At 35.1% G+C, this 115,343-nt stretch carries 102 protein-coding genes, 2 pseudogenes, 2 CRISPR repeat arrays and 2 riboswitches (2 of these 108 running past the window's edge); of the genes and pseudogenes, 38 read left to right on the top strand and 66 right to left on the bottom strand.

All coding sequences use genetic code 11. From position 1 onward, the window contains the following. The 5 genes from tsgA to ilvI all read right to left on the bottom strand — a co-directional run. Positions 1–556, bottom strand: the 5' portion of a protein-coding gene (tsgA, locus tag A9G07_RS02645; protein WP_065733914.1) for an MFS transporter TsgA. The gene continues 617 nt to the left of window position 1, outside the view; 556 of the gene's 1,173 nt are visible here — the first part of the coding sequence; it begins with the start codon at positions 554–556; its stop codon lies off the left edge, out of view. Positions 557–581: 25 nt separating this feature from the next. Then, positions 582–1,289: a purine-nucleoside phosphorylase gene (deoD, locus tag A9G07_RS02640; protein WP_065563305.1), complete on the bottom strand. Its 708-nt coding sequence runs from the start codon at positions 1,287–1,289 to the stop codon at positions 582–584. Positions 1,290–1,517: 228 nt separating this feature from the next. Beyond that, positions 1,518–3,209 (bottom strand): IgaA/UmoB family intracellular growth attenuator, encoded by a 1,692-nt coding sequence (locus tag A9G07_RS02635; RefSeq protein WP_065733913.1) that lies wholly within the window; start codon positions 3,207–3,209, stop codon positions 1,518–1,520. 62 nt (positions 3,210–3,271) lie between these two features. Further along, positions 3,272–3,769, bottom strand: coding sequence for an acetolactate synthase small subunit (gene ilvN, locus A9G07_RS02630; RefSeq protein ID WP_065563307.1), 498 nt, complete (start codon positions 3,767–3,769; stop codon positions 3,272–3,274). Continuing rightward, complete coding sequence (ilvI, locus tag A9G07_RS02625) at positions 3,769–5,487, bottom strand: acetolactate synthase 3 large subunit (RefSeq protein WP_065733912.1); 1,719 nt, start codon at positions 5,485–5,487, stop codon at positions 3,769–3,771. The genes ilvN and ilvI overlap by 1 nt, the downstream gene beginning before the upstream one ends. A gap of 297 nt (positions 5,488–5,784) precedes the next feature. On the opposite strand from ilvI, the gene ygfZ reads away from it, so the two are divergent. Next, positions 5,785–6,654, top strand: a complete 870-nt coding sequence (gene ygfZ / locus A9G07_RS02620) for a tRNA-modifying protein YgfZ (RefSeq protein ID WP_065733911.1) — start codon at positions 5,785–5,787, stop codon at positions 6,652–6,654. 54 nt (positions 6,655–6,708) lie between these two features. On the opposite strand, the gene A9G07_RS02615 is transcribed toward ygfZ, so the two are convergent. The 5 genes from A9G07_RS02615 to ppdD all read right to left on the bottom strand — a co-directional run bounded on the left by A9G07_RS02615 (position 6,709) and on the right by ppdD (position 11,525). Next, on the bottom strand, positions 6,709–7,875 hold the full coding sequence (locus A9G07_RS02615) for a M20 aminoacylase family protein (RefSeq protein WP_065733910.1): 1,167 nt from the start codon (positions 7,873–7,875) through the stop codon (positions 6,709–6,711). Positions 7,876–8,052: 177 nt separating this feature from the next. After that, positions 8,053–8,793: a prepilin peptidase gene (locus A9G07_RS02610; protein ID WP_065733909.1), complete on the bottom strand. Its 741-nt coding sequence runs from the start codon at positions 8,791–8,793 to the stop codon at positions 8,053–8,055. Continuing rightward, positions 8,793–9,962: a protein transport protein HofC gene (gene hofC / locus A9G07_RS02605; RefSeq protein ID WP_065733908.1), complete on the bottom strand. Its 1,170-nt coding sequence runs from the start codon at positions 9,960–9,962 to the stop codon at positions 8,793–8,795. Before hofC ends, A9G07_RS02610 begins: the two co-directional genes overlap by 1 nt. A gap of 6 nt (positions 9,963–9,968) precedes the next feature. After that, positions 9,969–11,087, bottom strand: coding sequence for an ATPase, T2SS/T4P/T4SS family (locus A9G07_RS02600; protein ID WP_081303324.1), 1,119 nt, complete (start codon positions 11,085–11,087; stop codon positions 9,969–9,971). A 3-nt stretch (positions 11,088–11,090) separates the two neighbouring features. Beyond that, positions 11,091–11,525, bottom strand: a complete 435-nt coding sequence (gene ppdD / locus A9G07_RS02595) for a prepilin peptidase-dependent pilin (RefSeq protein WP_065733906.1) — start codon at positions 11,523–11,525, stop codon at positions 11,091–11,093. 175 nt (positions 11,526–11,700) lie between these two features. Between ppdD and ampD the strand changes: the two are divergent. Next, positions 11,701–12,237, top strand: a pseudogene (gene ampD, locus A9G07_RS12165) (1,6-anhydro-N-acetylmuramyl-L-alanine amidase AmpD); the annotation flags it as partial. A 3-nt stretch (positions 12,238–12,240) separates the two neighbouring features. Beyond that, on the top strand, positions 12,241–12,564 hold the full coding sequence (locus tag A9G07_RS12160) for a YqcC family protein (protein WP_416379946.1): 324 nt from the start codon (positions 12,241–12,243) through the stop codon (positions 12,562–12,564). 44 nt (positions 12,565–12,608) lie between these two features. Here the strand turns inward: A9G07_RS12160 and mltG are convergent, their stop codons facing one another. Next, positions 12,609–13,622 (bottom strand): endolytic transglycosylase MltG, encoded by a 1,014-nt coding sequence (gene mltG / locus A9G07_RS02585; protein WP_416379945.1) that lies wholly within the window; start codon positions 13,620–13,622, stop codon positions 12,609–12,611. Positions 13,623–13,628: 6 nt separating this feature from the next. Continuing rightward, the gene (gene alr, locus A9G07_RS02580) at positions 13,629–14,702 is read right to left on the bottom strand and encodes an alanine racemase (protein WP_065733904.1); all 1,074 of its coding nucleotides are present in this window, start codon (positions 14,700–14,702) and stop codon (positions 13,629–13,631) included. A 238-nt stretch (positions 14,703–14,940) separates the two neighbouring features. Between alr and A9G07_RS02575 the strand changes: the two genes are divergently transcribed. Further along, positions 14,941–17,037: a TonB-dependent receptor gene (locus tag A9G07_RS02575; protein WP_065733903.1), complete on the top strand. Its 2,097-nt coding sequence runs from the start codon at positions 14,941–14,943 to the stop codon at positions 17,035–17,037. 180 nt (positions 17,038–17,217) lie between these two features. On the opposite strand, the gene A9G07_RS02570 is transcribed toward A9G07_RS02575, so the two are convergent. Together A9G07_RS02570 and A9G07_RS02565 are read right to left on the bottom strand one after the other, a co-directional pair. Then, on the bottom strand, positions 17,218–17,718 hold the full coding sequence (locus A9G07_RS02570) for a hypothetical protein (RefSeq protein WP_065733902.1): 501 nt from the start codon (positions 17,716–17,718) through the stop codon (positions 17,218–17,220). 192 nt (positions 17,719–17,910) lie between these two features. Continuing rightward, complete coding sequence (locus tag A9G07_RS02565; RefSeq protein WP_065733901.1) at positions 17,911–19,224, bottom strand: hypothetical protein; 1,314 nt, start codon at positions 19,222–19,224, stop codon at positions 17,911–17,913. Here A9G07_RS02565 and A9G07_RS11980 point away from each other — a divergent pair. Continuing rightward, entirely contained in the window at positions 19,223–19,396 is a 174-nt protein-coding gene (locus A9G07_RS11980) for a hypothetical protein (protein ID WP_176713945.1), read from the top strand. The two genes, A9G07_RS02565 and A9G07_RS11980, sit on opposite strands and share 2 nt — an antisense overlap. Before the next feature lie 768 nt (positions 19,397–20,164). Here the strand turns inward: A9G07_RS11980 and A9G07_RS02560 are convergent. Continuing rightward, entirely contained in the window at positions 20,165–21,511 is a 1,347-nt protein-coding gene (locus tag A9G07_RS02560) for a hypothetical protein (protein WP_065733900.1), read from the bottom strand. A gap of 636 nt (positions 21,512–22,147) precedes the next feature. After that, positions 22,148–22,415: a CRISPR direct-repeat array (repeat unit 28 nt; unit sequence TTTCTAAACTGCCTACACGGCATGAACC). Between the two features lie 280 nt (positions 22,416–22,695). Between A9G07_RS02560 and A9G07_RS02555 the strand changes: the two genes are divergently transcribed. From A9G07_RS02555 to A9G07_RS02545, 3 genes are read left to right on the top strand one after another with little or no spacing between them, the layout of a single operon-like run. Further along, positions 22,696–23,052, top strand: coding sequence for an ArsC family reductase (locus A9G07_RS02555; RefSeq protein WP_065733899.1), 357 nt, complete (start codon positions 22,696–22,698; stop codon positions 23,050–23,052). 13 nt (positions 23,053–23,065) lie between these two features. Further along, positions 23,066–24,193 carry a succinyl-diaminopimelate desuccinylase gene (gene dapE / locus A9G07_RS02550; RefSeq protein WP_065733898.1) on the top strand — a complete coding sequence of 376 codons (1,128 nt, stop codon included), beginning with the start codon at positions 23,066–23,068 and terminating at the stop codon, positions 24,191–24,193. 48 nt (positions 24,194–24,241) lie between these two features. Next, complete coding sequence (locus A9G07_RS02545) at positions 24,242–24,427, top strand: YpfN family protein (RefSeq protein ID WP_065733897.1); 186 nt, start codon at positions 24,242–24,244, stop codon at positions 24,425–24,427. A gap of 1 nt (position 24,428) precedes the next feature. On the opposite strand, the gene cysZ is transcribed toward A9G07_RS02545, so the two are convergent. The 7 genes from cysZ to A9G07_RS02510 all read right to left on the bottom strand — a co-directional run bounded on the left by cysZ (position 24,429) and on the right by A9G07_RS02510 (position 31,084). After that, positions 24,429–25,214: a sulfate transporter CysZ gene (gene cysZ / locus A9G07_RS02540; RefSeq protein ID WP_065563329.1), complete on the bottom strand. Its 786-nt coding sequence runs from the start codon at positions 25,212–25,214 to the stop codon at positions 24,429–24,431. A gap of 105 nt (positions 25,215–25,319) precedes the next feature. After that, entirely contained in the window at positions 25,320–27,185 is a 1,866-nt protein-coding gene (locus A9G07_RS02535; RefSeq protein WP_065733896.1) for a tRNA(Met) cytidine acetyltransferase TmcA domain-containing protein, read from the bottom strand. Between the two features lie 3 nt (positions 27,186–27,188). After that, positions 27,189–27,644, bottom strand: coding sequence for a DUF441 domain-containing protein (locus tag A9G07_RS02530; RefSeq protein ID WP_065563331.1), 456 nt, complete (start codon positions 27,642–27,644; stop codon positions 27,189–27,191). Beyond that, positions 27,644–28,354, bottom strand: coding sequence for a phosphoribosylaminoimidazolesuccinocarboxamide synthase (gene purC, locus A9G07_RS02525; RefSeq protein WP_065733895.1), 711 nt, complete (start codon positions 28,352–28,354; stop codon positions 27,644–27,646). Before purC ends, A9G07_RS02530 begins: the two co-directional genes overlap by 1 nt. A gap of 212 nt (positions 28,355–28,566) precedes the next feature. After that, positions 28,567–29,316: an outer membrane protein assembly factor BamC gene (gene bamC, locus A9G07_RS02520; protein ID WP_065563333.1), complete on the bottom strand. Its 750-nt coding sequence runs from the start codon at positions 29,314–29,316 to the stop codon at positions 28,567–28,569. A gap of 34 nt (positions 29,317–29,350) precedes the next feature. Then, entirely contained in the window at positions 29,351–30,229 is an 879-nt protein-coding gene (gene dapA / locus A9G07_RS02515) for a 4-hydroxy-tetrahydrodipicolinate synthase (protein WP_065563334.1), read from the bottom strand. A gap of 96 nt (positions 30,230–30,325) precedes the next feature. Beyond that, the gene (locus A9G07_RS02510) at positions 30,326–31,084 is read right to left on the bottom strand and encodes a Nif3-like dinuclear metal center hexameric protein (protein WP_065563335.1); all 759 of its coding nucleotides are present in this window, start codon (positions 31,082–31,084) and stop codon (positions 30,326–30,328) included. Positions 31,085–31,511: 427 nt separating this feature from the next. On the opposite strand from A9G07_RS02510, the gene rnt reads away from it, so the two are divergent. After that, on the top strand, positions 31,512–32,159 hold the full coding sequence (gene rnt / locus A9G07_RS02505) for a ribonuclease T (RefSeq protein WP_065733894.1): 648 nt from the start codon (positions 31,512–31,514) through the stop codon (positions 32,157–32,159). A gap of 46 nt (positions 32,160–32,205) precedes the next feature. Here the strand turns inward: rnt and A9G07_RS02500 are convergent, their stop codons facing one another. From A9G07_RS02500 to A9G07_RS02490, 3 genes are all read right to left on the bottom strand, one after another. Next, positions 32,206–32,535 (bottom strand): Grx4 family monothiol glutaredoxin, encoded by a 330-nt coding sequence (locus A9G07_RS02500; RefSeq protein ID WP_065563338.1) that lies wholly within the window; start codon positions 32,533–32,535, stop codon positions 32,206–32,208. Between the two features lie 635 nt (positions 32,536–33,170). Then, the gene (locus A9G07_RS02495) at positions 33,171–34,478 is read right to left on the bottom strand and encodes a hypothetical protein (protein ID WP_141677455.1); all 1,308 of its coding nucleotides are present in this window, start codon (positions 34,476–34,478) and stop codon (positions 33,171–33,173) included. Between the two features lie 710 nt (positions 34,479–35,188). Further along, a complete protein-coding gene (locus A9G07_RS02490; RefSeq protein WP_065733892.1) occupies positions 35,189–36,553 on the bottom strand; it encodes a hypothetical protein in 1,365 nt (454 codons plus the stop codon). Positions 36,554–37,231: 678 nt separating this feature from the next. Beyond that, positions 37,232–37,620: direct repeats of the CRISPR family, unit length 28 nt; unit sequence TTTATAAACTGCCTACACGGCATAAACC. A 313-nt stretch (positions 37,621–37,933) separates the two neighbouring features. On the opposite strand from A9G07_RS02490, the gene A9G07_RS02485 reads away from it, so the two are divergent. The 5 genes from A9G07_RS02485 to A9G07_RS02465 are packed head-to-tail and all read left to right on the top strand — an operon-like array spanning position 37,934 to position 42,959. Further along, on the top strand, positions 37,934–39,109 hold the full coding sequence (locus A9G07_RS02485) for a pyridoxal phosphate-dependent aminotransferase (RefSeq protein ID WP_065733891.1): 1,176 nt from the start codon (positions 37,934–37,936) through the stop codon (positions 39,107–39,109). Beyond that, a complete protein-coding gene (locus tag A9G07_RS02480) occupies positions 39,094–39,906 on the top strand; it encodes a MetQ/NlpA family ABC transporter substrate-binding protein (protein ID WP_065733890.1) in 813 nt (270 codons plus the stop codon). Before A9G07_RS02485 ends, A9G07_RS02480 begins: the two co-directional genes overlap by 16 nt. A gap of 2 nt (positions 39,907–39,908) precedes the next feature. After that, a complete protein-coding gene (locus A9G07_RS02475) occupies positions 39,909–40,922 on the top strand; it encodes a methionine ABC transporter ATP-binding protein (RefSeq protein WP_065733889.1) in 1,014 nt (337 codons plus the stop codon). Next, positions 40,922–41,593 (top strand): methionine ABC transporter permease, encoded by a 672-nt coding sequence (locus A9G07_RS02470; RefSeq protein ID WP_065562588.1) that lies wholly within the window; start codon positions 40,922–40,924, stop codon positions 41,591–41,593. Before A9G07_RS02475 ends, A9G07_RS02470 begins: the two co-directional genes overlap by 1 nt. A 13-nt stretch (positions 41,594–41,606) precedes the next feature. After that, positions 41,607–42,959 (top strand): FAD-binding oxidoreductase, encoded by a 1,353-nt coding sequence (locus tag A9G07_RS02465; protein ID WP_065733888.1) that lies wholly within the window; start codon positions 41,607–41,609, stop codon positions 42,957–42,959. A 115-nt stretch (positions 42,960–43,074) separates the two neighbouring features. Here the strand turns inward: A9G07_RS02465 and A9G07_RS02460 are convergent, their stop codons facing one another. Together A9G07_RS02460 and clpB are read right to left on the bottom strand one after the other, a co-directional pair. Continuing rightward, the gene (locus A9G07_RS02460) at positions 43,075–43,872 is read right to left on the bottom strand and encodes a Cof-type HAD-IIB family hydrolase (protein ID WP_065733887.1); all 798 of its coding nucleotides are present in this window, start codon (positions 43,870–43,872) and stop codon (positions 43,075–43,077) included. 454 nt (positions 43,873–44,326) lie between these two features. Continuing rightward, positions 44,327–46,897, bottom strand: coding sequence for an ATP-dependent chaperone ClpB (gene clpB / locus A9G07_RS02455; RefSeq protein ID WP_065733886.1), 2,571 nt, complete (start codon positions 46,895–46,897; stop codon positions 44,327–44,329). Between the two features lie 269 nt (positions 46,898–47,166). Then, positions 47,167–47,212, top strand: a riboswitch (PreQ1 riboswitch). Between the two features lie 2 nt (positions 47,213–47,214). Between clpB and queD the strand changes: the two genes are divergently transcribed. Together queD and A9G07_RS02445 are read left to right on the top strand one after the other, a co-directional pair. Next, complete coding sequence (gene queD / locus A9G07_RS02450) at positions 47,215–47,643, top strand: 6-carboxytetrahydropterin synthase QueD (protein WP_065733885.1); 429 nt, start codon at positions 47,215–47,217, stop codon at positions 47,641–47,643. Continuing rightward, a complete protein-coding gene (locus A9G07_RS02445; RefSeq protein ID WP_065733884.1) occupies positions 47,640–48,254 on the top strand; it encodes a 7-carboxy-7-deazaguanine synthase QueE in 615 nt (204 codons plus the stop codon). Before queD ends, A9G07_RS02445 begins: the two co-directional genes overlap by 4 nt. A 36-nt stretch (positions 48,255–48,290) precedes the next feature. On the opposite strand, the gene pgeF is transcribed toward A9G07_RS02445, so the two are convergent. Together pgeF and rluD are read right to left on the bottom strand one after the other, a co-directional pair. After that, positions 48,291–49,043, bottom strand: a complete 753-nt coding sequence (pgeF, locus tag A9G07_RS02440; RefSeq protein ID WP_176713946.1) for a peptidoglycan editing factor PgeF — start codon at positions 49,041–49,043, stop codon at positions 48,291–48,293. Between the two features lie 9 nt (positions 49,044–49,052). Next, complete coding sequence (rluD, locus tag A9G07_RS02435; RefSeq protein WP_065733882.1) at positions 49,053–50,027, bottom strand: 23S rRNA pseudouridine(1911/1915/1917) synthase RluD; 975 nt, start codon at positions 50,025–50,027, stop codon at positions 49,053–49,055. 92 nt (positions 50,028–50,119) lie between these two features. Here rluD and bamD point away from each other — a divergent pair. After that, positions 50,120–50,842: pseudogene (bamD, locus tag A9G07_RS02430) on the top strand (outer membrane protein assembly factor BamD); the annotation flags it as partial. Positions 50,843–50,995: 153 nt separating this feature from the next. Here bamD and A9G07_RS02425 read toward each other — a convergent pair. Next, positions 50,996–51,511, bottom strand: a complete 516-nt coding sequence (locus A9G07_RS02425; protein WP_065733880.1) for a hypothetical protein — start codon at positions 51,509–51,511, stop codon at positions 50,996–50,998. Between the two features lie 239 nt (positions 51,512–51,750). Continuing rightward, the gene (locus A9G07_RS02420) at positions 51,751–52,380 is read right to left on the bottom strand and encodes a hypothetical protein (RefSeq protein WP_065733879.1); all 630 of its coding nucleotides are present in this window, start codon (positions 52,378–52,380) and stop codon (positions 51,751–51,753) included. A 227-nt stretch (positions 52,381–52,607) separates the two neighbouring features. On the opposite strand from A9G07_RS02420, the gene leuS reads away from it, so the two are divergent. The 5 genes from leuS to infA all read left to right on the top strand — a co-directional run bounded on the left by leuS (position 52,608) and on the right by infA (position 57,815). Then, positions 52,608–55,190: a leucine--tRNA ligase gene (gene leuS, locus A9G07_RS02415; protein WP_065733878.1), complete on the top strand. Its 2,583-nt coding sequence runs from the start codon at positions 52,608–52,610 to the stop codon at positions 55,188–55,190. Positions 55,191–55,226: 36 nt separating this feature from the next. After that, entirely contained in the window at positions 55,227–55,721 is a 495-nt protein-coding gene (gene lptE, locus A9G07_RS02410) for an LPS assembly lipoprotein LptE (protein WP_065562599.1), read from the top strand. 2 nt (positions 55,722–55,723) lie between these two features. Further along, positions 55,724–56,728 (top strand): DNA polymerase III subunit delta, encoded by a 1,005-nt coding sequence (holA, locus tag A9G07_RS02405; protein WP_065733877.1) that lies wholly within the window; start codon positions 55,724–55,726, stop codon positions 56,726–56,728. Then, positions 56,722–57,378, top strand: a complete 657-nt coding sequence (gene nadD / locus A9G07_RS02400) for a nicotinate-nucleotide adenylyltransferase (RefSeq protein ID WP_065733876.1) — start codon at positions 56,722–56,724, stop codon at positions 57,376–57,378. The genes holA and nadD overlap by 7 nt, the downstream gene beginning before the upstream one ends. Before the next feature lie 218 nt (positions 57,379–57,596). Then, positions 57,597–57,815 (top strand): translation initiation factor IF-1, encoded by a 219-nt coding sequence (gene infA / locus A9G07_RS02390; RefSeq protein ID WP_025315083.1) that lies wholly within the window; start codon positions 57,597–57,599, stop codon positions 57,813–57,815. A 121-nt stretch (positions 57,816–57,936) separates the two neighbouring features. Here the strand turns inward: infA and A9G07_RS02385 are convergent, their stop codons facing one another. Both A9G07_RS02385 and A9G07_RS02380 read right to left on the bottom strand, forming a co-directional pair. Continuing rightward, positions 57,937–59,400 (bottom strand): amino acid permease, encoded by a 1,464-nt coding sequence (locus tag A9G07_RS02385; RefSeq protein WP_065733874.1) that lies wholly within the window; start codon positions 59,398–59,400, stop codon positions 57,937–57,939. Positions 59,401–59,577: 177 nt separating this feature from the next. After that, positions 59,578–59,844 (bottom strand): YkgJ family cysteine cluster protein, encoded by a 267-nt coding sequence (locus A9G07_RS02380; protein ID WP_065733873.1) that lies wholly within the window; start codon positions 59,842–59,844, stop codon positions 59,578–59,580. A 103-nt stretch (positions 59,845–59,947) separates the two neighbouring features. Between A9G07_RS02380 and efpL the strand changes: the two genes are divergently transcribed. The 4 genes from efpL to A9G07_RS02360 all read left to right on the top strand — a co-directional run bounded on the left by efpL (position 59,948) and on the right by A9G07_RS02360 (position 63,729). Beyond that, on the top strand, positions 59,948–60,520 hold the full coding sequence (efpL, locus tag A9G07_RS02375) for an elongation factor P-like protein EfpL (RefSeq protein ID WP_065562605.1): 573 nt from the start codon (positions 59,948–59,950) through the stop codon (positions 60,518–60,520). A 14-nt stretch (positions 60,521–60,534) separates the two neighbouring features. Beyond that, positions 60,535–61,431 carry a tRNA 2-thiocytidine(32) synthetase TtcA gene (gene ttcA / locus A9G07_RS02370; protein WP_065733872.1) on the top strand — a complete coding sequence of 299 codons (897 nt, stop codon included), beginning with the start codon at positions 60,535–60,537 and terminating at the stop codon, positions 61,429–61,431. A 230-nt stretch (positions 61,432–61,661) separates the two neighbouring features. Continuing rightward, complete coding sequence (locus tag A9G07_RS02365; protein ID WP_065733871.1) at positions 61,662–62,489, top strand: MBL fold metallo-hydrolase; 828 nt, start codon at positions 61,662–61,664, stop codon at positions 62,487–62,489. A gap of 13 nt (positions 62,490–62,502) precedes the next feature. Next, the gene (locus A9G07_RS02360; protein ID WP_065562608.1) at positions 62,503–63,729 is read left to right on the top strand and encodes an MFS transporter; all 1,227 of its coding nucleotides are present in this window, start codon (positions 62,503–62,505) and stop codon (positions 63,727–63,729) included. Positions 63,730–63,760: 31 nt separating this feature from the next. Here the strand turns inward: A9G07_RS02360 and A9G07_RS02355 are convergent, their stop codons facing one another. From A9G07_RS02355 to rplM, 8 genes are all read right to left on the bottom strand, one after another. Beyond that, positions 63,761–65,929 (bottom strand): extracellular solute-binding protein, encoded by a 2,169-nt coding sequence (locus tag A9G07_RS02355; RefSeq protein ID WP_065733870.1) that lies wholly within the window; start codon positions 65,927–65,929, stop codon positions 63,761–63,763. Positions 65,930–66,004: 75 nt separating this feature from the next. Next, positions 66,005–68,845 (bottom strand): bifunctional [glutamate--ammonia ligase]-adenylyl-L-tyrosine phosphorylase/[glutamate--ammonia-ligase] adenylyltransferase, encoded by a 2,841-nt coding sequence (gene glnE / locus A9G07_RS02350; protein WP_065733869.1) that lies wholly within the window; start codon positions 68,843–68,845, stop codon positions 66,005–66,007. Positions 68,846–69,099: 254 nt separating this feature from the next. Continuing rightward, positions 69,100–71,556: an autotransporter outer membrane beta-barrel domain-containing protein gene (locus A9G07_RS02345; protein WP_065733868.1), complete on the bottom strand. Its 2,457-nt coding sequence runs from the start codon at positions 71,554–71,556 to the stop codon at positions 69,100–69,102. A 1,359-nt stretch (positions 71,557–72,915) separates the two neighbouring features. Continuing rightward, entirely contained in the window at positions 72,916–73,833 is a 918-nt protein-coding gene (locus A9G07_RS02335; protein ID WP_065733866.1) for a CYTH domain-containing protein, read from the bottom strand. A gap of 371 nt (positions 73,834–74,204) precedes the next feature. Further along, the gene (locus A9G07_RS02330; protein ID WP_081299489.1) at positions 74,205–74,609 is read right to left on the bottom strand and encodes a ClpXP protease specificity-enhancing factor; all 405 of its coding nucleotides are present in this window, start codon (positions 74,607–74,609) and stop codon (positions 74,205–74,207) included. 48 nt (positions 74,610–74,657) lie between these two features. Further along, entirely contained in the window at positions 74,658–75,290 is a 633-nt protein-coding gene (locus A9G07_RS02325; protein ID WP_065562614.1) for a glutathione S-transferase N-terminal domain-containing protein, read from the bottom strand. Positions 75,291–75,591: 301 nt separating this feature from the next. Continuing rightward, on the bottom strand, positions 75,592–75,984 hold the full coding sequence (gene rpsI, locus A9G07_RS02320) for a 30S ribosomal protein S9 (protein WP_065561853.1): 393 nt from the start codon (positions 75,982–75,984) through the stop codon (positions 75,592–75,594). 11 nt (positions 75,985–75,995) lie between these two features. After that, on the bottom strand, positions 75,996–76,424 hold the full coding sequence (rplM, locus tag A9G07_RS02315) for a 50S ribosomal protein L13 (RefSeq protein WP_034901369.1): 429 nt from the start codon (positions 76,422–76,424) through the stop codon (positions 75,996–75,998). A 275-nt stretch (positions 76,425–76,699) separates the two neighbouring features. On the opposite strand from rplM, the gene A9G07_RS02310 reads away from it, so the two are divergent. Beyond that, positions 76,700–77,320 carry a YrbL family protein gene (locus A9G07_RS02310; protein WP_065733865.1) on the top strand — a complete coding sequence of 207 codons (621 nt, stop codon included), beginning with the start codon at positions 76,700–76,702 and terminating at the stop codon, positions 77,318–77,320. Here the strand turns inward: A9G07_RS02310 and pmrB are convergent. The 10 genes from pmrB to A9G07_RS02260 all read right to left on the bottom strand — a co-directional run bounded on the left by pmrB (position 77,292) and on the right by A9G07_RS02260 (position 86,667). After that, positions 77,292–78,389, bottom strand: a complete 1,098-nt coding sequence (pmrB, locus tag A9G07_RS02305) for a two-component system sensor histidine kinase PmrB (protein WP_065733864.1) — start codon at positions 78,387–78,389, stop codon at positions 77,292–77,294. The two genes, A9G07_RS02310 and pmrB, sit on opposite strands and share 29 nt — an antisense overlap. Positions 78,390–78,422: 33 nt before the next feature. Continuing rightward, the gene (gene pmrA, locus A9G07_RS02300) at positions 78,423–79,085 is read right to left on the bottom strand and encodes a two-component system response regulator PmrA (RefSeq protein ID WP_065733863.1); all 663 of its coding nucleotides are present in this window, start codon (positions 79,083–79,085) and stop codon (positions 78,423–78,425) included. A gap of 122 nt (positions 79,086–79,207) precedes the next feature. Then, positions 79,208–79,732: a phosphatase PAP2 family protein gene (locus A9G07_RS02295; RefSeq protein ID WP_176713944.1), complete on the bottom strand. Its 525-nt coding sequence runs from the start codon at positions 79,730–79,732 to the stop codon at positions 79,208–79,210. Between the two features lie 105 nt (positions 79,733–79,837). Next, positions 79,838–80,530: an amino acid ABC transporter permease gene (locus A9G07_RS02290; protein WP_065733861.1), complete on the bottom strand. Its 693-nt coding sequence runs from the start codon at positions 80,528–80,530 to the stop codon at positions 79,838–79,840. Between the two features lie 6 nt (positions 80,531–80,536). After that, on the bottom strand, positions 80,537–81,256 hold the full coding sequence (locus A9G07_RS02285) for an amino acid ABC transporter permease (protein ID WP_065733860.1): 720 nt from the start codon (positions 81,254–81,256) through the stop codon (positions 80,537–80,539). Positions 81,257–81,259: 3 nt separating this feature from the next. After that, positions 81,260–82,087 (bottom strand): ABC transporter substrate-binding protein, encoded by an 828-nt coding sequence (locus A9G07_RS02280; protein ID WP_065733859.1) that lies wholly within the window; start codon positions 82,085–82,087, stop codon positions 81,260–81,262. Between the two features lie 184 nt (positions 82,088–82,271). Next, a complete protein-coding gene (locus tag A9G07_RS02275; protein WP_065733858.1) occupies positions 82,272–83,552 on the bottom strand; it encodes an MFS transporter in 1,281 nt (426 codons plus the stop codon). 34 nt (positions 83,553–83,586) lie between these two features. Next, a complete protein-coding gene (locus A9G07_RS02270) occupies positions 83,587–84,537 on the bottom strand; it encodes a phosphoglycerate dehydrogenase (RefSeq protein WP_065733857.1) in 951 nt (316 codons plus the stop codon). Positions 84,538–84,622: 85 nt separating this feature from the next. Further along, positions 84,623–85,501 carry a dihydrodipicolinate synthase family protein gene (locus A9G07_RS02265; protein ID WP_065733856.1) on the bottom strand — a complete coding sequence of 293 codons (879 nt, stop codon included), beginning with the start codon at positions 85,499–85,501 and terminating at the stop codon, positions 84,623–84,625. Positions 85,502–85,530: 29 nt separating this feature from the next. Further along, the gene (locus A9G07_RS02260; protein ID WP_065733855.1) at positions 85,531–86,667 is read right to left on the bottom strand and encodes an iron-containing alcohol dehydrogenase; all 1,137 of its coding nucleotides are present in this window, start codon (positions 86,665–86,667) and stop codon (positions 85,531–85,533) included. A gap of 227 nt (positions 86,668–86,894) precedes the next feature. Here A9G07_RS02260 and dtnK point away from each other — a divergent pair, with 227 nt between their 5' ends. The 3 genes from dtnK to A9G07_RS02245 are packed head-to-tail and all read left to right on the top strand — an operon-like array spanning position 86,895 to position 89,950. Then, entirely contained in the window at positions 86,895–88,169 is a 1,275-nt protein-coding gene (gene dtnK, locus A9G07_RS02255) for a D-threonate kinase (RefSeq protein ID WP_065733854.1), read from the top strand. Positions 88,170–88,181: 12 nt separating this feature from the next. Next, positions 88,182–89,165 (top strand): 4-hydroxythreonine-4-phosphate dehydrogenase PdxA, encoded by a 984-nt coding sequence (gene pdxA, locus A9G07_RS02250; RefSeq protein ID WP_065733853.1) that lies wholly within the window; start codon positions 88,182–88,184, stop codon positions 89,163–89,165. Positions 89,166–89,188: 23 nt separating this feature from the next. Then, on the top strand, positions 89,189–89,950 hold the full coding sequence (locus A9G07_RS02245; protein ID WP_141677452.1) for a DeoR/GlpR family DNA-binding transcription regulator: 762 nt from the start codon (positions 89,189–89,191) through the stop codon (positions 89,948–89,950). A 280-nt stretch (positions 89,951–90,230) separates the two neighbouring features. On the opposite strand, the gene pbpC is transcribed toward A9G07_RS02245, so the two are convergent. The 8 genes from pbpC to coaA form a co-directional block, all read right to left on the bottom strand. Next, positions 90,231–92,528, bottom strand: coding sequence for a penicillin-binding protein 1C (gene pbpC, locus A9G07_RS02240; protein WP_065733852.1), 2,298 nt, complete (start codon positions 92,526–92,528; stop codon positions 90,231–90,233). 94 nt (positions 92,529–92,622) lie between these two features. After that, entirely contained in the window at positions 92,623–97,719 is a 5,097-nt protein-coding gene (locus A9G07_RS02235; protein WP_065733851.1) for an alpha-2-macroglobulin family protein, read from the bottom strand. 261 nt (positions 97,720–97,980) lie between these two features. Continuing rightward, positions 97,981–98,655 (bottom strand): 7-cyano-7-deazaguanine/7-aminomethyl-7-deazaguanine transporter, encoded by a 675-nt coding sequence (locus A9G07_RS02230; protein WP_065733850.1) that lies wholly within the window; start codon positions 98,653–98,655, stop codon positions 97,981–97,983. Between the two features lie 117 nt (positions 98,656–98,772). Then, entirely contained in the window at positions 98,773–99,933 is a 1,161-nt protein-coding gene (locus A9G07_RS02225; protein ID WP_065733849.1) for an acyltransferase family protein, read from the bottom strand. Between the two features lie 21 nt (positions 99,934–99,954). After that, positions 99,955–100,635 (bottom strand): 7-cyano-7-deazaguanine synthase QueC, encoded by a 681-nt coding sequence (gene queC, locus A9G07_RS02220; RefSeq protein ID WP_256122080.1) that lies wholly within the window; start codon positions 100,633–100,635, stop codon positions 99,955–99,957. Positions 100,636–100,651: 16 nt separating this feature from the next. Further along, positions 100,652–101,125: a preQ(1) synthase gene (queF, locus tag A9G07_RS02215; protein WP_065563118.1), complete on the bottom strand. Its 474-nt coding sequence runs from the start codon at positions 101,123–101,125 to the stop codon at positions 100,652–100,654. Between the two features lie 4 nt (positions 101,126–101,129). Next, a riboswitch (PreQ1 riboswitch) is annotated at positions 101,130–101,174 on the bottom strand. A gap of 146 nt (positions 101,175–101,320) precedes the next feature. Further along, positions 101,321–101,776 (bottom strand): DUF1090 family protein, encoded by a 456-nt coding sequence (locus tag A9G07_RS02210; RefSeq protein WP_065563119.1) that lies wholly within the window; start codon positions 101,774–101,776, stop codon positions 101,321–101,323. A 16-nt stretch (positions 101,777–101,792) separates the two neighbouring features. After that, complete coding sequence (gene coaA / locus A9G07_RS02205; RefSeq protein WP_065563120.1) at positions 101,793–102,728, bottom strand: type I pantothenate kinase; 936 nt, start codon at positions 102,726–102,728, stop codon at positions 101,793–101,795. A 162-nt stretch (positions 102,729–102,890) separates the two neighbouring features. Here coaA and yihI point away from each other — a divergent pair, with 162 nt between their 5' ends. Both yihI and hemN read left to right on the top strand, forming a co-directional pair. Then, positions 102,891–103,355 (top strand): Der GTPase-activating protein YihI, encoded by a 465-nt coding sequence (gene yihI / locus A9G07_RS02200; RefSeq protein ID WP_065733847.1) that lies wholly within the window; start codon positions 102,891–102,893, stop codon positions 103,353–103,355. A 240-nt stretch (positions 103,356–103,595) separates the two neighbouring features. Next, positions 103,596–104,966: an oxygen-independent coproporphyrinogen III oxidase gene (gene hemN / locus A9G07_RS02195; protein ID WP_065734163.1), complete on the top strand. Its 1,371-nt coding sequence runs from the start codon at positions 103,596–103,598 to the stop codon at positions 104,964–104,966. 41 nt (positions 104,967–105,007) lie between these two features. Here hemN and rsmC read toward each other — a convergent pair whose 3' ends face one another. Continuing rightward, positions 105,008–106,042, bottom strand: coding sequence for a 16S rRNA (guanine(1207)-N(2))-methyltransferase RsmC (gene rsmC / locus A9G07_RS02190; protein ID WP_065734162.1), 1,035 nt, complete (start codon positions 106,040–106,042; stop codon positions 105,008–105,010). Positions 106,043–106,135: 93 nt separating this feature from the next. Between rsmC and A9G07_RS02185 the strand changes: the two genes are divergently transcribed. The 6 genes from A9G07_RS02185 to cyaY all read left to right on the top strand — a co-directional run bounded on the left by A9G07_RS02185 (position 106,136) and on the right by cyaY (position 109,372). Then, on the top strand, positions 106,136–106,537 hold the full coding sequence (locus A9G07_RS02185; RefSeq protein ID WP_065733846.1) for a DNA polymerase III subunit psi: 402 nt from the start codon (positions 106,136–106,138) through the stop codon (positions 106,535–106,537). Next, the gene (rimI, locus tag A9G07_RS02180) at positions 106,512–106,967 is read left to right on the top strand and encodes a ribosomal protein S18-alanine N-acetyltransferase (RefSeq protein WP_065733845.1); all 456 of its coding nucleotides are present in this window, start codon (positions 106,512–106,514) and stop codon (positions 106,965–106,967) included. Before A9G07_RS02185 ends, rimI begins: the two co-directional genes overlap by 26 nt. Before the next feature lie 21 nt (positions 106,968–106,988). Further along, complete coding sequence (locus A9G07_RS02175) at positions 106,989–107,603, top strand: thiamine diphosphokinase (RefSeq protein WP_065733844.1); 615 nt, start codon at positions 106,989–106,991, stop codon at positions 107,601–107,603. Between the two features lie 79 nt (positions 107,604–107,682). Continuing rightward, positions 107,683–108,453, top strand: a complete 771-nt coding sequence (locus A9G07_RS02170; protein ID WP_065733843.1) for a hypothetical protein — start codon at positions 107,683–107,685, stop codon at positions 108,451–108,453. Continuing rightward, complete coding sequence (locus A9G07_RS02165) at positions 108,454–108,972, top strand: surface-adhesin E family protein (protein ID WP_065733842.1); 519 nt, start codon at positions 108,454–108,456, stop codon at positions 108,970–108,972. It begins immediately after the preceding gene. A gap of 91 nt (positions 108,973–109,063) precedes the next feature. Beyond that, positions 109,064–109,372, top strand: coding sequence for an iron donor protein CyaY (cyaY, locus tag A9G07_RS02160; RefSeq protein WP_065733841.1), 309 nt, complete (start codon positions 109,064–109,066; stop codon positions 109,370–109,372). 62 nt (positions 109,373–109,434) lie between these two features. Here the strand turns inward: cyaY and uvrD are convergent, their stop codons facing one another. The 6 genes from uvrD to lysA all read right to left on the bottom strand — a co-directional run. Continuing rightward, a complete protein-coding gene (uvrD, locus tag A9G07_RS02155) occupies positions 109,435–111,663 on the bottom strand; it encodes a DNA helicase II (protein ID WP_065733840.1) in 2,229 nt (742 codons plus the stop codon). Between the two features lie 182 nt (positions 111,664–111,845). Beyond that, on the bottom strand, positions 111,846–112,559 hold the full coding sequence (gene yigB / locus A9G07_RS02150) for a 5-amino-6-(5-phospho-D-ribitylamino)uracil phosphatase YigB (protein ID WP_065733839.1): 714 nt from the start codon (positions 112,557–112,559) through the stop codon (positions 111,846–111,848). Beyond that, on the bottom strand, positions 112,559–113,482 hold the full coding sequence (gene xerC / locus A9G07_RS02145) for a tyrosine recombinase XerC (RefSeq protein ID WP_065733838.1): 924 nt from the start codon (positions 113,480–113,482) through the stop codon (positions 112,559–112,561). The genes yigB and xerC overlap by 1 nt, the downstream gene beginning before the upstream one ends. 9 nt (positions 113,483–113,491) lie before the next feature. Further along, the gene (locus A9G07_RS02140; protein WP_065733837.1) at positions 113,492–114,226 is read right to left on the bottom strand and encodes a DUF484 family protein; all 735 of its coding nucleotides are present in this window, start codon (positions 114,224–114,226) and stop codon (positions 113,492–113,494) included. A 48-nt stretch (positions 114,227–114,274) separates the two neighbouring features. Continuing rightward, the gene (gene dapF, locus A9G07_RS02135) at positions 114,275–115,099 is read right to left on the bottom strand and encodes a diaminopimelate epimerase (RefSeq protein WP_065563132.1); all 825 of its coding nucleotides are present in this window, start codon (positions 115,097–115,099) and stop codon (positions 114,275–114,277) included. 106 nt (positions 115,100–115,205) lie between these two features. After that, positions 115,206–115,343: the 3' end of a diaminopimelate decarboxylase gene (lysA, locus tag A9G07_RS02130; protein WP_065733836.1), read on the bottom strand. The gene runs 1,116 nt beyond the window's last position; the window shows 138 of its 1,254 coding nt (coding positions 1,117–1,254); the start codon falls outside the window, past its right edge; its stop codon occupies positions 115,206–115,208.

The following is a 115,343-nucleotide window of genomic DNA, read 5'->3' as shown; positions in this document are numbered from 1 at the left end:
TTAAATCGAAATTAGTCAATATAATGATGAATAACATTAAGACTGTTACCAACCCAACCATTAAATAGCTACTTGCCCAAGATAAGTCATGCGTTAAAGCGTAGGTAGTAATCAATGGGAAGATGACACCAGCAATGTTAAATGTCGCATCTTGTACAACTAACATTGTACTTTGTATCTTATCTTGCCAAGTTGATACCACAATCGTCCCCGCAATGCAGAGCCCTATTCCACCACACAAACCAATCAAAGTCATACAAACTTGAAGTATCAAAAGAGAGTTTGTGATATATAAAATAAGCGAACAGGCAATTATAATCGTATAACTAAGCAAGGTGATGCGTTTAATCCCAATAATATCGATTAAAAAGAATGCCAAAATAGTGCCTATTAACGCCCCACCATTTAATAAAGAAAAAATGAATGCGACACTGTTTACATCTGCATTAAAACTCTGTGCTATGGGTTCTATTAGCATACCAAACTGACTGGCAAAGCCAGCCATAATAAAATTAGCTAAAAAACTAATAAGTGTGAGCGATAATTTATTTTTCATATTTCCATCCGAGAAACGCAATAAATTAAGAGTTAACAGCCACGTTTAAAGCAAGTTTGATCATATTATTAAATGTCATTTGCCTCTCTTCCGCAGTTGTTTCTTCACCAGTTAAGCAGTGGTCTGAAACGGTTAAAATCGCTAACGATTCGACATTGAATTGTTGAGCAATTCCATATAGACCAGCCACTTCCATATCGATACCTAACACCCCTGATTTTTCGAGTGTACTTATTAATGTTTCGTCAGGATCATAATAAAGATCACCACTAAATACATTCCCTACTTTAACCGGTAAATTCATGTTATTAGCCATTTCATAAGCTCGATGTAATAAGGAAAATGTCGCTGATGTAGCAATGTTATAACCATTTGCTCTTTTTTGATTTGTCATCGAATCGGTTCCTGCTGCTACAGCTAAAATCACATCACGCATTTTAACGCTTTGCTGTGTGGCACCTAAAGAACCTACTCGAATAATCCGTTTAACATTAAAGTCATTAATTAGTTCATGTGCATAAAGGGTTATTGATGGAATTCCCATTCCATGCCCCATTACTGACACGGCTTTTCCTTGATATAAACCAGTATATCCAAGCATATTACGTACATTACAAACCTCTTTGGCGTCGGTTAGGTAATTTTCTGCAATAAATTTCGCCCGTAAAGGATCACCTGGCATGATAACGGTTTGTGCAAAGTCGTTGGGATTAGCATTGATATGTGCGGTCATAATATTTCCTGAATAATGAGTGATTTGCCTTAATTATAATCAGGAAATTTTTCAGTTAACTAGGACATAAGTCCGAAGCCAATGTTCTATGCCACATTTTTAGAAATTAATTTGGAAATAAATGATTATTGATAAAAAAAGTGCTTAATGCGCCGTTAGATTTAAATTTTCTCGTCTTTAATCTGCCAATTTTTTTTAAAAAAAATCTCAATAATGGTAAAAATCAACTTAAAGTAGACGATAAGTATAGATATTTTTAATTTTAAAGTTACGAATTCGATTCACAATAGGTTTCAATAACAACATAATACCGTTAAAAACGGTGGCTGAAGCGAAAAGCAAAAATAACAGCAGGTTTACACAAATTGGTAATAGATTTTCGCTTATATCTTTTTGGTATAACTCTTGCGTATTTATGGTTAATGTTGAAATGGTACGATTAGCGTCATAATCAACATTCGAAACAAATCCCGACACCGTGACATGATCTGCATGAACGATAGATTGTGGATCTTCACTCTGACCCGATTGAGAAGTTGTATTTTCTTTTAAACCATGTAGAAGAAAATAGTTTGAGGAACTGGCTAAATGAAAAGAGGTATCGACACTTTGAATTAATGCTTCAATACATCTATCGGCTTTATTTTTAATAGGTACTTCACATGTCACATCTAAAAAATTTAATTTCACTACATCACCCGACTTGATGTCGCTAGTAACTAATTTTGATGGATCATCAAAAAACCAACTTTTAGAATCGTGATTGTATTGATGATAAGCAAATAATAAATTGTCACTCACCTTTGCGTGATTATTGATAGCATAAAGGTAGAACATGCCAGCTAAAAAAAGCCATAAATTACGTCCCCAAAATTTTGGTGGCCCAAATTGTTCAACCTCTTTAGTAACCGACATATCGTAGCCATAATGGACAATTTTTTTACTGTCAACATCAACATCTAAATCAACATCAAAAGCGCTATTTTCAGGGATAAATGATTGCCAATTTTTGGGATACTTTAATTTCAAACCATGGCCAATTATAATCTCATTAGATTTAACAATTTTTTTATCTATTTTTCCTTTTATTTGATTAATAAATCGCACGTTAGCTTTATTTTTTGGTTTACGAAAATAAAAGTAAATAGCAACCAGCAAATTCACGGTAAACCAAAACAGATCGTTTAATTCTTTTGTCTCCCAAAAACGATTAAAATAGCTTACGACAAAAGAACAAAAAAATACCGTGAGTATTCCTTTATTTAATTTGTTACGGGAAGCTGATTCTTGAGATGTTTCTTTTCGAACTGATAAAATTTCGTAACCCAATTTTTTACTGAGTTTAGCGTTTGGCCTTACTGTATGAATAGCATTTTCATCGAAGTTTTCGTCTTTGGAGTATTTTGAAACGCCGCTCTGCCAATATACCGAACTTTGTTTATCATTTTTTTCATCAGCCAAATAGGTCGCATATAATGCTGAACCTATTTGGTGATCATTGACCTTAACCGCAATAGCGAAATTTTGCGTAAGCGCAATTTCAACTTCGTTATAATCAGTAAGGTAACGATCCATATTGAAAGGAAATACAACATCAATATTTTGGATTTTATAGGAACAAGTGTTTTCGGTATGCGAAAATTTAGTTTGTTTGACACAACTACCGGATATTAACATCACTTCTCGAGAAACTAATGATGACTTTTTTTTCCCAGAAGATTGGTTCATCGATAAATAGGTTTCTAAACCATCTCTTTCCTGTTTAGTTAACATTCTAAAAGGTTTGAGGTCAGTAAAACTACCGGCTATTAGCTTATTTTTATATTTATTTATTCTAAATTTTTTTATTGGATAAGAAATAATAGAATAAATAAATGAAATAATTAATTGAATTATCGTCAAAAAAACAATAAATGGCATTAAAACTTATTCCTTATAAGTCTTATTTTATAATAAAGTAAAAATTTAACTTTTAATTATAATTAATGATTGACTGTTTTTTCACTCCGGGATAGACCGATAATTCCGGAACGCACAATTTCAACAATATTACACGTTTCACGAATTGAGGCTAAAAACGAGTCTAACTTTTCGCTCGTTCCTGATAACTGTACGATGTAATGAGTAGCAGTTACATCGACTATCGAGCCTCGAAAAATATCAGCACAGCGTTTTACTTCATCACGCGCATCAGAACCTTTCGCCGCTACTTTAACCAGCATGATTTCACGCTCAACGTGAGGACCTTCGGTTAAATCATTCACTCGATAAACATTGACCAGCTTATGCAGTTGTTTTTGGATCTGCTCAATTACATGCTCATCCCCCGTTGTTTGAATCGTCATACGACTCATGGTTGGATCTTCGGTTTGTGCGGTAGTAATCGATTCAATGTTGAATCCACGTTGTGAAAATAAACCAATGATTCGTGACAAAGCACCCGGTTCGTTTTCTGTTAAAATTGATAGTATATAACGCATTAGGTTCTCTCCGTTTTACTTAGCCACATTTCATTCATTGCTCCGCCACGAATTTGCATTGGGTAAACATGTTCTGTCGCATCCGTCATGACATCAATAAAGACTAAACGATTTTTTATCGAAAGTGCTTCTTTAAGTTTCGGTTCCAGATCTTCACGTTTATCAATCCTCATACCTACATGACCATAAGCTTCGGCAATTTTTGCAAAATCGGGGAGTGACTCCATATAAGATGAAGAGTGACGACCAGCATAAATCATATCTTGCCACTGTTTAACCATCCCTAAAAAGCGATTGTTAAGATTTAATACAATCACTGGCAAGCCATATTGCAATGCGGTTGACAGCTCTTGAATATTCATCTGAATACTTCCATCACCAGTCACACAAACCACATGCTTTTTAGGAAATGCGAGTTTGATACCTAATGCCGCTGGCAAACCAAATCCCATAGTACCCAGTCCACCTGAGGTAATAAAGTGACGCGGTTTGTCAAATGGATAATAAAGTGCCGTAAACATTTGATGTTGACCAACATCGGTAGCAATATATGCGTCACCTTTGGTTAATTTATATAAAACTTCAATGGCTTCTTGTGGCTTAATACTTTTACCTTTGTGACTGTATGCTAAACATTTGCGCGCACGCCAATGGTCAATTTGCTTCCACCAATCGATTAGCGCATCTAAATCACGATCAACATTAATTTCATTGAGTTGAGTTAACATTGTCTCAAGTACTTTTTTAGCATCGCCAACTACCGGAATTGCAGCGGATACTGTTTTAGATATTGACGTTGGATCAATATCAATATGAATAATTTTTGCTTTGGGACAATATTTTTCAACATTATTAGTCGTTCTATCATCAAAGCGAGCACCGACAGCAAAAATCACATCTGCGTTATGCATGGCCATATTGGCTTCATAGACACCATGCATACCAATCATACCTAAATATTTTTTATCAGTTCCTGGAAAAGCACTAATTCCCATCAAGGTTGAAGCAACTGGAAGATTTAATTTATCAGCTAAAGATTTAACCGCTTCGCTAGCATTGGCACTAATTACACCGCCACCTATATATAAAACCGGTTTTTTAGCTGATAATAATGTAGTTAATGCTTTTTTGATTTGTCCTTTATGCCCTTGAATGGTTGGATTGTAAGAGCGCATTGAGACTGATTGTGGATAGCTATAGTTATATTTATTTGCCGGATTAACAATATCTTTTGGCAAATCAATCACAACTGGACCGGGCCTACCTGTTGAGGCAATATAAAATGCTTTTTTTATCGTTTCGGGAATATCTTTGCTATCCTTTATTAAGAAGCTATGTTTAACAATCGGACGAGAGATCCCAACCATATCACACTCTTGGAAAGCATCATTACCAATTAAATTACTGGCGACTTGACCAGATAAGATAACTAAAGGCACAGAATCCATATAAGCAGTAGCAATACCGGTAATAGTATTCGTTGCACCAGGACCAGAGGTAACCAAAACGACACCGACATCTCCAGTTGATCTGGCATAACCATCAGCCATATGCACAGCAGCTTGTTCATGACGGACTAAAATATGCTCAATTCCACCTAGGGTATGAATGGCATCATAAATATCTAGAACACTGCCTCCTGGGTAACCAAAAATTTGCTTAACTCCCTGATCAATCAAGGATTGAATGACCATTTCTGCGCCTGACAATTTTGCCATGGTTGTTGCCTCCATTTATAACTATTTTGTCATTTTTTCCCCATTTTGCATGAACTAATACAGAAAATCAATAAAGTCAACAATATAAGTTAACTTATTCTCAATTTTGGGTACTAGTACTCATTTTTGAAAGAAATAACTTGTAAAAGTTTATTTTATCTATTTTAATGCAATAATAGTGAGAAATTAATCGATCGACTAATTGATTAATTTTGAATTATTAAAGGCGTTTTCGCTTTTGTTTACGCTCTTTTATATATGTATATTAGGGCTCATTATAATTGAAAGGTGTGTTTAATGGCCAATTCTTATTACAAACAAACCTCCCTATCTGATTGGCAATTAGTCAAAGTATCAGGTATGGATAACCGTACATTTTTACAGGGACAAGTAACCGCTGACCTTAATCGTATTAACGAAAACTCAGCATCATTTGCAGCACATTGTGATGCAAAAGGACGTATGTGGAGTAATTTTATATTATTCCAACGAGGTGAAGATATATTCTATATCTTACGTAAAAGTGTTGCCGAAAGACAAATTAGTGAATTGAAAAAAACAGCAGTTTTTTCTAAAGTAACTATAGAGCCCGTTCTGGATTTAAATCTAGTCGGATTGGAAGATGATGCAATAGATCCTTCTGTGATCTCAGCATTGGGCGATCACAATTGTGTCACTATTGATGGTGTTACGTATCTTAAACTCACTTCGCCTAAGTTGCGGGTGATAAAAGTATCGTCTGAACCATGTGATTTACAACCATCTGATCGCTGGTTACAACTTGAATTAGAAGCAGGTCACGCTATTATTGATGCTCCTAATATTGAAAGTCTGCTTCCTCAAGCTTGTAATTTACAACATTTTAAAGCGATAAGCTTTGATAAAGGTTGTTATTGTGGGCAAGAGATGGTAGCTAGAGCGCAATTCCGCGGTGCAAATAATCGAGGGCTTTATCTATTAAAAGGTCATAGTAAAGCATTACCGGAAATCGGTGATAAACTTGAATATGAACTTGAAGGAAACTGGCGTGAAGGTGGTCAGGTCTTAGCGGCATTAAAAGTTGGGCAAAATGATGAAATTTATGTTCAAGTAGTGTTAGCAAATGGTCTTGATAGTGAAACAAAATTCAGAGTCAAAGGCCAACCTGATAGTGAATTAAATTTATAATTTAATATCGATCAAGCAGGAATAGTTTTATAATTATTCCTGCTTTTTAATATCTTAATTTCCTAACTCTTGATGAACAATTTCAACAAAATATTGTGCACCAGTTATTAACAGCTCATCATTGAAATTATACGACGGATTATGAAGATTCGCGCCCTCTCCCGCACCAATTTTGATATAAACGCCCGGCACTTTTTGCAACATAAAAGCAAAATCTTCTGACCCCATTGTTGGTGGTGAATCAATCACAATTTTATCATTACCCACAAGTTTTTGGGCAACTTTAATTGCTATATCCGCTTGTTTAGCATGATTGATAGTTGCTGGGTAACGGCGTTGATAATCAACTTCGGCTTTAGTACAAAACGTTAAAGCGGTTCCAGTTGAAATATGTTTGATTCTTTCTTCTGCCAAATCTTGATCTTCAGCACTCAATGCCCTAACTGTTCCACGAATCACCGCATGTTGCGGTAGCACATTCCAAGTATCACCACTATGAATCTGTGTCACACTAATGACCAACGAATCAGTTGGATTTAAATTACGGCTGACAATTGTTTGCAAGCTATTGACAATATTAGTAGCGGTTAAAATGGTATCTCTACCTAAATGTGGTGCAGCAGCATGTGAACCAACACCAGTAATTTTAATTTCAAAAACATCATAAGATGCCATTACTGGACCATGATTAATTAAAAAATGGTTTAACGCTAAATTAGGTTGATTATGCATACCATAAACAGCTTCGATAGGAAATTTTTCAAATAGACCATTTTCCACCATCACTCGACCACCGCCTTCGTTTTCTTCAGCGGGTTGGAAGACCACCACCACCGTACCAGAAAAATCACGATTAGCACTTAAATATTTTGCTGCACCTAACAATGTTGCAGTATGACCATCATGCCCACAAGCATGCATTTTACCGTGAATTTTTGAACAGTAGCCAATTTTGTTTTCTTCAACGATATCCAACGCATCAATATCTGCACGTAAAGCAATAGTACGACCTTTATTCTTACCATGAATAACCCCTACTACACCAGTTGGCGCAAAATCGGTATACAGTTCATTGATTCCAAACGATTTTAGCTTTTCGATAATAAACTGGGTTGTTTGCTTCTCTTCGAATGCAGTTTCAGGGTGAGAATGAATATGATGACGCCATTCAATCATCTCATCTTTTAATGCAGCAATGCTTTTCGCGGTAGTACTAGTCATTGATTATTCCTTACATTTAGCTATAAATCTGAAAAGGCTTTATTCGCACTATAATCTTAATTTGAATAAAGTAAAAATAACTAATTCTTTTATCGTTATCTTTTTTAGTTATAAGCAAAGTAGAGCGGTAGATTTAGGTGAATAGCGAAATAGATAGTAATTAAAAAACAATCAAGATCACAAACTGAAAATGATTAAATAACCAGATAGCAACAGAAAAGGACCAAAGGCGATCATGTCATGCATAGTTTGCTTATATTTTGCCAAAATAAAAAAAAGTATGCCTGACAATGATGCCATAATTAACAATAATGGAATTAATTGATAAGGTAGCCAAGCACCCAAAGCCGCGACAAGCTTAATATCCCCACCACCTAAACCGGCTCGTTTTGTTAGGCAAAAATAACAGACAGCAGGTAATTTAAGCATTAAATAACCACAAAAAACCCCCGTTAAGGCGTCGCTGATGGTTAACGAATTTAGATCAAAATAAGCCATCATCAACCCAGCCCACATCAACGGTTGTGTAAAAAAATCAGGCAGTAAAAAATAGCGAAAATCAATCAGTGCTAAAAGCAAAAAATAGCTCGCAAGTAGCATTAATAATATACTTTGAAAATTGAGATCTTTGTTCAAATATATTAGTAAAAATAATCCCGCTACAGCCAATTCAAAAAATGGATAGCAAAAAGCGATCTTTTGCTGACAAAAATAACATCGCCTTTTTAATATTAACCATGATAGCACTGGAATTAACTGCCAAGCAGAAAGTGAGTGTTGACAATGTGGGCACGAAGAACGAGGAAACGTGATAGCAACTAAATAATCAAACAAAGATTGTGAAGGCGAATATCGCCAATAAGCAACTTGCAAAAAACTACCGACCGCAAGTCCAACACAAAAAACTACGACAGCCATTAATGAATCACATCTCCCATTTGAAATACGGGTAAATACATCGAAATCACTAATCCTCCAATTATCAATGCTAAAAATAGCATCAAAATCGGCTCAAATGCTTTGACTAAATTATCGGTTAAGGTTTGATTTTGTTGTTGATAGTAGAGGGACAAGTTATTAAGCATAACATCTAATGAGCCTGACTCTTCGCCAGCATGAACTAGCTGTACACAAAGTTTAGGAAAATAGGACGATAGCATTTGACTAAAGGCATTACCTTGTTCAATACCGTTAATTATTTTATTGATAATGTCACGATAATAACTATTTCCTGTAGTATTTGCCGAAGCACTAAGTCCTGTTAGTAATGGAATACCTGCTTGCTGAGTGATTGCTAATGTGTGGAAAATCTGCATTAAGCATTGTGATTGAATCACTTGCCCCAATAACGGCAATGCTAATTTTTGCCGATCAATCGTGAGTTGATAGCGGACTTTAAAAAAACGCTGGAATAAAAAGTAACCTAGCGACGGCACTAATAATATGAGTACACCATTTTGCTGAACCTTATTAGCAATATCAATCACTAGCTGGGTAAAATAAGGTAATTGAGCATCAAAACTTTGATAAATGTCGGCGAATTTTGGTAATACAATAAACATCATCACGATAATAACTACTACTGACACTGACAATAAAAAAAGCGGATAACGCATTGCCTTTCTAATCTGTCTTTGTAATTGCAATGATTTTTCAAGATGCGCGGTTAGTTGTTCAAAACTGTGATCAAGTTGTCCGGTTAATTCACCAATAGCAATAATTTCACAATAAAGCGCAGGAAATACCGAATGATATTGTTTTAAAACAGATGACAGTGATTCACCTTTGGCGATTTGCTGACTAATGTCTGATAACAAATACTGCCATTGAGGTTTAGGCTGATCATCAAGAAGTAATCTCAAACTATCAACAATCGATAATCCAGCCTTTAACATAGTGGCTAACTGTTTTGTGATAATTAGCAGATCGCTAGGATTAAAACTTTTTTTAGTAATAATATTTCCGGCACGAATTTTAATCGCGATTTGCCCTTGCAATAAAAGCTGTCTTTTCACATCTTGCTTTGATGTGGCAATAATCTTATTTTGATAAAAATTAATGTCATACCAAAAATAGATCCGCTTCATACACTATCACCCTATGACTACTTCACCTAAAACCCGATTTAATTCAGCCAAAGTAGTGATACCTTGTTGTACTAATTTAAAGCCAGCTTGCAGTAATGTGACTCTATTTTGGGGTGAGATTGGTTGATTAGTTATAATCTGTTGTTGCACTTCTGGGGTCACCATTAACAGTTCATATACACCTACTCGTCCTAAATAACCACCAACACACTTGTCACACCCCATGGCGATAAAGTGTGGTGAAGGTTGATTATCAATTAGGGTTAGTTCACTAGCAACGACTTTGCAATGTTGGCAAAGCTTTCTCACCAACCGTTGAGCGATAACCAATTTCAAACTGGACGATAAAAGATAATTTTTGATGCCCATTTGATTTAACCGAACTATTGCTTCAACACTCGAATTAGTATGCAAAGTGGATAATACTAAATGGCCTGTTTGAGCTGCTTGAATGGCAATTTCGGCAGTTTCATGGTCACGAATTTCGCCAATCATCATCACGTCTGGATCTTGGCGCAATAAAGCGCGTAATATCACCGAAAAAGTTAGGCCGGCTTTATGATTAATCGCGGTTTGATTAATACCTTCTAAAGGAATTTCGATCGGATCTTCAACACTACAAATATTACATTCAGCTTTATTTAGATGCTTTAACGCACTATATAAAGTCATAGTTTTACCACTGCCGGTTGGGCCAGTAACCAAAATCAACCCTTGCGGATAATCTAAAATCTGTTTAAGTGTGAGAAGATCTTGTTCGGTTAATCCTAAATCATTAATGGTTAGCTCAGATTCATGATTATCCATAACCCGCAATACAATCTTTTCACCGTTGATCACCGGCAAGGTAGCAATTCGCATTGCATAGTTATTAATTACCAATTGACCATCTTGCGGTAAGCGGTGTTCAGCAATATTTAAATTAGCCATAATTTTTAATCGGGCGGTGATCTGCTTAGCAAGGCTAAGTGGTGGCATTAGCCTATTTTGCAAAACGCCATCAATTCTCATGCGTATTCGATAATAATTTTGATAAGGCTCGAAATGAATATCAGATGCTCGCTTATCCAGTGCTGATAATAATAGCTTATCGAGACTTTCAACCAATTGATTTTCTTGCATCATAATTTATTGAAATTTAAAAATATCTTCACAAGCCGTTTTTAAACTGTTATCAACAGGATTGGTGACACAGGTACGTGACCAATCTAAATTGCCTAACGATGAGTTCAACTTAGGTGTTAAAGTTGTGGTTAAGCTAGATAACGCGCTCTTACCGACAATAGTAATCACGCCATTAGTAACATTGATCGAAGTAACATAGTTAGTCGATCTTGTCGTGGGCACACCATTTGCTCCAGCATTACATTTATTTAATGCGCCCTGCTCAATAGCACAAATTTCAATCGCTGTTTTATAGGCTGTCATTGATTGAAGCATATCGGTTAAAGCGGCCTTTTTGACATAACTTTGATAGGCTGGCAAACCGATAGCTGTTAAAATGGCGACTACCACAATGGCGATCATTAACTCAAATAAAGTAAATCCAGACTGCTTGTACATAAATTCCTCTAAAGATTAATCAATTGATAGATAGAGTGACTTTATAGCAAACTGAAAAAATGAAATAATAACCAGATAAAAGATTTGGAAGTTAAAATACAAATTGATTACCACAATCAACATTGTATTAATCAAAGTTGTGAACAAGATCGCAATACACACTATTGGAGCCATAATGACCTTGAAAGTGTTAAAAATAGTTGATGGTTGGATAAGCAATATCAAACAGGTCAAATCGCCGTATTATAATGATCGCACTGACCCCATCACATTATTAGTTATTCATAATATTAGCCTGCCACCCAACCAATATGGCGGGCCTTATGTTGAACAACTTTTTACCGGTAAGCTCGATCCGAATCAGCACCCTTATTTTGCCGATATCTATAAACTACAAGTATCAAGTCACCTATTTATAAGACGCGATGGCGAAATTATTCAATTTGTGCCATTTAATAAACGTGCTTGGCATGCAGGTAAATCAGTATTTGAAGGTAAAGAAAACTGCAACGACTTCTCAATTGGCATAGAAATGGAAGGATGTGATACCGACAACTTTACCGAAGCACAATACCAGCAACTTGCCAACGTTACCATACTATTACAACAAACCTACCCAATCAAAAATATAACCGGACATAGTGACATCGCCCCAGATCGCAAAACCGATCCTGGTCCTTATTTTGATTGGAATTATTATCAAACACTGATTAATATGAAAACAATTTCAATACAACTGAACCTAATTAAAGATGAACTGCAAAACCTTAACTTATGGCAACCCTCACCCCCTGAGGCAGAAGCTTTTTTAAGTGAGCAGCCATTTGCACTCGACACCATGCAACCGCATGAATGGTTACAGTGGATCTTTATTCCGCGCATACAGGCGTTAATCGATGCTAACAGCGAAATACCAAAATTTGCTCTTCACCCATATTTTGAAGAGGCATTCAAACAGCAAGAAATAGAGGTAGATGATTTATTAGCGCTAATTAAACAACTTGATGAATTAACCACCACTCGGTCAACAGATGAATAATCGAAAAGAGAGACAGCCACAACCGTGGCTGTAAAATTGAAAAATTAATTGTTCATTCTGCGGTATTCATTAACCGCTTGTTGATGATTACTATAATTGCTACTAAATGTATGGCCACCAGTACCATTAGCAACAAAGAATAGATAATTCGTTTTAGCTGGATGTGCTGCTGCTTCAAGTGATGCTAAACTTGGCATAGCAATTGGTGTTGGTGGTAGCCCCTCAATCACATAAGTATTATAAGGATTATTGGTATCAGTCAAATCAACACGCCTAATCGTACCCGTATAATTATCCCCTAACCCATAAATAATGGTGGGATCGGTTTGCAACTTCATATTTGCTTTTAAACGATTAACAAAAACCGAAGCAACATTAGCACGTTCAGAGCTTATGCCTGTTTCTTTCTCAATAATCGAGGCAATAATCAGCAACTCATAAGGTGTTTTATAAGGCAGATCTTTATCGCGATTATCCCACACTTTTTGTAGATTGTTTTTCATAGTCAAATGGGCGCGCTTAAGAATATTAATATCTAAACTATCTGCGGTATATTGATATGTATCTGGTGATAACCAACCTTCCAATTTTCCATCATCAATGCCCAATATCTTCGCAATCTCATCATGTGACTTACCGGTCAATGTTTGCTTGATATAAGGCGTATTACTAAGCACATTTAACCAATCCTTAGCACGCTTACCTTCAACAAATTGCACAAAAAAACTGCTCTCTTTACCCGACACCAACAACTTTAAAAACTCATCAACAGTCATATGAGGATGTAATTGATAAGTTCCCGCTTTAATTGAACTTAAAGAGGGATTGAGTTTATACAAATAAGGCAACAAATACGCTTGTTGCATTAAATCACTCTCTTTAACTTGCTCAACTAATTGATGCAAAGAAGTGCCTTTTTTCAACACAAACATCTGATTATCAGCCGTGACATTCATATGTTGCTTAGAAAATTGTTGTAAATAATAATAACCAATAGCTAATGAACCACCGACGAGTAAAACTACCGTCAGTAACGTATACAAAATAAATTTTTTAATCATAACCTAGTCTTTATAACGAATTTTTGCGCGTGAAGTTAAGCGCGTTAATAACTCATAAGCACTCATTCCCGTGTGCTTAGCGATTTGTTCAACCGGCAACTCCTTGCCCCAAAAAATGACTTCGTCGCCGGGTTTATCCTGGCAGTGTTGTCCTAAATTGACCACAATCATATCCATAGAAACACGACCAACAATCGGTACCAAGCGACCATTAATACTCACGGGTGTATTTTCTGGAATATCGCGCGGATAACCATCACCATATCCCATCGCCACAACCCCTAGTACAGTGTCACTTTCACTTGTCCAAGTTTGACCATAACCAACTGATTGTCCTTTTTCGTGCTTACGTACTGCGATTAATTCAGATTTGAGCGTCATAGCGGGTTGTAAATCAGCGACCGCATCAGAAAATGGCGAAACCCCATATAACGCAATACCAACTCGAATCATATCAAGATGAGAATCAGGCCAAGCAAGCAAACCACCTGATGCTGCAATCGATTGTTGACAGCCATTAACCGAACGAGCAAATTCATTAAAACGTGCTATTTGGGTATTGGTTTGTGATGAACCTAACTCATCTGCACTACTAAAATGGCTAATAATATTGATCGGCTGGCGAACAGCTTTACAGCTAGCTAAACGATGAAACTCGTTTATTGCTTCATCCAAATGAAAACCTAAACGGTGCATACCGGTGTCAATCTTAAACCAAACTGTGATCTCATTTGCAAAAGGGATCGTATTTAAAACATCGATTTGCCAACTTGAATGGATAACTGGTTGCAAATTAAAATCAAGCAAATCGTTAATATCATCATGCGGAAAAAAACCTTCCAAAAGCACGATAGGACCACGAATACCAACTTGACGCAAAGCTATTGCTTCTGAAACTCGTGCAACACCAAAACAATCAACTTTACCATCCAATAACTGAGCAACCCCTTCCATGCCATGGCCATAAGCATTCGCTTTAACCACTGCCATTAAAGTACAGTTTGGAGATTTTTGTTTAAAAAATTCAACATTGTGTAAAATTGATTTACGATTAACTTCTACAACAGCGATAGACATTTTGCATAACCTAACTTATATATTGAATGGTTATTGTAAAATTTGTTATCGATAATCACAAATAAAAAATCGGCAATTTACGTGATTTTGTTGTTAAAAATGTGACAAAGTTAAAAAATCCACACTGATCCTCAAAGTTAATACAATTCGAATTAATTTAATTATTTACATCTATAATAATAATGATTATCATTTGCATCGTTTTATCAATATAAAGTTATACAAAAAGAGAAGTTTTATGACCCCAAAATTACATTATGTTGCAATATTAACCATCTGTTTTTGTGCAGATAGTTATGCAGAAGAAAAAAAAGGCAATCCACAAGATACCATTATCGTTACCGCTGATCGGAATGAAAAGACAGTATGGGATAGCTCAGTATCTGTTAATGCAGTCAACCGTGACGAAATTGAAAAACTCAATGGCGATTCTGTGGTTGAAGCACTGCGTGATATTCCAGGCGTTGAAATTACCGATAACGCACTAGCAGGACGCAAACAAATCATGATTCGTGGTGAAGCCCCTTCGCGTATTTTAATGTTAATTGATGGTCAAGAAGTGACTTATCACCGTTCCGGACACGGTTCAAGTGCTGGTGTATTAATCGACATGGAATCAGTTGAACGCATCGAAGTGATTAAAGGGCCTCACTCAGTATTATATGGCTCGCAAGCGATTGGTGGTGTCGTTAACTTTATAACCCGTAAAGGAAGTAAAGATGGAAAACCACTAACCGGAGATGCCAAATTAATCTATAACCAATCGACCAATGGCTTTACCGAAATGGGCACGGTAAACGGCACGATTGATGAAATATTTGATTACCGAATCAGTGGAACCTACTCTGAAAATAATGATCGCAAAGCCTATCAAGGCAAACTGCATGATACCGACTTTGATAATAACAGCATAAGCTCATGGTTTGGACTCAACCTTGATAAACACAAATTTGGTATATCATTAGATCGTTATAAACTGAATACCAAAACTTATACGGACGAAAATAAAAAACAACCAGCACTTAAAGAATTTTGGGTAAAAATACCGGAACTGAAACGAGAAAAAGTTGGATTTTTCTATGATTATGATGTTGAAGGCGATTTCTTAAAGAAACTTCATTATGATGCTTACTCCCAAAAAATAAATCGTCAATTTAGAAACCATATTGTTATGGTGCCATTAACGAACAACACTGCAACCAATGACGAACAAAAAACCTATGGTATGACATTCCAATCAGATATGCAGCCACATAAAGATATGCAACTGATTACTGGTATACAGTATCAACAAGACAATGTAGACCAAGATTCACACAATGTCATGATATCAAGAGTAAGAAGAAATACACAACACAAAGACTCAACTAACAAATGGCAACAATCTAGTATTGCGCTATTTGGACAAAATGATTGGGCAATAACCGATGATATCTCTTGGAATCTTGGTGCCCGCCAATATTGGGTCGAATCAAAACTAAAAAAAGGTAATACGACCATTAACATAATTCCAGTTAGGGGTCCAACAACATCTAGCCACAGTATCGATAGAAAAAAGAAAACTCATGATAACAATTTTGTTGTATCGTCAGGAGTAACTTACTCTGGAATTGAAAATACTCAATTAAGAGCCTCTTTTGCTCAAGGATATGTTTACCCTACCCTTTCTCATCTTTATGCGGTTACTTCAGCGGGCGGACAAACTAGTTATGGAAACTCTAATCTAAAAGCTGAAAAATCCAATAACTACGAAATTGGTTTACGCTATAACAATAACAAATTAATAGTTGATGGAGCTATCTACTTCTCAGATGCTAAAGATTACATCACCCAAATGAACTGTAATGGTTCGTCGATATGTAATGGCGCATTGGGAAGTACTAATGCTTACTATATCAATGCCAACAAAGCCAAAACCCATGGCTTAGAATTAAGTGTTGAATACCTAGACCTTCCGGTGAATCCTTATCTAAAAGGGAATTACCTAAGCCGTAAAATCGAAACAGATACCTACAGCACTCGTGACACCGGCAACCCACGCTTTACAGGAAGTGCAGGGATAAAACATACAGCTTATTTTGATAAATTTGATATTGATTCAGACCTATTTATGCGATTTGCCACCAACGCAACAAAACGCGGTGATTCATCTGTTTATCACTACAGCGGATGGTCAACATTAAACTTATCAACCACAACCTCATTTGGCGCTAATCGCCAGTACCATATTGGGTTAGACCTCAATAATATCTTAAACAGAAACTACACCACAGCTTACGAATCGATACCAGCTGCTAAATTCCACGCTATCATTAGCGCCAGTATGAAATTCTAGCGATATAGCAAGGCAAAAGAATCCTTACGCCTAAAAAAATCCGCCCTAGTTGGGGCGGATGGTTTATCTTCGACATCAAGCTCTGCGTAAAAAATGCTGACCTTATTTATAACCTTTTTTCTATCAGCGGATTTGATAAATCGTATCCGATAGTGCCATCAGGCACAGTGTGCTCTGCTATTAATGCAATTCACTAAAATAATTCTTCAACGCCTGAATAAACGCACTATCTACCATGGCAGGGTATTTATTTGCCTGCCATGATTGTAAAAATAATAGATGCTGAACCGTTAAGGGTTTATTCATATCGTGGAATTCGTTTAACTGTTCGTTTACCTCTTGGGATGTTGTGAGAAGGGATTGTGGTGTTTTTTGCTTCGGTATTTGGCAATGCTTTTGATACCATAGCTCATAGCCACTTAAATCATAATCACCCAATAACTCATACCCCGTTAAATTAGGGCTGGCATTAGGGTAGCGTTTAGTAATAGAACGGGTAGGAAATCCACCGCAAATAATAATTTCATCAATTTTTTTTATATACTTTGCCGTTACCTTTAAGTTAAAACCCAATAATTGCTCAACCACATATAATGATTGATTATAAAGCTTTAAAAAATTACCCTCGGCTATAAACTGAACCGGATTTTTACTTAACGCTATTTTTTCTTCAATATTCATTTTATATTACTCCTTTAATATCAATATTTTTAACCACCACCTCGGTGCCCAGCATTTTTGCCGCTTAGCCGCAAAATCGCTTTTTATGGCTAAACGACGTTGACTCCTTGAGTCAGCTTACTTTTAATCACCTAATACTATTTTTTATCACCCCCGCCCCCGCCCTAAGGATTAAGGACGAAGGAATAAAAACTAAGGATGGGAGCAAAGGCCGTAGTCGTAGGTGTAGTTCCAATACACGTCACCGTAGTCTGTGTCCACGATAAACTGGCTACTACCATTCGGGTCACTAGTCCAGTACCCATCGCTGATGAAGCCAACGCCTGAGTAATCATACATACGACCCCACTCAGTGAAAAAGCCAGAACCTATATGACGCATATAATTATTATCCCGTGAGGAAGGGGTGGCGCCGATGGATATAGGGTTACCATTCCAATCACGAGATGCATTAGTTAAATCCTTTACGCGAGGCATTCGATAACCAATACGATTACACCAAGATAAGGTATTAGGATAATAGTCCTGCTTAGAACCTCGGTTGACGAACCACTGCTTCAAAGTAAAACCATATTTAACGACAGGAGTACCATTACTATCACGACCGACCAACTCGAAGGTCTGAGGCAAAGTAGGTTTAGAAATAGGACTAGGACTGGATGAAGTATGCTGGGATAGAGTAGCGTAAGGACCAGTTAAAGTAACGCGTACGCTTGTAGCAGTAGAACGAGACATTGTGACGGTGATACCACCCTGAGAAACAGGAGACCAAGACAATGGCTGACTACTACCACTAATATCTAAATCAAAGTACAATCCATTAGCGCCAGTTGTTGGAAAGTTTCTACCGTAAGAGGATGGGCCAGTTGACTGAGGGATGAAACCATTAGCAGGGTCCCACATTGAAGCAGGACCAGCATAATTACCTGTACCGTAATCCAAATTAGGTCTGACAAAACAAACCACAGGCGCACCCTTAGGATTGACGTAATAAGTCTCATTACGGGCACTGAAAGTGCTACGATTAGGAACGCCGTAACGAGTTGATAATGTACCGTTAGTACTAGATAACTTAATTCTATAAGGTGCGTTACAAATTGTTAACACGGAATTACGTGATACAGACTGATTGTTTTTATCGACGATAGATAAACTTAAAGAACCTGTAGCAGTAACGTCAGCATCACCATCATCATCCCCCCAATAATTATTAGGAGGACCAATAAGAGAACTCAAAGCGACTGAATTTGTATCAGTAGGAACGAACATACGAATATCAGCAAAACTCTGACCCTCAACCGGCAAGACGATTGGAGTTGTAGATGATGAATTGGTAGAAGGCGTGTAATTAGCTCCGTTAGATAGTGTAATCCCAAGCAGACCGTTAGCATCAACTGCACGAGTACGACCACCGTCGAAAGTCAGATAAGGTGCACTACCCTGTATCGCATTCCTAGTTGTCTGTGATGTCAATGCGTGACCAGAAAAAGGAAGAAAAAGAGCCATGGAAAAAACAATCTGCTGGGATAATTTAGAAAAACGGAAGGATCGAAAACAGGATCCGAAAAAAGATCGCGAAAATGATCTGAAAAAGCATCCGGAAAACGATCGGAAAAAGAAACGAAAAGAGGATCGCGGAAGCGATCGCGCGAAAATTCGCAGAATTTCACTTGATTGAGTAGAAAAATAAGCGTCAGTGAAAAAATTAAACTGGGAGCTAGACTTAGGCGAATTTAAAAGATAGGTTGGCCAGGTTGCCTGTTGCCTGTTGCCTGTTGAAAATTATAATGCATTTTAGACTACCTTGTCAAGTAATTTTTTGATTTATTTACAATTTTATACTTTTCTATCAAGTTTTAGCCTAGTAGCTAAAACCGTGTAAAAAGTATAGTGATTGGAAAAACACGATGCAACACTTTTTTTCGCTCATTTACGTTAACTTTTGTAAATAGGATCTAAAAATAATCTAAATTATAATTATTTAACCATTGTTTTAATTGAATATATCACAGTTACAAATCTTTAAAATTAGAACAATTGATCCTTGAAAATTTTATTTTAGGGCTTTGAATTAGAAATTTAGTGAGTTTGATATTTGAATAATTTTTTAAGTAAAATTTAAAACCTCAAAAACCCCGTTCCTCAACTTTTTTGATGGAAAAATAGAACTACTAAAAAGCACCACAATTAAAGCGGAATTATTTACTTGAGGCAACATTGCAAAGCAGAATTTTAAACATCAAAAACCCCGCTCCTCAACTTTTTTTGCGATAAAATCGCCTCAAAAATAAACCCGCCGAGGCGGGTAATTGAAGTCTCGCCTTAGCCACAAAATTGCTTTTTATGGCTAAACGACGTTGACTCGAAGCTTATTTTTAATGACTTAATACTATTTTTCCTCACCCTCAACCCTCGGCACTAAAGATTAAGGACGAAGAAATAAGAACTAAGGATAGGTGCAAAGCCCGAAGACGTTTTCGCTGGTCGAATCCACAGCACCGTTGTCCGAGTGCACGATAAACTGTTTACGGCCATTGGAATCACTAGTAAAGAACCAATTGGCGTTGACAGGAAGGTCAATGGCTGAATAATCGGACATATGCCCCCACTCCGCGAAAAGGCCAGAACCAATATGACGCATAAAATGATTACTAGGTGAGGAAGGGGTGGCGCTGGCAGCGCCTCGACAACTTAAATTTGTATTACGACAAGATGCATTGGTTAAATCCTTTACGCTAGGCATTCGATAACCAAAACTATTACACCATGATAAATGATCAGAATAATAGCCATGCACATCACCACGGCTGAGGAACCACTGCTTCAAAGTAAAACCATATTTAACGACTGGATTACCTTGAGCGTCACGACCAACCAACTCGAATGTCTGAGGTAAAGAAGGCTTAGCAATAAAATCAGGATTGCTAGAATTCCATTGGGATTCGGTAGCGTAGGGACCAGTTAAAGTAACACGAACGAAGTGAGAGCTAGAATCAGACATTGTAGCTGTAATACCTCCCTTAGAAACGGAAGACCAAAACAAAGGTTGACTAACATTACTAATCTCTAAGCCAAAACGCAAATTATTAATACCAGTAGTAGGAAAGTTTTGACCGTAAGAGGATGGGTCTGTTTTTTGTGTGAGAAAACCATAATAAGGGTCCCACATCGAAGCTGGACCAGCATAATCATCTGTACCAAAAATCAAATTAGGTATGGCAAAATCAATTCTAGCACAAACTGATGTACCAAGCTTTGGATTGACGTAATAAGTCACACTACTTTCACGGAAAGTACTACTACTAGGAACACCATAACGTGTGGACAATGTACCATCAGTACTAGTTAATATAACACGATAAGGTGCAGAATCATTACATGTCGTTAACACAGTATCACGCGACACTGGTTGATTGTTTTTATCGACGATAGATAAACTTAAACGACCAGTAGCTGTAACACCAGCATCACCATCATCATCTCCCCAATAATTATTAGGTGGACCGATAAGAGTACTTAAATCGACTGAATTAGTATTAGTAGGTACCAACATATCAATATCAGCAAAACTCTGTCCCTCAACCGGCAAGGAGATAGGTCTTGAAAAAGATGATGAATTGGTAGAAGGCGTGTACCTAGTTCCGTCAGATAAAGTAATCCCAAGCAGACCGTTAGCATCAACAACACGTGTACGACCACCATCGAAAGTCAAATACGGCGCACTACCCTCAATATGATTTTTTGTTGTCTGTGAAGTCAATGCATGACTGGAAAAAGAAAGAAAAAACACCACGAATAGACCTAAATGGATCCACCGGGATAATTGTAGAAGATATAAGGATCTAAAAAAGGATCCAGAAAACGATCGCGCGAAAATTCGCAGAATTTCACTTGATCGCATGAAAAAATAAGCGATAGTGAAAAATTTAAGTTGGGAGCTGGACTTAGACGAATTTAAATTAGAGGTTGGCCAAGTTGCCTGTTGCCTGTTGCCTGTTGAAAATTATAAAACATATGCGACAATCCTGTCAAGTAATTTTTTGATTTATTTGCAATTTTATGCTTTTTTTATCAAATTTTAGCTTCTTTGCTAAAATTGTTAAAAAAGTATAGTGATTGGAAAAACACGATGCAACACTTTTTTTCACTCAATTGCGTTAACTTTCGTAAAGATGATCTAAAAAGGATCTAGGTGACATTTAGTTAATTACTGTTTTAATTAAAGATATTATCATTACAAATCTTTAAAAAATTAAGGTTATTGATCCTCAAAAATTTTATTTTAGTGTTTAAAATCGTGATTGTGATCATTTAAACGTTTTTATGTAAAATTTAGAACCTCAAAAACCCCACTCCTCAACTTTTTAAGAAACGGGATATTATCTGCACTGAATAAACTGACTGGCATTGATTGATTCGAAAATTATATTTTATTAACTACCTACTCGGCATGAACCCATTAAATAAATAAATATTCTTAGATTTTTCTTTTCTAAACTGCCTACTCGGCATGAACCTGCAAGCTATGACTGAATTACCCGGACAAGCATTTCTAAACTGCCTACACGGCATGAACCTTGAAAAATAATCATACATTCGTCTTGCAATATTTCTAAACTGCCTACACGGCATGAACCATTTGTCGATGGAAAGCAATTAACAAAGTGCTTTTCTAAACTGCCTACACGGCATGAACCTAGAACAAGATATACTATAATCATTGTTTGCAAAAAGGCAAAGGGCATTTGGAGTTTTAAAAACCCTTTTTTTTGATATCTTTTTAACATTATGATTTTTAATTATTTTATTTTTTGATTAAAAAAAGGGTTATAAAAATAATATTTTTTGGGGTTTAGAAAACCCCGCTCCTCAACTTTTTTATCAAAAATCATCCATTTTACAAAACCCGCTTTCCCTTTGTTTGCTGTTTTTTAGCTGTTATAATCGATTTATCTTTTCATTTTAGGGCAAATAGTTATGTATATTATTTATGGAATTAAGAATTGTGATACCATGAAAAAAGCGTTTACTTGGCTCAATGATCATCAAGTCAGTTATCAATTTCATAATTATAAAACCGATGGTTTGTCGGCTGAGTTGTTAAGTGATTTATTAAAACTTGTTGATTGGCAGAGTTTGTTAAATACTCGTGGTACGACTTGGCGTAAGCTTGACGAGACAGTACGTAATCAAGTTGATAATCAAGATGCCGCTATCAAGATTATGTTAGCTAATCCTTCTATTTTAAAGCGTCCACTACTTGTTGATGGTAAGCGAGCTTTGTTGGGATTTTCTGACAAGAGCTATTCGCAATTTGTTAAACCTAAATCATAAGATCGAGATCACCATGACTGAACCTGTTATTGCACTAACCAAAGCATTGATTGCTGAAAGATCAATAAGCCCCGATGATAAGAACTGCCAGCAGATGATTATCGATCGTTTAAAGCCGTTAGGCTTTGTGATTGAAGAGGTAAATATTGGTAAGACGAAAAACCTTTGGGCTTACCATGGTAGTGGTAAAACCTTGATGTTTGCCGGTCATACTGATGTGGTGCCAGCTGGTGATGAGAGTAAGTGGTGTTACCCGCCTTTTGAGCCAACTATTGATGAAAACGGTGTTTTGTATGGTCGTGGCGCAGCCGATATGAAAAGTGGCGTAGCGGCTATGGTTTGTGCCGCTGAGACGTTTGTTAAAAAATATCCTGACCATACTGGTCGGGTTGCGTTTTTGCTGACTTCCGATGAGGAAGCAGATGCAACCGATGGCACGGTAAAAGTGGTTGATCTGCTAATTAAACGTCAAGAACAGATCGATTACTGTATTGTTGGTGAGCCTTCAAGTGATAGTGTTCTTGGTGATCAGATTAAGAATGGGCGTCGTGGCTCTTTGACAGCCAATTTAGTGGTACATGGTATTCAGGGACATGTTGCTTATCCTCATCTTGCTGATAATCCGGTGCATAAATTTGCGCCCGCTTTGAATGAACTGGTAACGACGGTTTGGGATAATGGTAATGAATATTTTCCACAAACGACAATGCAAATAGCCAATATTAATGGTGGAACCGGCGCTGAAAATGTGGTTCCTGGTGATTTGTCAGTGCAATTTAATTTTCGTTATAGTAGTGAGTTAACCGATGAGATGATTAAAGCAAAAGTCGAGGCGATTTTGCAAAAACATCATTTAAACTATACGTTAAATTGGCGCTTGTCCGGCCATCCATTTTTAACACCACAAGGTGAGCTAACTGATGCAGCAGCAAGTGCGATTAAGGCCTTTACACAAATTGATACCAAATTATCAACCAGCGGCGGAACATCCGACGGGCGTTTTATTGCTAAGTTAGGTTGTCAGGTGATTGAGCTTGGTGTGTTAAATAAAACTATTCATAAAGTGAATGAAAATGTAAATTGCCAAGATGTCATTACATTACAAGCTATCTATATCGATATTTTAGAAAAGTTACTATAGATTTTAATATAAGATCATGCTTTGTGCTAAATACTCAAGGGGATTTAAATGGAGTGGCTTAAAGATTATTGGTGGGTGATTCTTATTATTTTGGTGGGGATCTTTATTAATACAATTAAAGCACTGAATAAACTAAGCTATAAGCACTATTTAGAAAAAAAGAAAGGGATAAAACCTATCCCTTATTCTGATGATGAGGACGACGATTGGCCAAATCGTCCTAAGCAAAAATAAATTATCGAAAGTCCTGACTTTTACTTGCAAAAATAGCTTGGTGACGATAGCGATCAACCCACATCGCTGTCGCGCCACAAACCGCAATTGGCATAATAATTAAATTCAATAATGGCACCATGGTAAAGAAGCTGATTAACATACCAAATAGCAGATTGTCAGCGCGATCTTGTCTTAATAATTGGCGCATACGCTCAAAAGAGATTTTGTGGTTATCAAAGGCATAATCCGCATATTGGATGTTAATCTGCCAAGCAGTAAATAAAAACCACACTATCGGAGTAACCGATTGCCCGATGATGGGAATCAAGTAGGTTAGCAATATCGGAATCGCCCATAATAAATAATAGCCAAATTTTTGTAGCTCGCGCTTTAAGATACGAGGTAAGTCTTTTATTAAACTCAACCAAGAGGTATCAGGCGCAGGTACACCGGTGAGCTGTGCTTCTACCTGTTCGGCCAGCAGACCATTGAAAGGCGCAGCTATAACGTTGGTTATCGTACTGAAAAAATAACAAAATAAAATTGTTAAAGTTAAAATGACAATAGCACTAATGATGTAACCCAACCAGTGCAACCAACTTGGCATAAACGATAAGCCCCAATCCACCATGCCAGTGATTGAAACAAAAAACCAATAAAATAGCGCTGACATAATAACGATATTAGCCAGCAACGGTAAAAATACAAAGCGTTTTAAACCAGGACTAAATGCTAAAGACCAGCCTTGGAAAAAGTATTCTATACCTGATTTAGAATTGGAATGTTGTGATTTATTTTCTAACACAATAGGATCCTTTTATTTAAAATCGGCGTCATTTTAAACGTAGTTTTCATCTGACGGCAACTGACTTTTCATTTTTTGATCGTAAATTAGCTGATCTTTATTTGGTCAGTTTGATAATTTTTCAAGCCATGTTTTTACTTCTTGTTTGATAGCTTGGATCATCTCATTTCGACTTGGTAGTTTATTTATCGATTCACTACTTTGTAATAATAGTGAAGGTATTTTACCATTTGTTGCCTGTTTTAGACGACACAGTGCCGGATAAGTTGCTTCAAACGGTCGATGATAATTACAAAATCCTTGCAGATCCTGAAGATCTTGATGAGTTAACGCCTGCTGATCATCAATGGTGATAAGTTGACTGAAAGGTAAATCGATAATGGCATTAAGCCAATAGCTATTACGCCTTAAATTTTCCGCTAAACGTTGGCTTAGTTCATAACCTTGCTGAGTGATGGGTTTGATTGCCATCATTGAATAACTACCAGAATTGGCTTGTTTGTGGCTAGCAATATGGACTAAGGTAAAGCCACAATTATGCCAAAATTGGTAATTAACAGCGCTGTAAGCAAAACTGACAGAGACAAAATCGTTGTGATTTTTCATTGCTTGTTGATAGATATGTTCGACCAACTTCAGGGCGATATGTTGACGTCGATAAGGCTCTATAACCGCAATACGGTTAATTCTGACCGATTTTAGTTTTGCCGCTAGTTTATCACCAGCATGTGCAACCAATGATTGCGCGACAAGATTGCCTTTTGGTCGGCGTGTACCTTTCCAAACGGCATCGATTAAGTCATCAGTCAAATTACCTTCATCAATCGTAATTGCGCCAGCAATAAGTTGATCACCTTTTTTGGCCTGCCAAACAGCTAAGTTTTGTGCATCAAATAGTCGTCTTAAATCAACTAAGGTTGTTTGATAATGAGCCGTTTTTAATAAATTGTAGATAGACTTAAGTTGGTCGATATCTGTTCTTTCGTTAAGAGAATAGACGGTAGCTTGCTCATTGGTTTGCGATTTTATGACGCCATTAAGCAATAAGTTATCGCAAAGTTGTTCGAGTTGATCGTTATCTTGCCAACGAATAGGCGAATTAAGATAAAATCGCTGGCAAATTTGCCTCTCCAATAATTTTAATAAAAACCCCTGCCCTGTTCCTTCGTAACCTTCTACCGTTGTGATCAATAGGATTTTAGTCGATGGTGACAGCTTTAGTAGTTGCTCCAACATTGGCAATGGGATCATCGCCGCTTCATCAATGATCAACCACTCAGGAAATGGATGATCGACCATTTCAATTAGTTGATCTGGCGCATAAAACGGTGTTCCTGGTTTAGCAAACTGAAAAAAAGTCGTTAGCGCACTTTTATTCGGTGCTGTTACCCAGCATTCATGATAATGAGTAAATTGCCCAGCTAATGCTGATTTACCGCGCCCTCGTTTAGCCATTAAGATATTTAAACGACTATTGCTTTGTAGGAGTTGGTTCAGCACTAACTGTTGCTCGGTTAAATCCTTTTTCCCATCATCCTGCTGCGTAAACTCTGGCGGCTTTTCTGTGGCAAATTTTGATAAGGTTTGTTGTAAATGTTGAACAAAATTGGGCACACGAATCGGCTTTGTAGATTCATTCCAACGCAAACTATCTTGGTCCACCCAATTGGTCAAATCATCGGGCAGTAATAAAATTAGCACACTACCTTTGATTAAAGTGCCGGCTAGCATCGCAAAAGCATCTAAATTAAAACCTTCTGTGGCATCGAAAATAGCATGTTTAAACTCTTTGCCAAGTAATGATTTGGTTTGATTGGGATGAATATGATGGTTAATCGCTACGGGCAAATCTGTTTTTGTGGTAACTGTAAACCAATCGCCCGGGTGCTGTTGAATAATAGCGCTGACTTGATTAAATAATTGGGGATGCGAACCGTTTAACACCCATAGCTTTCTGGTGCTATTAATCATTGATTAACTTTTTCCAATCAATAAGGATAAAATTCCTGCTGCAATCAATGGACCAACCGGTATCCCTTTGAAAAAGGCAACACCAATAAGTGTACCAATAATTAAGCCATTAATTATAGTTGGATGAGCACCAATTAAGGATATACCACGCGTGCCTAACCATGAGACTAATATGCCAACTAAAATAGCCAGTAACGATTGCCAGGTGGTGAATGATTTTACAATATCGGTAATTTTTAACGAGCCATCCGCTAAAGGAACCATCATAGCCGCCGTTAAAATGACAATGCCAATGGTTAATCCATATTGATTTAAGAACGGAAAATAGGTTGCTAGCGGTGTTAATTTGAATAACAACAGTAGCAATACTGCAAAGGTCACTGTGTTATTATGCGTGATATAACACAGTGCAGCTAAACCTAATAATAAAAAAAAGGAGATATCAAATTGGGCAAACATTAAAGTGGAACACCAATACGTTTGGCTACCTCTTCGTAGGCCTCAATCACACCACCTAAACCTTGACGGAAGCGATCTTTATCCATTTTTTTCAAGGTCTCTTTTTCCCATAAACGGCAACCATCTGGTGAAAACTCATCGCCTAATGTGATTTCGCCATGAAATAGACCAAACTCTAATTTGTAATCAACTAAAATCAGTCCGGCTTTATCAAAAAGCTCTGTTAGCACGGTATTTATTTTAAAGCTAAGTTCCTTCATCGTTGCTAACTGCTCATCCGTTGCCCAGCCAAATGCTTTACAGTGTGACTCATTGACCATAGGGTCATGCAGAGCATCATTTTTTAAGAAAAGTTCAAATGTTGGAGGATTAAGGATTTTGCCTTCTTCAACGCCTAAACGTTTTACTAATGAACCAGCAGCTCGATTACGAACGACGCATTCAACTGGCACCATATCAAGTTTTTTAACTAAAACTTCATTATCTGATAATAGGGCTTCAACTTGAGTTGGAATACCTGCTTCACGTAACTTGGTCATAATAAAATAGTTAAATTTATTATTAACCATCCCCTTTCGATCTAACTGCTCAATGCGCAGTCCATCAAATGCCGAGGTATCGTTACGAAATTCAAGGATTAATAGATCTGGGTTGTCAGTGGTGTAAACCGTTTTTGCTTTACCACGATAAAGCTCAGCCAACTTTTTCATGTTTATAACCTTATATCAAATTGCCAATAAATAATTAAGGAGCTATTCGCCCCTTAATTTCAAATCAAGTACCTTGCTGTTATAAGTGTTCGCTATAAACTGTATTTATAAACATTCATTTATATAGCAAAGGTAAGTTACTCCGCTATTGGGTTAAAATCGGCTTTACGCGGTTTTAACTCATTTAGATGAAAGATTATCTAATCGTTAAATTAGCGATCATTTCTGATGCTATCTCTGACACTGTCTTTAAGATCTTCTTTCAGCTCTTTATTTGTATCTGACTCTTTTTCATCTGTTTTAACCGGCACAGTTCGTAGCGATTCAGGTGCGACATCATCCATTATTTGATTAAATAATCCAACTACATAACGCTGAACTTCGATCGGTTGTGACATAAGATTTTCACCACTACGTGTTAATGAACTTAATACGATAGTGATCGTTTCTGTTGCGCCTAAATTATGGCGGGTAAAGACAAAAGAAGCCTCAACCGGTTGTTGTTCATCTTGGCGAGAAATAATTGCATTATTTGTTTTAATGGTTTTACTATCGCTTGAACTAACCAGTATATTTTGTTTATTCAACGTATTTGGAATATTATTCCATACACCATAACTAACTGGCACGTTAAAGGTAACAGTGTTTTGTTCATGATGTACAAAAGATTCTGGGATAGTTGCAATAGCTAATGTTGGTGGACGAATATCAAGTTGTTTACCAACGGCACCATCAATTTTGTTGTTGTCCACATAAAAATCACCAGATTCAACTGGTACAGAAACACCTTCAGGAATAATTAACGCTTTTAAAGCGGGCGAATTGAGGTAATCTTCATTGCCATCAACCTCTCGTTTATAACTTTGATCGCTACTACATCCAACCATAAACATCGATGTAATAACCGATAAAACAGCTAGTTTTTTAAAGGCATTGCTTTTCAATTCAGTTTTATTCAACATAGATTTCTGCTTTTAAGTAAGGTTATAGTCAATTTTAAATTAATTTAGCATCTTTTAATGCTTGTTCAACTACAGGAATAGAAGCATCACTCAATGGTACTAATGGTAAGCGAATAGTGCCGTTTGCCATTAAACCTAAACGAGTACACGCCCATTTTGCTGGCGTTGGGTTTGGTTCAATAAATAGATGGGTATGAAGCCCCATTAAAGTATCGTTTAACGTGCGCGCTTGTTGGATTTGGTTATTAAATGCCAATTCACAAACGGTTGCAACTTGTTTCGCTGCTACGTTAGCGGTTACCGAGATAACACCATCACCACCTAAAATGATAAAGTCTAAGAAAGTCGCATCATCACCACTTAATAGCTTAAAATCTTCGCCAACTAATTTACGAGTTTTGTAAACGCGAGACAGATCACCCGTTGCATCTTTTAACGCAACAATGTTTTTAATTTTAGCTAATCGACCGACAGTTTCTGGTTTAATGTCGCTACAAGTACGACCAGGAACATTATAAATAATTTGAGGTAATGGAGAACTCTCTGCAATAGCTTTGAAGTGTTGGTATAAACCTTCTTGCGTTGGTTTATTGTAGTAAGGCGCTACCGTTAAGCAACCTACTACACCGATATTTTCAACTTGACGAGTTAATTCGATCGCTTCTTTGGTGGCATTTGAACCTGTGCCAGCAATAATATCAATTCGACCATCTGCATAATCAATAGTGCGTTTAATAACATCAATGTGCTCATGATGATCAAGCGTTGCTGATTCGCCAGTAGTTCCTACTGATACAATAGCAGATGTGCCATTTTCAATATGATATTCGACCATTTTTTTTAGGCTTACATGGTCCACATTTCCTTTCGTATCCATTGGAGTAACAAGTGCGACCAGACTTCCTGTAAACATAAAGCGACCTCTCATATTCTGTGTTTATAAAACAACTTAAAGATTAAAAAAACTGCGAATAAGTATGCGATATTTCTTATTTAAATTCAACTTTTGTTATGCAGGATTATCAATATCGATAAAAATAGTTTCTAAGCCATGGTTAGTCGATAACCATTCTCCTAATGTTTTTATACCATATCGCTCTGTGGCATGATGTCCGCAAGCATAAAAATTGATACCGTATTCACGGGCAATGTGAATGGTTCGTTCCGATACTTCTCCAGTAAAAAAAGCATCAAAGCCTTGCTGAGCAGCCGTTTCAATATAATCCTGACCGCCACCACTACACCATGCAACTCGCTTAATCACTGCTGGGGCATTATCACCACAAAATAAAACTGAATGGCGACCATTATGTAGCTTCTGTTCAAGTAGCTGTTTAAATTCAATTGCGGTTAACGGATTCGCTAACGTGCCTTTAAAAAGCAAATCGGTAATATCATCACGCGCATCAACCGTAATATCAAACATTTGCCCAAGCAACACATTATTACCCAATACTGGATGACCATCTAATGGAAGATGATAACTATATAAATTGATATCATGGCTAAGTAACGTCTTCATTCGATGATACTTTATGCCAGTAATTGTCTCTGGCTCATTTTTCCAAAAATAGCCATGATGAACAAGAATCGCATCAGCATTTAGCTCGACCGCTTTATCTAACAATAACTGACAAGCCGTTACCCCTGTCACAATTTTGTTAATCTCCGGACGACCTTGAACTTGCAAACCATTTGGCGCATAGTCACGATATCGTGTCACTTGCAGATGTGTATCAATGATGTGTTGAAGTTCGAAATTATGCACAATGCCCTCGCAAACCTTAGAATTAAACTAAAACAGTCTTAACAAAATGCTTAAGATAAAAACTTTTCGCCCTTTTGTTTGGCGCTAATTATAGTCGCTTTCTCGTAATATCTCACCCGATATTATGATTAATTAAACAATTATTTTAAGTTTTTTACCATCCTGCTTACTCAAGATTAAGTCTCAAATTTAATCACTCACTTGACTAGTTTAGATTTCGGGACAACATGCTTAATATAGATTTAACGCACAGTAGTAAAATTTGATAGCAAAGCAAAATAGGATAAGTAAGATGCTAATAACGCCTATAAAGAATAAAACTTAAGAGGATTAACTGGTCACACTAAGTTAAAAACTTAATTGATTTAAGTAGGTAAAACTAGGCGAAAAAAGTAAAAACTGGCATAATACCTCTCATTTTAGATAGATAAGACTAACTATTGTGCCAAAACTTTGTGAACGCTTTCGAGGATTTTATCCCGTGGTTATCGATATAGAAACCTCCGGATTTGATCCAAAACTCAATGCTATTTTAGAAATCGCAGCCATTACACTTAAAATGACAGATGACGGCTGGCTCGAGCCTGATAAAACATTGCAATTTAATGTCAATCCCTTTGCCGATGCTATTTTAGAGCCAACAGCGTTAGCTTTTAACGGCATTGATCCCAATAATCCGTTACGAGGCGCGGTTGATGAGAAAGAGGCAATTGAGGCAATCTTTAAATTAGTTCGCACCGGAATCAAAGCCAATGACTGTACCCGTGCTGTAATAGTGGCACATAATGCGCATTTTGATCACAGTTTTTTGATGACTGCGGCTGAAAGAGCGGGTATTAAACGCAACCCTTTCCACCCTTTTGCGACTTTTGATACGGCATCACTTTGTGGTTTAGTCTTTGGGCAAACAGTTCTGGCTAAAGCCTGCGAAACGGCAAATATCCCGTTCGATCATAAACAAGCACATTCAGCACTTTATGATACCGAAAAGACGGCTATTTTATTTTGTGAAATTGTTAACCGTTTTAAACGATTAGGTGGCTGGCCTTTAGTTGAGCCGAAAACAGAAGAATAGTCAAAATATAAAAAAAGAGAGCTTAGCGCTCTCTTTCTAAAAATTATTAATCGTTTTTATGATTTTCTGCAGTCTCTTTGATCAAGGTTTGTAGTTCACCTGTTTGAAACATCTCTAACATAATATCACAACCACCAATCAACTCCCCTTCAACCCAAAGTTGTGGAAAGGTTGGCCAGTTAGCAAATTTTGGCAATTCAGCACGAATATCTGGATTTTGTAAAATATCAACATACGCAAACGGCACACCACATTGCGATAACACCTGCACAGCTTGAGCTGAAAAACCACAACTTGGCAATTTTGGCGAACCTTTCATATAAAGAATAATCGGATTTTCGGCAATTTGGCGTTTAATCTTATCAAGCGTTGTCAATTCGGTTGTCATTAGGTTTGTCCTTTAATTTGCGATAAAAAATAAAGTTAGTTATTTTAACGTAGAAAGTTAACTAGGTTATATAGATTTCAGCTTTCACTCTAATAGATAAATTAGATATTTCAGATTGAGGGGGATTTTTTTATAAAAATGATCATTCAAAAACCCCGCTCCTCAACTTTTTAAGAAACGGGATATTATCTGCACTGAATAAACGGACTGGTATTGATTGATTCGAAAATTTTATTTTATAAACTGCCTACTCGGCATAAACCTAGAACAAGACATACTATAATCATTGTTTGCAAAAAGGCAAAGGGCATTTGGAGTTTTAAAAAACCTTTTTTTTATTATCTTTTTAAAGTTATGATTTTTAATTATTTTATTTTTTGATTAAAAAAAGGGTTATAAAAATAATATTTTTGGGGGCTTAGAAAACCCCGCTCCTCAACTTTTTTGCGATAAAACACCTCAAAAATAAACCCGCCTAAGCGGGTTATTCAAACGTCGCTAAGCCACAAAATCGCTTTTTTTATGGCTAAACGACGTTGACTCGTAGCTTACTTTTAATCACTTAATACTATTTTTTATCACCCCTACCCTCGGCCTAAGGATTAAGGACGAAGAAATAAGAACTAAGGATAAGTACAAAGTCCGCCGTTATTGGCGTCATTTTGGTACGAATTCACATAACCGTTGAGTGCGAACACAATAAAATTGCGATTAGCCTCCAGATCACTAGTCCAATAGTAAGCGCTTATGAAGTCAGCTCCTAAGTAATCGTCCATTTTGCCCCACTCCGTGAAAAAACCTGAACCAATGCGACGCTGATAATGATTGCCAGATGACGAAGGGATTGCGCCCATACGATGATTTGAATTAGTTAAATCACTTACGCGTGGTACGCGATAACCTAAATTGTTACACCAAAAGACAAGATCAGGATAAAAGTCCTCATAGCCAGTACCACGGTTAACGAACCACTGCTTTAGCGTAAAACCATATTTAACAATTGCATTACCTTGACTATCGCGACCGACTAATTCAAAGGTCAGAGGTAAAGGTGGCTTAGGTATTGGACCTGGAAAGCCAGAATCTTGTTGGGACTCAGTGGCGAAAGGACCTGTTAATGTAACTCGAACACCTGTACTTGTGGAATTACTCATAGTAGCGGTTATCCCCCCCTGAGAAACAGGAGACCAAGACAATGCCTGATTACTATCTGAAATGACTAAATCGAAGTACAAACCATGAGCACCAGTAGTCGGAAAGTTTAAACCGTAAGATGATTGAGGAAGAAAACCATTATCTGGGTCCCAAATCGAAGCAGGACCGCTAAAATCTAGTGGCCAATTATTCTCCTTGTTCTTACCATACAATAGGTTAGGCCTTGCAAAACAAACCGTTGGCGATGGATTAGGATTGATATAATAGGTCACATTACTTGCACTAAAGCTACTATGACTTGGAAGACCATAACGTGTGCTTAATATACCATCTGTATTGGTTAATTTTACTTGATAAGGTGCATTACAGATTTTTGGTACTGCATTACGTGATACTGATTGCCCGTTTTTATCGACGATAGATAAACTTAAAGAACCTGTAGCACTGATATCTCCATCACCATCATCATCTCCCCAATAATTATAAGGCGGACCGATAAGAGAACTTAAAGCGACTGAATTAGTATCAGTAGGAACCAACATACCTATATCAGCAAAACTCTGACCTGCAACGGGCAAGACGATTGGTGCTGAAGAAGATGAAGGATTGGTTGAAGGCGTATATTGTGTACCGTTAGATAATGTAATACCAAGCAGACCGTCAGTGTTTGTCACTCTTGTATAACCACCATCAAACGTTAAATACGGAGCATTACCGTGAATCAGATTTGACGTTTTAGAGGTTAATGCATAGCTGGAATAAAAAGGTATTAACAATAAGCTTAACGATAAAAAGATCAGTCGGAATAATTTAGATCCGAGAGAGGATCGGATTGATCCAAATGGCGATCGAAGTAACGGTAGACGCAACGATCGACTACGCGATCTTACATTTTCATCGATTAATAAACTGGAGTGAAAAAAAAGAGGTTGAGAGTTTAAATTAGGCGAATTTAAATTATAGGTTGGCCAAGTTGCCTGTTGCCTGTTGCCTGTTGAAAATTATAATGCATTTAGACTACCTTGTCAATTAAATTTATGATTTATTTGCAATTTTATATTTATTGCTGATGTTTTAGCTACTCCGCTAAAATGATCTCAAAGTATAGTGACCCGAAAAATATAACGCAATATTTTTTGCGTTTAAGATCGTTAATCTTTGTAAAGAGGATCAGGAAAGATCTAAAGATAATCATTAGATAAACTATTTGCTATTTGATCAATATCAAATTTATAACTCACTAAAAATCCTCATTTTTAACCCTATAAAAGTTTTATTAGGGTGGATTTAAAACCCCAGAAACCCCGCTCCTCAACTTTTTTGCGATAAAAACCGCAAAAATAAACCCGCCTAAGCGGGTAATTCAAACGTCGCTAAGCCACAAAGTCGCTTTTTTATAGCTCAGCAACGTTCACTCTAAGCTTACTTTTAATAACTTAATATCATCTTTGCCCTGACCTAAGGATTAAGGATGAAGAAATGAATACTAAGGATAGGCGCAAAGCCCAGAGTTGCCGGGGTAACTCGGATATACCCAGCTCGCTTCACCGTTGTACGTGTGCACCATAAAGAATCCGGAAAGATCACGCGGGTCACTAGTCCAGTAATAATTTTTTTTGAAGACAACGTCAGAGTAATCGGGCATATAACCCCACTCTGTAAAAAATCCAGCATCTATAAAACGCATGCAATGATCAGCAGGTGAGGAAGGAGTGGCACCAACTGAACCGCGACACCAAAAATTGTAACTGCCTGACGGACAAGATGCATTGGTTAAATCCTTTACGTGAGGCATTCGATAACCAAGACTATTACACCAAGATAAAGTATTAGAATAAGTGTCATTCTTATTACCACGGTGGACGAACCACTGCTTCAAAGTAAAACCATATTTAACGACAGGATTACCTTGACTGTCACGACCAACCAACTCGAAGGTCTGAGGCAAAGATGGAGTGGAAATACGACCAGGGCTATCTGAATTATGTTGGGATTCGGTAGCATAAGGACCAGTTAAAGTAACGCGTACCCCTGTAGTAACTGGTGAATTTGTCATGGTAGCAGTAATACCACCTTGAGATACCGGAGACCAAGACAACGAACCTCCACCACCTATATCTAAATCAAAGTACAAATTGTTAGCACCAGTAGTCGGAAAGTTTTGACCGTAACGTAACGGGTCAGTTGACTGAGGGATAAAACCATTATCCGGGTCCCACATCCAAGACGGACCAGCAAAATCAAAAGATGGATAAGAAGGATTATCACCAAGCTTTCCATACTTTAAATTAGGCCTAGTAAAACAAACCACAGGCTCAGCCTTAGGATTAACATAATAAGTCACACTATTGGCACTGAAAGTACTACGATTAGGAAATCCGTAACGAGTAGATAATGTACCGTCAGTACTGGATAACTTAACCTTATAAGGTGCCTTACAAATTGTTGGAACGGTACTACGTGATACAGACTGATTGTTTTTATCGACGATAGATAAACTTAAAGAACCAGTAACAGTAACGCCAGAATCTCCATCATCATCCCCCCAATAATTATTAGGAGGACCAATAAGAGAACTCAAAGCGACTGAATTAGTATCAGTAGGAACGAACATACTTATATCAGCAAAACTCTGACCCTCAACCGGCAAGACGATTGGAGTTGCAGATGATGAATTGTTAGAAGGCGTGTAATTAGTTCCGTCAGATAAAGTAATCCCAAGCAGACCGTTAACATCAACCGCACGTGTACGACCACCGTCGAAAGTCAGATAAGGTGCACTACCCTGTATCGCATTCCTAGTTGTCTGTGAAGTTAATGCGTGACTCGAAAAAGGAAGGAAAAGAACCACGAAAAAAACAATCTGCCGGGATAATTGGGAAAAGGATCGAAAACAGGATCTGAAAAAGGATCCGGAAAATGATCGGAAAAAGGATCGAGAAAAGGGTCGCGGAAGCGATCGCGCGAAAATCCGCAGAATTTCACTTGATTGCGTGGAAAAATAAGCTTCAGTAAAAAAATTAAGTTGAGAGCTGGACTTAGACGAATTTAAAAGATAGGTTTGGCAGGTTGGCTGTTGGCTGTTGGCTGTTGAAAATTATAATGCATTTTAGACTATCCTGTCAAGTAATTTTTTGATTAATTTACAATTTTATGCTTTTCTGTCAAATTTTAGCCTCATAGCTAAAACCGTGTAAAAAGTATAGTGATTGGAAAAACACGATGCAACACTTTTTTTCACTCATTTATATTAACTTTTGTAAATATGATCTAAAAATGATCTAAACAATAACTGATTAACTATTGTTTTAATTAAGCATGTTATCATTACAAATCTTTAAAAAAGTGATTATTGATCCTGAAAAATTTTATTCTAGGGCTTTGAATTTGAAATTTAGTAATTTTATCATTTAATAATTTTTAAGTGAAATTGAGAACCTCAAAAAACCCCGCTCCTCAACTTTTTAAGAAACGGGATATTATCTGCATTGAATAAACTGACTTGAGTTGATTGATTCGAAAATTATATTTTATAAACTGCCTACACGGCATAAACCAACCAATCATAATAGCTGGAGATGATGATCAAATTTATAAACTGCCTACACGGCATAAACCGACAAGACCCAGAAGTGCGTATCATGCCTAATTTTATAAACTGCCTACACGGCATAAACCAGCGAGGCTTTTTGCTTATCCCTGTGCATACATTTATAAACTGCCTACACGGCATAAACCAAAAAGAACTTGCTAGGCAACTATTGGCTCACTTTATAAACTGCCTACACGGCATAAACCTTATCTTACGGGTGCGGCTTCCGCTTTGAGTTTTTATAAACTGCCTACACGGCATAAACCCGTTAAATGAAATGTTAGATCTGTATCGAAATTTTATAAACTGCCTACACGGCATAAACCTAGAACAAGACATACTATAATCGTTGTTTGCAAAAAGGCAAAGGGCATTTGGAGTTTTAAAAACCCTTTTTTTTAATACCTTTTTAATATTATGATTTTTAATTACTTTATTTTTTGATTAAAAAAAGGGTTATAAAAATAATATTTTTTGGGGATTAAAAAACCCCGCTCCTCAACTTTTTTAAAATCTAGTCGCTATTTTCGACTCCGTTATAAGAAAAAAGTATAACTATATATAAATATATTATTTAACCGTCATAGAAAGATTTTATATTATAATCTCCAACTTCATAATTTTAATATATAAAAAACAATGCATAAACTAGCCTATCGACTCGATCACTTTTCCGATTCGGTTATCCGTCGGATGACTCGGATCGCTAATCAATATCAAGCTATCAATTTGTCACAGGGGTTTCCAGATTTTGATCCGCCGAAACCTTTAATCGATGCGTTAAAACAAGCTGCCGATTGTGGTCCTCATCAATATGAGATCACTTGGGGATCGGCTGAGTTTCGGCGTCTGTTAGCTAAAAAGCAACAAAAGTTAATGCAAATTGATATCAACCCAGACGAAAACGTGTTGGTAACTTGTGGTAGTACCGAGGCGATGATGTGTGCGGTAATGACGGTTTGTAATCCAAAAGATAAAGTTATTATCTTTTCGCCGTTTTATGAGAATTACGGAGCGGACGCCATTCTTTCTGATGCCACCCCAATTTATGTACCTTTGATCCCGCCGACATTTGAATTTGATAAACAGCAACTTCGTGAAGCGTTTGAGCAAGGCGCTAAGGCGCTGATTTTATGTAATCCTAGCAATCCTTGTGGCAAGGTATTTACTAAGGATGAGCTTGATTATATCAGTCAATTGGCGATTGAGTTTGATGCTTACATTATTACCGATGAAGTGTATGAGCATATGGTTTACGCTCCGCATAAGCATCTTTATTTGGCAAGTTTTCCAAATATGAAAGAGCGGACTATTTGTTGTAGCTCGTTGTCGAAAACCTATTCGATAACCGGTTGGCGCCTTGGTTATATTATTGCTGATAAAAGGATTATAGATGGTTGTAAGATGATCCATGATTTTCTTACCGTTGGTGCTGCTGCCCCACTACAAAAAGCAGCTTGTGCAGGGTTAGCTTTAGGGAATGATTATTATCAACAATTGACCGAAACTTACACCGCTAAGCGCCGTTTATTTTTGAACGGATTAGATGAGTTAGGCCTTGCTTATTATGAGCCTCAAGGTGCGTATTATGTTTTAGTGGATATTTCGGCGTTTAATCCATTTAAGACCGATTTTGAATTTTGCGAATGGTTAATTAAAGAAGTCGGCGTAGCGGCTGTACCGGGGTCGGCCTTTTTTAAACATCCTGAATATCGTTATATTCGTTTCCATTTTGCTAAACAAGAACCAACGCTGATTGCAGCTTTAGAAAGATTATCCAAACTTAAGGAAAAATTATTATGTTTAAAAAATTAATTGTGGCAAGTTTAGTCATTTTAACTTCAGTATTAACTGGCTGTGATAATGCTAAAAAAGAGAATCAAATTACAGTTGGTGTTGCAGCTGGTCCTTATGGTGACATGTTTAAACAAGCTATTGCGCCTGGATTAGAAAAGAAAGGTTACCATATCGAAATTCGTGAATTTAGCGATTATGTTCAACCAAACTTAGCATTAGCAAATAGAGATATTGATGTTAATTTATTTCAACATTTAACTTATCTTAATAATTTTAAGCAAGCGCGTAATTTAGATATTATGGCGATTGGTTTTGTACCAACAGCTGGCGCGGGAATTTATTCAAATAAAATTACTGACTTTTCGCAATTAAAACAGGGCGATCAAGTGACTATTTCAAGCGATGTTACTAACGAAGCTCGCGCTTTACGCATTTTAGAGGCTGCTGGGTTGATTAAGCTTGATCCAAATGTGGATAAAAACAATCTAACCCCTAAAAACATTATCGAAAACCGTTATGGTTTAGAGATTGTGCCAATTGAAGCACCACAAACTCCACGTTCGCTTGATAATGTTGCATTATCAGTGGTTAATGGTAATTATGCAATTGGTGCGGGTTTAGATCTTTCTAAGGCGCTTTATCATGAGGTGTTAGATAAAGATCATAAAAATGTTATTGCGATTCGCACTGAATCAAAAGATACCTTAGGTAAAGACATTATCGACGTGCTTAAATCACCTGAGTTTGCTCAAGTCATTAATGATAAAAATGGTATTTTCTATACCTTCCAAAAACCTGATTATCAGTTATTTTAATTATGCAGACTTTAATTCAAGTAAAAGATGTTTCTGTAAGATTTAAAGCCAAAGATCAAGTTGTTGAAGCGGTTAAAAAGGTCTCGTTTGATGTCAATCAAGGCGAGATCTTCGGGATCATAGGTTCGAGCGGTGCGGGCAAAAGTACTTTAGTAAGAACGCTTAATCGGCTTGCTGAACCATCTTCTGGGCAAGTTATTATTAATGGTGTTGATATTCAAACCTTACGTGGACGTGAATTACAAGCATTTCGTTTTCATGTTGGGATGATTTTTCAGAACTTTAATTTAGCATCATCAAAAACCGTTTATGAAAATATTGCCTTTGTGCTTAAAGCCGCTGGTAAAAAAGGCGATGCGGTTAAAAATAGAGTCAACGAATTACTTGCTTTAGTTGGGTTAAGTGATAAAGCGAGTGCCTACCCTGCGGAACTCAGTGGTGGGCAAAAGCAACGAGTCGGTATTGCCAGAGCGCTGGCTAATGATGCCAAAATTTTGTTGTGTGATGAAGCAACCAGTGCTTTAGATCCAACCACTACTAGCGCGATTCTTGATTTGTTAAAACAGCTTAATCAAAAATTTGGTTTAACTATTGTTTTAATCACCCATGAAATTGATGTGGTTAAAAAGATCTGTCATCGAGTTGCGGTAATGTCACAAGGTGAAATTGTCGAAATGAATACCACGTTCAACCTTTTTGCCTGCCCTAAACAGCCATTCACACAAGAATTTCTTAATATCGATGAAAATACCCATTTGCCAGATATTATAAAGCAAAATGTAAAAGGAAAATTGGTCCGTTTGCGCTACATTAATGAAAACACTACCCAGCCAATTCTGTATCAATCAGCGATTGAAACGGGTGTGTCATTTAATATTTTACATGGGTTTATTGAATATTTCGACAATCAAGCTTTAGGTAATTTGGTGATCGAGCTGATTGGTGAATCGACTAATATCCAAAATTTAATCACCAAGTTGGCCGATCAAGAAGTCATTATTGAGGAAATAAACTAATGATTAAACTCACCATTAACGAAATAGCGCAAATGTTATGGAAAGCCGCTTACGAGACATTCATTATGGTAAGTTGGTCATTATTAGCTGGTTTGATCTTCGGCACATTAATCGGATTATTGCTGTTTTTAATGTCAAATCAATTCTTCTTTAAAAATAGAATCATTAACAGTATTGCGAATTTTATCGTCAATGCAACCCGTTCAATTCCATTTTTAATTCTGATGGTTACGGTGTTACCTTTAGGCGCGCTGTTGGTTGATACCGCAGTGGGTCCTAAAGCGGTAATTTTACCGCTTTCACTTGCCGCTATTGCATTTTATGCACGATTAGCAGAAAACGCTTTTAGCCAAATTGATAAAGGCGTGATCGAAGCTGCGGTAGCAAGTGGTGCATCACATATGCGTATTATTTTTGGGATATTGTTTCCTGAGGCAATGGCGCAATTAATACGACACGCAACAGTTACCACAATTTCACTTATCAGCTTTAGCTCAATGGCTGGGGTTGTTGGTGGCGGTGGTATTGGTGATTTGGCGATCAGTTATGGTTATCAACGCTATGTAACCGAGGTGCTTATTTTATGTATTGTTATTCTTATTTTTATTGTGATGGTGATTCAATACCTCGGTGACAAGTTAGCCAATCACTTTGATAGAAGCTATAAATAGTGGGTAATTTAGTATGAACAATCTTATCATTAAAGATTCAAAACGCATTGTTTTGGCAGATGCCATCCCACAATCCTACTTGACCGATGGTTTAAAGCTTAAATATGGGCAGGCTGATATATTAGTTTATCCTAAAACGACCGAAGAAGTAGCGGATGTGGTTAAATTTGCCAATGCCAATAATCTGAATATTACCACTCGCGGTGCTGGGACGAATTTAGTGGGTTCAACCATTCCTAATGGTGGCATTATTCTTGATTTATCATTGATGAATGAGATTGTTGAGTTAGACAAAGAAACTTTCACTATTACGGTACAGCCCGGCATTTTATTGCAGGATTTACAACAGTTTGTTGAGCAGTATGATCTTTTTTATCCACCAGATCCGGGCGCTAAAACCTCCACTATTGGCGGAAATATCAGTACAAATGCAGGAGGGATGCGTGCGGTAAAATACGGTGTAACTCGTGATTATGTGCAAGCACTTGAAGTGGTGATGGCAGATGGGAGTATATTAAATATTGGCAGTAAAAATGTTAAGGACAATACTGGGCTTGCTTTAAAGCATCTGTTTATTGGCAGTGAAGGCACTTTAGGTATCATTACCCAATGTACGTTAAAACTGATCGCCAAGCCAAAAGTATCTCAAACATTTGTTGTCGGTTTTAATACTATTGAGCAGGCTATTGCCAGTATCACAACCATTTTACATACCCTAACGCCAACCGCGTTAGAGTTTGTGGAACGTAAAGTTGCACAATGGGGCGAGAAGTATTCAGGATTTCAATTCCCACTACCTAATAGCCAAGCTTATTTGATTATTATGCTTGATGGATCAGATCAACAATCCATCGAACAGCAACGAAAGCAATTATTAGCGAATTTAGGTGACTGTGACTATTTTGTTGCTGAAGATAGCAATCAGGCTAGTCAAATTTGGACGATTCGCGGTTCATTAGTGCGAGCGGTTGAGGCAGTGACCGAACAAGATCCGATTGATATTGTGGTTCCAATAAATCGTATTGCCGATTTTATTCACTTCACCAAACAGCTTGAAGCAAAAACCAAGGTACGCATGTTAGCCTTTGGTCACGCTGGTGATGGAAATATTCATCTATGCATTTTGCGTGATGATCGTGATGATAAACAGTGGGATACCGATCTACAGCAAGTTCATCAAGCTCTTTATCAAAAATGCCTTGAACTTGGTGGATTACCTTCGGCAGAACATGGCATTGGTACAGCGAAAGTGAGCTATTATAATGATGCTATTCCCAAAGCCAATCGCCAACTTATGCACGCTATCAAGCAGCAGTTTGATCCGAAGAATATACTCAATAATCAGGTTTATATGACTAAGATTTAATCCGAGCAGTTTTTTAATGATTGCTTTTAGATGAGATAAATCAGTGGCAAATTGAGAATAAATAAAGTTGAGGAGCGGGGTTTTTGAAGTCTTAAAAACCCCGCTCCTCAATTTTTTATTGAAGTGCTAACATAAGTTGTATTGTTGTCATTACGGCACTTTCATTATTTGAACCAGTAATAAATTTAGCTACTGCTTTAGTTTCGTCGAAAGCATTACGCATTGCGAAGCTGTAATTGGCTTGTTCGAGCAGTTCTATGTCGTTGAGCCCATCACCAAATGCCATTGTTTCCTGATAGGTGATATTTAGGATTTGTTGTAGTTTTTTGATGGTGTTGCCTTTGTGGACGTTGTGTTCTGTGATATCTATCCAAGCAGCTTCTGATACGACGATGTAGACGTCATTATCATACGGTGTTAAATGCTTGCGTGTTTGTGGGCATTGTTCTTTTTCGTCATACACGGTAATTTTGATAAAGTCGTCAGCGACAGTTTTAAAATCATCCACTTCGATGATTGTTGCATACGATCCTCGGACTTTTTGTTTTAGGTGTGCAGGCAAATTAGATTTGATTACTGCACCTTTTGCAGTACATGCAATGATGACATGCTCTTGACTGGCTTGTTCAAGGGTTTTGATGATACGTTGACCAAGTTGATTTTCGATAAAAGAGCGATAGATAAATTCACCTTTATGTTTGATTGTGGTGGCACTATCGCCTACTATCCAAATTTTATCGAGATAATCGGCAAAGAGTTCTTCTACTCGTTCACACTGTTTTCCAGTACATGCAACAAATTGGACATTTTGTTTTGCCATAAGGTCATAGACTTGGGTAAATAATGTACGGTCATAGTCGCCTTGGCTATTTAAGAATGTTCCATCTAAATCAGTGATGATTAACTTGATCATATTTGTGTCCTTTAGAATGAATTAACTGGCTTTTTATTCATTTTGCCAAATTCTCTATAGAGAAACAATATGATAAAGCCGAAATAGAGATGAACATTTAATTCCACCTTTTTTATTAATTGAAAGGATTAAACCCAAAATATTACCAATTTTTATAGTCAATAAGGCGGTTATTTAGGTTATAAATTTAAGATAAGAATTTTTTGTGATTAGTTGAACTGTCAATTTTAAGTTTTAAGATTTTCTACAAAAAAGTCTGACAAGAAGCTTTCAGGACTTTTATTTTCTAATTATTCCTGCAATTAACACCTCAAAAACCCCGCTCCTCAACTTTTTTTTATTTAATTGAGATGCGCATGGCGGCAATTTTTATGATAAAAAAGCCTGAAAATTTCTTTTCAGGCTTTTTGGCTTATTTATATTGTTGCCTATTCGACGCAATAAGTAAGTAACCTTATTGTTTTGCAACAATATTTCCATCATCTACGTCTAGATGAATCTTTTTACCAGGCACTAATTTACCCGATAAAATTTGTTGAGCTAGTGGGTTTTCAATCTCTTGCTGTATTGCACGTTTCAATGGTCTTGCACCATAAATTGGGTCGAAGCCAACTTTGGCAAGTTGTTCTAGTGCACTATCAGAGATATCCATTTCATATCCACGTTCTTCTAGGCGTTTTTCAACATGAGCGAGTTGTATTTTTGCAATTGCTTTAATGTTTTCTTGACCTAGTGGGTGGAATACCACTGTTTCATCAATTCGGTTAATAAATTCCGGTCTGAAATGTTGGGTTACCACTGTCATAACTAAAGCTTTCATTTCGTCATAACTTAGTTCGACGTGACCTTGGATTAGGTCTGAACCTAAGTTAGATGTCATGATGATTACTGTGTTTCTGAAATCCACAGTTCTGCCTTGTCCATCAGTCAATCGGCCATCATCAAGCACTTGTAATAAAATATTAAATACATCTGGGTGCGCTTTTTCAACTTCATCAAGTAGGATGACGGAGTATGGTCGACGTCTTACTGCTTCAGTTAAATAGCCACCTTCTTCATAACCAACATATCCCGGAGGCGCACCAATTAATCGAGCTACAGAGTGTTTCTCCATGAATTCGGACATGTCAATTCGAACCATTGCATCTTCACTGTCAAACATGAAGTTAGCTAAGGCTTTACAAAGTTCAGTTTTACCTACCCCTGTTGGTCCTAAAAATAGGAAAGATCCAATCGGTTTGTTAGGGTCAGATAGCCCTGCTCGACTGCGACGAATAGCATTAGCAACGGCAACAACCGCTTCGTCTTGACCGATTACACGTTTGTGTAAGGCTTCTTCCATGTGAAGTAGTTTATCTTTTTCGCTTTCAAGCATTCTTGATACAGGAATACCCGTTGCTTTAGATAGTACTTCGGCAATTTCGTTATCGGTGACTTTGTTACGCAATAACTTCATGGTTTTGCCTTCTAATTGCGTTGCAGAAGCCAGTTTCTTTTCTAACTCTGGAATTTTGCCATATTGTAATTCAGACATTTTGTTCAAGTCACCCATTCGGCGAGCTTGTTCTATCTCGGTACGCGCTTTTTCCAGCTCCGCCTTGATATTTTGAGTGCCCGAAAGTGCAGCCTTCTCTGACTTCCACTCTTCTTCAAGTGATGCATAATCCTTTTCTTTTTCAGCAAGTTCATCGTTTAACATCTCTAGTCGTTTTTTACTTGCATCATCAGACTCTTTCTTGAGCGCTTGTTGTTCAAGTTTGAGTTGGATAATACGTCTTTCAAGTCGATCCAATGATTCTGGTTTTGAATCCATTTGCATACGGATGCTTGATGCTGCTTCGTCGATTAAGTCGATCGCTTTATCGGGTAACATTCGATCAGAGATGTAACGATGCGATAAAGTTGCAGCAGCGACAATGGCTGGATCAGTAATTTGTACGTGGTGATGCAGTTCATAGCGCTCTTTTAAGCCACGTAAGATTGCGATCGTGTCTTCAACTGTTGGTTCTGCTACATAGACTTTTTGGAATCGACGTTCTAATGCCGGATCTTTTTCTATGTATTGACGATATTCATCAAGTGTAGTTGCCCCTACGCAGTGTAGTTCACCTCGAGCTAATGCTGGTTTTAACATGTTTCCAGCATCCATCGCCCCGTCACTTTTACCTGCACCAACCATGGTGTGAATTTCATCAATAAATAAAATTATGCTGCCTTCCGCTTTGGCAATATCTTTTAATACTGCTTTTAAGCGTTCTTCAAATTCACCACGATATTTTGCACCAGCAATTAATGCCCCCATATCTAATGATAATACGCGTTTGTTGCGTAATCCTTCTGGTACTTCTCGGTTAACAATTCGTTGTGCAAGTCCTTCAACAATAGCGGTTTTACCAACACCTGGTTCACCAATGAGTACTGGGTTGTTTTTAGTTCTACGTTGTAATACTTGTATTGTGCGACGAATTTCTTCATCACGACCGATTACTGGGTCAAGTTTTCCTTGTTCTGCGCGTTCAGTTAGGTCAATGGTGTATTTTTTTAATGCACCACGTTGATCTTCAGCATTAGGATCATTCACGTTATCACTTCCTCTCACTTGGTTAACAGCTTGGCTAAATTTTTCTTTAGTAACGCCTGCTTTTTTTAAGATATCCGCTAGGCTTCCTTTTTCATCTAATGCCGCTAATATAAATAGTTCAGACGAGATGTAGCTATCGCCATTTTTTTGGGATAATTTATCGCATAAATTTAAGATTTTAATAAATTCTTGTGATGGTATAACTTCACCACCAATACCTTGAACTTGTGGTAAGCGTTCGATTGCTTGATTTAGTTCTTGTTGTAATGTCGCAACATTCGCGCCTGAAGCAGCAAGTAATGGATTTATACTGCTTCCTTCTTGGTTTAACATGGCTGATAGCACATGTATAGGCTCTATGTATTGATTGTCCTTACCTAATGCTATTGATTGAGCATCAGCTAAAGCTTGTTGAAACTTGTTTGTGAGTTTATCTAACCTCATATTATTTATCTCCTAAGCAATAGATTTGGTTTAAATGTTTAAAACATTCAATCCATTTGCATATTCACTAAATAAGTGTGGAAGAATAAATTTCAAGAGCTGATTAACAATATTTTTGACGATTTTTTGAAACAAAGCTGTATATATATTACTCGTTTCTTTGCGAAAGATAAAGTAGCTTGAAAAATCATCGATTAATCAATAAGGTTGAGAAAATTTGGGTGACACATGGTTTTTTATCCTTTATATTAGCCTCGCTTTTAAGTTAGCCCACCGTGGTTCGTGATCCATCCCACGTAAAAAAACTAGGAAATTATATGTTTAAAATTGCTAAAGAGTTTCAATTCGATGCTTGTCATATGCTTGATGGGCATAATGGAAAATGTCATAACCTTCATGGTCATACCTACCGTTTGTTAGTCGAGATCAGCGATGATCTTATTTCCAGTGGATCCAGCGCTGATATGGTAATGGATTATGCTGATCTTAAGTTGATTGTAAAACAGCAGATTGTTGATCAATTGGATCATGCTTATCTTTATCATCAAGATAATGCTAATGAACGCCAAATAGCTATGCTTTTAGAACAAATGGAGCGTAAAGTTTTTGCTTTTCCTTGCCGTACTACGGCGGAAGGAATGAGCCAATTTATTTTCGAACGTTTGTCTCAGTTTTTGCCGGTGTCGATGATTAAGCTTTGGGAAACCCCCTCTTCTTATTGTGAGTATCATCGGAGCGAAAAATGATTGAGTATCGCATTGTCGAAATCTTCGAATCTTTACAGGGCGAAGGTTATAATACGGGTATGCCTGCTATTTTTATTCGGTTTGCTGGTTGTAATTTGAATTGTAGTTGGTGCGATACTAATTTTCGTCATTTTAAGCGCTTTTCGTTAGAGCAGTTACTGGCTATGGTTGGGCAATATAAGAGTTCTAATATTATTATCACCGGTGGTGAGCCTACTATGGTTAGAGATTTACCTATATTGTTGTCCCATTTGAAGCAGGCTGGTTATTATATTGCTATTGAGAGTAATGGGCTGGGTAAGGTTGATCCATTAATTGACTATGTTGCTCTGAGTCCTAAATTTTGTTATCAAAGTCGTTACAAAAACATTCTGCAATCAACTGCCAATGAAGTTCGAATCGTCGCTGAAAAACAAGCGGGCTTTATCGATTTTTGTCACTTCATTGAGCAGCATATTGAAGCTAAGCGTTACTATTTGTCTCCTTGCGAGATAAATGGTGAGATGAATATGTTTGATACCATTGAGTTGTTAGGTCAGATTAACCATAATCGTATCGATAATAAATGGCTGTTAAGTTTGCAGACTCATAAGTTTGCTAATATTGAGTAGTTTTTTATTAACGACTATTGATTAGTCACTAGTGATTTAGCATTTTTCTCCAAACCATATCATTGTCGCCATTCTTCCCGTTTTGTTTTCTCTTCGATAGGAGTAAAACAGATCACGCTCGGTATACGTGCAATAATTACCACCATAAATTTGAGTAATTCCGATCGCGTTTAATCGCTGTTTGGCTATCATGTAAAGGTCGGCCAGATATTTTTGGCCTTCGATAAATTTGAATGCATGGTGAGCATTTTTGTCATACTCTTCGAATTGTTCTTTAACTTCAATACCTACTTCAAATTTTTGTGCACTGATTGCTGGTCCTAGCCAGACAAGAATTTCATTGGTGTTGCATTGAAATTTTTTTGCGGTTTCTTCTAAAATACCATGGCATAGTCCTCGCCAACCCGCATGGGCAGCAGCAACTTGATCGCCTTTAACTGAGCAAAATAGTACCGGCATACAATCAGCAGTTAAAACTACACTGACCTGATTAGCTTGCTTAGTGTAGGAGCCATCAGCTTCAAATCGTGTCGTATTAATTGCAGGTTTTACTTTTGTGATATCCAAGACAGTTGTACTATGTGTTTGATTTAACCAGTAAGGTTCACTTGGCACTTTTTCCGCTTGTATTAAGCGATTTCTATTTTCTACGATGTTATTTAAGTCATCCCCTGTTCGACTGCCTAAATTTAAGCTGTCAAAAGGGGGAAGGCTTACCCCTCCAATACGAGTGGAGGTGAAAGCGCGAACATTACTCGGTGCAGGCCAATAAGGATATATTGATTTAATCATTTTTATTTACCAATCAAGTTCATCTTTATGAAGTTCTGTATCTTCTTGTAACGCATGAATTAGTGTTAACATATCATCCGGTATTGGCGCATGCCATTCCATAAGTTCACCTGTAATTGGATGATATAAACGTAGCATTGTTGCATGTAAAGCTTGACGATCAAAATCGCGTAGCGTTTGGATAAAGGATTCACTCGCGCCTTTTGGTGGTCTTGGTCGTCCACCATATAGTGGGTCACCCACGAGGGGGTGCGCGATATGAGCCATATGCACGCGAATTTGGTGAGTTCGGCCAGTTTCTAGCCTTAGCCGTAGTCGAGTATGAAGTCGATATTTTTCCATGACTCGATAATGGGTTACCGCTGGCTTTCCTGTCGGGAATACGGCCATATGCGTTCGTTTAGTAGGATGGCGAGTGATCGGCTGGTCGATTGTGCCACCTGCTGTAATGATTCCCATCGCTACTGCTTCATATTCACGTGTGATTTCACGATGTTGTAGCGATTCAACTAGGTGGGTTTGCGCCTCGATGGTTTTAGCAACAACCATTAGCCCAGTTGTGTCTTTATCTAAGCGATGAACGATACCCGCTCTTGGTACTCTTGAAATATCTGGATAGTGATAAAGTAATGCGTTTAGCACTGTACCATTTGGGTTACCTGCGCCGGGGTGAACAACAAGATCTCGAGGTTTGTTGATAACCAAAATATCATCATCTTCATAAACAATATTGAGTTCGATATTTTCAGGTTGGTGATACGTTTCTTCTTCGATTTCAACCTCTATAGTTATTTTTTCTCCACCGAGCACTTTTTCTTTAGGTTTATTTACAATATTATTATTAACTAACACGTGATTATTGACGATCCATTCTTTAATTCTAGATCTTGAGTAATCAGGGAAAAGCTCCGATAAAGCTTGATCCAGACGCATTCCAAGTTGTGTTGGTTCTATTTCTGATGAAAGTTTTAACTTGTGCATGTGTAATTTATCTATTTTAAGCTGTTATGATTTAGAGTATTATATACTAATCATTGCCTTTAATGTTTAATTATATTTTGGATTAAAACTGAATGAAACTTCGTTTAAATACTTTGTTAGCCATTACTTTAAGTAGCGCGCTAATTGGTTGTACGAGTACAAAACCTGATGTTGAAAATGTATCAGAAATTGAGTTACACAATAAAGCCAAAACTGAGCTTGAAGGTGGGAATTTAAAATCGAGTATTACTGTTTTAGAAACGATTGATAAAAATTATCCTTTTGGACCTTATTCACAACAAGTCCAACTCGATTTGATTTACGCTTATTATAAAAATGCGGATTATCCTATGGCCATTGCGTCAATTGACCGCTTTTTAAAATTAAATCCAACCCATCCGAATATCGATTGGGTGATTTATATGCGCGGTATTAACAATATGGCGCAAAATGATAATACTATTCAGGGTTGGTTTAATGTTGATCGTTCAGATCGTGATCCTGAATTTGCGATGGCTGCTTTTAAAGATTTTACTTATTTGGTTTCTAGTTTTCCAACGAGCAGTTATGCCGCTGATGCAAAAAAACGTTTAGTATATCTAAAGAACCGTATCGCTCGTTATGAGTTAAAAGTGGCTCAATATTATACTAACCGTGGCGCTTATGTTGCCGTGGTAAATCGAGTCATTCAAATGTTAGCGTTATTTCCAGATACTGATTCAACAAAAACAGCATTATCGTTATTGAGTAATGCTTATAATGAATTAGGTTTGACTGACGAAAGCCAAAAAGTCGATAAACTTATACAAGCTAATCTTGAAAATATGCCAGTTGAAGAGAAAAAATCTTACTTTTCTCGCTTCTTAAGTGTATTTAATGGTGGTTAATTTAGTTCAGATCTAAAAAAAAATGGCTATTTAAATAGCCATTTTTTTTATCAGTAATTTATAAACAATAAATGCCCTGAGTTACTTTCTAACATATAAATAACGGTATTCTCCATGATTATAATTTGTATTTGTTAATGCTTTTGTTAGTTCTTGGGTAAGTTTAGTTGATAACGTTGTATCCGATGAGGATAATGTAAAATCTGGCTTTATAATTTGTTCATCGACATATTGTATAAATTGAAGAAATTGATCAATATCTTTTTTGGATAAATAGATAGTTTTTGCCACCATCATATTAATAAGCTTATTGTCAAACTCCAAAATAATCGTGTGATATAGCACTACGGTACTTTTTAACATTATTACTGTTTGTAATGCTGACCATTGAAACGTTTGATTCAATTTTTTATGGTCATCAATATCAATCGAATATGAATTGACATTAATCGTCATTTTTTTACGGAACAAGCGAGCAATACATATAGCAAACAGAAAGACAGAAAATAATTCCGGAACAAGGAGTCCAACAATAAAAATGATTTCAAAGTATTGGTTGGGAATCATCTCACTAAAGAATAATGCAAATAAATACAAGAGACAACCAAAGACTAAAACACCAAAGCAAAAGAAGCCCAAAAAGTCGATGAATTTATTTAAGCCAATATCGAAAATATACCGGTTGAAGAGTTTTTCGTATTTTAAGTGTGTTTAATGATAGCTATTATATTGACCAATTAAAAGACAGTTAACGTTTATCAAAACAGTTGATGGCTATTTAACCATTCAATAGCCATTGTTTTATCACTAATTTATAAACAATATATGCGCATTAGCTACTTTCTGATATAAAGGTAACGATATTCTGGTACTACTTCAACATGTAATACGAGTGGGGCTATTAATTCATCTATTTTAGATGATAAGGTTTTATCCACCGAAAATAATGTAAAATCTGGCTTGAGAACTTGTTCATGAAGATATTGTATAAATTCGTAAAATTGCCCGATATCTTTTTTGGATAACAGTGGAATTATTCCCTTTACTGTCAGCATCTTAATACGCTCATTGTCAAATTCCAGTATAAGTGTTTGATTAACCCAAATAGGTTTTTCGAGTTTAATCATTATTACTTTTTGTAATGCTGAAAATTGAAACATTTGATTCAATTTTTTATGGTCATCAATATTAATCGAATATGAATTGACATTAAACGTCATTTTTTTACGGAATAAACTCACAATACTCATAGCAAACAAAATGCCAGAAAGTAAGCTCAACACAATGATTCCACCAAAAAAAATCACCATAAAATATTGTTTGGGGATCAAAGGCATGACAGCATCAGAGGTAAATAAAAAAATGAGACAACCTGTGACAAATAAAGCAAAGCTAATAACTGATATCAGTAAAACAATAAATGAGCGACGAGTGAAACAACGAAATTCAAATGTACGATTTTCCATAAGCTATTCCTTATATTTTTTAGAAATATATCTTAAGTTTTTTTAATATATTGAGAAGCAAAGATTTATTTCTTTTTATTTTGTTAAGTTTATTGATTTTAATTCATATAAATATTGGTATCAAATCATCCTCCTTGTTTCATATATCGTTTGTAAAACGTGCCAATAACCAATACAATTAGCAAATTATTTTTTATTAGCAATAATAGATAGGACATTAATTCGTCATGCAAGAACAATATCGCCCAGATGAAATTGAAGCCAAAGTACAAAAACATTGGCAAGAAGAGAAAACTTTCCACGTTACTGAAGATCCATCTAAAGAGAAGTATTACTGTTTGTCAATGCTTCCTTATCCTTCAGGTCGTTTGCATCTTGGTCATGTCCGTAATTATACAATCGGTGATACGATCTCACGTTATCAACGCTTAAACGGCAAGAATGTTTTACAGCCAATCGGTTGGGATGCATTTGGTTTGCCAGCAGAAGGCGCAGCCGTTAAAAATAATACTGCACCAGCTAAATGGACTTATGAAAATATTGCTTATATGAAGAAGCAGTTGCAATTACTTGGTTTTGGTTATGATTGGGACCGTGAGGTTACTACTTGTCGTCCTGAGTATTACAAATGGGAGCAATGGTTTTTTACTAAATTATTTGAGAAAGGTTTAGTTTATAAAAAGACTTCAGCTGTTAACTGGTGTCCTAACGATCAAACTGTTCTAGCTAATGAGCAAGTAGTTGAAGGTTGTTGTTGGCGTTGTAATACTCCGGTTGAGCGTAAAGAGATTCCACAATGGTTTATTAAAATCACTGATTATGCCGATGAGTTATTGAATGATTTAGATACTCTTGAGAGTTGGCCAGAACAAGTTAAGACCATGCAACGTAACTGGATTGGTCGTTCTGAAGGGGTGGAATTTGACTTTGCCGTTGAAAATTATAACGATAAGTTACGCGTTTATACTACTCGCCCTGATACGTTAATGGGTGTGAGTTTTGTATCTGTGGCGGCTGAGCATCCTCTTGCTCAATTAGCTGCGCAAAACAATCCTAAAATTGCTGAGTTTATTGCTGAATGTAAAACCACGAAAACCGCTGAAGCTGATATGGCTACAATGGAAAAGAAAGGTATGGCGACTGGATTTTTTGCCATCCATCCATTAACCGGTAATAAGGTTCCAGTTTGGATCGCTAATTTTGTATTAATTGAATATGGTACTGGTGCTGTGATGGCTGTACCGGGTCACGATGAACGCGATTATGAATTTGCATCAAAATATAATTTACCAATTAAACCAGTTATCTTAAATCAAGATGGGCAAGCTCCTGACCTTTCTGAACAAGCTTATACTGAGCACGGTAAATTATTTAATTCAGGTGAGTTTGATGGTCTTGATTTTGATCAAGCTTTCAATGCTATCGCTGATAAACTTATTGCGTTAGGCATTGGTAACCGTAAGGTGAATTACCGTTTACGCGATTGGGGTGTTTCACGCCAACGTTATTGGGGAGCGCCGATTCCAATGGTGACACTTGAAGATGGCACAACGATCCCAACACCTGAAGATCAACTTCCAGTCATTTTACCTGAAAATGTTGAAATGAATGGGATAACCAGTCCTATTAAAGCCGATCCCGAGTGGGCAAAAACAACCGTTAATGGTCAACCAGCCCTTCGAGAAACAGATACTTTCGATACCTTTATGGAGTCATCTTGGTATTATGCTCGCTATACTTGCCCGCATTATGACAAAGGTATGTTAGATGAAAAAGCAGCTAATTATTGGTTACCTGTTGATCAGTATGTTGGTGGTATCGAACATGCGATTATGCATTTACTTTATTTCCGATTCTTCCATAAATTGATGCGTGATTTCGGTTTGGTTAAATCAGATGAGCCTGCTAAACGTTTACTTTGCCAAGGTATGGTTTTAGCTGATGCTTTTTATTATACCAGCCCAACTAACGAGCGTATTTGGGTTTCACCAACCGAGGTGACCATTGAACGTGATGATAAAGGCCGTATTGCTAAAGCAATAGATAGTAAAGGCAATGAACTTGTTCATGCTGGTATGACTAAGATGTCAAAATCGAAAAACAACGGTATTGATCCACAAGAGATGGTAGAAAAATACGGAGCTGATACTGTTCGTTTATTTATGATGTTCGCATCCCCAGCTGATATGACACTTGAATGGCAAGAATCCGGTGTTGAGGGGGCTAATCGATTTATTAAACGTGTTTGGCGTTTAGTTTTTGAGCATTCTCAACTTGGTAAAACTGCTGCGCTCGATATCGCTAAATTGAATGCTGATCAGAAAGCTTTACGTCGTGAATTACATAAAACAATTGCTAAAGTGAGTGATGATATTGGTCGTCGTCAAACTTTCAATACAGCTATTGCTGCGGTGATGGAGTTTATGAATCGCTTACAAAAAGCACCACAAAACACTGATCAAGATCGCGCATTGATGGATGAGTCTTTAAATGCAGTAGTTCGATTACTTTATCCTATGATGCCACACGCTTGTTTTGTCATGTGGCAAGCATTAGGTCATAGTGAAACAATTGATAATGCTTCATGGCCAGTTGCTGATGAGTCAGCTATGGTTGAAGACGAAAAATTAATTGTTGTGCAAATCAATGGTAAAGTGCGTGGTAAATTTACTGTGCCTGCTGATGCTCAGCAAGATTATGTTGTAGAGCAAGCTAAACAAGAGCCAAATATTGAAAAATACTTAGCTGATGCCACAATTCGCAAAGTGATTTATGTACCAGGTAAATTATTGAATCTGGTTGTAAGTTAATATTGTTGGATAACTTGGATATAGGTGGTAATACCAATGAAAAAATATTTAGCTTTACTGATGTTATTGGCGATATCGCTAACGGGATGTGGATTTCATTTGCAGTATGAAACTGAAGTCCCTGCTCGATTTAAAACGCTTTCATATGTTAGTGGTGATCCTTATGGTCGTTTATCGAGAAATATTAAAGAGTTGCTACGCGATAATAAAGTAACTTTGGCTAATATTAATGATCCGGCCAATTACCCATCACTCAGAATAGTGGGTGATTCATTGAGTAAAAGCACCATATCTATTTATCAAGATGGTAAAGCAGCAGAATATCAATTAGTACTAACGATTCAAGCTCAAGTAGTAATTGCGGGTGAACAAATTCATCCAATTAATGTTCGTGTTTTCCGTACGTTCTTTGATAATCCAGCCGCAGCTCTTGCGAAAACAGTCGAGCAAAATCTAATTGAAGACGAAATGTATAAGCAGGCTGCAAAACAGATCATCCGTAAATTAAAATCGGTTGATACACCGAATTAACGATGAAAAAAATTAGTGCAGAAAAAATCATCCATCAGTTAGGATCACCCTATTATTTAATTTTAGGTAGTGATCCTTACTTGCAACATTATGCGCAAACTGAGTTACGTAAAGCTTTTAAACAAGCTGGATATGACGAGCAACTTTCTTTCACGATAAACGCTCAAACTGATTGGCCGGCAATGTATGACAGTTGTCAGGCGATGAATCTGTTTTCTAATAAAACCTTGCTCTGTTTAGAAATTGGTGAAGGTGTGCTTAATGTTTCAGTTGCTACAAAATTAAATACGTTATGTGAAATGTTAACCCCTGATATCGGGTTAATAATCAGCTTAGTAAAGATTACCAAGACTCAAGAAAATTCAGCATGGTATAAAGCCTTGTCTGATAATTTAGTGGTTGTGAATTGTTCAACGCCAGAAGTAGCACAATTGCCATCATGGATAAAAACCTATTTGCAACAAATGCAAATGACAATTGAGCAACCTGGAATTGAATTGCTTAGTTATTATTATGAAGGTAATTTGTTGGCTTTAACGCAAATTATTGAGCAATTAAAATTACTTTACCCTAATCAGACTATTAATTATGAGCAAGTAGAATCAAATATTAATGATTCAGCAATATTCTCGCCTTTTCATTGGGTTGATGCAATGGTTTACAATAAATCTAAGCGGGCAATGCATGTGTTACACCAGCTTAAAATGAATGATTTTGAACCATTGATATTATTGCGTATTATTCAACGTGAGTTGATTTTGTTGATCAATATAAAATTGGCTTTAGCAGAAAAATCCCCGCGAGAAGTTTTTGACGAATATCGAATCTGGCAAAATAAAAGAAAGATGTATAGTGCTTATTTAAGTCGATTCGATATCAAGCATCTATTTACTCTATTGGCAACTTTAACTGAAATCGAAGTTAGCTTAAAACATAATAATGATTTACCTATTTGGGATGCCCTGTTGAATTTAACTATGCAGTTTATGGGAATAGATAAGTGTTAACAGCACTCTTTGGTGGTACCTTTGATCCAATTCATTATGGGCATTTGCGCCCTGCTCTAGCCTTAGCCAAAGAGGTTGGATTGAATAATATTAGTTTATTGCCAAATCGAATCCCTCCTCATAAATCACAGCCAGAAGCCACAACCGAACAACGTTTAGCTATGTTAAAATTAGCAATATCTGATTATTCTCTTTTTTCCATCGATACACGTGAATTAGAACCGCAGCTAATCAATCAACCCTCTTTTACTGTTGATACGCTTAGGGCATGGCGTGATCAAAATGGTACCCAATCAGGCTTGGCTTTTATTATGGGGCAAGACTCTTTGCTTAATTTACCCTCTTGGAAAGAGTGGCAAAAGTTGCTCGATTATTGTCATTTGCTTATTTGTAAAAGGCCAGGTTATCCCCAAACCATCGATGATAGCAATTTGCAAGTATGGATTAATCAACATCAAACAAAAGATAGCCAAGCGTTACATCATTATCCAAATGGTTATATCTATTTTGCTAATACACCACTTGAATCGATTTCAGCGACAGAAATAAGGCTAAATATCGATAATCAACAATGCTGTGAAAAGTTGTTACCGAGCAAAGTTTGGCACTACATACATGAACATGGAATTTATAATTCAAAGAAATGTTAGAAATGACTTTACATCTGTGAGTTTTTTCGGCATTATTTTGCCGCTATATTTAAATAATCTGATTATAGCTGTTCTGTGTCTATACTCATATTCAATGAATTTGCACACACCAAAAATGGGTGATTTAGTTGATAAATTCGCTTTTCTAATTAAACATAAAGAAAATCGGAATATTGATTTGAGTATATTTAATTTGTATTTAATTTTAAGAGGCCCCAATGGCAAAAGAAGATAACATTGAAATGCAAGGTACTATTCTTGATACTCTTCCGAATACGATGTTCCGAGTTGAACTTGAAAACGGTCATGTTGTTACTGCACATATTTCTGGAAAGATGAGAAAGAACTATATTCGTATTCTTACTGGCGATAAAGTAACTGTTGAAATGACACCTTACGATCTTTCAAAAGCACGTATCATATTCCGTAGTCGCTAATATCGTTATCGCACTTGTTGTTTTTGTATTATTAACCAGTTTATTGGTTATTTTCTCTTTCTTAATACAATTCCGTCGACAGATGTCGACGGAAGTGCAATCTAATCTACATGTGACTTGTTTAGTCCATTTGAGAAAAATCCATCTGATCGTATTTTATCCATTTTGTCTTTTTAACAATCTTATAACCAAAATAAATTGAAAGAAATAATGGAATACCTATATAAGTTGCTATAACGCCATTCCAATCAATGGTATCTTGTAAAAATGCTTCATAATTTTGACCGAGTGTAATAATCAAACAAAGCACAAAAGCAAAAATAGGACCAAATGGGAAACAACTTGATCGGTAAGGTAATTTATTGAGATCTCGTCCTTGTGAGACGTAGCCTTTTCTAAAACGATAGTGGCTAATTGCAATACCAAGCCATGCAATAAATCCTGTCATACCTGACATATTTAGTAGCCATAAATAGACCACTTGATCTTTGTATAACGACGTTAAGAAACAGAGCATAGCCACTAATGTAGTTGCAAACAATGCCATATCAGGCACGCCTGTTGAAGATAATCGACTGAAAATCTTAGGCGCTTTACCTTCTTTTGCTAATGCATATAACATACGAGTTGAAGCATATAAACCAGAGTTACCAGCAGAAAGAACCGATGTTAAAATTACCGCATTCATGATAGCTGCTGCGGATAATAGGCCTGCATGTTGGAAAACTAAGGTAAATGGACTAACGCTGATATCCGTTTCATCATTACGAAGTAAGTTAGGATCAGTGTATGGAATTATTAAACTAATTACTAAGATAGCAAAAATATAAAATAGCAGTATTCGCCAAAAAACTTGTTTCATTGCTTTTGGTATATTTTTTTCTGGATCTTTAGATTCACCCGCCGCAATACCAATTAGCTCAGTACCTTGGAATGAGAATCCAACAACCATCGCCACACCGATCATTGATGAGAATCCACCGACAAATGGCGCACCCTCTATTTTCCAATTTTGCCAACCAGCATTTTCAGCACCTTTTAAAATGCCAATTATCATCAATAAGCCAACAACAATAAATAAAATAACAGTAACCACTTTGATTAATGAAAACCAAAATTCTGCTTCACCAAACCCTTTTACAGAAATGTAGTTTAAGCCGAAGATAATGCTAAGGAACAATAAACTCCATAACCAACTATAGGCGCCAGCATCAAACCAATAGGAAATAACTAATTGTGCCGCAACTAAGTCAACAGCAACAGTAATTGCCCAGTTATACCAATAGTTCCAACCAATGGCAAAACCAAATGCTTCATCTACATAACGTGCTCCATAAGTTGCAAAGGTTCCCGAAACGGGAAGATAAGCTGCTAGCTCTCCAAGGCTAGTCATTAAAAAATAAACCATTATGCCGATAATAGCATAAGATAGTAATGCGCCTCCTGGACCTGCTTGTGCAACTGTTGCACCAGAAGCGACAAATAGCCCAGTACCAATTGAGCCACCAATAGCAATCATTGCTAAATGGCGAGCTTTCAAATCACGCTTTAATTTTTTCGTCATATCAATTTTCTTCTTGTTAATTAAACTTACTAATTATTTTAACTACACTTAATATGATGTAGCTTAGTAACTGATTTAAGCTAATTTATTTAGATATTTATCATTAGCTAATTAAAGTGCGTGAAGTGTATCAAAAAAATTTATGTGCGAGATAAATAATTCTAATAATACAGCCGATATGTTAAATATTAGCAATACTTAGTTGCTAGTAAGCTGTTCTAATTGAGTTAAATAATCTAATGCCTGGTTACGATTTGTTCCACACATTTCATAACATGGTCTTAGGTGACTACAAACTTGGGGTCTGGTTGATTGGCCAAATAATTTGCATAATAAATTTTCATCCAAATGGATACATGCAACACCTGCTGGTTTTCCCTTAGACATACCAGGCATAGCAGATGAGATCGACGGTGCAATACAACATGCCCCACAGTTTCTTCGACATTGGAATGATTCAGTCATGAGATTAGATAAGATTGTTTTATAAATTTTATTGGTGACAATAGCAAGTTAAGGGTAAAATAGCGAGCTAATTTTTAACTCTATTTAATATGAAGAATCTATTATGGCTAAAGCTAATGAAATTAAACGTGGTGATGCTGTCACCTATAACGGTAAGTTGTTACTTGTAAAAGAAATTGATGTACAAAGCCCTAGTGCTCGTGGTGCAAGTACACTTTATAAAATGCGTTTTACCGATGTTAAATCTGGAGGTAAAGTTGAAGAACGTTTTAAGGGTGATGATGTTTTAGACACTATCGAACTATTTCGACGTCCTGTAAGCTTTTCTTATATTGATGGGGATGAATATGTATTCATGGATAATGAAGACTATACTCCGTTTATTTTTAAGAAAGATCAAATTGAAGAAGAACTTCTTTTTATCCCAGAAGGCGGTATGGATGGAATTCAAGTTTTAATGGCTGAAAATGAAGTTGTCGCTCTAGAATTACCACAAACAGTTGAACTTGAAATTATTGAAACCTCGCCAAGTATAAAAGGTGCTTCGGCAAGCGCACGTACTAAACCTGCAACATTGTCTACTGGCCTTGTTATTCAAGTACCTGAATATATTGATAACCACGAAAAAGTTAAAATTCATATTGCTGAACGCCGATATATGAGCCGAGCGGAATAATCTATTAAATCGTGATGAATACATACAATCAAAATAAATTACATAAACGATTGCGTCGCCTAACAGGCGAAGCAATCGCTGATTTCAATATGATTGAAGAAGGCGATCGTATAATGGTCTGTCTATCTGGCGGTAAAGATAGTTATACATTGCTAGACATTTTAATTAATTTAAAAATCAGTGCACCAGTGCAATTTGAATTAGTTGCAGTCAATTTAGATCAAAAGCAGCCAGGATTTCCTGAACATGTTTTACCTGAGTACCTCGAATCTTTAGGTATTGAGTATAAAATTGTTCAAGAAAATACCTATGGTATTGTTAAAGAAAAGATCCCTGAAGGCAAGACCACGTGTTCACTCTGCTCTAGGCTTCGACGAGGTATTTTATATCGCACAGCAACTGAGCTCGGTGCGACAAAAATTGCGCTTGGGCATCATCGTGATGATATTTTGGAAACATTATTTTTAAATATGTTTTATGGCGGAAAACTTAAAGCGATGCCTCCAAAATTAATGAATGATTCAGGTGAACATATTATTATTCGACCGCTTGCGTACTGCAAAGAAAAGGATATTACAAAATATGCTGAAATTAAGCAATTCCCTATCATTCCATGTAATCTTTGTGGTTCACAACCTAATTTACAACGTCAAGTGATCAAAGAGATGTTAAATGATTGGGATAAGAAGTTTCCTGGTCGTATAGAAACTATGTTCAGAGCCACGCAGAATATTACCCTTTCTCATTTATGTGATACCAATTTATATGATTTTAAAGGTATTAAGAAAGGTGATATTGATGTTAATGGTGGTGATTTGGCATTTGATCATGAAGAGTTGCCAGCTATGGTCGGATTTGATACATCGGAACTAGATGATAAAAATCTGATTCTTTGGAAAGAAGCCAACTAAAAAAACCCTTCAATTTAATTTCTTTTTTTATCGGCGATAATCTATATCGTCGATAATCCTTTCTGATATTAAAACAATAATCGATTGTATATAAACTTTGATCTAGCTCACGAATTGACAAAAAAAAATCCATTTTTATTGTGGTTCTAATGACATTAAAATAAAATTGAAACGTTCCAATTTTCATAAAATAACGATGTATGAAAAATAAATAAACATAGGAGAACAATGTGAAAATACATTTTTTGGGTACTGCTGCATCAGAAGGTATCCCAAATCCTTTTTGTAAATGTCAGATTTGTGAAAAATCTCGTATTCAAAAAGGTAAAAATATAAGAACTCGAAGTTCGATTCTTATTGATGATATTGTGCAAATCGATTTTGCTCCGGAATATAGCTATCAAGCAATGAGAGAAAACATTGATGTTACTAAAATAAAGGACTTATTATTTACTCATACTCATCCTGACCATTTTAATGTGGGCGATCTATTTAGCCGTATGGTGGATTATGGTTTTAATATCGACCACCCTCTTTACGTTTATGGAAATGATATTGCCATAAATGGTTGTTTGAATGTAGTACCTGGTTATAGTCCTGAACGTTTTGTATTTAATTTATTAGTTCCATTTCAAACTGTTGTAACCTCAGCTGGTTATACCGTTACAGCTTTGTTAGCTAATCATGCTAAATGGGAATTTTGCTTTATTTACTTGATTGAGAAAGATGGAAAAACGTTTCTACACGGACATGACTCTGGCTATTTTCCTGAACTCACATGGCAATGGCTAAAAGATAGTGGCAAAAAAATTGATATGGCTATTTTTGAGTGTACTTATGGATATAAACAAAATGATAAGACCAATAATCATATGAGTATTGAAACTGTTATCGCTACTCAAAAGCGCATGTTGGATGATGGTATTTTTAGCTCAAGCACTCAACTTATCACGTCTCACCACTCTCATAGCAGTGGTTTTATGCATGATGAATTAGTTGAAATATTCAAACCTTACAATATTGAAGTAGCCTATGATGGCTTGACGAAGACGATTTAATACGGAGCTTTATATGTTTAAAATACCACGTTTATTGGTAATGATGTTTTTACAATATTTTGTGCAAGGTGCATGGAATATGGTTATTGGGGCAGTACTTGCTGCTTATGGATTAAAAGAAATTGTTGGTTCGACTTATTCAGTTTTAGGAATCGCAACTATTATCTCTCCACTTTTCATTGGAATGATCGCTGATAGGTTCATTGCATCACAAAAAGTGATGGGCATATTACATATTCTCAATGCAGTTGTTTTATTTATCATTCCTAATTTTGTTGAAAGTGGCAATATTGCTGGCTTTTTAATCATGATTTTTATCGTTGGTTTATTATTTTATCCAACAACAGCATTAGCTAATAGCGTTAGTTTTAGGCATATAGATGGTGTGCGCTGGTTCCCAATTATTCGTGTATTTGGCACCATTGGTTTTATGATTGTAGGATTAATTCTTGGTTATACTGGTTTTTCTAGCTCCATTAACTCATTTTTACTTGCTTCTGGTGCATCTGTGGTTTATGGGATTTATTGTTTTACTTTACCTAACACACCACCTACAAGTCGAAATAAGAAATTCTCAATCCGTGATGCAATGTGTTTAGATGCATTATCACTTTTCAAAGATAAGTATTTCACTATTTTTATGCTATCTACTTTTGTCCTAATGATAACTAAAACTGCATATAGTGCTTATTTACCAGTATATTTACCTGTATTAGATTTAGAGCCTGCTTCAATGATGCAAATTGCTATCGCTACAGAAGTGTTATTTATGTTCCTTCTATCTTTCTTATTAGGTCGTTTTGGTTTCAAAAAAATCATTTTATTCGGCGCAATTTGTTGGGTAATTCGTAGCATGATGTTATCACTGGCCGCAACATCAGAAGATAATATGTTCTTCTATATTATTGGTACGCTATTGTTACAAGGTATTTGTTGGGACTTCTTCTTTACTGCTGGTGATATCTATGTTGATAAGAAAGCAGGTCCAGAAATTAAAGCGCAAGCTCAAGGGTTACGTTTTATTGTTTCTAATGGCTTTGGTGTATTTATGGCTGCGTCAGTATGTGGCTTTATCAATAACCGCGTTGTTACAGAGAAGACATTACCTAATGCTGGTCCACAATGGCAAGAGTTCTGGATCTATCCTGCGGTAGTTGCTGCAATTGTTGCTGTAGGTTTCTGGTATTTCTTTAAAGATAAAGATGTCATCATGGCACCTAAAAAAGTAGAATCAGATTAATTTTTTACTCTTACTTTAATATGGCTAATAATTATTTATTAGCCATACTTTTTTCTATCTCACTATTAATCATCTCTATGACTTGTTTTGAACTATATTGGTTAGTTATCCACTGTGTTAAATACTTTCCAATAATATTTTCAATCAGTCTTAAATTAATAGCACTACCTGTCATGCTATTTTCTCGAATGCCATTGGCATATTGTTGTTGCGCCACTGGTAACCATGGATAACTATTTATAATTCGATGATTTTGAAAAATAGTGTTTTGTGCGGTTGCTCCACCAAGTAATGCTATTTGTTCGCTGATTTCGTTGGAGTAAAGCCAATTAAAAAAGGTTTTTACTTGTTCATTTTTTTGACTATATTTTGACATACCAAGGGAACCTCCACCAAATAGTGATTTTTTTCCCGGTACTTTAGCGTATCCAACCAAAGGCAATATATTACGATGATTAATATAGCCAAATAAATTCATATAAACAATTAACATAGCTAGCTTGCCTTGTTCAAATAAATTTACTGATTCTTGCCACCAAGCTGATTGTATATTTTTGGCAACGCTAATGTATGATTGCAAATGATTTAAAGTAGTTCTAGCAATTGTGGTATTTAAACCAAATTTATTGCCATTAATTAGTTTTCCTCCTTGAGAATAATAGCGAACTAAAAATTCAGATGCGATAAGTTCATAATTACCGAGCGTAATACAACTACCGAACTCTACTGGGGATTCCGTATTTTGCTGTTGATTAAAAAAGGTCGCAATTTGATCGAACTCTTTGAAGTTTTTAGGGACATTAAGATGTTGTCGATATGCTTCAAAATAAGCACGCTTAATTAATGGATCATTAAATAAGTCTTTGCGATAAAAGAGCATTTGAACACTAGGATCAAAAGGAATAGCATAAGCAGAATTATCTACATAGCTAAAGCGTTCTACAATTTCTTGTGGATATTTTGCAAACAGTTGATTCAAGTTAATATTTAATTCTGATAAAGGTTTGAATATCGATGGTGCAAACCAAGGTAATCCAGCCATATCAATTCGTATAATATCAATTTGCTGATGTTGTTCAAATTGATTAAGAATATGATATATTTCGTCGAAAGGTTTTATAATTAAATTTACATCAATACCGCTCGTCTTTTGGAAATGTGGTAATAGTTTTTTTACCGCCTGCGTTGATGGGCTGGGTAAGATTAAAAAGTTAATAGTTTCTGAAGATTTAGTTATGTTTTCTGAATTCAAATCAGGCAATAATGAAAAACCTTTATTATCAAGATTGGTTGTGTTTTTGCCTTCTACTAGTTTGATAATTTGTTCACTTAATATGCCATAGTTCATATGGTATTGATAAATGTTATCTTCATAAAAAAAACTGTTATTGGTTAATGTATAAATGGGTGGGCAAGATTTTAAACTTCCAAAATAATTAGCATTACGAATAAAATGTGCTCGCTCCATATCCATGGTAATTAGCGCATCATAATTAACCTGTTCATCTTCAAAAAAACTAAAAGCTAAATTGTAGGTACCATTAGAAGGTTTAGATGCAATACTATTCAATGTCACATCATAATGATGCTTTTTGAACGTGCTAAGTAAACCTTTTTTGAAGTTTTTAGTATGAGTGTGATGCTCTGAATTACTAAATAAGCCAATTCTTCGATACGTTTTTTTGATTAATTCATTAGCAATATCTCGTCCAGCTTTCTCATAATCAAGAGATATGAATTGCAATGCTGAGATAGGCTTTCGATAGACAAAGATAATTTTTTCTTTTGGTAATTTAATTTTTTGGTAATAGGAGTTAGCATCTGATAATGAACTAACAACGATAACTGCATGATCACGTTTTACAGCTACCTTTTGGATTAATTGTAATTCCAGTTCTTTAGAGTCATAAGTTAAATAAAGCGAAAGCTCATAACCAAGTCGGTTGGATTGACTAAACAGGCCATCATATAAATTAGTATATTGTTCGGAAGTGATATTTGGTAGTATAACCGAAATAGACTTATTTGAACCTTCTTTTAAAATTTTGGCAGATAAATTGATTTGATAACCTAATTGTTGAATCGCTTGTTCAACTAATTTGATTTTTTTTAAACTGACATTACCACGATCATTGAGTACATTTGAGACAGTACCATGAGATACACCAGCAAGTTTTGCTATGTCTTTGATCGTCGCCATTTGGTATTACACTCCATAAATTTTCACTTCAATCAAACCAACTTTATTAAACAATTATAAGTATATTAGAACTAATTAGTCTTTAAGCCATTTTAGCCAGCTTTGATTCACGATCTCTTTTTCTAATTTGAAACATGAGTCATCAACAATGCTCGGTAAGAGTTGCAACGATAATTGATGGATTTCATTTCGCATATCAATATAAGCTTTAGTGAGTTGCTGGGCTTCTAGGTTATCCATAATTTGATAGTTAGCTGCAAGCTCCAAGATCCGTACGTTGTCACTCCATGTGGTCATTTTAGGATATTGATGTGCATAGTTTAGTACTAGATATTGTGATAAGAATTCAATATCACCAATACCACCTGCATCTATTTTTAAATTAAATTGATGTGGCGCTGTTGTGCCTAAATGTGCCCGCATCTTTTCACGCATCTCTCGAACTTCAGTTTTTAATACTCTTTCTTCACGGTTTTTACATAAAACAGTATGCCTAATTTCGTTAAAGCGTTTAATAAGTTCAATCTCACCATAAACGGCTCTTGCTCTAACTAATGCTTGATGTTCCCAAGTCCATGCCTCATTCATTTGGTAGTCATAAAATGCACTCAAACTACAAGCTAATAGTCCTGCATCCCCTTGTGGACGTAAGCGAACATCAACTTCATAAAGAATACCAAAGCTAGTACGTACATTGAATAAATGAATTATTCGTTGTACCAGTCGTAAATAAAACTGGCGGCTATCAATTTGTTTATCACCATCGGTTATACTATCAACAGGGCAGTCATGAAGAAATACGAGATCTAAATCTGATCCATATCCTAATTCCCAACCACCTAATTTACCATAAGCAATAATAACTAACCCTTTTTGATTATCGGTTAAATGTGCCGGCTTTCCATAACGAGCAATCATCTGATTCCACGCCATTTGAACAACAAAATCGAGAAGCGATTCTGCAACATATGTTAAATGATCACTTACTTTCATGGTATTTAATACATGTTCAACATCAGCAGCGGCTATATGTAGGAGTTGCATTTGTTTGAATTGTCTTAATGCCTCAAGTTGTTGTTCTTCATCATCAACCTGAATTCGAAGTAAGTATTGATAAAGTTCACTTTTATATTCATTAGGGGCAACAGTTTGATAAAGTGAGTGAATATCAATAAGCTCATCTAATAAGATTGGATAATGTGCAAGTTGCTCACTAATCATTGGTGAGGCACTACATAATCGAATTAGTTGTTTTAATGCCGTTGGGTATTCAAGCAGTAACTCTAAATAAGTTGTTCGGCTAACAATATTGACTAGTAACGGTAAAATTCGTGATAGTATTATTAATGCATGCTTATCATTACAAATTAATTCTAATAATTTTGGCATTAGCTGATCGAGGATTTCACGCCCTCTAACACCAATGGTCCGTTTACTGATATCATCACGAAATTGACAAAGCATTTGATAAAGCTGTTTGGCATCATCAGGTGAATAGTTCAATAGTACTGAAGTAACATCACTTAATTGTAAATCAGGCACCCAAAGGTCATTATAGTGATCGTTGTTCGTATTTTGTGTTGATTCAGTTGATTCATCACCAATAAGTTGATTAAATATTTGCCGAGTAAATTGCATTCTTTTAGTAAGTTCAGATACAAATTCATTCCAGCTTCTAAAATTCATGCCTATTGCTATACGTATTTGGTCTAATTCATCTTCTGGTAGTGTTTGTGTTTGTTCATCATGTATAGCCTGTAATAGGTTTTCACAACGACGTAGGAAGAAGTAATTTTCACGTAGAGCATCTACTTCATTAGCATTAAGTAGGGATTCTTGTTCTATCACTTGTAAAGCAGTCAACAAGGAACGTGTTTGTAGGCCAATCACACGTCCACCACGTATAAGTTGAAATACTTGTACGATGAATTCTATTTCTCGAATACCACCTGCACCAAGTTTAATATTGTTGGTTAGACCTCGACGACGAACTTCACGTTCAATCATGCCTTTCATGTTTCGCAATGATTGTAAGACACTAAAATCAATATAACGGCGGTATACAAATGGTTTTAACATTTGGTAAAGCTCTTTAGTGTAAGAATCTTGTTGATCACCGAGTATTTTCGCTTTTACCATGGCGTAACGTTCCCAGTCTCTTCCTTGCTCTTGGTAGTAGTCTTCCATCGCTGAAAAACTTAAAACAAGTGGACCGCCATCACCTAGAGGACGTAAACGCATGTCAACTCGGTAGACAAAACCATCTTCAGTAATTTGATCTAAAGCTTTAATTAAACGCTGTCCTAAACGTGTGAAAAAGACGGCATTATCTAATTCGCGACGACCACCTTGTGTTTGCCCATGTTCAGGATAAGTAAAAATAAGGTCAATATCAGATGAAAAATTAAGTTCTCCTCCACCGAGTTTCCCCATCCCTAGAATAAGTAAAGGTTGCGCCTCTCCTTGCAAATTACAAGGGGTTCCCCACTCTTTACAACTAAGCTCATATAGCCAATCTCGTGCAGTGACAATAATCACCTCAGCTAGCTCAGTAAGTTGTAATAAAATTTGTTCATCGCTACTTGTTAGCGTTAATTGTGACCATTCAAGCCTTATTAAAATGTAGCGTCTGAATAATCTTAAAGTTTTCATTAGTTCCAACTCATCAAATACCGATGCTAACTTTTCATTTAACCATTGTTGATAGTAACTTCTTTCATCAGCTTGAGGAGGATTGTTAATAATGTCTGTCAACCAATCTGGAAACCGATAAAAAGCATCAACAATAAAATCACTTTGTACCAAAATATCAAGATTATTTTGTACCGCAATTGAATCACATTGTGATAATTGCGATGTAATTTTCTGTTTTTGCTCTGCAATTAATGGTGAAACTAGCGATATAGGCTGAGACATAATAAGCACTCACTTAAACTTGTTGATAAAATCACCTAATCAACTATTATAAATGACTTTTTAACTTCACATATCTTTTTATTAAACAAATTGTAAAAAAGAATATTGATATCATTTCAATAGTAGATTAGCTGATAATTAATGAAAACGATTTGAAAGACGAGTTGAGACTTGTTTATTGAATAAAGTGACTACGCAGGGTAGTCACTTTAAGTTAATGTCTATTTTTTAAATTAATAGATAGTCTCTAATTATTAGAAACTATAACGGTAACCTAAGTTAACTTGTTTTTGGTCAAATTTATTACCGAATGAATAAACAACATCTGTATAGATATGGTGTTGTTTGTTAAACTGTACATCTACACCAATACCGTTATCCCACCAATTGCCACCGAAATCATATTTTTCTTTTGCAACATGGTTAAAGACATAAGATGTTTCACCATCAAACTCTTTCACATAACCAGTTTTTAGGTATACATCAACTATATTATCATCTTGGGTAAAGCTGTTGCCTAGGACAATACTTGCTCTACCAAGTAATGAATTATAACTGTCCAATTTAGTTCTTAATCCATTGGTCGCATTGATGACTGCACTTCCTTGATGAGAATAAGTTAATTGAGCTTGAGGTTCAAAATACCAACCTTGATTTGGTAATGAATTGAAATAGAATCGTTGACCTAGTTCAGTCCCTATTGAAAAACCATTAGTATTACCATCACCTTTTACGAAATAACCCCCACCGGTACGAGTATTAAATTTATTCGACATTCTCATATATTTAATTAAACCGTCGATATAAAACCCTGATTGGTTTAGGTATGTGCCGTAAAGTGCTGCATAGTAGCCTTTAGTGTTTCCATCACCTACATGATGATCTATATTTCCTCGGCTTAAACCACCCATGATACCATAATAGATATCACCATTTGTATTTTCAACTTTTCGATCCACACCAAGTTGTAAGCCATAATAATCCATATCAAAATTCGATAAACGTTTATCGTTGAATGAACTTAATTTACCACCATAAATACGACCCCAAGCATCACCATCAGATGTTTCGCCTTGACGAAGTTTACCCATTCTTTGCATTAAAGTTTGTGTTTCAATGTAACTAATCAAGTAACTGGAGTTTAGAATATTCGCCGCATTTTGAGCTGTATTGGTTAAATTAGGCTTAGTTGGATTTACTGTTTTCTTTTGAGCTGATAATACCCAATCTTCTGAACCACTATTACGTTCATCAGTGACTTTAGTTAGAGTATTAAATTGGTATGCACCAATATCAACTGATGGTGAAGTCAAATTAAAATTAGCACCACCACCTTCAGTTTCAACTAAAGTAAGTTTTTCATTACCAGTAACTGCTGCTGAACCATTGTTGTCATCTCTAATTGAGATATTGTGATTACCAGTTGCTTGTGAAGAGCCAGTAATTTTGAGTAAATCATTAGCAAAACCACTACCGATGGAAGTGCGCAATTCAAATAGCCCATTTCCAGATAATGAATTTGCCGTTAAAGTCATGTTATTTGAACCATCAAGTATCGTATTTGATGTTGCATAATCATGACCAAAACTTACTTTGGCATAATTAGTTAACGTAAGGGAATCAACAGATGAACTATTAGTCATATTCCATTGGCTTTGACTACCATCTATCTTAACATTGATAGTACCTTTATTCGCAGATGAAGATGTATTATCAATTGAAGTTAATAATGTCGAGCCATCAGTTAAATCAAGATTAATCTGTCCTGAACTGGCTGCATAAATATCACCCTTAATATTCGATTTACCATTAACAGCTATTTCACCAGCAGTCGACTGTATTGCGTTATAATTGTTATAACTAGTTGAAACAATGTTATTAACATTTGAGCCACTATTAATGAATAATTTTCCTGCTTTTTGGTCCATGTAGACAGCGGTTCCATTAGCCGTTGTTACATCTAATCCATTATTAAATTTAATAACACTGTCTGCATTTGGGTTAGCACCAGCATATTCCTGGAACGCAACACCAGTCGAATTATTGCCACTCATATTAATCGTTACTTTTTCGTTAAAGTTTAGATTTATACCAAGTGAATCTGGTGCGTTATTCAGTAAGGATAAAATACCATAACTACCATTTCCTACTGACTGTATGTTAACTTCACCATTGAAGTTGCCTTCAGTTTTTGATGAATTTGAACCGTTATAAGCTCGAATTCCAATGAAACTGCCATTTGATGTACCGGTCCCTATTATAGTTACCTTTTTATCAAAATCAGCTTTCCCCCTATTAGCAAAATAAATACCGGTACCATCTTTAACATTTAGGCGAATGTCACTTAAAGCATTGACTTTCCCATTTGAAAGAACATGGATGTTACTTATTTTATTATAATTACCTGTTGCATTAGTTTGAATTACAAATTCATCCGTTCCGGTATCAATGGTTAAAGTTTTACCATTATATCCTGATTTAATACCGTAATCTTGGTTGCTAGTAATGTTGATATGAGGCGCAGCAACACCTGTTATATTTTGAATAATGATATCATCGGTTGAAGAAACGGCAATACCACTATTAGTATGAGTTCCAATATTAGAAGCATCTATAATAGTTAAAGCACTTGCAAAATGAGGTGTAACTAGACAAGTACCCAGTGTTAATTTGATCAAGAGATCAATTTTATTTAAATTACTTTTGAACACATAAACTCCATTTATTTGGCATTTACCAATCATTACATTGGTTAACTTAAATCTTAACAAATCTAACAAAAGTTAACTTATTGTTATTATTTATAAAATTCACCTAAAATGACAAAGTATCAAAAAAAATAGTTAATGTCTATATCGGTTATTTAATGATTTAACTAAATGTTCTTTTATTGTCTGACAATAAAAATTGTCGAATATAAATTTCGATAAAGTGTTAGTTTTTTTACTTTGAAATGAGGATTTTTTGATTTGAGTTTGAAAGGCATAGATCTTGAATAAGTTTTCAAAATGATTATGTATTGGAAGCTAATTTATAAATCGCTTTACCAATACATATATACAACTTGTACTATTGTGTGATATTGATTCTATTTTTTCCTGAATAAAATAGCAGTTTGGTCATAATTCTAACCATTATAGAGCTTAGAATAAACACGATTCCTATAATGGTCCATGTATAACACAATGAAAAATTATTGGATAATCTATAATATATTTCTAAATATTCATGAAGAGAAACTGATACCATAATAATTATTGTTACCAATATGCAGTTGAAGATGAATATACTTATCGTACTAAATATAAGCTTTTTTGTGTTTAAAACTTCTGTTACACCTGTAAAACATTTTCTTAACAAAAAATAGCCGATCAAATTAGTAATTAATAAAAATATAGCTAATCCAACTATATTAATAATAATACCTGTGAAACTGAAATGTACACCATCAAACAAAATAATGGGAAAAAACAGGCTGTTAAAATAACAATTATAAAGCGAAATGAATACTCCAAGATGTAACCGCTGACTCTCTGATTGAGTTAATTCGTGATTGTCATGAATAAAATATCTATTCAACAATCTAATACTAAAATAAGTCCATAGTGTTACAAAAATATAAATAGTTATTATCTTAATAAAATTAATAAGCTCATTATGTAGAGAAAAATAACTATCCATGAAAAGGTAATTAATTTTAGATTCAACCCATGAATTAATACTGTTGTAAAGAAACCATCGCCCTGCAATATCCATTGATGTAATTAATATAGCAACAAGTAACGTATTAGTAATATTTCTCGAATTGACCTGATTAATTGAATATTTATAAAATAATACTATGGAAAATACAAATACAACAATTGAGCTTGGTATTTGGTAATAGAAGTTGATTAATACTTGCTTAGTTAAATTTTTAATAAGTTGATTACTTGTCATATTTGACAGTAAAAAATAATCATCAAATCCAGTAAAATAGACAACAATATATAAAATATTAAATAACCAATAAAATAAAACTAATAATAGTGGTAATTTAAAAAAAGTCCTTTCCAATTTCATTTTTATACCTATATTTTATTTATTTCTGAAATTAGCCTAAGTTTGAATTTAGTGTTTACCTCGCTATAAGCAAAATTTTTAATCGAGTTAATACGCTGCATTGCCATTTGCCACTGCTGAAATTCTGGCTCAATTTCAAAATTCTTATTTATTAATATTTCATTTATTTGAATAATTAGCTGTTTATAATAAGTTAAATCGTTATTTTCTAAAGCATATTCTTCATTTTGTTGCCAAAAGTTTAATAGGCTTGGCAAATCCTGCTCTATTTGTGGAGAATAAACGCTAGGAGTAAGAGGTACATTGAGAAATAAGCGATATCCTCGCGAAGCCTTACTCTGAGAAAACAGATGTAAGCTAAAGCGACTTAATTCAATCGCAAAGTTGATCAAATCTTGTTTATTACCCTGTTTTATCTCGAGCTCAACTTCTTGTATTGGTTTAGATTGTCCGTTTGAGGTAATGCTGCCTATATCTAAAGCAACTTCTATTTCACTATTGGCAAATGATATCAACCAAGTTTGACGTTTAAAATTAGTCGTAAAAAGTGGATTTAACTGGATTAAACCATCAGGTAATGCCTCTTTGGGCAGCACACTTAAATCTAATTTGTCATTAGGTAAAGGCCGATTAATTTCAATTCGTTCGTGTAAGCCACTCACAGAATTACCCTTTGATTTGACGGTAATTTCATAACACTTATTTTGGCCATCTTCAGTACTTCGAATACGCAAACCACAACCATTTTGTCTCAATAAATGATCTTCGGTATCATAATAAGTATTAGTTAATTTTAGTTGATTGGTTAAATTTTTTTGTGATGAAAATTCTACTTCATCACAATAAACCCATTGATTTAAATAACTTTGTAAGTGTTCTATATCACTTTGATTGATTTGAAACTTTAATTCAATTTCGTTACTCATTTGTCTGTTTTCATTATTTATTTTGCCATATGATATACCGATTAGGCTAACAAATATAGGCTATCATCAACTATAATATGATTAAAGCTATAGCGGCATTCAGGATGATAAATAAACAAGATAAAATAATTAATACTTTATAGGTAAAAGTGTATAGAAAAAGCAGTAGAAAAGTGGAATTATATAAATTAATTAACTAAACACTTTTTTATAAAACTTATTCTTAATTTTAAACATCACAAGATAACAATCTTGTTTAAATTGTGTGATTTAGGTTAGCTAGTTTTAGCATGGGTATTCCAATAGGTAGGAAAGTATCCTATTTATTAGTTAAATTTTAAATAGGATAATAAAAAAATAATCAAGGATAGCTATTTAACAACCCTAAAAGGATTTGCAGGTTTAACATTTTCGGATTGCTTAGTTGCACTTTGTCTTAAGGCTTTGTAGTGTGGTTCATCTTCAAACCCCATCCCTACTCCGTTTTCACGAGCATAAATAGCTTCAATAGCAGCCATTGGCACAACAATATGTTGAGGAACACCAGAAAATCTAGCATTAAATTCAATTTGATCATTATTGGCCAAATACTGTCCTACTGATTGGGGTGCAATATTGAGTACTATCTGATTATCCTTCACAAACTCTTGTGGAACTAATACACCATCAATAGACGTATTCACCACAACATAAGGAGTTAAATCATTATCTAAAATCCAGTCATAAAATGCCCTAAATATATAAGGGCGTCGAGGAGTCATGTCATCAAGTTCCATAACGGCTACCTTGTTTAATTGCTAATCTGTCATTAGATAAAATAAATTTTAAGCTCTAATCTTTCTTTCATCTTCAGTTAAAGAATTTATAAAAGCAGGTCGTTCAAATACGCGTGCCATATAAGAAAGATAGTTTTTCTCTGCAACTTTTGGCAATTCAATACCAATCAATGGTAAACGCCATAGTAAAGGAGCAAAATAGCAATCACACAAAGTAAAATCATCACTCATAAAGTAATCTTTTTCTTTGAACATGACAGAAATAGAAACTAAGTCATCAAGTAAGTTTTTACGAGCCTCTTTAGCTTTACTACTATCAGGATCTTTTAAGATCGTTTCGTAGGCGCTATACCATTCTTTTTTAATGCGATACATTGTTAAGCGGGAATTAGCTCTAACAATTGGGTATACCGGCATTAATGGCGGGTGAGGAAAACGTTCATCTAAATACTCTAATGCAATATGTGTTTCATAAAGAGTTAGATCACGATCGATTAAGGTAGGGATTGAACCATACGGATTAAGATCCAATAATTCTTGAGGTAAAGTATTTGATGTAACAAACTCGATCTCAGCTGTTACCCCTTTTTCTGCCAGCACAAAACGAATCTGATGGCCGTAAATGTCAGTTGTATCACAAAATAATGTCATCACAGAACGTTTATTAACAGCAACAACCATGTTCACTCCAAATATGCGAAATTTTAATTAAGTTTTAATATGGTTACTATTCTAGCAAATTGGATAACAAATTTGTTAAAAAAAATATATTTTCTTTTTGTTTTTTCGACAAATTGTCATTTTTGAATGTTTATTAATTTCAGTAAAGTAAGAGCAAGATAACAAAGATTATTATTATCCATTTGAATTAATTATAATTTAATAAAAATAGAATAAATATTATTAAAGCTTGTTTAAAATTATATAGCGATAAAAAAACCCAGCATAGGCTGGGTTTCGAAACAAATTTGTAACGTTGCAATTAACGTTTGCTGAATTGTGGACGACGACGAGCTTTGCGTAGACCCACTTTTTTACGTTCAACTTGACGTGCATCACGAGTAACAAAGCCCGCTTGACGTAATGAAGAGCGTAAAGTTTCATCATATTCCATTAATGCACGAGTAATACCGTGACGAATCGCACCCGCTTGACCTGAAATACCACCACCTTTAACTGTGATGTAAAGATCAAGTTTGTCAGTCATTTCAACTAACTCTAAAGGTTGCATAACAACCATACGAGCAGTATCACGACCAAAGTATTGCTCTAATGAACGTTTGTTAATAATGATATTTCCACTACCTGGTTTAATAAACACGCGAGCAGCAGAACTTTTGCGGCGACCTGTACCGTAATATTGATTATCAGCCATCTTCTATCCCCTTAAATATCTAATACTTGCGGTTGTTGTGCCGCATGATTGTGCTCACTACCAGCATAAACTTTTAGTTTACGGTACATTGCACGACCAAGAGGACCTTTCGGTAACATGCCTTTTACAGCAATTTCGATGACTTGTTCAGGATGACGTTCAATCATTTCTTTAAAAGTCGCTTCTTTAAGTCCACCGATGTAACCAGTATGACGATAATAGATTTTATCAGTGCGTTTTTTGCCTGTTACAGCAACTTTTTCTGCATTGATAACGATAATATAGTCACCTGTATCAACATGTGGTGTATATTCTGCTTTGTGTTTACCACGCAAACGGCTTGCGATTTCAGTAGCTAAACGACCTAACGTTTTACCTGCTGCATCTACAACATACCAGTCGCGTTTAACTGTTTCTGGTTTAGCTGAAAAAGTACTCATTTGTATTTATCCAAATTTTAATTAATCTCACGTTAATAAATCATTTGATTTATTTACACTTTTTGATTGCAACTATTAACTAACTAACCCCTTCGAGTCGTTATACTAATACTGACAACCGAAAACAGCGTTGGGAAAAACACTGTTGTAACGTGGGTGGCAATATTATACAGAAATATTAAAAAAGCGCTAGGATTTATGATAAAAAAAGCGTAGCGAGAAAAAACAGTAACTGCTACACTTTTAACTAATATTAAATAACACGATAAAAATTGATGGAAAACTTAATTCAACTTGCTGAAAAAGATTATATAAGTAAAGGTTTACACCGCAAATGTTATCATCACCCCGATGATCCTAATAAATGTATCAAAGTCAATTATAATGAAGGAGCAGAAGAAGAAACAAACCGTGAAATTGCCTATTATAAGCACCTTATAAATCGCAATATCTCATGGGATGTGCTAGCAAAATATTATGGTCCTGTAATGACTAATTTTGGTCAAGGTCATGTTTTTGAACTTATTCGTGACTATGATGGAAAAATTTCTATTCCATTAGAAAAATATCTGTTCGACGAACAAGCAACTAATCAAAATTATGATGCATTAGTTGTATCACTCAAAGCATTAAAAACAGCCTTGCTGAAAGATAGAATCATTACTATGACAATCAAGAGTAAAAATATTTTATTTCAGCATTTGTCACCAGAGGAAAATCGCTTAATTATTATTGATAACATTGGTAATTCGACATTTATTCCTATCGCTAACTATGTAGGCTTTTTTGCAAAAGCCAAAATTGAACGCACATGGCAACGATTTTTATCATCACTAATTCGAGAAAATAAGCATAATTCATTAATCACTAAGTTAATTGATGATGTGAATCATTAAGTCTGACTTCGGCAATCGTACCCTTTTGGTCTTGCCGATTTCTTAATGTAAATTGGCCATGATGTAATTTAGTAATACGATTAACAATACTCAAACCGAGCCCTATTCCATCATGTTTACGATCCATTCTGAAAAAGGCTTGGGTTAACTTTTCTGTTTTTGACTCGTCAATACCGCTCCCTTCATCTTTAACGGCTATCACAATTTCTTCAGCATCTTTATAAAAACTAATAGTAATTTTACTTTCATTTGGACTATACCGATAACTGTTTTCAACCAAATTACGAATCAGTAAACGAATCAAAGTCGCATCACCATTAAAAATTATATTATTACCCGTAATTTCCCAATCAATACTTTGTTGTTTTTGTACTGTTAACTCTGTCAATTCATCAAAAAGGGGAATTTGAATATCATCTAGAAAATTAATTTTTTGATACTGACCTAGAGTAAATTTTTGACTTGCTCGAGCAAGCATCAACAGTTGTTCTACGGTATTTACTAAACGATCTATTCGTTCAATTAACTCATGGCAATCTATTTTATCTTTACTTTCTAATAATTCTAGATGTAATCGAATACCTGCTAAAGGTGTTCTCATCTCGTGAGCTACATCTGCTGTAAATAAACGTTCTTGAGATAATGTATTATTAAGCCTTTCAAATAAATTATTTAATACCGTAGTAATTGACTTAATTTCACGCATATTACTGATTGGTTTTATTGGCTTAAGATTATCTTCAGTTCTTTTATTTAAATCTTTTTCAAGTATCTCAAGGGGTTTAGTAATCCATTTAATCGCCTTATAGGCCAAAAATAAAGTTACAACCATCATGGAAAATGCTGAGCAAAATAATGCAAAAATTGCTTCTAATTCTTCATGTTCAACCACTTCATCTATTTTATTTTGACTTAACGTTAAGTTAACTAAAACATCAATTTGCTCTTTACTCTCATGCCATAACCAAAATACTGTAATAATTTGGCAAATTAGCATTATTGCACCCAAAGTAAAAAATAGATTCCAACGGATACTATGTCGAATATTATTCAAAGACTGTTCAATCATAAATTTGCCATTCAATTAATTTTAAAATAATAACTAATTATTAATATTGAGTTGATAGCCATACCCACGCACAGTCTTAATTAAATCTTTTCCTAATTTATTCCTTAAGGCGTGAATATAAACTTCAAGCACATTTGAACTTGGATCACTCTGCCAATCATATAGATCATTTTGTAATAAACTTCGATGCACTTTTTCACCGGCTTTCAACATCAATCTAGATAGTAAAATAAATTCTTTTGGCGTCAATATCACTTCTTGATTATTTAAAGTAGCTTTTTGAAGTTTAATATCTATTGAAATAGGACCATAGTTAACAATATTATCGGCAGTTCCTTGATTTCGACGAATTAACGCTCTTATTCTGGCTAGCAATTCGGTTAAGGCGAAGGGTTTTATTAAATAATCATCTGCACCAAGATCTAAACCTTCAACTCTATCTTCGATAGTATCGCGAGCGGTTAAAATTAGTACAGGAATATCGATATTTCTTTTGCGCCATCGGGTGAGTAACTCTAAGCCATCACAATCAGGTAAACCTAAATCAAGAATAATTAAACTAAACTGTGCAAACTCAATAAGATCCTCAGCTTGCTTGCCATTAGATGCGACTTCACAAACATAGCCATTAGACGTTATCGCGTCATATAAACCTTTTTGTAATAAACTATCATCTTCTACTATAAGAATTTTCATTATAGTGTTACCTAATTTTGATTTAAGAAATGTAACATTTACAACTATTATACGCTTTACTATTTATTTCCCAATGCTTTAAAAATTTAAGTTCATTTTGATAGTTATAATTTAGCGAATAATTATTTAAAACTTTTTGAACGTATAAACCATATCTTTTTGACTAAATAAACAGAGATAAAACTTAACAACATACCCACCAGAATATCCAGTGGCCAATGAACACCTAAGTAGATTCGACTCCAACAAACAAGTAATGCAACAATCGTACATAGATAAGTTAATGCTTTAAATTGCTTTTTATAATTTAGATAAAGTGAGAAGCAAATAGACCAAATAAAAACAGCGTGCTGACTAGGAAGAGAACTCGTTTTATCGTGATTCAAATAGTTCGTACCAATATTAAGAACAAATGGTCGTGGAGAATAAAATAGATGTCGAATAACAAAGGTTACAAACAAGGCTACAGCCAAACCTAAAGCAATTTTTATGATTAATTGTCTATAAACAGGTTTGAATAAAAAACATATTCCCAATATGACTATAGGAACAAAGATTAAATAATTTGCACAAAATATGGCAAAAAGAATAAATAATTTGGAGGCTTGTTCTTGAGCATTAATTAATAAAAAAAGATGAGTGTTCATATCAAGCAACATACAACGACCTATAAAAACAATATTTAGTTGTAATTTAATCAATAAAGCTTAAAAGAACCTTAAAAAGGATTTTGAACATTTAATAAATGATATTTATTGTTTATTTTTTCGAGTAATCAAATGGTATTTCGGCAATAAAGAGACGGTAAAATCAAGTGCAGCACAAATAATAAAATAAACAACAATCACAAATAAAAATATTTCAGTAGGATAAACCATACTACGATTATTAATTTGGGTAGCAATGAATGTAAATTCTGCAACACCCACTATATAAGCTAAAGACGTATCTTTAATTAATGATACCCATTGATTAACAAATGAAGGCAGCATCATTTTTAATGCTTGAGGAAGAATAACAAAAATGATGACTTGTCTTTTATTTAAACCTAACGAAAAAGCCGCTTGCCACTGTTCTTTAGCAATAGCTACCATTCCCGCATATACGGAATGACCAATATATGCGCCACCAATTAAAGATAAAGCAAAAATAACTGTTGTAATAGCTGGCACATCAACATTCAATAGCACTGGCAACAAAAAATAAGTCCAAAATATCAGCATAATAACGGGAATCGCTCTTAAAAATCCTAATACTACAACTAAAAGTTGACGTAAAAATCCTTTGCAAACAGTTAGACCAATACCAGCGAAAATACCTAAAATAGACGAAAAGATAATAGCAGCTAAGCTCATCAAAAGAGTCAACACAATACCGCCTGGGAAATTACCCCACATTATGTAATCTAAATTATTCCAAATTACTTCAAAACCTTTAAAATCCATAAAAAATTAGACCCTGTTTAATCGCTTTGATTGATAAATATTGCCTAGTGTCCCAACAATAACAATGGCTAAAATATATAAAAATGTTGCTATCGCAAAATCCTGAAATGTTTTCAGCGATTCGGTTTCAACTTGACGTGAAACATAAGATAGTTCCAACACCCCAATAGCCATTGTTAAAGAGGAATTTTTGATGATATTCATATATTGACCAATTAACGGAGGAAATGCGATACGAATGCTTTGAGGTAAAATAATAAACCGCATACTTTGCCAACGTGTAAGACCTAAAGCTAATGATGCTTGTTCTTGACCATTGCTTATTCCCAAAATTCCTGCTCGAAATTCTTCAGCAATAAAAGCGCTGGAGTAACATGTTAATCCAATTAAACCAATAATAAATTCAAAAGAAGGCATTTTTAAAGAGAAAAAAAACAGCTGGATTTGCGGTTCATCAAATAGCCACATTTTAAATTCTACTGGTAACAAATTACCTATACCAAAATACCAGAAAAAAAGCTGCGGTAACAATGGAGAATAACGAAAAATAGCGTTATAACTAATTACAACGCCTTTGATAATTTTGATATGACTTTGTTGAGCAATAACTAGCAAAAAACCAAATATTGTAGAGAGAATGATTGTTAAAACTGAAATAGCGATAGTGACTAAAAAACCATCCCACAACCACCATAAATAACGGGGTTCCAGTAATTGCTCATACATTATTTATTGACCTTTACCTATTTTGAAATCACCACGAGGCATGGCTGAATTTGTATCAGGTCCAAACCAACGGTTATAGATAGTTAACGCTTCACCATCATTTTCAAGCTTTAATAATATTTGGTCAACTTTTTCTTTCAAGCGGGTTTCCCCTTTTGGAATACCTACAGCTTGATATTCTTGAGTTATACTAAATGGAGATATTTCAAAAGCAGTTCGTTGTTCTTCTGGAACATTAGCAAGTAAACCAATTAACTTTGCGTCATCTTGAGTAATAGCTTGTACAACACCATTGCGTAATGCTGCAAAAGCAAAAGGTGTATCATCATATGAGATTACTTTAGCAGTTGGGTACTTCTCACGTAGAGTAATTTCCATCACTGTACCTTTATCGGCACCTATACGAAGATTTTTAAGATCATCTGCTGTTTTTAGGAATCCTTTTTTAGCTACAAACTTCTGGCCAGTAGCAAAATAAGGCAAACTAAAATCGACTGTTTTAGCTCGTTCATCAGTAACCGTAAAGTTTGCAACAATCAGATCTGCTTTTTGTGAGGTTAGTAAAGGAATACGGTTGGCCGGATTAGTTGGAACTAGTTCGACTTTTACATTCAATGCTTTAGCAATTTCATTGGCATAATCAACATCAAGCCCAGCAATTTTATTAGTTTTTTCATCAATAAATCCAAACGGAGGATTACTATCAAAAACAGCAATCTTGATCTCCCCTCGTTTTTCAATATCATCCAAACGATCGGCGTAGGCTGAATTGATACCTAACAAGACCGTAAATAATGCTGCAGCTGTTAATGATTTAGTTAAAAATTTCATATCGACTCTCTTAATAAACGATTAATGTATTATGCATTTAGTCTATCAACAACGGAGTGGTTAACTAAATAATAAAAACTCACATGCTTATAACTTAAGATTATATAGGATAGCTTAAAATAAAAAATGCACGTCATAAACTTCTGACATGCATTTAAGCTTTAAAATGAATTATCTAGTGTGATTAGGTTTCAATCGGTTTTACTTTACCTAGTAAAAATAGATAGTTAAGCATTCCAAGCACCAACAAGCTAGCAGAGAATATTAATGCCCATGTAAATGAACCCGTAGCTGCAACTAATGCGCCAGTAATGATAGGACCAAACGCGCCACCAAAATTTGAAATAGTATTTTGTAAGCCGGCAACAGTTGATACCATGTTTTTAGGTGCTACATCTCCTGGCAAAGACCACACCTGAGATGCAGCAACCGCAGTACCAGAACGAGCAATGCACAATAATATAACCGTTAGTACAATCGAGTCGGTTAATGGTGCAAATCCAACACATAATGCCATACTCATACCAATTAACAATATTAACTTACGAGTAAAAGTTAATGAAAACCTCTTACTACTATGCATACGATCTGAAATCCAACCTGCTGTCATTTCTGCAACCATACCACAAAGTAATGGTAATGTTGCAACAAAGCCCATTTTGATTAATCCCATACCTTTCTCTTGGACTAAATAAGTAGGTAACCAAGTAATAAAGAAATAAGAAGTATAGTTAATGGTAAAAAAACCTAAGCACATAGCCCAAATAGGCTTATAACGAAGTAGCTGATACCACTTCATTGCAGCTCCTTTATCTATGCCATGTTTTTGAGTTTGTCCTTCACGAATATATGTAATTTCTGCTTTATTAATCATGCGATGTTTTTCGGGAGAATCGGAATAGAAAATCATCCAAAAGATAACCCAAATAATGCCGATACTACCAAAAATAGCAAAAGTAATTCTCCAATCAAACAAATACATTAACCAGACAATTAACGGCATGGCTACTGCACCACCAAATTTGGAAGCACTATCAAAAAGTGCTGAAACAAATGAGCGCTCTTTATCAGGGAACCAGCGTGAAGCTATTCCCGCATTACTTGGATAAGCAGCTGCTTCGCCCGCACCTAATATAAATCGCATAAGCAGTAAAGACTTAAATCCTGTGGCAATGCCCATACACATAGTTGCAGCTGACCACCAACCTACAGCCCAGCCTAATGTTGTTTTTTGTCCAATTTTATCAGCTAACCAACCCGCTGGAATTTGCAAAAGAGCATAAGTCCAAAAGAAGGCTGACATAATCCATCCCATTTCGCTTGCTGTTAAGCTAAATTCTTTAATTAAATGAGGACTAGCTGCTGCAATAATTGCACGATCTAAATAATTAACCGCGATTGCAGCCCACATTAATCCAGCAATAATCCAACGAACATTCGATTTTTTTTGTGGTATTAAATCCATATTAAACCTCAATCTATGACTATTAATTACAACGTTATAGATCATTCACTACATTGATAGGTTTCTGCCCATGAATAATAGTGTTAATGATATTTTTGACACAACTTTCCCCTATAGCACTTACAGCACCATCGGTATAGCCTGCTATGTGAGCAGTTCCAATAAAATTATCTAGTGAAAATAATGGATGACTAGTTAAAGGCTCTTGAACAAAAACATCTGAAGCCGCACCGGCAATGATGTTTTCAGATAGCGCCGTGTAAAGATCAATTTCATTAACAATACCTCCACGAGAAAGATTTAGTAAAAACGCACTTTTTTTCATCTTTCTAATCCGTTCAAGATCGAACAAATTGTTGGTCGATTCTATTAGTGGCATATGAATTGATATAAAATCACTTTGTTGGGTCAGTTCATCTAAAGTGACATATTGAATGTTATGTTCTTTGGCAAAATCTTCATTAGGATAAAGATCATAGGCCAATACATTCATATTAAATCCCTTTGCTCTTAACGCTACCTCCCTACCAATATTGCCCAAACCTAAAATACCCAGTGTTTTGCCATAGGCATCGGTAGCAAAAATTCTTGGCCACTCACCTATTGCTGTTTTTCTTGCTGCTTGCGGTAATTGACGTGCAATGCCTAATAAAAGCGTGAAGGCAAAATCAGCAACAGCATGTTTATTAGCATTTGGTACATTAACTGCCCAGATATTTCTTTCTTTAGTGGCTTTTAGGTCAATGTTGTCAACACCTACACCATGCTTACAAACAATCTTTAAATTAGGGGCTAACTTCAACAACTGTTCATCCACTTGGGTGAATGCTACAATCATCGCGACGGTATCTTGCAGATGAGGTTTTAGTTCATCTAACGAAACATCGGCAGGAAAAGAGATATATTCAAATCCATTTTTCTTAAGATCTTCAATTGGTGTTGCATCATATTTTGCAAACGAAGGGGATGTAGAAATAACTTTCATACTAAATATCCTTTTTTGTTACTTCATATTGATAATAAAAAGCAGTAATTACATAAATAAATCACCGCCTTTTATCTATGGAAAATTACAACTTGGAAACAATATCTTTTATGGTCGCAATATGTTCATCCATGAACAAAATTGGATAACGACTTACACCAACATCTTCGCCCATTAAAGTTAATGCTTTCTTCACAGCTGCTGGTGAAAATACTGTTGCATACAAATTTTTTCTTAAATCCCCAACGGCATCTTGAGCAGCTTTAGACTTAGCTAAATCACCCTCTTTAAAATTTCTCCAAATGGCATTGATATAACCCGGAGCTACATTTGCGAGTCCTGAAATAGATCCAACAGCCCCACCAACAAAACCTTGATAAATGAGCGAATCTGGCCCTGTTAATACATCAAATCCATCTATGTTGTTAGCTACATCAAGAAAAGCTTGTAAGCTTTCTGCACTACCTGCACTATCTTTAATACCTAAAATATTGGGATGTTCAGCTAGTTTGGCAGCAGTTTCAGGTTGAATTGTGTTACCGGTTCTGGCAGGAATATTGTATAAAAAGACTGGAACAGTAAGTGCATCAGCAATAGCAGTATAGTGATAGATTAACTCTTCTTGTTTTAGCGGAATAAAATATGGTGCAATAACCGATACTGCATCAACACCTAACTTTTCAATTTCTTTTCCAAGTTTAATTGTCTCACGAGTTGATATTTCACCAATATGAGCCATAACAGGTGATCGCCCTGCTACTTCGTCAACGCATACTTCAGTCACTTTAATTTTTTCTACTGTACTTAATACAAAAAATTCACCATTAGTACCGTTACAAAAAACACTGTTACCATTACTTAATTGCCGTTGAACTTGTTTGCGCATACGTTTTGGACAAAAATCACCTTTATCATCAAAGGTGGTAACAATAGCGGTTAAAATTCCTTCAATTTTTTTACTCATTATGTATACTCCTGTAAGCTAAATTTTTTCTAAAAAAGAGATTTATAAATAGAAAGCACATCTTCTTTAGTGACTTTCTTAGGGACGTTATTAATTAATCGTTTTACATCTAGTGCAGCATCAACAAGATAAGGTAAATGATCTGGTGAGATATTGAGTTCTTGTAATTTACTAGGTAATGCTAAGCGTTTTACTAATTCTCTAAAGTAGTTAACTAAAGCATGCGATTTTTCTTCTGCGGTTAAAGTTAGAACAGCATCAGGTAAAAGATCATAAGTTTGAGCAAATTTATCTACGACTGCATCACGAATAAATTCCATACAAGGAACAAGTAAAATTGCATTAGCAACTCCATGAGGGATATGGTATTTACCACCAAGTGGATAAGACATTGCATGAACTAAATGAGTACCAGCATGAGCAATAGCTGCGCCACCACAGTAAGAAGCCCAAAGCATATTCAATTTTGCTTCTATATCAGTGTTATCATCAACTGATTTTTCGAGTGAATTGAATAGCTTTTCCATACCTATCAAAGCATAATTATCACCAACCGAATTAGAGATACTGGCTGTAAAACACTCTATTAAGTGGCATAATGCATCTATACCTGTTGAAGCAGCAATATGCTTTGGCATTGACGTTGTTAATTCAGGTGCTAAACAAACATAATCAGGTAACATTACGGGAGAAATAATACCTTGCTTGGTCATTTTTTCAGGTATAGCTAGAATCGCATTTGGTGTTGCTTCTGATCCTGTACCGGCTGTAGTCGGTATCAATACAGAAGTACACCGCTTAATTGGTTTTTGCCCATCTAATAATTGTTCAAGAGTAATATTGGAATCTTTAACGCATAAAACAGAAATCAATTTAGCTACATCAAGTACACTTCCACCACCTACACCTATTACAAGATCCGCATTAGATACCTTCATTTTATTTAGCAAGTTAGTTACATCTTGATGGCTTGGTTCTGGAGGGATATCATCAACTAAGGTTACTAAAGTGGTATTTTCTTGTACTTTTTTGATGAGTTCTCTTGTTACAGATAAATTAATGATATTTTTATCTGTTATAAAAAGAACATGTTCACGATCTTTCAATAAAAAATGAAGATCTTTTAAAATTCCTTTTCCACTAAGAATGGTGCTATTTATGTGCATAATCATCTCCAACAAATGCCTCGGTAATGATAATTAAAAATCATATTGATTTTATTTAATCACCAAATATTAATTTACGTTTGCATTTTGATCAAATTGAATATAAAAAACTATGATCAAGATCACAGTATGTAATTTTTGATTTATTTTAATCATAATGATTACCCTTTTTAATAAAGAATATGTATAATCAGAAAAATGGAGTTATTTATAATTAAGAGTTCTTTATGATTAAGTTGATTATTGCTGATGATTTCACGGGTTCTAATGACGCTGGAGTACAATTAGTAAATAAAGGATTGGTAGTTGATGTAATTTTCGATTGGGAAGAAGCCAACTTATCAGAAAAACATAGTTTTCAAGAAAGTAAAAATAATAATGTTATAGTCGTGAATACTGAAAGTCGCGCCGTTACAGATAAAGAAGCTCAAAGAAGAATACAAAAAGTTATTATTAATAATCCTGACGTTAAGCAAATTTATAAGAAAATTGATTCTACTTTACGAGGAAATATTGGTACTGAAATAGCCACGCTATTGGATAATTTTAAAAATAAAGTTGCATTGGTTGTTCCTGCATATCCCAATATGAATCGTACGACAATAAATGGAAATTGTTACATAAATGGAATTGAATTAATTAATACTGAATTTGCTAGTGACCCTAAAACGCCTGTTTACTCATCAAATATAAAAGATTGTATTGAACAACAAACAAACTATTCATGTGTAGAGGTCAATTTAGATCAAGTAAGAAATTATAAGTTAAAAGAACATATTGAAAATGCTATCAATAATGGTAAAAAAATGATTGTTGTTGATGCTAAAACAAACGATGATTTGCAATGTATAGTTGAACAAATCTTACCATTACAAGAGAAATTATTACTAGTTGGATCAGCTGGTTTGATTGATTTTTTACCAATAATTCATCAAGAAAAAAATACAACTAACCCCAGGATAAGTACTCATCCATTATTAGTCATAGCGGGTTCAATGAGTGAAAAGACACAACAACAAATAAATTATACGGTTAATCAGAAAGATAATTGGGTAATTTTTGATATAAATATTACAGAGTTATTACCACATATATCATTATTTACATTAACCCAATTAACAAAAAAGATTCAATCACAACTAGATTATCAAAAACATTGCATAGTCAGAACAAGTTCTAATATAGACGATCGTTATAAAGTTGAAGATTATTGTAAGGAATATAACTTAACTCGAGAACAACTTGGTGAACATATCTGTCAATCTTTAGGTCAATTAGTCAATCGGCTACAGTTTAAAAATCTATTTTTGACTGGTGGAGATGTAGCGATAGCTATAGCCAAGTCTTTAGGGGCTATAGGGTTTAGAATTGAAGGACAAGTAAGTCCTGGTGTACCTTATGGTCAATTAATAAGTAACAAACCTATAAAATATCGTGTATTTACCAAAGCTGGAGGCTTTGGTTCAAATGATATTTTTTTAAAAACATTAGAATTTATTTAAAGGAGAAATACGATGTCAAAAATCGTAGCGATAACAATGGGGGATCCAGCAGGTATTGGACCAGAAATTATTGTAAAAGCTCTACAATCAGAAGCACTTAAAAATATACATTCTGTTGTAGTTGGTTCTGCTGAAGTTCTGAAAAAGCAATTAAAAATGGGGTTATTTACTAATGTTTCAATTAATGTGATTGAACAAGTTAGTAATGCTATTTTTCAACCTAATATTATTAATGTCATTGATATAAAGTTAGATGATATTGATTCTCTAAAACCTGGTATGATTCAACCGCAAGCTGGTGATTTGGCTTACCGATGTGTGAAAAAGGCGACTGAGCTTGCTTTAAGCGGCGAAGTTTCAGCTATTGCCACCGCACCATTAAATAAAGAAGCCTTACATTCTGCTGGGCATATGTATCCAGGTCATACCGAATTATTAGCAAAATTAACTGATAGCAAAGATGTAGCAATGGTGCTTTATACCGATTCACTTAAAGTCATCCATGTCACAACCCATGTCTCATTACGTAAATTCTTAGATACCTTAAACAGTGAACGCATTGAAAAAGTAATTAAAATTGCTGATAATTTCCTTAAAAAAATTGGGATTAAGCACCCTAGAATTGCCGTTGCAGGCGTTAATCCTCATGCTGGTGAACATGGTTTGTTTGGTGATGAAGAGATTAAAATTGTTACTCCCGCTATCGAAAAAATGCGCCAATACGGAATTGACGCCATTGGACCATGTGCACCAGATACTGTATTTTTACAAGCACACCAAGGCAAATTTGATATAGTCGTGGCTATGTATCACGATCAAGGTCATATTCCACTTAAGTTATTAGGATTTTATGATGGTGTAAATATTGCAGCTGGTTTACCTTTCATTCGCACATCCGCTGACCACGGAACCGCCTATGATATTGCTTGGCAAGGTGTCGCAAAACCAGATAGTATGATAGAATCAATCCGATTAGCGGAACTGTTATCTAATTAAGTAAAATAAAAGAGGAGTTTTCAGTGGGAAAATACAATCGACTAGATCAAATCATGGACTATTTAAAAATTCATAATCTAGTGACAGTCGAAGATTTAGTTATTGCTACTGAAGCCTCTCCAGCGACTATTCGTCGTGACTTAATCAAATTAGATCAGCAAGGTGTCATTAGTCGAACACATGGAGGCGTGACACTAAACCGTTTTATTCCAAATCAACCCACTACTTTCGAAAAAATTCACAAAAATTTTAATGAAAAACAACTTATAGCAGATGTAGCTGCAAAGCTAATAAAACCTGGTGACTCAATCGCTCTTGATGCTGGTACTACGACATTAGAAATAGCAAAAAGAATTACGCAAATGCCAGTTAGGGTCATTACATCTGACTTACATATCGCGCTATTTTTGTCTGAATTTAAACAAATTGAAGTCACAATAATTGGTGGGAAAATTGATGACAGTAGCCAATCTTGCATCGGTGAACATGGTCGCTCTTTGCTTTTACAAATTAATCCTGACATATCCTTTGTTAGTTGTAACTCTTGGAGCTTAAGTAAAGGTGTAACAGCACCAACTGAAGATAAAGCATTAATAAAATCTAGCTTTGCCGAGAAGGCAGATAAAGTTGTTCTTGTTGCAGATAGTAGTAAATATAATACTTATTCTTTATTTACGTCTATACCTCTAAACCGCTTTACTGACATTATTACTGATAATCATCTTGATACAGAATCCGTACAAGCTCTTCAAAATCAAACGTTTAAATTACATATTGCCAAATAATATATTCCACTAATAAGAGATCACCAATGGACTGACTTTATTTGTAGTATTAGCTTTATTGAAAAAATTATCCCACTGATCACTATATTTTCGTCGGCATTGATTATCTAACTATTGTTAAATTTATCTTACAAGCACTTTGAACCGTGACATATTGTATAAATGCTAATAGTTTCTGCCACGTTAGATATTTCTGTTAATCCCGATTAAAATAAACCTCAGATAGCAATCCATTACATATTTAATGGGCAATAAATTAACCACTGAGTTTGTTACTTAATTAATCTGACATAAACTTTAATCGAAATATTTGTCCGCTTTCATCTAATAATAGCAAACGATGAACACCTTTTTTAGCAATAGTTAAGGCCACTTTTTCATTATCTTTAGAATTAGCAACTAAGTTTCCATCTAAAAACCACCATTTTTCCCCATATCCACCCTCTGGAGTTAAATCAACTGTGACTTGATGACTTCCTGGTAATGCTCTAATCAATTGTTTATCACGTAAACCTACGATATTGAGTGAAGCAAAAACATCTTGTCCCATTACAGGGCAACTTTTATCAATTGGTGGTAATAGAGTCCGCCTTTTCTCTTTTGTTAACAAAAAGTTTTCTAATGATACTGGCCATAGGGCAAGTTGTTTTTTTTGTGCTCCGGGACAATCAGCAGCAACACGTTCACCTCGTTCATTTACCCAAATCGTTATCCACCCAGAACGATAGATATTATTTTTTAGTTCACCATAGGTACTTAGTGTTGGCGGTGTCATATTATTTAAAACCCATGCGGTCTTTTGACGGTGACAATTTACATCAGATTCCGGAAGAGGTTGCCCTAATGGCCAACAAATTTTCGTAGAAGATACTGATGCTGGTTTTTCATAAGTAGTAAGTGGACGATTTAAACGATTTTCTCTATTTAATAAAATTGAATTAACATGTTGTAAAATTGGCATGGCAGACATTGAACCATATTGCCCAACAACGGGAGTGCCATCAGGACGCCCTACCCAAACGCCAATTAAATATCTTGGATTGATACCAACTGCCCAAGCATCCCGATAGCCATAACTGGTTCCTGTTTTATAAGCTAATAGATTACTATTAATTAACATTTGTCTTGTTATCCAAGCACTACCATCTGAAATAAAGGGTTTATTAATCAATGGCTCTTTTTGAGTAAAGCGCAATGGACTCACTTCGCCATGCCTAGCAAATGCACTATATGCACTAACAAGATTATCCATCCTTAATGAAGCACCACCTAATATATAGGAGATATTAGGCTCGTTGCCTATCGAAGATAAAGGTAACCCAATACCAGCCAATTTACCTGCAAATCGTTTTGGGCCATATAACTCAATTAATTGAACCGCTGGTAAATTTAATGATTTACTTAATGCGTCAGATACACTAACCGGCCCATAGAAACCATCATCGAAATTGGTTGGACGATAATCGGTAGTAATACGAGGAACATCTTGTAATAGCGATTCAGAATGAATCATACCGTCATCAAGAGCAAGAGCATAAATAAAAGGTTTTAGTGTAGAGCCAGGAGAACGTAAGGCACTAATCATATCAACTTGGCCAAAGCGTTCATTGTCATTAAAATCAGCTGAACCGACATAGCCTTTTACTGTCATATCAGTATGATCGACTACTAAAATAGCCAATGATGTTTTAGGCGGTAGTTGTTTCACACGATTGATGGCTAAATCTTCTAAATTATATTGAATTGAAACATCAATAGTGGAATGAATAATATCCTCATTAGGGTATTTATTTTTTAAACGATAAGCCAGTAAGGGAGCCACTTGTGGTGCTTTTCGTGGATATACCCAAACCTCATCGCGTCGAACGGTTTCGATTAAATCATTTGACCATACTTTATATTCTGCCAATCGGTCTAATACTTTATCACGAGCTTGTTTGGCTCTTTCAGGAAATCGGTCGGGTCGTAATCGACTTGGGGCTTGAGGCAACACTGCTAATAATACTGCCTCACTTCTTGTTAACTCTTTGGGCTGTTTACCAAAATAAGACCAACTTGCCGCCCCAATACCTTCTATTGTGCCACCATAGGGTGCGTGGTTAATATATAAAGTTAAGATTTCATCTTTACTATAATGTAATTCAAGCTGGAGGGTTCTAAAGATCTGTTTTAGCTTACCCGTTAGCGTTCGATCGTGTGGATATAATAATCTTGCCACTTGCATAGATATAGTACTACCACCGGAAACGATTTTATCATTTGATATATTTTGCCAAGCTGCACGAAATAAAGAAATCGGATTAATACCTATATGTTCATAAAAATAGCGATCTTCATAATTTAATAAAACTTCAAGATAATAGTCTGGCACTTCATCAAGACTGACTGAATAACGCCAAACACCATTTTGATCAGCAAATCGCCATAATGGCGTTTCATCTTCTGCAACAACGGTTTGTGTAGTTTTATTTTGTGAAATAGATAAAGGAAAAAGAGAGTCAGCAATAAAAAAACTACTGCTCAATAAAACTAATAATATCAAAAAAAATTTAAATATTTTATAAAAGCATTTTTTCATTATCTTTATTATGTGACCCAGCCAAATGTATTTATAAATAAAAATTCCGCCAAATATATTGGCGGAATAATTAGTAACGTATATTAATATCTAATTAATTTTCTTCCTGCTTAGGATTTGAAATAGTCATGAAATCAGGTGATTGTCCTATAGCAAAACGGTCTGGACGATACATAGATTCTACATAAGGATAAGGAATCATGTAATCGCCAGTAGTTACTGCTCTAACTAAATACACTAAACGTTTTCGATATTTATTGCGCCCCACATAATTATTAATGTTAACAGCGGCAACATATCTATCATCTCTATATTCTTGATATTTAATATTACTAGCATCATCATCTCCCATTAATTTAGCTATACCAGGAATTGATGATAAATTCACACTACTATTAGAAAGGTTTTGATTTTCAAGCTCTAGACCAGCTGGTAAGAAATCAACAACCAACGCATCATGAACTTGTTCTTTAGCTATTACATCTAAAACCACAACCATCATAGAACCTACATCTAAATCTGCTGGTGATATTTTATTACCCTGCAAATCATAATACGTACGACTGATGTTAAAGAAACCATCAGCTGAGGTTGGCGCTGGAGGTGTTTTAGAATAACCTGTTACAGAGAACTTAACATATAGTGGCTCATCTGATTCTGAATTATCAATCGATAATCCTTGGGTTAATTTATCAAAATCATATGAATGAGAAAATACTGAATCAACTTCATTAACTTTTCCATTCACTGATACTTTAAATTTATTACCACTTCTATGCTGTTCTAATGACCAACCAGCAATAAACAATGAATTTAATTCTTGTGTTGAGAAATATCGTTTACTGTTTAATAAATCTGATAAATTATACAGATAAGTACCTTGTTTATTCTGAGCTATTTTGTTTTCTATTAATAAAGATAGAATTAATGCTTCATCACGTATTTCACTACCGTAATTACCAAACCAGTGATTATTGTATTGATACGAAGTGCTAAAAACTAAAGGTAATAATTTTTCATAAACATTTTGATTACCATTTAATTTAGCAGCAACCGCTAGTTGAGCTATAGGTAATGGCGAATAGATAAATGACTTATCATTACTTATCTTGTCTGATAAATAATTTATCTCGTTACGCATTGCTGAGGTAACTTTATTTTGTTTAGTTAAAACCATTAATGCATAGGCTTTAATTGACAACTTAGAAAACTCAAAACTACGTGAATCTCCATAATAACCAAAATTATTATATGCAGACGTATCATAGATATATTGACCTAGACGTGTCATTGCTGAATCAAGCGCTTTATCACTAACTTGATAACCTCGTTCTTTAGCTTGCAACAAGAAATCTGTTGCATAAACTGTCAACCAATGCTCTTCTTCACTATGACTATTCCATAGCCCAAAGCTACCATTACTTCGTTGCATTGATAAGATACGTGAAATACCTAATTGCACTTTTTCACGACGCTTCTCATCTGAATCAGTTTTAATACCTAGTTCTGCGAGTTGTTTACTATTAGCATATAATGATGGGAATAAACCACTCGTTGTTTGTTCCAAACAACCGTAAGGATATGCAAATAAATCTTTGATATATTGAGCAATATTTAACGGCGGCTGATTAGAAATGACCAATTGCCCTTCAACAGTGTTATCAATTAATCCTGTTAATGCATCGTTTGGTAATTCCCAATTCTCATTGGCATCTAGTGCTAACACATAAGATCTCGTTGTTCCGGCATATGCAGGCCTTACTCCAATTGACCATGATCTTTCAATTTTAGTGTCAGAATTATCTTCAAGTAAAATACCTTTGACCGCTATCGTTACCGAACCAGTACCATAACCATAATCTGCAATAACAGGGATTTGAATGATATCTTTTTGTTTACTATCAAGTTTGAGTGATATCGTTTTGGCTTCATTTTGATGAATCAAACCATTAGTCGATACTTCAACTTTCATATTTTGTGTTTTATCTGTCAAATTATGAAGATCTAACGTTAATACAGCGCGATCACCACCAGATAAGAATCGAGGAGTTGATAATTCAACTATAACCGGAGCTGAAACCTTCATTTTTTTATCAGCTTTACCAAAACGATTATCATCCCATGCTTGAGCCATTATACGTAGCTCACCATTAAAATTAGGTAAAGGTAAATTAATCACACCTTCCCCATTATCATCTAATTGAATGGTTTTGAGTTGTTGCGCAACAATTTGAACTTCATTTGACGGTTTTTTACCGCCAGCGCCCATCGCATCACCACCAAAGCTCATATTTACATTACGACCAGTAGCTTCAATTAAGCTGCCATAGACATCGTTAAAATCTACATTAAAACGTTTACGTCCTAAAAACCAAGCATAAGGATCTGGTGTGACATAATCAGTGATATTTAAAACACCTGAATCAACAGCTGAAACCAATACAGTCACTTTTTTATCTTTTTGGACAGATGGCTTATCCATTTTAATTTTAATTGGCACAACAGTTTCAGGTTCTACTTGTACCGGTGTATCAATTGTCACATTTAATTGACGATTAGACGTATCAATTGGTAAATAAAGTAAACCAATTGCTCGTTTAACTGTTTGCACGGAAGCATCAGTCGAAGGGCGAATAATCATAGCACTAATATAGACATCATGTCGCCCCCATTTTTCAATAGGAATTTCGACATCTAAACCTTCTTCACCCACCGTAATGGCTTTTTTCCAAATGGTCCCATCATTGGTTTCGAGAGAAATATAACCAGAACCAGCTACAGGTGCTTGAACATTAACTTTAGCGACATCTCCAGGATTATAAGATGGTTTATCAATACTTAACTTAACTTGGTCTGGGCGTACAGATTTAGTACCATGAGTATTATCTTCCCAATCATAACCAGCCCAGAATCTGAGACTTGATACGACTTTACTGTTTGTATCTACCACTTCAATTCGGTAAGCACCATAATCAGTAGGTTGATAGGCTATTTTTGTGGTACTGCCTGCCTCAATAGATAACTGATCTTCAGAAACCACAAATTCCTTCGAGTTGGAACTTTGACGCCAACCGTCTTCCTCTGACCAAACCCAATAGTAATCATTACGCTCACGAACTAGTCTAGCTTTTAATGATTTTGTACCTAATTTTTCCCCATCCAAATCAACATAAGCGATTTCGAATTCAGCATTACTATTTATGTCTACAGTTGGACGCTCAAAATAATTATCGCTATTCCAATCATAATATTCTGAGTTTTCAAATAATGCTCGGATTGCCGGCAATTTAGGTGCAGGCCAAATAGTTTGTGTTGCATAACGCGTAACTGGTCTACCACCAGAATCTAGCAAACTAGCTTGTAAAACGACTTTTAGAGGTGATGAGCTTCCTGACCAATAATTATTCTCAATATTAATTTCAGTTAAACCATCGCTATCTAACTTTAACTCTAAAGAATCAAGTTCGCGATATGGATTTTCTTCAGTAGCTGATCCAATTTTGAAGTCATCTAATCCTGCAATGGTATCAACTTTCTTTAAATAAAGATTAGCATCTAAGCGATTACCGGATGCTGGCGCACCATATAAATACCAACCTTTTATATCAAAAGAAACATCTTCACTCTTTAGAATTGGACCATCAGATGAACTGTGTATTTCCATCGCCATACGTTCTGGCAAAAATTCTTCAACTTTGAAATTCCACTGGCGATAGTTATCATCACCTAAATTGAAACGAATTAACCAATTACCTGTTGCTGCATCAGCGGGGATAACAAATTGTTGTTGATATAAACCATTGGTATTCACACTGCTTTTTAGTTGATAAGTTTTGACAACTCGACCATTAGAAGAAAACACTTCAGCGACGATTGGTTGATCAGGTAATGGCTGTCCATCTGCATCACGTAATAGTGCATTAAAATAGACGGTTTCGTTCGGACGATAAAGGTCACGAGGGCCAAAAACAAATAATTGTTTTTGGTAGAAAGGTTTGCCCGATAAATTGAAATCAGTTAAATTAAGCGCAGCACGATTAACCATCAAAAATGAAGTTTGCTCGCCATCGGTTGCAGTCAATACGCTATATGCCTTGTTGTTGCCATCGATTTCAACATAGCCATCTTTATCTGTCGTTGCCTTAATATTCTTACACTGCTTATTATTAGATTCGCATAATAATGTTAAATTAATATTAGCTAGTGGCTTACCGTTATCTAAAGCATGAGTTGTTACCGCTAATTTACCATTATCATAACGATGATATGAAATCCCGATATTGCTTATTGAAAATATTGTTGCAGGATTTGATTCATTATAAGTACCCGCTTCATTCATTACCGCAATATAAACACCTTCTTGATTAAGTTCAGAAACTGTAGAAAGGTTAACGATAATGGTTTCTTGAGCATTCGGTCTAGGATTAAGATCAAATCTTGAAGAATAAACTAAATCAGTATATTCACTCATACTTTGCGAACGCCAAATTGACAACATATCAATAAAACCATAATTATCAAGCAAAATAGGTAATTTTTCTGGCTTAATTTTGAAAAAGTTTATATCAACTTTATCAACATTGAGCGTATTAATCGGCAATCCACTCATGGATTTACTTGGTAATAAAAATCCAGTACTAGCAAAACCAACCATAGGTTGGCGATCTTGGGTGGTTATTTGAGCTTCATAAACAGATGACAAATGGCTATCATTAATCGCTGATAACATCTTATCGATAGTTAAAACCAATTTACGATTTGGCTGAAGGTAGCGAAGTTTTAATTCAAGGCCATTATCAGACAACTCCCAAGCGCCATCAACCACACCACTCTCTTTGTCAACCAATCTTAATAAATTTGAAAAATTCAATTTCGGATTGAGAGGAACGGAAAACGTCACGACTAATGTGCTTGAACCATCAATGATTAATTCTGAACTATCGAGAACTTTTAGATTTTTACCTTTATATTTTTCGATTAGTTCAGGTGTTGGATTAAATGGGTTATGAGATTGCGAATTTGTACTCGAATCATGCGTTGTATTACTGGTATTACTGGTATTACTGGTATTATTTGTAGTTAATTCAGTTTTATTATTACTTACTGAATCTGTCGATTTATCTTTTTGATTATCACAAGCGCATAACGTCAAAAACAAACCCAACACGGCTAAGTGTTTTATCAATCTCATTGTTTCACCTAAATCCTTTCTATTCCTGATAAAAATACTACTTATTTTTTTGTTTATATTATGCACTTTCACAAAAACTTTAGCAAAGAATCTTTATCAATATTTTTAATTTTTTTTGAGATAATTAAATGTTTTAAATTGGTAAAAAAAGTTGAGGAACGGGGTTTTTGAGAGGGGTTTTAGCATTTAGAACTTATCATAACGCTGATAAGCTCTAAATATTAACAATTATTCCGAATAATTAAGTAATTAATCAGGTTGTTATAGTGATTTTATAAGCAGTTTTTTTAAAATGAAATTCAAAATAATGCCATAAAGCGGTAAGAAGAATAATCCACAAATCAAAATTTTAAAACTATAGTCAATTGCGGCAATCTCGATCCAATGATTGGCCATAAATTCGTCACTACTTTGATAAAAGGCAATGGCAAAAAAGACAATAGTATCTATACCATTACCTAACACCGCTGACGCCGAAGGCGCAACCCACCATGCTTTATTCTTACGTAAATAATTAAACACGGTGATATCCATCAATTGCCCGACTAAATAAGCGGCAAAACTGGCTAAAGCAATACGGAAAACAAAACTGTTAAAATCAGATAAAGCTGAAAATCCCATCCAATGCCCTTCAAAAAACACAACCGAAATGGAATAAGAGAACAGTAATGCTGGTATCATCACTACAAAGATAATCTTTCTGGCAAGACTAGCACCAAATACCCGAATGGTTAAATCGGTGGTTAAAAAGATAAATGGAAAGGTAAATGCTCCCCAAGTGGTATGAAAACCGAAGATATCAAATGGGATTTGGACCAGATAATTGCTCGAAGCAATAACTAAAATATGAAAGAAAGAGAGCCAGCAAAGCGCCTTGCGCTGCTGAGCTGAATTAAATTTGTTCTGAAGTGTTTCAGAATGAATATTCAAATACATATTCGTTTCCTTTTTTAAATGGGGTGAGAGAACCCATAATCTTTAATGTAAAAATGATGTAATTAAGGTTAAAAATGTCGGATAACCCGAATTTAATTACATCGATATCTAATATTTTTAAATTGTTATAAAAAAATGCTTTTTATATAAAATAAAAGCAATCAACCAACAAATTACGACAATGAATAAGGCATAGATAAAAGAACTGGGGTAGTTTCCAAAATATTGCCCTAAAACCTTTGAATACAGAAATTGTCGCAAACTGAGTGAATCAGAATGATAAACCAGCGTCATTCTACGCGTTATAATCGAAATAATACCGGCGACAACAAAAATGAATAACGAATTCATGCCAAAGGGGATAAAACAATGAACGGCGTTTTTGTATTTTTTGATATCAATCAACCAAATTAATAAGGCAAATAAGACACAACCTATAGCACAAGTCACCAATACAAATGACGGTGACCAGATTTTTTTATTAATTGGGCAAATAAAACTCAAAATAAACCCTATTATTGAAAAAATTATCCCGTATTTAATCAAGATTTTTATTTTGTCGACATTGACATTAGTCGCAAATATTTGTTTGGCGATACAAAAACCGATAAGGACTTGAGCAATGGCCGGAAAAGTACTTAATATCCCTTCCGGTTCAAAATACATACCATTATCCAGATACATACGCTCTTCACCCAAAATCATTCTATCGACTTTAGCAATAATGTTGTTATTTTTTTGCTCAAACCCGTCGCCCAAATATAAGATGAAAAAATAAAACAGTAATATTTGAACGATCAGAACAGGCAAATATTTTCTATCAAAACATAAAATAATAAGAGAAGAAAACAAATAACAGATCGCTAAACGTTGTAAAATGCCCATAATTCGGATTTGATCTATACAAGACAAAGATTCAACCATCCGCTCATGAAACGGCAGCCAATTAAAATACTTATACAAAGCAAGAAAACCCGAAAACCAAGCAATCAATAATCCAATAGCAAAAATAATCAGTGTTCTTTTCAAGATTTTAATTAACAGAATTTTATTAAGCTTAAAATCTAATTTATTTAAGGAAATATAAGTCGACACGCCCATAATAAACATAAATAAAGGAAAGATGAGATCGGCAAAAGTCAGCCCGTTCCATTTAGCATGCCTAAGTAAAGGATAAATAGCATTTTGCGACCCGGGATTATTCACTAAAATCATTCCTGCAATGGTCATTCCTCGCAATACATCCAATGAGACTAATCGTTGATGATTGTCAGACATGCATTTCCCCTTTAAATAATACTATTTAGAGCTATGGGTTAGATACTGATTTAACCCTTTTTCACGTAAGTCGCAACTAGGACATTTACCACATCCCCCCTCTACCCCATAATAACAAGTGTGAGTGTGTAGCCGAATATAATCAAGATAACCAAGTTTATCAGCCATTTCCCATGTTTGCGCTTTAGTCAGATACATTAATGGGGTGATGATGTTAAACGTGTAATCCAAGGCTAAATTCATCGAAACATTCATGGATTTAATAAAGATATCTCGACAATCCGGATAACCACTAAAATCGGTTTCACATACCCCAATAATGATATCTTTAATACCGTGCTGTTTGGCATAACACCCGGCTAACAATAAAAATAGCATATTACGCCCGTCAACAAAGGTATTCGGATAATTCCCTTCTTGAGCTGATTTAATTTCTTGCGAGTCATCAATCAAGGCATTATTAGTTGTTTGTTTGATCACTGAAGTGTCAATGACGGTTTGCTTTACACCAAGATCGTCAGCAATCCATTTGGCTTTTTCAAGCTCAATGGCATGTCGTTGACCATATTGAAAGCTGATTGTTTCAACGTTTTCACGCCCATAATCAGCAATGGCTTGCAGTAAACAGGTAGTAGAATCTTGCCCACCAGAAAATATCACTAGTGCTTTACGATTTTGCATTTTTAACGGTTCCGATTTAATTTGTGTACGAAAAAAATTAACGATTATCGACTTTTTCAGGATAAAGATCGTGATTAGCTAAACGATTAAGCGCAATTTGTTCCCAGTTAGTACCAGGTTTACCGTAATTAGCATAAGGGTCGATAGAGATACCACCACGTGGTGTAAATTTCCCCCAAACCTCAATATATTTAGGATCCATTAATTTAATCAGATCTTTCATAATGATATTAATGCAATCTTCATGATAATCACCATGATTACGAAAGCTAAATAAATAGAGTTTGAGCGATTTACTTTCCACCATCTTTATATTGGGGACATACGAAATATAAATCGTCGCAAAATCAGGTTGACCAGTGATAGGACAAAGGCTGGTAAATTCCGGGCAATTAAATTTAACAAAATAATCATTACCGGGGTGTTTATTATCAAAGGTTTCTAAAATATTTGGACAATAGTCAGTTGGATAGCGAACAGATTGGTCGCCAAGTAGTGTAATGTTGCTCATTAAATTTTCCTTAGTTTTTTAGCGTGGGAGGTTCACGAACCACGTAATAAGGCGCACACCTTACTCTTTTTAGGCAGAAAAGTCTAGTTTAAGCACATTATCTTTTATCAATAAAAAAGCACCATTAACGCTCGATTAATGGTGCTTATCTAACAAAAAAGTTGAGGAAGGCACTTTTTTGCGTTTAACTTTACTCTATTTGCTAGTCATTTGTTTGTAATAATCAGCAAGTTTATCTTTAGCATCAGATAACTCTTTTTCAGCATCATTTAATTTAGCTTTTAATGCATCAATTTTATCTTGATTTGCATTGAGTTTGTCTTTTGCATATTCTTTAGTCTTTTCTGCTAATTCTTTAGTTTTATCAGTAACATCTTTAGTTTTTTCAACCACTAATCTTTTATATTTTTCTTCTAATGTTTCATCTTTACAATTGGTATTAACTTCTTGAAGTGCTTTTTCAAGACCTGCAACTTCATTAGCATTATTGGCATTCTTAGCTTGATCTATTTTAGTTTGGATTGCTTGTTTTTTTCCGTCACAATTTAACCCTTGGTATTCATCATTATTTGTTGCATAACTGTTTACAGAAAATGCAGTAACTAAAGTGATAATGCTTAACTTACTTAATAACCTAATTGCTGATTTCATATTGATTCCCCTAAGTTTATTTTCTTAATTGAACACAATCTACTTTATGATCTTTACCTTTGGTTAAAATCAAACTTGCTCGTTCCCGTGTTGGCAGGATATTTTCGATCAAATTCAATTCATTAATTTCTCGCCAAAGGCGGTTAGCAATATTCACAGCCTCTTCCTCGGGAAGCTTAGAATAGTGGTTAAAGTAAGAGTTAGGATCACTAAATGCCCCAGCTCTAAATTTTAAAAATCGATTCACATACCAATCGTGTAATAAGGGTAATTGTGCATCGACATATATTGAAAAGTCTACATAATCGGAAACAAACACCCGATTGTTAGCCTGTGTATAATTTATGGTGCCTTGTAAAACATTTAATCCTTCAAGAATTAAAATATCTGGACTGTCGATAGTAATCTGTTCGTCTTCAACAATATCGTAAACCAAATGAGAATAAACGGGTGCTTTAACTTCTGACTGACCTGACTTTACATCAGCAACAAAATTAATTAACTTTTTGATATCATAAGATTGAGGAAATCCTTTCTTATTCATGATACCACGTTCTTCAAGATAACGATTGGGATATAAAAAGCCATCGGTCGTTACTAACGCAACTTTGCGATGTTCCGGCCAACGAGTTAATAATGCTTGTAAGACACGAGCTGTGGTGCTTTTACCAACAGCAACACTACCAGCAATACCGATAACATAAGGTATTTTCTGACTTTTACCTAGAAACTTTGATAAGACTGCCTGACGGCTAAAACTATTGCTTATATAATAATTGAGTAATCGAGATAAAGGCAAGTAAATTTCACTTACTTCATCCATAGACAAATCTTCATTAATTCCTTGTAACGAGGTTAATTCTTCAGCAGTTAAAGTCATCGGTACCGCATTACGCAAGCCAGCCCACTCTTGTCGGGTAAATTGCATATAAGGGCTCAAATGATTTTTCATGTTTTATTTGCTCAATATTTAAAAATTATTTGGCTCAGATTATACTAAATCTATTTTTTTACAATCATAAATTCGCATTAACTTCTGCTCATAGCTATATTAATGACTTGCTGGTAAAATATGTTTAAGTAAATTTATAACCAGATATTAAATTGAGATTGTATGTTAAAAAATAAATCGAAAAAAACCCGTCAAGAGATTAATGAAGAGTCTCGAGAACTTAAGCGCAAACGTAAACATAAAGGTTTACCTAGTGGTTCTCGTTTTAACGGCAAACAAAACAATAAAAAAACGTCAAATATCATTAAAGATCCGCGAATTGGTAGTAAAAAACCAATTTCATTAGTGCAAACGGATGATCCAATTATAAAAGTTAATCAACCTAAAAAGGTCAAATTAACACCAGAACAAGAATTAGACCAGCTTGAAAATGATACTAAACTTGACCATTTACTTGATTTAGTTGAGCAAGGCAAAACATTGACTAATGAACAACAATCTTATCTTGATAATAAACTAGATCGCATTGATCAACTGATGAAACAATTAGGTTATGAAGATAATGATTTTGATGACGAGTTAGAAGAGCCTAAAGAAGATATTGTCAGCTTACTTAAACGTAATTAAGTTAGATTTATTTAATATGAACTAGAAATTTATAATTTCATTTTCCAAATAATGTCAATAAAGAGTCATTAACCATGCCAATATTTATTATGCTCGGTTTATATTTGGGATTATTTATCTGCACATTATTGTATTTGAAAAAAATCAATCGTATTAAAATTAAAGCGCAAATTAAAAAGCGCAGTAAAGCAAAATGTGATGGAAACAACAATGTCAAAAGCAGGATTAAATAAACACAATATGATTCAATCTCAGCTATGGGACCAAGCGTTGATAGAAAAGTATAACTATTCCGGCCCAAGATATACTTCATATCCAACTGCGCTTGAATTTAATGAGCAGTTCACTGAACAAAACTTTCTTTCAGCTGCCACACGTTATCCTGAACGTTCATTATCACTATATGTCCACATTCCGTTTTGCCATAAACTTTGTTACTTTTGCGGTTGTAATAAACTTATTACCCGGCAAACCCATAAAGTTACCCAGTATCTCGATATACTAGATATTGAAATTGCTAAACGGTCAGAGTTGTTCAAAAATCGTATTGTAAGCCAAATGCATTGGGGCGGAGGCACTCCTACTTTTTTGACTGATGATGAAATGACACGATTAATTACATCAATCAGGCAACACTTTAACTTTACTCAAGATGCTGAATTATCAATTGAAATAGACCCCAGAGAAATCAATACACAAACAATCGATCATCTTTCTGAACTAGGCTTTAATCGGTTAAGTATGGGAATTCAAGATTTCAATCATGAAATTCAGAATCTAATTAACCGAGAACAAGATGAAAATTTAATCCGCTCGTTGATTGCTCAAGCACGAAAAAATAATTTTCGATCAATTAGCCTCGATTTAATTTATGGATTACCTAAACAGACCGTTGAAAGTTTTACCGAAACTTTAAATAAAGTTATTGATATTTCACCCGATAGATTAAGCGTTTTTAATTATGCCCATTTACCTAGTCGTTTTGCTGCGCAACGTAAAATCAAAGATTATGATTTACCTAACGCTAATCAAAAATTAAAGATCTTACAAACTAGTATAGAAAAATTAACTCAAGCCGGTTATCAATTTATCGGTATGGATCATTTTGCCAAACCAACCGATGAGTTGGCTAATGCTCAACAAGAAAATAAATTGCATCGTAACTTTCAAGGATACACAACTAAAGGAGATTCAGATTTATTGGGTCTTGGTGTGTCAGCTATTAGTATGTTAGGTGATAGTTATGCACAGAACCATAAAGATCTAAAAAATTATCAAACTTTAGTTAAACAACAAGGTAATGGTTTATGGAAAGGATTTACCTTAAATCAAGATGACAAAATAAGAAGAGACATCATTAAGCAACTTATTTGCCATTTTTACCTTGATAAAAAACAAATTGAACAACTTTATGCGATAAAATTTGATGACTATTTTACTGAAGATTTAAAACTATTAGCACCATTGGAACAAGATGGTTTAGTCTTAATTGGTAAAGATAGCATCGTTGTCCAACCTAAAGGGCATTTGCTTATTCGAAATATTTGTATGTGTTTTGATATTTATATGCGACGATTGGTTCGACAACATCAATTTTCACGCGTGATCTAGTTCACTCTACTCACGCATGAATATTTGATTATCATTACTTATTAATGACTGGCTAAATAGACTTTAAATTTTGTTGTTTGGGCAATAATTTCAACACTTTTAAAGGTTTCATCCAAAATCGATTGATAAGGCAAAAATGAATTTGCCACAATACAAAGATAACCATTTAATTTTAAGTGTTTTTTAGCCTCTTTAATCAGTTTGTTTACTGCAGTATAACTTGTCTCTTTACCATCATGAAAAGGTGGATTAGAGATGATTAAGTGAAATTTATCGTTGATATCTGAAAATACATCACTAGCAATAACATTTGCAGAAAGATTATTACAAGCTAACGTAGCTTTGCTTGATTCTAACGCCATACTGCTGACATCGGTTAATGTTAAACTTATATCTTGATACAACTTACCTAAAACTGTTGATAATATGCCTGAGCCACAGCCTACATCTAGGATATTACCTTTAATAATATCACTCTGTTCCATCAATGCATTTAACAGAATCTCACTACCCGCATCTAATCCTTTTTGGCTAAATACACCTGGTAAGCTTTTAATTTCGATATCTTGGTTTTCAATGGTTAAATGATAACTTAGACACCACTCTTTTAGTTCAAAAGCTAAACGGCTATCAGCACGAAAATGATACAGACCACATCGCCTTGCACTATCTATTTTTTGTATAGAACCAAAATCAGCCAATAACCCTTCAACACTTTTTACACCAGTCCGATTTTCACCAATAATAAAAATATCACTCTCTTTAGGCATATTATTTAATAAAAATGATAACTGAAATTGCGCTTCACTCTTAGTTTTAGGCCAATAATATATGAGTGTGTTAACATTGTTATAAAAAGACTCGTCAGGATAGAGCGAAAAATTGGTGCTTTCAGCTCGTTTCGAGTGTTTAAAATTTAAAAATGTGTGATACTGCGAGCAGTGAATCTTAACCAAATTAGCTGATATAACAGCTGGGTAATTATCTTGGATATCACCTGCAATAAGAATATTTTTATCATCAAAAAAGGATTGATGACGTTCAAGTACTTGGCTAGCAGGAGTAAATGCGGATATTGCCATAATGCCTCAATGAAAAACCTTTATAAATTGAAGCGAAGATTATACAATTAACTTTCTTTAATCCCTAATAAAAACAGTAATCCGACAATGACAGCAACTGATTGGTATCTAAAGCAATGTGATATTACCCAATATGTTTTACGCAATTCTGCCGTTTTTCAAGGTGAAGTTGCTACACATATCGACGATAAAATTCGTTTAATCGTCATTGCTAAACAGCAACCAACTCAAAAAATTTATTATGATATTTTAAAAGCCATTGAGTTAACTGAAGAGCAAGTTTTATTTCTTACGCCTTCGCAATTAATAATACCGGCAGATGAAGTAAAAGTTGTAACTTGGTTTATTGACATAAAAAGCCATGAACAATGGCAAAATAAATTAACGATTAAAACCAGCGATTTAGTTTCGCTAGCCAAAGATCCACAACAAAAGCGACAGCTTTGGCTACAATTATGTGAATATGAAAACGATTTCCATCCTAAATGAAAAAGATCTAGCAGAAGCCTATGAGTTAGAGCGATTATGCTACCCTATTCCTTGGTCTAAAGAGACTTTCTTTTCAAATCAAGGAGAACGTTATTTAAACCTTAAAATAACCGTTGATAATAAAATTGTAGGCTTTTGTATTTGCCAACAGGTAGCTGATGAGGCAAGTTTATTTAATATTGCCATACATCCTAAATACCGGAATCAAGGGTTAGCAAAAACATTATTAAACCAGTTGATTGATGATTTAATGGCAATGCCAAATAAAATTTCGACAATATGGTTAGAAGTAAGAAAATCAAATGCGCCAGCACTTGAGTTATATCACTCAATAGGGTTCAATCAAATAACTATTAGAAAAAATTATTACCCAACTACCGATGGTAATAAAGAAGATGCAATTATTATGGCTTATACTTTAGCGTTATAAAATGTTTTAATGGGAGTAATAATGTTTACAGCACTGTTATTTGTAAATGGCGAACCACCTAAAAATTTACCTACCCAATTAAGTAATTATAATTATATCGCATGTACTGACGGTGCATATCATAGTTATCTATCTAAATCTTCAATTAAACCAGATTTTATAATCGGTGATTTAGATAGCATTAACTCCACAATGACAATTCCCGATAAAACCCAAATCATTCATACGCCAGATCAATCTAAAACTGACTTTGAAAAAGCGTTGTTGTTTTTAAATAGTAAAGGAGTCACATCATTTACCATATATGGTGCATCAGGACGATCCAGTGACCACTTTCTAGGTAATTTATCGGTTGCTATGCAATATCATCAACAATTTAAAATGCTGTTTTATGATGATTATTGTCACTTTTTCTTCGCAACTAACCATCAAATTATCCATCATGTTAAATACCATATTATTTCATTAATGCCTCTATCCAAAGTTACAGGGTTAACTATAACCGGTTTTGAATACCCATTACATAATCAAACTCTATCTTTAGGTAGTTTTACTAGTTTACGTAATAAAGCGATTAATGACACTGTCGAAATCTCTTTTAATGCTGGTGATTTACTGATTTTTGTTCAAAATTAAAACTGTTTAGATTGACATCAACTTACATTGCTTTACAATATGGTTACATTCTATTATCGCTTTTTTAAAGGAACAACCCATGCTTTTCAAAAAACTTACTGTGATTGCTTGTTCTTCGCTCGTTTCTTGCATAGCTTTTGCTCAAGACAATAAAGCAAGTGTAACAGATAAGATAGTTGATACTTTTCTTGCATGTGATAATCAATTTTTCCAAAATCTAGCTGAAAATAAAAAAACATTTAGCGAATACGTTGATTTAACCACAAAAGATAATGTGACATTCATTCCTGTAGAATCCATTTATCAACAAGATAAAAATAAAGTTATTTTTAAAAAACCACTTAAATATCGCGGGTTAACTATTACGGGATACCAAGACATATATATTCCAACAAATTTATCTGGAAAATATTATTATTGGGGCTTTATTTTTGATAATAGCCAAGAAGAAATTATTAATGCATTAAAAAATATAAAATGGTCAAATTATAATGAAAATGTTTATATTGCTAATGCTAAAATTTATGATCGTAATGCTAAATCCCCTGAGTGGACAGATAATCTCTATTCAATTGATGGTGTAGTGCCAAAACTTGGGACAATTGAGAAATCACTATATTTAGAAAACCTAGACAACAACCAAAATCGAGTTCTTTGTTCTATTCAAGGCGATTTAAAGAAAGATATTCTTTATAAAGATCGTCCAGATATAAAGCTATTTGATGATCAAATAAGAAAAGAGCAGCAAGAAAAGATCGAAGCTTCTAAATTAAAAAAAGAACAAGAGAAAAATAATGCAATTCAAGAATCAAGTGAAGGCAAGAGCTCAAAAGAGGGAGATAACATTTAAATGAAAAAATTATGCTTAGTCTTAATTCTTTTTTCTTTTGCAACTATAAGCCATGCAACAGATGAAAAGCCACAACTTACTGAAGAAGAGAAAGCCACTCAAGCAAAAGAAGTTGAGGAAATGTTGAGCAATCCTAGAATCGGTGAGCAATTTGCACCTATTTCTAAAACTGACGAAGATAATAAGGTTGGGTATTCATTCCTCGATAAAAAATCGATAAAGTCACACCCATATAATCCTCGAATTCGTGTCTTTAAAGAAGTGATCAATTATACTCCTGCATTAGTACAAAACATAGATAATGTGAAAACACCCTATCGCACTATAGTCATTAACTATTACGCTAATTGTGACAAAAAAGAAATTGCTAAAGGACAACTTGATCTTGTTGAAAAAAACTTTGCAGAGGGTAAATTAATTAATAATATTAATATTCCAAGCCGTTGGATGCGAGCCGAAAAAAATGACGATAATTATAAATTATTAATAATGGCTTGTTCATTACCTCTCAACCAGTAACACTTAATTTGCTCTCGCCACCTAGCTGTGGCGGAGTCTCTCTATTTATGCTACTATTTCTATATTAATTGCTCAATATAATCACACCAATATGAACGTCACTCAATTTCATACTCTAACTGATCAACTTTTTAATCAAATTGAATCATACCTTGATGATTATGCTGATGAGCATGATATCGATTTAGATTACGAAACTAATGGTAATGTTATTAATATCAGCTTTCCAAATAACAGTAAAATTATCATTAATACACAAGAACCCTTATTTCAAGTTTGGCTAGCAACAAGAAAACAAGGTTATCATTTTGACTTTATTAACAACAAATGGATTTGTAATCGGTCAGATCAAACATTTGAAGATATTTTTACCCAAGCCGTAGAAGAACAAGCTGAATAATTTTCATAAAAAATAGGCGGTAAATTAATATTTAGCGCCTATTTTATTTAGGTAGATGGCATTTATAATAATGTCAGATTTGCTAATTTTATTACTAACCATTTAATACCAACATCAACGAAAGCGATTTGAACTCGCCTATGCTCACCTTCACCATCAAGATTGATAATTGATCCCTCACCAAAACGGTTATGTTTAACCTTTCTACCTAACGTATAACCATCATCTTCCTTTTTCTTCTTAGAATAAGATTTTTTACGTTCTTGATAAAACTCATCATCTTTATTTTGGTAACCAGATCGTCCCCCAAATGAAGAAAAACTACCTTGGTAATAAGTTTCATTTAAGTTTTCAACTGGCAACTCATCTAAAAAACGAGAAGGTAAATTTCGTTCTTCTCGACCATAGAGTCGTCTTTGTTCTGTCAATGAAAGCGTTAAGTTTTTTCTTGCTCGCGTTATACCAACATAAGCTAAACGTCTTTCTTCTTCCATTTTATCGACTTCTTGAATAGAACGTTGGGTAGGGAAGATACCCTCTTCCCAGCCTACAATAAAGACATTGTCAAATTCCAATCCTTTTGCTGAATGTAGCGTCATCAGTTGAACAGAATCTTGGTCAGTACCCACATCACGACTTTCAAGCGATGTAACCGATAAGAATGATTCTAAAATTGTTAAAGGTTTACCTGTTTCAGCATCCTCAATCACGGTATTTTGATTGACACGGTAAAATTGCTCAGCTGCAGAAACAAGCTCTTCAAGGTTTTCTAACCTTGCCTGACCTTTAATACCCGGCTCTTGTTCATACATTCGCAAGACACCTGATAATGTAATAATCTTCTCTAATTGTTTATAAAAAGGTAAGTCATTAACTTCAGCGTGAATCGATTGCATTAAATGGATAAATCGATTTATGTCTGTAAGTTGTCTATCAGAAAGTCCCTTCTTTTCAATTAACGTTAAGCAAGCATCCCATAACGACATATCTTTATGCTTAGCAAAATGTCTAATTTTATCTAAAGTAACTTGGCCTATACCACGAGTTGGCGTATTTATAGTTGCTTCAAATGCCATATCATTGTTATGGTCATGTAATAGACGTAAATAAGCAAGAGACAATTTAACCTCTTGCCTTTCATAGAATCTAATCGAGCCATAAATTTGGAAAGGTATGCCATTTTGCATTAATGTATCTTCAAAAATCCGAGATTGAATATTATTACGATACAAAATCGCGCAACTAGAGTAATTTTGACCTTGCTCATGCAATTTTTTTATTTGACCAACAACAAATCTTGCCTCATCAGCATCATTAAAACTTCTGTAAAGCAAGATTTTTTCACCATCGCCACTATCGGTCCATAAATTTTTACCTAACCGATTTTTATTGTTAGCAATCAATTTATTTGCAGAATCTAAAATAAACCCTGTGGATCGATAATTTTGCTCTAACCGAACAATTTCAGTATCGGGGTAATCATTGATAAATAATTGAAGATTATCGGCATTAGCACCACGCCAACTATAAATTGACTGATCATCATCACCAACAATCATGATATTAGCTGTATTACCCGCTAATTTTTGTACGAATCGATATTGAATTTTATTAGTATCTTGAAACTCATCAATGAGAATATTTGAGAAACGATTACGGCAATAATCTAAAACATTCTCATCTCTACAAAGTAATTCATAAGCTCTCAGAATTAACTCAGAAAAATCAACGTAGCCAACTTTATCGCAAATTGCTTGATAATCACGATAGATCACTTGCCACATTACTTGTTTTGGATCTTCTGGCAGCAAGTCTTTAGCGCGTAATCCTTTCTCTTTTTGTGCAGAAATATAATTAGCACACTCTTTTGCTGACCATTGCTTTTCATCTACTTGAAGTTCTCGGAAAATTCGCTTGATAAGTCGAATCTGATCTTCTGTATCAATAAGCTGAAAATTATCTGGAAGGTTAGCTTGTTGAGGAAACATGCGTAATAAGCGATGAGTCAAACCGTGGAAGGTACCAACCCACATTCCATTTAAATATCTTTCACCAACTAACGATTCAATTCTTTCCTGCATTTCAGCAGCAGCTTTATTGGTAAAAGTCACCGCAAAAATTGAACCCGATGAATAATTTTTCTCAACACAAAGCCAAGCTATTCGATGAACAAGTACACGTGTCTTACCACTTCCGGCACCTGCAAGTACAATAGTATATTGATTATCTGTAACTACTGCGGTTTGTTGTTCTGTGTTAAGGTCTTTTAATAATGATTGCTTAATGTCCATTATGTGTTAACCCATCCCGATTACATAAACCACTATTAATTATTGATATATTGAATCTTTTTAAAATTGCCATTTTCTTTATAATATTTATTGGTGAGTCTATTAAAAAAATAAAGACAGGTAGTAAATGCAAATCTTATTTACATCTAACTGTACTGTCTTTTTATACACATATGTGATAATTATAACAGATTATCTAATTCTAGCAATCGGCTTATCTCAATATGAGGTAGGCACCTTGCATCAGTAAGATGATAAATATCTTGCTCAAAGATATTTATCCAACACGATAAATAACCGTTATTAATGGCGCCATTAACATCAGTCTCTAAATTATCGCCGACATGTAATATATATTTATTGGGTATGGATAATTTTTTTGCAGCCAAATCAAAAATTTCTGGAAATGGTTTTGAACGTCCATCCGGTCCACCGCGTAAAGAAAATTGGAAATAGTCTCCCAATCCGATTTTATTTACATCGACATTACCATTAGTAATTACAGCTAATGGATATTTTTTTGCTAGTTTAGTTAATAAAATATGTGTTGATTGAGGAACAACCATCTTATGGCGCCAAACATTGAAACAATCTACCGCACCATCAATTATCTGAGAATGTTGAGATACGGGTATATTGGTTCTATTCAATAAAGATTTTATAGTATCTATCCGCCAAACTATCACATCATGATAAACTTCCGGATTGATTGAGAGCACCAAACTTTTTTCTTGGAAATATAAATCTAATGTTAAATTTTGAAACTGTTCATATTTCTGTAAATTTTTTATCATTTCCTCTTCAGCTTTATCTACAATCATACTATTATCATATAGAGTATCATCTAGATCGAAAGTGATCGCTTTAATGCAGTCAATTGAACGATAAAAATGCATTACTTTTTCCCTCTTTTAGCTCGTGGATGAGCAGAATCATAAACTTCCGATAAATGTGAAAAATCCAGATGAGTATAAACTTGTGTAGTGGATAAATCAGCATGACCTAGTAATTCTTGTACTGCTCGCAAATCACCACTCGATTCAAGCATATGCGTTGCAAATGAATGGCGTAGTTTATGTGGGTGAACATGTGAACTTAATCCTTGTTTGATACCCCATTGAGCAAATCGTTTCTCCACATTACGAGGAGAAATTCGTTTCCCCAATTTAGAAATAAATAGTGCATCATCCTGCGGTTTTAATTCATTTCGCATGGTTAACCAATATTCAATCCATTTTACAGATTCTCGCCCTAAAGGTAATTTCCGTTCTTTATTACCTTTTCCCATTACCCGGACTTCCCCTTCCCTTAAATTTAGCTCTCGACAATTAATGTTAACTAATTCAGAAAGACGTAATCCAGAACCATACATAACTTCGAGCATAGCTCTATCGCGCACAGATAATGGATCGTTATATTCAATATCTAATAATTGATTAACCTCATCAATATCGATATTTTTAGGAAGATGCTGGCCTAATTTAGGGTTAACTACACCTCGAGCAGGATTGACGGAAATCATTTCATTCTTCACCATCCAATCGAAAAAACTTCGCAGTGCAGACAATCGTAAGGAGAGACTTCTTGCTTGTAAACCGGTTTGCCGACTTCTGCTAATTAATAATCGTACAGCTGACGAATCAATAGCTTGCCATTTTTCAATATCCAGATTCTTGGTTAAATCGATAATGGCATAAAGTTGACGGCGATAATTAACTTGTGTGTTTAGGCTAAGTTGTTTTTCTGATTTTAGATAGTTTAAGAAATGCTCAACCGGCTCAGCTAATAAAGTGGAATAATTTGGATTAGTTTTAGCCATCATCGTTCCTTACTTTCTTCGCATAATCCATTTTTCAATCAAAATAGGTAATATCTCACTAACTTTCTCTAATAACAAAGTTCCTTGCCCAACTTGATAATGTTGTGGATCTGGGCTAGTAAACATCAAAAGACCGAGGTCCCCAAATTGACCAAATAATGATAATGCAACTGATCCGACATAACCATGCTGCGGTAATAAAAAATCTAATTCAGTTGTGTTTAATTGACCTAAATAAAATTGACTATACTGTAGATGACGAACACGAATAAAATCAAATTGTAATGAATTTAAGGCTAAATGATGATAGCTAGATGGCGCACTAAGTAACCATTTATCATCGAAAAGATATAAATAAGCACCATTGAGCCCTAAATCTTTAGCCCAATTTTTTAAAGATACAATTAATTCATCAATATCTTTTGCTTTAATTAAGTCGAATTGCAATTTCATTAACTGATTAAAAAGCAGCTCATTAGCACTAGCATGCTCCATTAGCATGGTAATTTCAGACTCTAACTGATTAATTTTATTACGCTGTCTAGCCATGTGCCATTCAGGTAACGAAATAATTCCGCGAACTGGATGTGGTACACGCATTCGTTCAATCTGAGCAGCATTACGAATGAAGAAATCAGGATTATCAATGATATACTGACTGACCATTTCATCATTCAATTTGACAAAGTTTTTTTGTCGACGATGAGGCTTATATTTAACTGTCTGTGTTTTTTTAATGACCATAATTTATTTCTATCGTACTCAGTATCAAATCCTAAATTACATCAGTTATTAAATTGAAATATAACCATCATATACATGTGTTGCTGGTCCAGTCATATAAAGAGGTTGCTGATTGCCTTTCCATTCGATAATTAATTTGCCACCAGGTAAATTAACATTTACTCGTGGATTTAAGAGTCCTTGATTAATACCAACTGCGACAGCCGCACAAGCACCAGTACCACAAGCCTGTGTTTCACCAACACCTCGTTCAAATACGCGCAAATTAATATTATTTCGATCGATAATATGCATAAAACCAATATTTGCTTTCTCAGGAAAACGTTCATGTTGTTCTAACAGTGGACCAAGCGTTGATACTTGAGCTGTTAATATATCATCAACCTGAATAACACAATGCGGATTACCCATTGAAGCAACGCCACACAGAACTGTTTGTTCTTGTGCACGAATAATATAAGTTTTTTCTTCTTTAATGGCTTTGAAAGGAATTTTACTCGGCTCAAAAATAGGGGTTCCCATATTAACACGTACGGTTTCATCATCATTAACCGTCAATACAATATTACCTTTCATAGTACTTACTTTTAAAACACGTTTTTTCGTCAACCCTTTCAAACGAACAAAACGAGCAAAACAACGTGCACCATTACCACATTGTTCCACTTCTGAACCATCTGCATTAAATATGCGATAGTGGAAATCGCTTTCTGGCGAATAAGGTGGTTCAACAACAAGTAACTGATCAAAGCCAATACCGGTATAGCGATCTGACATGCGTTTAATCAATTCGCTCGAAAGATGAACATTTTGCGTTAGTGCATCAATAACCATAAAATCATTACCTAATCCATGCATTTTAGAAAAGTTCATCTTTGCTTACCTTTTTTTAATTACCTATTACTCTAATTAAGTTTAATTAATAAAGCGCTTTATTTGCCAAGCGAATGAGTCCATCACATCACACACTCTAAAAAGATTATAATACTAATTCACCACGCCATAAATCATCAAACGTCTCACGTTTTCGAATTAACTTATGTTGTTTTCCTCCTTCAAGCAAAACTTCAGCTGGACGTGGGTGACTATTATAATTTGACGCCATACTAAAACCATA

The sequence above is a fragment of the Gilliamella sp. wkB72 genome (genome assembly GCF_001693745.1).
Lineage (GTDB): Bacteria > Pseudomonadota > Gammaproteobacteria > Enterobacterales > Orbaceae > Gilliamella > Gilliamella apicola_E.
The sequence above is the reverse complement of the archived record's forward strand: the minus strand, read 5'-3'. Positions and strand labels throughout refer to the sequence as shown.

Coding starts and splice junctions, on each gene's coding strand:
- A9G07_RS02530 (WP_065563331.1), bottom strand. CDS start 27,644: ATGTTTGCCCAATTTGATATCTCCTTTTTTTTATTATTAGGTTTAGCT.
- A9G07_RS02535 (WP_065733896.1), bottom strand. CDS start 27,185: ATGATTAATAGCACCAGAAAGCTATGGGTGTTAAACGGTTCGCATCCC.
- A9G07_RS02615 (WP_065733910.1), bottom strand. CDS start 7,875: ATGACTAGTACTACCGCGAAAAGCATTGCTGCATTAAAAGATGAGATG.
- A9G07_RS02470 (WP_065562588.1), top strand. CDS start 40,922: ATGATTAAACTCACCATTAACGAAATAGCGCAAATGTTATGGAAAGCC.
- A9G07_RS02335 (WP_065733866.1), bottom strand. CDS start 73,833: ATGAGTAACGAAATTGAATTAAAGTTTCAAATCAATCAAAGTGATATA.
- A9G07_RS02265 (WP_065733856.1), bottom strand. CDS start 85,501: ATGAGTAAAAAAATTGAAGGAATTTTAACCGCTATTGTTACCACCTTT.
- A9G07_RS02635 (WP_065733913.1), bottom strand. CDS start 3,209: ATGCCATTTATTGTTTTTTTGACGATAATTCAATTAATTATTTCATTT.
- A9G07_RS02380 (WP_065733873.1), bottom strand. CDS start 59,844: ATGACTGAATCATTCCAATGTCGAAGAAACTGTGGGGCATGTTGTATT.
- pbpC (WP_065733852.1), bottom strand. CDS start 92,528: ATGAAAAAATGCTTTTATAAAATATTTAAATTTTTTTTGATATTATTA.
- xerC (WP_065733838.1), bottom strand. CDS start 113,482: ATGGCTAAAACTAATCCAAATTATTCCACTTTATTAGCTGAGCCGGTT.
- A9G07_RS02310 (WP_065733865.1), top strand. CDS start 76,700: ATGGAAAACTTAATTCAACTTGCTGAAAAAGATTATATAAGTAAAGGT.
- cyaY (WP_065733841.1), top strand. CDS start 109,064: ATGAACGTCACTCAATTTCATACTCTAACTGATCAACTTTTTAATCAA.
- A9G07_RS02185 (WP_065733846.1), top strand. CDS start 106,136: ATGACAGCAACTGATTGGTATCTAAAGCAATGTGATATTACCCAATAT.
- coaA (WP_065563120.1), bottom strand. CDS start 102,728: ATGAAAAATCATTTGAGCCCTTATATGCAATTTACCCGACAAGAGTGG.
- rplM (WP_034901369.1), bottom strand. CDS start 76,424: ATGAGTACTTTTTCAGCTAAACCAGAAACAGTTAAACGCGACTGGTAT.
- alr (WP_065733904.1), bottom strand. CDS start 14,702: ATGTCTATCGCTGTTGTAGAAGTTAATCGTAAATCAATTTTACACAAT.
- A9G07_RS12160 (WP_416379946.1), top strand. CDS start 12,241: ATGAAAACAATTTCAATACAACTGAACCTAATTAAAGATGAACTGCAA.
- ppdD (WP_065733906.1), bottom strand. CDS start 11,525: ATGTACAAGCAGTCTGGATTTACTTTATTTGAGTTAATGATCGCCATT.
- efpL (WP_065562605.1), top strand. CDS start 59,948: ATGGCTAAAGCTAATGAAATTAAACGTGGTGATGCTGTCACCTATAAC.
- A9G07_RS02575 (WP_065733903.1), top strand. CDS start 14,941: ATGACCCCAAAATTACATTATGTTGCAATATTAACCATCTGTTTTTGT.
- A9G07_RS02235 (WP_065733851.1), bottom strand. CDS start 97,719: ATGAGATTGATAAAACACTTAGCCGTGTTGGGTTTGTTTTTGACGTTA.
- A9G07_RS02140 (WP_065733837.1), bottom strand. CDS start 114,226: ATGGTCATTAAAAAAACACAGACAGTTAAATATAAGCCTCATCGTCGA.
- A9G07_RS02325 (WP_065562614.1), bottom strand. CDS start 75,290: ATGGTTGTTGCTGTTAATAAACGTTCTGTGATGACATTATTTTGTGAT.
- dapF (WP_065563132.1), bottom strand. CDS start 115,099: ATGAACTTTTCTAAAATGCATGGATTAGGTAATGATTTTATGGTTATT.
- A9G07_RS02280 (WP_065733859.1), bottom strand. CDS start 82,087: ATGAAATTTTTAACTAAATCATTAACAGCTGCAGCATTATTTACGGTC.
- ilvN (WP_065563307.1), bottom strand. CDS start 3,769: ATGCGTTATATACTATCAATTTTAACAGAAAACGAACCGGGTGCTTTG.
- A9G07_RS02260 (WP_065733855.1), bottom strand. CDS start 86,667: ATGCACATAAATAGCACCATTCTTAGTGGAAAAGGAATTTTAAAAGAT.
- A9G07_RS02355 (WP_065733870.1), bottom strand. CDS start 65,929: ATGGCGACGATCAAAGACATAGCAAAACTTGCTGGTGTATCTCATGGT.
- A9G07_RS02285 (WP_065733860.1), bottom strand. CDS start 81,256: ATGTATGAGCAATTACTGGAACCCCGTTATTTATGGTGGTTGTGGGAT.
- A9G07_RS02555 (WP_065733899.1), top strand. CDS start 22,696: ATGTATATTATTTATGGAATTAAGAATTGTGATACCATGAAAAAAGCG.
- A9G07_RS11980 (WP_176713945.1), top strand. CDS start 19,223: ATGGAAAAAACAATCTGCTGGGATAATTTAGAAAAACGGAAGGATCGA.
- A9G07_RS02175 (WP_065733844.1), top strand. CDS start 106,989: ATGTTTACAGCACTGTTATTTGTAAATGGCGAACCACCTAAAAATTTA.
- A9G07_RS02420 (WP_065733879.1), bottom strand. CDS start 52,380: ATGGAAAATCGTACATTTGAATTTCGTTGTTTCACTCGTCGCTCATTT.
- leuS (WP_065733878.1), top strand. CDS start 52,608: ATGCAAGAACAATATCGCCCAGATGAAATTGAAGCCAAAGTACAAAAA.
- rimI (WP_065733845.1), top strand. CDS start 106,512: ATGAAAACGATTTCCATCCTAAATGAAAAAGATCTAGCAGAAGCCTAT.
- A9G07_RS02275 (WP_065733858.1), bottom strand. CDS start 83,552: ATGGATTTAATACCACAAAAAAAATCGAATGTTCGTTGGATTATTGCT.
- clpB (WP_065733886.1), bottom strand. CDS start 46,897: ATGAGGTTAGATAAACTCACAAACAAGTTTCAACAAGCTTTAGCTGAT.
- ygfZ (WP_065733911.1), top strand. CDS start 5,785: ATGGCCAATTCTTATTACAAACAAACCTCCCTATCTGATTGGCAATTA.
- rluD (WP_065733882.1), bottom strand. CDS start 50,027: ATGCACAAGTTAAAACTTTCATCAGAAATAGAACCAACACAACTTGGA.
- queF (WP_065563118.1), bottom strand. CDS start 101,125: ATGAGCAACATTACACTACTTGGCGACCAATCTGTTCGCTATCCAACT.
- dtnK (WP_065733854.1), top strand. CDS start 86,895: ATGATTAAGTTGATTATTGCTGATGATTTCACGGGTTCTAATGACGCT.
- A9G07_RS02290 (WP_065733861.1), bottom strand. CDS start 80,530: ATGGATTTTAAAGGTTTTGAAGTAATTTGGAATAATTTAGATTACATA.
- A9G07_RS02295 (WP_176713944.1), bottom strand. CDS start 79,732: ATGAACACTCATCTTTTTTTATTAATTAATGCTCAAGAACAAGCCTCC.
- A9G07_RS02445 (WP_065733884.1), top strand. CDS start 47,640: ATGATTGAGTATCGCATTGTCGAAATCTTCGAATCTTTACAGGGCGAA.
- rpsI (WP_065561853.1), bottom strand. CDS start 75,984: ATGGCTGATAATCAATATTACGGTACAGGTCGCCGCAAAAGTTCTGCT.
- A9G07_RS02485 (WP_065733891.1), top strand. CDS start 37,934: ATGCATAAACTAGCCTATCGACTCGATCACTTTTCCGATTCGGTTATC.
- A9G07_RS02330 (WP_081299489.1), bottom strand. CDS start 74,609: ATGGAACTTGATGACATGACTCCTCGACGCCCTTATATATTTAGGGCA.
- A9G07_RS02565 (WP_065733901.1), bottom strand. CDS start 19,224: ATGGCTCTTTTTCTTCCTTTTTCTGGTCACGCATTGACATCACAGACA.
- A9G07_RS02230 (WP_065733850.1), bottom strand. CDS start 98,655: ATGTATTTGAATATTCATTCTGAAACACTTCAGAACAAATTTAATTCA.
- A9G07_RS02545 (WP_065733897.1), top strand. CDS start 24,242: ATGGAGTGGCTTAAAGATTATTGGTGGGTGATTCTTATTATTTTGGTG.
- holA (WP_065733877.1), top strand. CDS start 55,724: ATGAAAAAAATTAGTGCAGAAAAAATCATCCATCAGTTAGGATCACCC.
- purC (WP_065733895.1), bottom strand. CDS start 28,354: ATGAAAAAGTTGGCTGAGCTTTATCGTGGTAAAGCAAAAACGGTTTAC.
- glnE (WP_065733869.1), bottom strand. CDS start 68,845: ATGTCTCAGCCTATATCGCTAGTTTCACCATTAATTGCAGAGCAAAAA.
- hemN (WP_065734163.1), top strand. CDS start 103,596: ATGATTCAATCTCAGCTATGGGACCAAGCGTTGATAGAAAAGTATAAC.
- dapE (WP_065733898.1), top strand. CDS start 23,066: ATGACTGAACCTGTTATTGCACTAACCAAAGCATTGATTGCTGAAAGA.
- deoD (WP_065563305.1), bottom strand. CDS start 1,289: ATGACCGCACATATCAATGCTAATCCCAACGACTTTGCACAAACCGTT.
- A9G07_RS02460 (WP_065733887.1), bottom strand. CDS start 43,872: ATGATCAAGTTAATCATCACTGATTTAGATGGAACATTCTTAAATAGC.
- dapA (WP_065563334.1), bottom strand. CDS start 30,229: ATGTTTACAGGAAGTCTGGTCGCACTTGTTACTCCAATGGATACGAAA.
- queD (WP_065733885.1), top strand. CDS start 47,215: ATGTTTAAAATTGCTAAAGAGTTTCAATTCGATGCTTGTCATATGCTT.
- pmrB (WP_065733864.1), bottom strand. CDS start 78,389: ATGATTGAACAGTCTTTGAATAATATTCGACATAGTATCCGTTGGAAT.
- A9G07_RS02210 (WP_065563119.1), bottom strand. CDS start 101,776: ATGAAATCAGCAATTAGGTTATTAAGTAAGTTAAGCATTATCACTTTA.
- pmrA (WP_065733863.1), bottom strand. CDS start 79,085: ATGAAAATTCTTATAGTAGAAGATGATAGTTTATTACAAAAAGGTTTA.
- uvrD (WP_065733840.1), bottom strand. CDS start 111,663: ATGGACATTAAGCAATCATTATTAAAAGACCTTAACACAGAACAACAA.
- ilvI (WP_065733912.1), bottom strand. CDS start 5,487: ATGGCAAAATTGTCAGGCGCAGAAATGGTCATTCAATCCTTGATTGAT.
- A9G07_RS02570 (WP_065733902.1), bottom strand. CDS start 17,718: ATGAATATTGAAGAAAAAATAGCGTTAAGTAAAAATCCGGTTCAGTTT.
- yihI (WP_065733847.1), top strand. CDS start 102,891: ATGTTAAAAAATAAATCGAAAAAAACCCGTCAAGAGATTAATGAAGAG.
- A9G07_RS02610 (WP_065733909.1), bottom strand. CDS start 8,793: ATGGCTGTCGTAGTTTTTTGTGTTGGACTTGCGGTCGGTAGTTTTTTG.
- ttcA (WP_065733872.1), top strand. CDS start 60,535: ATGAATACATACAATCAAAATAAATTACATAAACGATTGCGTCGCCTA.
- A9G07_RS02270 (WP_065733857.1), bottom strand. CDS start 84,537: ATGAAAGTTATTTCTACATCCCCTTCGTTTGCAAAATATGATGCAACA.
- lptE (WP_065562599.1), top strand. CDS start 55,227: ATGAAAAAATATTTAGCTTTACTGATGTTATTGGCGATATCGCTAACG.
- A9G07_RS02465 (WP_065733888.1), top strand. CDS start 41,607: ATGAACAATCTTATCATTAAAGATTCAAAACGCATTGTTTTGGCAGAT.
- bamC (WP_065563333.1), bottom strand. CDS start 29,316: ATGTTGAATAAAACTGAATTGAAAAGCAATGCCTTTAAAAAACTAGCT.
- A9G07_RS02170 (WP_065733843.1), top strand. CDS start 107,683: ATGCTTTTCAAAAAACTTACTGTGATTGCTTGTTCTTCGCTCGTTTCT.
- A9G07_RS02360 (WP_065562608.1), top strand. CDS start 62,503: ATGTTTAAAATACCACGTTTATTGGTAATGATGTTTTTACAATATTTT.
- A9G07_RS02225 (WP_065733849.1), bottom strand. CDS start 99,933: ATGTCTGACAATCATCAACGATTAGTCTCATTGGATGTATTGCGAGGA.
- hofC (WP_065733908.1), bottom strand. CDS start 9,962: ATGAAGCGGATCTATTTTTGGTATGACATTAATTTTTATCAAAATAAG.
- A9G07_RS02480 (WP_065733890.1), top strand. CDS start 39,094: ATGTTTAAAAAATTAATTGTGGCAAGTTTAGTCATTTTAACTTCAGTA.
- infA (WP_025315083.1), top strand. CDS start 57,597: ATGGCAAAAGAAGATAACATTGAAATGCAAGGTACTATTCTTGATACT.
- yigB (WP_065733839.1), bottom strand. CDS start 112,559: ATGCATTTTTATCGTTCAATTGACTGCATTAAAGCGATCACTTTCGAT.
- A9G07_RS02165 (WP_065733842.1), top strand. CDS start 108,454: ATGAAAAAATTATGCTTAGTCTTAATTCTTTTTTCTTTTGCAACTATA.
- pdxA (WP_065733853.1), top strand. CDS start 88,182: ATGTCAAAAATCGTAGCGATAACAATGGGGGATCCAGCAGGTATTGGA.
- A9G07_RS02475 (WP_065733889.1), top strand. CDS start 39,909: ATGCAGACTTTAATTCAAGTAAAAGATGTTTCTGTAAGATTTAAAGCC.
- A9G07_RS02600 (WP_081303324.1), bottom strand. CDS start 11,087: ATGATGCAAGAAAATCAATTGGTTGAAAGTCTCGATAAGCTATTATTA.